111 protein-coding genes, 3 tRNA genes and 1 pseudogene (2 of these 115 cut by a window edge) are annotated in these 112,762 nt (G+C 68.0%); 87 read left to right on the top strand and 28 right to left on the bottom strand.

Features of this window, described 5'->3' with window-relative positions; all coding sequences use genetic code 11:
• Window positions 1–783: the 3' portion of a homoserine O-acetyltransferase MetX gene (metX, locus tag AC1MEQ_RS16220; RefSeq protein WP_479796160.1), read on the top strand. The gene continues 393 nt to the left of window position 1, outside the view; the window shows 783 of its 1,176 coding nt (coding positions 394–1,176); its start codon lies off the left edge, out of view; it ends in the stop codon at window positions 781–783.
• Here metX and AC1MEQ_RS16225 read toward each other — a convergent pair.
• The 3 genes from AC1MEQ_RS16225 to AC1MEQ_RS16235 form a co-directional block, all read right to left on the bottom strand.
• A complete protein-coding gene (locus AC1MEQ_RS16225) occupies window positions 774–971 on the bottom strand; it encodes a helix-turn-helix domain-containing protein (protein WP_479792168.1) in 198 nt (65 codons plus the stop codon). The two genes, metX and AC1MEQ_RS16225, sit on opposite strands and share 10 nt — an antisense overlap.
• A gap of 73 nt (window positions 972–1,044) precedes the next feature.
• Window positions 1,045–1,680 (bottom strand): hypothetical protein, encoded by a 636-nt coding sequence (locus tag AC1MEQ_RS16230; RefSeq protein WP_479792169.1) that lies wholly within the window; start codon window positions 1,678–1,680, stop codon window positions 1,045–1,047.
• 133 nt (window positions 1,681–1,813) lie between these two features.
• Window positions 1,814–2,701, bottom strand: coding sequence for an SGNH/GDSL hydrolase family protein (locus AC1MEQ_RS16235; protein WP_479792171.1), 888 nt, complete (start codon window positions 2,699–2,701; stop codon window positions 1,814–1,816).
• 113 nt (window positions 2,702–2,814) lie between these two features.
• Here AC1MEQ_RS16235 and AC1MEQ_RS16240 point away from each other — a divergent pair, with 113 nt between their 5' ends.
• Window positions 2,815–3,462 carry an alpha/beta hydrolase gene (locus AC1MEQ_RS16240; RefSeq protein WP_479792173.1) on the top strand — a complete coding sequence of 216 codons (648 nt, stop codon included), beginning with the start codon at window positions 2,815–2,817 and terminating at the stop codon, window positions 3,460–3,462.
• A 24-nt stretch (window positions 3,463–3,486) separates the two neighbouring features.
• Here AC1MEQ_RS16240 and AC1MEQ_RS16245 read toward each other — a convergent pair whose 3' ends face one another.
• A complete protein-coding gene (locus tag AC1MEQ_RS16245; protein WP_479792175.1) occupies window positions 3,487–3,714 on the bottom strand; it encodes an RNA-binding S4 domain-containing protein in 228 nt (75 codons plus the stop codon).
• 58 nt (window positions 3,715–3,772) lie between these two features.
• On the opposite strand from AC1MEQ_RS16245, the gene AC1MEQ_RS16250 reads away from it, so the two are divergent.
• The 10 genes and pseudogenes from AC1MEQ_RS16250 (at window position 3,773) to AC1MEQ_RS16295 (ending at window position 14,756) form a co-directional block, all read left to right on the top strand.
• The gene (locus tag AC1MEQ_RS16250) at window positions 3,773–4,771 is read left to right on the top strand and encodes a DMT family transporter (RefSeq protein ID WP_479792177.1); all 999 of its coding nucleotides are present in this window, start codon (window positions 3,773–3,775) and stop codon (window positions 4,769–4,771) included.
• A 103-nt stretch (window positions 4,772–4,874) separates the two neighbouring features.
• A complete protein-coding gene (locus AC1MEQ_RS16255) occupies window positions 4,875–6,260 on the top strand; it encodes a glycine--tRNA ligase (RefSeq protein WP_479792178.1) in 1,386 nt (461 codons plus the stop codon).
• A 75-nt stretch (window positions 6,261–6,335) separates the two neighbouring features.
• Window positions 6,336–7,247, top strand: a complete 912-nt coding sequence (locus AC1MEQ_RS16260; RefSeq protein ID WP_479792180.1) for a GNAT family N-acetyltransferase — start codon at window positions 6,336–6,338, stop codon at window positions 7,245–7,247.
• Window positions 7,248–7,405: 158 nt separating this feature from the next.
• Entirely contained in the window at window positions 7,406–8,584 is a 1,179-nt protein-coding gene (gene dusB / locus AC1MEQ_RS16265; protein ID WP_479796161.1) for a tRNA dihydrouridine synthase DusB, read from the top strand.
• Window positions 8,577–9,896, top strand: a complete 1,320-nt coding sequence (locus tag AC1MEQ_RS16270; RefSeq protein ID WP_479792183.1) for a deoxyguanosinetriphosphate triphosphohydrolase — start codon at window positions 8,577–8,579, stop codon at window positions 9,894–9,896. Before dusB ends, AC1MEQ_RS16270 begins: the two co-directional genes overlap by 8 nt.
• A gap of 114 nt (window positions 9,897–10,010) precedes the next feature.
• Window positions 10,011–11,996: a DNA primase gene (gene dnaG / locus AC1MEQ_RS16275; protein ID WP_479792186.1), complete on the top strand. Its 1,986-nt coding sequence runs from the start codon at window positions 10,011–10,013 to the stop codon at window positions 11,994–11,996.
• A 64-nt stretch (window positions 11,997–12,060) separates the two neighbouring features.
• A tRNA-Asn gene (locus AC1MEQ_RS16280) sits at window positions 12,061–12,133 on the top strand.
• A 117-nt stretch (window positions 12,134–12,250) separates the two neighbouring features.
• A pseudogene (locus AC1MEQ_RS16285) lies at window positions 12,251–13,693 on the top strand (lipase maturation factor family protein).
• 102 nt (window positions 13,694–13,795) lie between these two features.
• Window positions 13,796–14,605 carry an SGNH/GDSL hydrolase family protein gene (locus AC1MEQ_RS16290; RefSeq protein ID WP_479792188.1) on the top strand — a complete coding sequence of 270 codons (810 nt, stop codon included), beginning with the start codon at window positions 13,796–13,798 and terminating at the stop codon, window positions 14,603–14,605.
• A gap of 75 nt (window positions 14,606–14,680) precedes the next feature.
• A tRNA-Asn gene (locus AC1MEQ_RS16295) sits at window positions 14,681–14,756 on the top strand.
• A gap of 52 nt (window positions 14,757–14,808) precedes the next feature.
• On the opposite strand, the gene AC1MEQ_RS16300 is transcribed toward AC1MEQ_RS16295, so the two are convergent.
• A complete protein-coding gene (locus AC1MEQ_RS16300; RefSeq protein ID WP_479792190.1) occupies window positions 14,809–16,032 on the bottom strand; it encodes a multidrug effflux MFS transporter in 1,224 nt (407 codons plus the stop codon).
• A gap of 189 nt (window positions 16,033–16,221) precedes the next feature.
• Between AC1MEQ_RS16300 and AC1MEQ_RS16305 the strand changes: the two genes are divergently transcribed.
• The 5 genes from AC1MEQ_RS16305 to AC1MEQ_RS16325 all read left to right on the top strand — a co-directional run bounded on the left by AC1MEQ_RS16305 (window position 16,222) and on the right by AC1MEQ_RS16325 (window position 20,070).
• On the top strand, window positions 16,222–17,022 hold the full coding sequence (locus tag AC1MEQ_RS16305) for a phage holin family protein (RefSeq protein ID WP_479792191.1): 801 nt from the start codon (window positions 16,222–16,224) through the stop codon (window positions 17,020–17,022).
• A gap of 100 nt (window positions 17,023–17,122) precedes the next feature.
• Complete coding sequence (locus AC1MEQ_RS16310) at window positions 17,123–17,743, top strand: CDP-alcohol phosphatidyltransferase family protein (RefSeq protein ID WP_479792192.1); 621 nt, start codon at window positions 17,123–17,125, stop codon at window positions 17,741–17,743.
• On the top strand, window positions 17,731–18,651 hold the full coding sequence (locus AC1MEQ_RS16315) for a DMT family transporter (RefSeq protein ID WP_479792194.1): 921 nt from the start codon (window positions 17,731–17,733) through the stop codon (window positions 18,649–18,651). The genes AC1MEQ_RS16310 and AC1MEQ_RS16315 overlap by 13 nt, the downstream gene beginning before the upstream one ends.
• A 73-nt stretch (window positions 18,652–18,724) precedes the next feature.
• Complete coding sequence (locus tag AC1MEQ_RS16320; protein WP_479792196.1) at window positions 18,725–19,915, top strand: glycosyltransferase; 1,191 nt, start codon at window positions 18,725–18,727, stop codon at window positions 19,913–19,915.
• Between the two features lie 81 nt (window positions 19,916–19,996).
• Window positions 19,997–20,070, top strand: a tRNA-Ile gene (locus AC1MEQ_RS16325).
• A 103-nt stretch (window positions 20,071–20,173) separates the two neighbouring features.
• On the opposite strand, the gene AC1MEQ_RS16330 is transcribed toward AC1MEQ_RS16325, so the two are convergent.
• The 3 genes from AC1MEQ_RS16330 to AC1MEQ_RS16340 form a co-directional block, all read right to left on the bottom strand.
• Window positions 20,174–20,515 carry a tyrosine-type recombinase/integrase gene (locus AC1MEQ_RS16330; protein ID WP_479792198.1) on the bottom strand — a complete coding sequence of 114 codons (342 nt, stop codon included), beginning with the start codon at window positions 20,513–20,515 and terminating at the stop codon, window positions 20,174–20,176.
• Between the two features lie 612 nt (window positions 20,516–21,127).
• Entirely contained in the window at window positions 21,128–21,532 is a 405-nt protein-coding gene (locus tag AC1MEQ_RS16335; protein WP_479792199.1) for a phosphatidylserine decarboxylase, read from the bottom strand.
• On the bottom strand, window positions 21,417–22,325 hold the full coding sequence (locus tag AC1MEQ_RS16340; RefSeq protein ID WP_479792200.1) for a phosphatidylserine decarboxylase: 909 nt from the start codon (window positions 22,323–22,325) through the stop codon (window positions 21,417–21,419). The genes AC1MEQ_RS16335 and AC1MEQ_RS16340 overlap by 116 nt, the downstream gene beginning before the upstream one ends.
• 557 nt (window positions 22,326–22,882) lie before the next feature.
• Between AC1MEQ_RS16340 and AC1MEQ_RS16345 the strand changes: the two genes are divergently transcribed.
• On the top strand, window positions 22,883–24,103 hold the full coding sequence (locus AC1MEQ_RS16345) for a glycosyltransferase (RefSeq protein ID WP_479792201.1): 1,221 nt from the start codon (window positions 22,883–22,885) through the stop codon (window positions 24,101–24,103).
• On the opposite strand, the gene AC1MEQ_RS16350 is transcribed toward AC1MEQ_RS16345, so the two are convergent.
• Window positions 24,039–24,626, bottom strand: a complete 588-nt coding sequence (locus tag AC1MEQ_RS16350; RefSeq protein ID WP_479792203.1) for a M23 family metallopeptidase — start codon at window positions 24,624–24,626, stop codon at window positions 24,039–24,041. The genes AC1MEQ_RS16345 and AC1MEQ_RS16350 overlap by 65 nt on opposite strands.
• Before the next feature lie 390 nt (window positions 24,627–25,016).
• Between AC1MEQ_RS16350 and rpsB the strand changes: the two genes are divergently transcribed.
• The 6 genes from rpsB (at window position 25,017) to AC1MEQ_RS16380 (ending at window position 30,088) form a co-directional block, all read left to right on the top strand.
• On the top strand, window positions 25,017–25,958 hold the full coding sequence (gene rpsB / locus AC1MEQ_RS16355) for a 30S ribosomal protein S2 (protein ID WP_479792204.1): 942 nt from the start codon (window positions 25,017–25,019) through the stop codon (window positions 25,956–25,958).
• 124 nt (window positions 25,959–26,082) lie between these two features.
• Window positions 26,083–26,922 carry a translation elongation factor Ts gene (gene tsf / locus AC1MEQ_RS16360; protein WP_479792205.1) on the top strand — a complete coding sequence of 280 codons (840 nt, stop codon included), beginning with the start codon at window positions 26,083–26,085 and terminating at the stop codon, window positions 26,920–26,922.
• A 179-nt stretch (window positions 26,923–27,101) separates the two neighbouring features.
• A complete protein-coding gene (pyrH, locus tag AC1MEQ_RS16365; protein ID WP_479796162.1) occupies window positions 27,102–27,821 on the top strand; it encodes a UMP kinase in 720 nt (239 codons plus the stop codon).
• A gap of 87 nt (window positions 27,822–27,908) precedes the next feature.
• Complete coding sequence (gene frr, locus AC1MEQ_RS16370) at window positions 27,909–28,466, top strand: ribosome recycling factor (protein ID WP_479792207.1); 558 nt, start codon at window positions 27,909–27,911, stop codon at window positions 28,464–28,466.
• Window positions 28,466–29,425 (top strand): phosphatidate cytidylyltransferase, encoded by a 960-nt coding sequence (locus tag AC1MEQ_RS16375; RefSeq protein ID WP_479792209.1) that lies wholly within the window; start codon window positions 28,466–28,468, stop codon window positions 29,423–29,425. The genes frr and AC1MEQ_RS16375 overlap by 1 nt, the downstream gene beginning before the upstream one ends.
• A gap of 78 nt (window positions 29,426–29,503) precedes the next feature.
• Window positions 29,504–30,088 carry a DivIVA domain-containing protein gene (locus tag AC1MEQ_RS16380; protein WP_479792211.1) on the top strand — a complete coding sequence of 195 codons (585 nt, stop codon included), beginning with the start codon at window positions 29,504–29,506 and terminating at the stop codon, window positions 30,086–30,088.
• Between the two features lie 6 nt (window positions 30,089–30,094).
• Here the strand turns inward: AC1MEQ_RS16380 and AC1MEQ_RS16385 are convergent, their stop codons facing one another.
• From AC1MEQ_RS16385 to AC1MEQ_RS16400, 4 genes are read right to left on the bottom strand one after another with little or no spacing between them, the layout of a single operon-like run.
• On the bottom strand, window positions 30,095–31,588 hold the full coding sequence (locus AC1MEQ_RS16385; RefSeq protein ID WP_479792213.1) for a sodium/solute symporter: 1,494 nt from the start codon (window positions 31,586–31,588) through the stop codon (window positions 30,095–30,097).
• Window positions 31,585–31,956, bottom strand: a complete 372-nt coding sequence (locus tag AC1MEQ_RS16390) for a hypothetical protein (protein WP_479792215.1) — start codon at window positions 31,954–31,956, stop codon at window positions 31,585–31,587. Before AC1MEQ_RS16390 ends, AC1MEQ_RS16385 begins: the two co-directional genes overlap by 4 nt.
• A gap of 11 nt (window positions 31,957–31,967) precedes the next feature.
• The gene (locus tag AC1MEQ_RS16395) at window positions 31,968–32,684 is read right to left on the bottom strand and encodes a LytR/AlgR family response regulator transcription factor (RefSeq protein WP_479792216.1); all 717 of its coding nucleotides are present in this window, start codon (window positions 32,682–32,684) and stop codon (window positions 31,968–31,970) included.
• A 35-nt stretch (window positions 32,685–32,719) separates the two neighbouring features.
• On the bottom strand, window positions 32,720–33,907 hold the full coding sequence (locus AC1MEQ_RS16400; RefSeq protein WP_479792218.1) for a sensor histidine kinase: 1,188 nt from the start codon (window positions 33,905–33,907) through the stop codon (window positions 32,720–32,722).
• A gap of 246 nt (window positions 33,908–34,153) precedes the next feature.
• On the opposite strand from AC1MEQ_RS16400, the gene AC1MEQ_RS16405 reads away from it, so the two are divergent.
• The 3 genes from AC1MEQ_RS16405 to AC1MEQ_RS16415 all read left to right on the top strand — a co-directional run bounded on the left by AC1MEQ_RS16405 (window position 34,154) and on the right by AC1MEQ_RS16415 (window position 36,882).
• Complete coding sequence (locus tag AC1MEQ_RS16405) at window positions 34,154–34,570, top strand: DUF485 domain-containing protein (protein WP_479792220.1); 417 nt, start codon at window positions 34,154–34,156, stop codon at window positions 34,568–34,570.
• Window positions 34,571–34,593: 23 nt separating this feature from the next.
• Window positions 34,594–36,204 carry a solute symporter family protein gene (locus tag AC1MEQ_RS16410; protein WP_479796163.1) on the top strand — a complete coding sequence of 537 codons (1,611 nt, stop codon included), beginning with the start codon at window positions 34,594–34,596 and terminating at the stop codon, window positions 36,202–36,204.
• A 135-nt stretch (window positions 36,205–36,339) separates the two neighbouring features.
• Window positions 36,340–36,882, top strand: a complete 543-nt coding sequence (locus tag AC1MEQ_RS16415) for a GNAT family N-acetyltransferase (RefSeq protein ID WP_479792221.1) — start codon at window positions 36,340–36,342, stop codon at window positions 36,880–36,882.
• A gap of 11 nt (window positions 36,883–36,893) precedes the next feature.
• Here AC1MEQ_RS16415 and AC1MEQ_RS16420 read toward each other — a convergent pair whose 3' ends face one another.
• Window positions 36,894–37,355, bottom strand: coding sequence for an Lrp/AsnC family transcriptional regulator (locus AC1MEQ_RS16420; RefSeq protein ID WP_479792222.1), 462 nt, complete (start codon window positions 37,353–37,355; stop codon window positions 36,894–36,896).
• A 203-nt stretch (window positions 37,356–37,558) separates the two neighbouring features.
• Between AC1MEQ_RS16420 and pdhA the strand changes: the two genes are divergently transcribed.
• The 3 genes from pdhA to AC1MEQ_RS16435 are packed head-to-tail and all read left to right on the top strand — an operon-like array spanning window position 37,559 to window position 41,112.
• Window positions 37,559–38,686, top strand: a complete 1,128-nt coding sequence (gene pdhA / locus AC1MEQ_RS16425; RefSeq protein ID WP_479792224.1) for a pyruvate dehydrogenase (acetyl-transferring) E1 component subunit alpha — start codon at window positions 37,559–37,561, stop codon at window positions 38,684–38,686.
• The gene (locus AC1MEQ_RS16430) at window positions 38,683–39,690 is read left to right on the top strand and encodes an alpha-ketoacid dehydrogenase subunit beta (RefSeq protein ID WP_479792226.1); all 1,008 of its coding nucleotides are present in this window, start codon (window positions 38,683–38,685) and stop codon (window positions 39,688–39,690) included. Before pdhA ends, AC1MEQ_RS16430 begins: the two co-directional genes overlap by 4 nt.
• Window positions 39,691–41,112 (top strand): dihydrolipoamide acetyltransferase family protein, encoded by a 1,422-nt coding sequence (locus tag AC1MEQ_RS16435; RefSeq protein WP_479792228.1) that lies wholly within the window; start codon window positions 39,691–39,693, stop codon window positions 41,110–41,112. It abuts the gene before it with no gap.
• A gap of 84 nt (window positions 41,113–41,196) precedes the next feature.
• On the opposite strand, the gene AC1MEQ_RS16440 is transcribed toward AC1MEQ_RS16435, so the two are convergent.
• A complete protein-coding gene (locus tag AC1MEQ_RS16440) occupies window positions 41,197–41,661 on the bottom strand; it encodes a GNAT family N-acetyltransferase (RefSeq protein WP_479792229.1) in 465 nt (154 codons plus the stop codon).
• Between the two features lie 89 nt (window positions 41,662–41,750).
• Window positions 41,751–42,422 carry a TetR/AcrR family transcriptional regulator gene (locus tag AC1MEQ_RS16445; RefSeq protein ID WP_479792231.1) on the bottom strand — a complete coding sequence of 224 codons (672 nt, stop codon included), beginning with the start codon at window positions 42,420–42,422 and terminating at the stop codon, window positions 41,751–41,753.
• A 102-nt stretch (window positions 42,423–42,524) separates the two neighbouring features.
• Between AC1MEQ_RS16445 and AC1MEQ_RS16450 the strand changes: the two genes are divergently transcribed.
• From AC1MEQ_RS16450 to AC1MEQ_RS16480, 7 genes are all read left to right on the top strand, one after another.
• Window positions 42,525–44,132 (top strand): carboxyl transferase domain-containing protein, encoded by a 1,608-nt coding sequence (locus AC1MEQ_RS16450; RefSeq protein ID WP_479792232.1) that lies wholly within the window; start codon window positions 42,525–42,527, stop codon window positions 44,130–44,132.
• 5 nt (window positions 44,133–44,137) lie between these two features.
• Window positions 44,138–46,150, top strand: a complete 2,013-nt coding sequence (locus AC1MEQ_RS16455; RefSeq protein WP_479792233.1) for an acetyl/propionyl/methylcrotonyl-CoA carboxylase subunit alpha — start codon at window positions 44,138–44,140, stop codon at window positions 46,148–46,150.
• A gap of 9 nt (window positions 46,151–46,159) precedes the next feature.
• Window positions 46,160–47,323, top strand: a complete 1,164-nt coding sequence (locus tag AC1MEQ_RS16460) for an acyl-CoA dehydrogenase family protein (RefSeq protein WP_479792234.1) — start codon at window positions 46,160–46,162, stop codon at window positions 47,321–47,323.
• Window positions 47,324–47,332: 9 nt separating this feature from the next.
• A complete protein-coding gene (locus AC1MEQ_RS16465) occupies window positions 47,333–47,869 on the top strand; it encodes a MaoC family dehydratase (RefSeq protein WP_479792235.1) in 537 nt (178 codons plus the stop codon).
• Window positions 47,866–48,690, top strand: coding sequence for an HpcH/HpaI aldolase/citrate lyase family protein (locus AC1MEQ_RS16470; RefSeq protein ID WP_479792236.1), 825 nt, complete (start codon window positions 47,866–47,868; stop codon window positions 48,688–48,690). The genes AC1MEQ_RS16465 and AC1MEQ_RS16470 overlap by 4 nt, the downstream gene beginning before the upstream one ends.
• Before the next feature lie 83 nt (window positions 48,691–48,773).
• Window positions 48,774–49,205, top strand: a complete 432-nt coding sequence (locus AC1MEQ_RS16475; protein ID WP_479792237.1) for a MarR family winged helix-turn-helix transcriptional regulator — start codon at window positions 48,774–48,776, stop codon at window positions 49,203–49,205.
• Window positions 49,206–49,268: 63 nt separating this feature from the next.
• The gene (locus tag AC1MEQ_RS16480; RefSeq protein WP_479792238.1) at window positions 49,269–49,691 is read left to right on the top strand and encodes an organic hydroperoxide resistance protein; all 423 of its coding nucleotides are present in this window, start codon (window positions 49,269–49,271) and stop codon (window positions 49,689–49,691) included.
• Here AC1MEQ_RS16480 and AC1MEQ_RS16485 read toward each other — a convergent pair whose 3' ends face one another.
• Both AC1MEQ_RS16485 and AC1MEQ_RS16490 read right to left on the bottom strand, forming a co-directional pair.
• Window positions 49,692–50,378, bottom strand: coding sequence for a response regulator (locus tag AC1MEQ_RS16485; RefSeq protein ID WP_479792239.1), 687 nt, complete (start codon window positions 50,376–50,378; stop codon window positions 49,692–49,694).
• Complete coding sequence (locus AC1MEQ_RS16490) at window positions 50,375–51,997, bottom strand: sensor histidine kinase (RefSeq protein ID WP_479792241.1); 1,623 nt, start codon at window positions 51,995–51,997, stop codon at window positions 50,375–50,377. The genes AC1MEQ_RS16485 and AC1MEQ_RS16490 overlap by 4 nt, the downstream gene beginning before the upstream one ends.
• A 205-nt stretch (window positions 51,998–52,202) precedes the next feature.
• Here AC1MEQ_RS16490 and AC1MEQ_RS16495 point away from each other — a divergent pair, with 205 nt between their 5' ends.
• Genes AC1MEQ_RS16495 through AC1MEQ_RS16505 form a run of 3 tightly spaced genes read left to right on the top strand, consistent with a single transcriptional unit; the run spans window position 52,203 to window position 55,339 of the window.
• Entirely contained in the window at window positions 52,203–53,207 is a 1,005-nt protein-coding gene (locus tag AC1MEQ_RS16495) for a Bug family tripartite tricarboxylate transporter substrate binding protein (RefSeq protein WP_479792243.1), read from the top strand.
• Window positions 53,204–53,707 (top strand): tripartite tricarboxylate transporter TctB family protein, encoded by a 504-nt coding sequence (locus AC1MEQ_RS16500; protein ID WP_479792245.1) that lies wholly within the window; start codon window positions 53,204–53,206, stop codon window positions 53,705–53,707. The genes AC1MEQ_RS16495 and AC1MEQ_RS16500 overlap by 4 nt, the downstream gene beginning before the upstream one ends.
• The gene (locus AC1MEQ_RS16505; RefSeq protein WP_479792247.1) at window positions 53,708–55,339 is read left to right on the top strand and encodes a tripartite tricarboxylate transporter permease; all 1,632 of its coding nucleotides are present in this window, start codon (window positions 53,708–53,710) and stop codon (window positions 55,337–55,339) included.
• A 433-nt stretch (window positions 55,340–55,772) separates the two neighbouring features.
• Here AC1MEQ_RS16505 and AC1MEQ_RS16510 read toward each other — a convergent pair whose 3' ends face one another.
• Together AC1MEQ_RS16510 and AC1MEQ_RS16515 are read right to left on the bottom strand one after the other, a co-directional pair.
• Window positions 55,773–56,261, bottom strand: a complete 489-nt coding sequence (locus tag AC1MEQ_RS16510; RefSeq protein ID WP_479792248.1) for a GNAT family N-acetyltransferase — start codon at window positions 56,259–56,261, stop codon at window positions 55,773–55,775.
• Window positions 56,262–56,476: 215 nt separating this feature from the next.
• Window positions 56,477–57,085, bottom strand: a complete 609-nt coding sequence (locus AC1MEQ_RS16515; RefSeq protein ID WP_479792249.1) for a flavin reductase family protein — start codon at window positions 57,083–57,085, stop codon at window positions 56,477–56,479.
• Window positions 57,086–57,497: 412 nt separating this feature from the next.
• Here AC1MEQ_RS16515 and AC1MEQ_RS16520 point away from each other — a divergent pair, with 412 nt between their 5' ends.
• From AC1MEQ_RS16520 to AC1MEQ_RS16575, 12 genes are all read left to right on the top strand, one after another.
• Window positions 57,498–57,755 carry a type II toxin-antitoxin system RelE family toxin gene (locus AC1MEQ_RS16520; protein ID WP_479792250.1) on the top strand — a complete coding sequence of 86 codons (258 nt, stop codon included), beginning with the start codon at window positions 57,498–57,500 and terminating at the stop codon, window positions 57,753–57,755.
• Between the two features lie 44 nt (window positions 57,756–57,799).
• Window positions 57,800–58,336 carry a hypothetical protein gene (locus AC1MEQ_RS16525; RefSeq protein WP_479792251.1) on the top strand — a complete coding sequence of 179 codons (537 nt, stop codon included), beginning with the start codon at window positions 57,800–57,802 and terminating at the stop codon, window positions 58,334–58,336.
• A gap of 49 nt (window positions 58,337–58,385) precedes the next feature.
• Window positions 58,386–59,615 (top strand): 1-deoxy-D-xylulose-5-phosphate reductoisomerase, encoded by a 1,230-nt coding sequence (dxr, locus tag AC1MEQ_RS16530; RefSeq protein WP_479792253.1) that lies wholly within the window; start codon window positions 58,386–58,388, stop codon window positions 59,613–59,615.
• The gene (locus tag AC1MEQ_RS16535; RefSeq protein WP_479792254.1) at window positions 59,612–60,979 is read left to right on the top strand and encodes a M50 family metallopeptidase; all 1,368 of its coding nucleotides are present in this window, start codon (window positions 59,612–59,614) and stop codon (window positions 60,977–60,979) included. The genes dxr and AC1MEQ_RS16535 overlap by 4 nt, the downstream gene beginning before the upstream one ends.
• Window positions 60,972–62,564: a hypothetical protein gene (locus AC1MEQ_RS16540; protein ID WP_479792255.1), complete on the top strand. Its 1,593-nt coding sequence runs from the start codon at window positions 60,972–60,974 to the stop codon at window positions 62,562–62,564. Before AC1MEQ_RS16535 ends, AC1MEQ_RS16540 begins: the two co-directional genes overlap by 8 nt.
• A gap of 40 nt (window positions 62,565–62,604) precedes the next feature.
• A complete protein-coding gene (locus AC1MEQ_RS16545; RefSeq protein WP_479792256.1) occupies window positions 62,605–62,895 on the top strand; it encodes a YciI family protein in 291 nt (96 codons plus the stop codon).
• Window positions 62,896–62,976: 81 nt separating this feature from the next.
• On the top strand, window positions 62,977–64,137 hold the full coding sequence (ispG, locus tag AC1MEQ_RS16550) for a flavodoxin-dependent (E)-4-hydroxy-3-methylbut-2-enyl-diphosphate synthase (protein WP_479792257.1): 1,161 nt from the start codon (window positions 62,977–62,979) through the stop codon (window positions 64,135–64,137).
• A gap of 122 nt (window positions 64,138–64,259) precedes the next feature.
• A complete protein-coding gene (locus AC1MEQ_RS16555; protein ID WP_479792259.1) occupies window positions 64,260–65,171 on the top strand; it encodes a GNAT family N-acetyltransferase in 912 nt (303 codons plus the stop codon).
• A 110-nt stretch (window positions 65,172–65,281) separates the two neighbouring features.
• Window positions 65,282–66,130, top strand: a complete 849-nt coding sequence (locus tag AC1MEQ_RS16560; protein WP_479792261.1) for a hypothetical protein — start codon at window positions 65,282–65,284, stop codon at window positions 66,128–66,130.
• A gap of 132 nt (window positions 66,131–66,262) precedes the next feature.
• A complete protein-coding gene (locus AC1MEQ_RS16565; RefSeq protein ID WP_479792263.1) occupies window positions 66,263–68,062 on the top strand; it encodes a proline--tRNA ligase in 1,800 nt (599 codons plus the stop codon).
• Between the two features lie 12 nt (window positions 68,063–68,074).
• Window positions 68,075–68,899, top strand: a complete 825-nt coding sequence (locus AC1MEQ_RS16570) for a sulfite exporter TauE/SafE family protein (RefSeq protein WP_479792265.1) — start codon at window positions 68,075–68,077, stop codon at window positions 68,897–68,899.
• A gap of 90 nt (window positions 68,900–68,989) precedes the next feature.
• Window positions 68,990–70,390, top strand: coding sequence for an HNH endonuclease (locus AC1MEQ_RS16575; protein WP_479792266.1), 1,401 nt, complete (start codon window positions 68,990–68,992; stop codon window positions 70,388–70,390).
• 30 nt (window positions 70,391–70,420) lie between these two features.
• Here the strand turns inward: AC1MEQ_RS16575 and AC1MEQ_RS16580 are convergent, their stop codons facing one another.
• Window positions 70,421–71,440 carry an aminoglycoside phosphotransferase family protein gene (locus AC1MEQ_RS16580; RefSeq protein WP_479792268.1) on the bottom strand — a complete coding sequence of 340 codons (1,020 nt, stop codon included), beginning with the start codon at window positions 71,438–71,440 and terminating at the stop codon, window positions 70,421–70,423.
• Complete coding sequence (locus tag AC1MEQ_RS16585; RefSeq protein WP_479792270.1) at window positions 71,440–72,729, bottom strand: hypothetical protein; 1,290 nt, start codon at window positions 72,727–72,729, stop codon at window positions 71,440–71,442. Before AC1MEQ_RS16585 ends, AC1MEQ_RS16580 begins: the two co-directional genes overlap by 1 nt.
• Before the next feature lie 169 nt (window positions 72,730–72,898).
• Here AC1MEQ_RS16585 and AC1MEQ_RS16590 point away from each other — a divergent pair, with 169 nt between their 5' ends.
• From AC1MEQ_RS16590 to rbfA, 5 genes are all read left to right on the top strand, one after another.
• Complete coding sequence (locus tag AC1MEQ_RS16590; RefSeq protein ID WP_479796164.1) at window positions 72,899–73,480, top strand: ribosome maturation factor RimP; 582 nt, start codon at window positions 72,899–72,901, stop codon at window positions 73,478–73,480.
• 1 nt (window position 73,481) lies between these two features.
• The gene (gene nusA / locus AC1MEQ_RS16595; RefSeq protein WP_479792272.1) at window positions 73,482–74,480 is read left to right on the top strand and encodes a transcription termination factor NusA; all 999 of its coding nucleotides are present in this window, start codon (window positions 73,482–73,484) and stop codon (window positions 74,478–74,480) included.
• 179 nt (window positions 74,481–74,659) lie between these two features.
• Window positions 74,660–74,902 (top strand): DUF448 domain-containing protein, encoded by a 243-nt coding sequence (locus AC1MEQ_RS16600; RefSeq protein WP_479796165.1) that lies wholly within the window; start codon window positions 74,660–74,662, stop codon window positions 74,900–74,902.
• A 161-nt stretch (window positions 74,903–75,063) separates the two neighbouring features.
• Window positions 75,064–77,889: a translation initiation factor IF-2 gene (gene infB, locus AC1MEQ_RS16605; protein WP_479792273.1), complete on the top strand. Its 2,826-nt coding sequence runs from the start codon at window positions 75,064–75,066 to the stop codon at window positions 77,887–77,889.
• 108 nt (window positions 77,890–77,997) lie between these two features.
• Window positions 77,998–78,435, top strand: coding sequence for a 30S ribosome-binding factor RbfA (rbfA, locus tag AC1MEQ_RS16610; RefSeq protein ID WP_479792275.1), 438 nt, complete (start codon window positions 77,998–78,000; stop codon window positions 78,433–78,435).
• 118 nt (window positions 78,436–78,553) lie between these two features.
• Here the strand turns inward: rbfA and AC1MEQ_RS16615 are convergent, their stop codons facing one another.
• The gene (locus AC1MEQ_RS16615; protein ID WP_479792277.1) at window positions 78,554–79,681 is read right to left on the bottom strand and encodes a ScyD/ScyE family protein; all 1,128 of its coding nucleotides are present in this window, start codon (window positions 79,679–79,681) and stop codon (window positions 78,554–78,556) included.
• A gap of 364 nt (window positions 79,682–80,045) precedes the next feature.
• Between AC1MEQ_RS16615 and truB the strand changes: the two genes are divergently transcribed.
• The 8 genes from truB (at window position 80,046) to AC1MEQ_RS16655 (ending at window position 87,986) form a co-directional block, all read left to right on the top strand.
• A complete protein-coding gene (truB, locus tag AC1MEQ_RS16620; protein WP_479792279.1) occupies window positions 80,046–80,954 on the top strand; it encodes a tRNA pseudouridine(55) synthase TruB in 909 nt (302 codons plus the stop codon).
• 78 nt (window positions 80,955–81,032) lie between these two features.
• Entirely contained in the window at window positions 81,033–81,407 is a 375-nt protein-coding gene (locus AC1MEQ_RS16625; protein WP_479792280.1) for a hypothetical protein, read from the top strand.
• Window positions 81,404–81,829 carry a hypothetical protein gene (locus tag AC1MEQ_RS16630; RefSeq protein WP_479792282.1) on the top strand — a complete coding sequence of 142 codons (426 nt, stop codon included), beginning with the start codon at window positions 81,404–81,406 and terminating at the stop codon, window positions 81,827–81,829. Before AC1MEQ_RS16625 ends, AC1MEQ_RS16630 begins: the two co-directional genes overlap by 4 nt.
• Before the next feature lie 87 nt (window positions 81,830–81,916).
• Window positions 81,917–82,876 (top strand): bifunctional riboflavin kinase/FAD synthetase, encoded by a 960-nt coding sequence (locus AC1MEQ_RS16635; protein WP_479792284.1) that lies wholly within the window; start codon window positions 81,917–81,919, stop codon window positions 82,874–82,876.
• 19 nt (window positions 82,877–82,895) lie between these two features.
• Window positions 82,896–83,690: a class I SAM-dependent methyltransferase gene (locus tag AC1MEQ_RS16640; protein ID WP_479792285.1), complete on the top strand. Its 795-nt coding sequence runs from the start codon at window positions 82,896–82,898 to the stop codon at window positions 83,688–83,690.
• A 108-nt stretch (window positions 83,691–83,798) separates the two neighbouring features.
• Window positions 83,799–84,068, top strand: a complete 270-nt coding sequence (gene rpsO / locus AC1MEQ_RS16645; RefSeq protein ID WP_343900970.1) for a 30S ribosomal protein S15 — start codon at window positions 83,799–83,801, stop codon at window positions 84,066–84,068.
• 264 nt (window positions 84,069–84,332) lie between these two features.
• Window positions 84,333–86,570 carry a polyribonucleotide nucleotidyltransferase gene (locus AC1MEQ_RS16650; protein WP_479792286.1) on the top strand — a complete coding sequence of 746 codons (2,238 nt, stop codon included), beginning with the start codon at window positions 84,333–84,335 and terminating at the stop codon, window positions 86,568–86,570.
• Between the two features lie 15 nt (window positions 86,571–86,585).
• Window positions 86,586–87,986 carry a M16 family metallopeptidase gene (locus tag AC1MEQ_RS16655; protein WP_479792287.1) on the top strand — a complete coding sequence of 467 codons (1,401 nt, stop codon included), beginning with the start codon at window positions 86,586–86,588 and terminating at the stop codon, window positions 87,984–87,986.
• A gap of 291 nt (window positions 87,987–88,277) precedes the next feature.
• Here the strand turns inward: AC1MEQ_RS16655 and AC1MEQ_RS16660 are convergent, their stop codons facing one another.
• Together AC1MEQ_RS16660 and moaA are read right to left on the bottom strand one after the other, a co-directional pair.
• Complete coding sequence (locus AC1MEQ_RS16660; protein ID WP_479792288.1) at window positions 88,278–88,550, bottom strand: MoaD/ThiS family protein; 273 nt, start codon at window positions 88,548–88,550, stop codon at window positions 88,278–88,280.
• Window positions 88,551–89,735: a GTP 3',8-cyclase MoaA gene (gene moaA / locus AC1MEQ_RS16665; protein WP_479792290.1), complete on the bottom strand. Its 1,185-nt coding sequence runs from the start codon at window positions 89,733–89,735 to the stop codon at window positions 88,551–88,553.
• 147 nt (window positions 89,736–89,882) lie between these two features.
• On the opposite strand from moaA, the gene AC1MEQ_RS16670 reads away from it, so the two are divergent.
• The 9 genes from AC1MEQ_RS16670 to AC1MEQ_RS16710 are packed head-to-tail and all read left to right on the top strand — an operon-like array spanning window position 89,883 to window position 95,851.
• Window positions 89,883–90,278, top strand: coding sequence for a TOBE domain-containing protein (locus AC1MEQ_RS16670; protein WP_479792292.1), 396 nt, complete (start codon window positions 89,883–89,885; stop codon window positions 90,276–90,278).
• Window positions 90,279–90,280: 2 nt separating this feature from the next.
• Window positions 90,281–91,057 (top strand): molybdate ABC transporter substrate-binding protein, encoded by a 777-nt coding sequence (modA, locus tag AC1MEQ_RS16675; RefSeq protein WP_479792293.1) that lies wholly within the window; start codon window positions 90,281–90,283, stop codon window positions 91,055–91,057.
• Window positions 91,054–91,872 carry a molybdate ABC transporter permease subunit gene (locus AC1MEQ_RS16680; RefSeq protein WP_479792294.1) on the top strand — a complete coding sequence of 273 codons (819 nt, stop codon included), beginning with the start codon at window positions 91,054–91,056 and terminating at the stop codon, window positions 91,870–91,872. The genes modA and AC1MEQ_RS16680 overlap by 4 nt, the downstream gene beginning before the upstream one ends.
• A 29-nt stretch (window positions 91,873–91,901) precedes the next feature.
• Window positions 91,902–93,176, top strand: a complete 1,275-nt coding sequence (locus AC1MEQ_RS16685; protein ID WP_479792296.1) for a molybdopterin molybdotransferase MoeA — start codon at window positions 91,902–91,904, stop codon at window positions 93,174–93,176.
• Window positions 93,173–93,676 carry a cyclic pyranopterin monophosphate synthase MoaC gene (moaC, locus tag AC1MEQ_RS16690; protein WP_479792298.1) on the top strand — a complete coding sequence of 168 codons (504 nt, stop codon included), beginning with the start codon at window positions 93,173–93,175 and terminating at the stop codon, window positions 93,674–93,676. Before AC1MEQ_RS16685 ends, moaC begins: the two co-directional genes overlap by 4 nt.
• Complete coding sequence (locus AC1MEQ_RS16695) at window positions 93,673–94,161, top strand: MogA/MoaB family molybdenum cofactor biosynthesis protein (protein ID WP_479792300.1); 489 nt, start codon at window positions 93,673–93,675, stop codon at window positions 94,159–94,161. Before moaC ends, AC1MEQ_RS16695 begins: the two co-directional genes overlap by 4 nt.
• Window positions 94,154–94,600: a molybdenum cofactor biosynthesis protein MoaE gene (locus AC1MEQ_RS16700; protein WP_479792302.1), complete on the top strand. Its 447-nt coding sequence runs from the start codon at window positions 94,154–94,156 to the stop codon at window positions 94,598–94,600. The genes AC1MEQ_RS16695 and AC1MEQ_RS16700 overlap by 8 nt, the downstream gene beginning before the upstream one ends.
• 18 nt (window positions 94,601–94,618) lie before the next feature.
• Window positions 94,619–95,383 carry a 4-hydroxy-tetrahydrodipicolinate reductase gene (gene dapB, locus AC1MEQ_RS16705; RefSeq protein ID WP_479792303.1) on the top strand — a complete coding sequence of 255 codons (765 nt, stop codon included), beginning with the start codon at window positions 94,619–94,621 and terminating at the stop codon, window positions 95,381–95,383.
• Complete coding sequence (locus AC1MEQ_RS16710; RefSeq protein WP_479792305.1) at window positions 95,384–95,851, top strand: hypothetical protein; 468 nt, start codon at window positions 95,384–95,386, stop codon at window positions 95,849–95,851. It abuts the gene before it with no gap.
• Between the two features lie 55 nt (window positions 95,852–95,906).
• Here AC1MEQ_RS16710 and AC1MEQ_RS16715 read toward each other — a convergent pair whose 3' ends face one another.
• Window positions 95,907–97,118, bottom strand: a complete 1,212-nt coding sequence (locus tag AC1MEQ_RS16715) for a heparan-alpha-glucosaminide N-acetyltransferase domain-containing protein (RefSeq protein WP_479792307.1) — start codon at window positions 97,116–97,118, stop codon at window positions 95,907–95,909.
• Window positions 97,119–97,316: 198 nt separating this feature from the next.
• Between AC1MEQ_RS16715 and dapA the strand changes: the two genes are divergently transcribed.
• The 6 genes from dapA to AC1MEQ_RS16745 all read left to right on the top strand — a co-directional run bounded on the left by dapA (window position 97,317) and on the right by AC1MEQ_RS16745 (window position 104,625).
• Window positions 97,317–98,234, top strand: a complete 918-nt coding sequence (gene dapA / locus AC1MEQ_RS16720; RefSeq protein ID WP_479792309.1) for a 4-hydroxy-tetrahydrodipicolinate synthase — start codon at window positions 97,317–97,319, stop codon at window positions 98,232–98,234.
• A gap of 14 nt (window positions 98,235–98,248) precedes the next feature.
• Window positions 98,249–99,955 (top strand): ribonuclease J, encoded by a 1,707-nt coding sequence (locus AC1MEQ_RS16725; RefSeq protein WP_479792310.1) that lies wholly within the window; start codon window positions 98,249–98,251, stop codon window positions 99,953–99,955.
• Window positions 99,956–100,004: 49 nt separating this feature from the next.
• Window positions 100,005–102,917, top strand: coding sequence for an FtsK/SpoIIIE family DNA translocase (locus AC1MEQ_RS16730; RefSeq protein WP_479792311.1), 2,913 nt, complete (start codon window positions 100,005–100,007; stop codon window positions 102,915–102,917).
• A 9-nt stretch (window positions 102,918–102,926) separates the two neighbouring features.
• Window positions 102,927–103,535 (top strand): CDP-diacylglycerol--glycerol-3-phosphate 3-phosphatidyltransferase, encoded by a 609-nt coding sequence (gene pgsA / locus AC1MEQ_RS16735; protein WP_479792312.1) that lies wholly within the window; start codon window positions 102,927–102,929, stop codon window positions 103,533–103,535.
• Window positions 103,532–104,020 (top strand): CinA family protein, encoded by a 489-nt coding sequence (locus tag AC1MEQ_RS16740; RefSeq protein WP_479792313.1) that lies wholly within the window; start codon window positions 103,532–103,534, stop codon window positions 104,018–104,020. The genes pgsA and AC1MEQ_RS16740 overlap by 4 nt, the downstream gene beginning before the upstream one ends.
• A 167-nt stretch (window positions 104,021–104,187) precedes the next feature.
• Entirely contained in the window at window positions 104,188–104,625 is a 438-nt protein-coding gene (locus tag AC1MEQ_RS16745; RefSeq protein WP_479792315.1) for a helix-turn-helix domain-containing protein, read from the top strand.
• A gap of 104 nt (window positions 104,626–104,729) precedes the next feature.
• Here AC1MEQ_RS16745 and AC1MEQ_RS16750 read toward each other — a convergent pair whose 3' ends face one another.
• A complete protein-coding gene (locus AC1MEQ_RS16750) occupies window positions 104,730–105,209 on the bottom strand; it encodes a MarR family winged helix-turn-helix transcriptional regulator (RefSeq protein WP_479792316.1) in 480 nt (159 codons plus the stop codon).
• Between the two features lie 48 nt (window positions 105,210–105,257).
• Between AC1MEQ_RS16750 and AC1MEQ_RS16755 the strand changes: the two genes are divergently transcribed.
• From AC1MEQ_RS16755 to dapF, 6 genes are all read left to right on the top strand, one after another.
• Complete coding sequence (locus AC1MEQ_RS16755) at window positions 105,258–105,479, top strand: DUF3046 domain-containing protein (RefSeq protein WP_479792318.1); 222 nt, start codon at window positions 105,258–105,260, stop codon at window positions 105,477–105,479.
• Window positions 105,480–105,672: 193 nt separating this feature from the next.
• Window positions 105,673–106,722, top strand: coding sequence for a recombinase RecA (recA, locus tag AC1MEQ_RS16760; protein WP_479796166.1), 1,050 nt, complete (start codon window positions 105,673–105,675; stop codon window positions 106,720–106,722).
• 27 nt (window positions 106,723–106,749) lie between these two features.
• On the top strand, window positions 106,750–107,418 hold the full coding sequence (locus AC1MEQ_RS16765; RefSeq protein WP_479792319.1) for a regulatory protein RecX: 669 nt from the start codon (window positions 106,750–106,752) through the stop codon (window positions 107,416–107,418).
• 76 nt (window positions 107,419–107,494) lie between these two features.
• Window positions 107,495–109,036 (top strand): tRNA (N6-isopentenyl adenosine(37)-C2)-methylthiotransferase MiaB, encoded by a 1,542-nt coding sequence (gene miaB / locus AC1MEQ_RS16770; RefSeq protein ID WP_479792321.1) that lies wholly within the window; start codon window positions 107,495–107,497, stop codon window positions 109,034–109,036.
• A gap of 66 nt (window positions 109,037–109,102) precedes the next feature.
• Window positions 109,103–109,957 carry a tRNA (adenosine(37)-N6)-dimethylallyltransferase MiaA gene (gene miaA, locus AC1MEQ_RS16775; RefSeq protein ID WP_479792322.1) on the top strand — a complete coding sequence of 285 codons (855 nt, stop codon included), beginning with the start codon at window positions 109,103–109,105 and terminating at the stop codon, window positions 109,955–109,957.
• 9 nt (window positions 109,958–109,966) lie between these two features.
• Window positions 109,967–110,908 carry a diaminopimelate epimerase gene (gene dapF, locus AC1MEQ_RS16780; RefSeq protein ID WP_479792323.1) on the top strand — a complete coding sequence of 314 codons (942 nt, stop codon included), beginning with the start codon at window positions 109,967–109,969 and terminating at the stop codon, window positions 110,906–110,908.
• On the opposite strand, the gene AC1MEQ_RS16785 is transcribed toward dapF, so the two are convergent.
• On the bottom strand, window positions 110,905–111,546 hold the full coding sequence (locus AC1MEQ_RS16785) for a class I SAM-dependent methyltransferase (protein ID WP_479792325.1): 642 nt from the start codon (window positions 111,544–111,546) through the stop codon (window positions 110,905–110,907). The two genes, dapF and AC1MEQ_RS16785, sit on opposite strands and share 4 nt — an antisense overlap.
• Before the next feature lie 188 nt (window positions 111,547–111,734).
• Here AC1MEQ_RS16785 and hflX point away from each other — a divergent pair, with 188 nt between their 5' ends.
• Window positions 111,735–112,762, top strand: partial view of a GTPase HflX gene (hflX, locus tag AC1MEQ_RS16790; protein WP_479792327.1) — the 5' portion only. It continues 541 nt past the right edge of the window; only the first 1,028 of its 1,569 coding nucleotides appear in the window; it begins with the start codon at window positions 111,735–111,737; its stop codon lies off the right edge, out of view.

Raw genomic sequence — 112,762 nt, forward strand, 5'->3', positions numbered from 1 at the left:
TCGGTGCGCACCGAGGCCCGGCTCGCCGATTACCTCGGCGTCCAGCGCTGGCACTCCGTCGTGGGCGGTTCCCTCGGCGGAGCGCGGGCCCTGGAATGGGCCGTCGAGTACCCCGAGCGGGTGGCCCGCTGCGTGGTCATCGCGGCAACCGCCGTCGCCTCCGCGGAGCAGGTGGCGTTCGGGCAGATCCAGACCCAGGCCATCCGGCTCGACCCGGCCTTCAACGGAGGCAACTTCTACGGGGACGTGGCTGCCGCCGGATCGCTCGAGGCCGCCGGGTCGCTGCCGCGCGGACACGGTGCCGGCCCCATCGAGGGGCTCGGCATCGCCCGGCGCCTGGCCCACATCACCTACCGTTCCGAACCCGAACTGGAGATCCGCTTCGGGCACGAGGGCCAGGGCGACGAGGACCCGTTCGGCAGCGCGGACTACCAACGCGGCCGCTACCAGGTCGAAAGCTACCTGGACCACCAGGCCAGCAAACTGGTCACCCGCTTCGACGCGAACTCCTACGTCGTGCTCACCGAGGCATTGGTGGGGCACGACGTCGGACGCGGACGGGGCGGGGTCGAGCCCGCCGTGCGTCGGGCTGCCGGGGTGGAATTCTTCGTGGCCGCCGTCGACAGCGACCGGCTGTACCCACCGGGACAGTCCGAACGGCTGGCCGCCGCCCTGCCGGGCAGCCCGAAGGTGCAGTACATCAATTCACCGATCGGCCATGATGGCTTCCTGACCGACATTGAACAGCTCAACCAGGTTCTACGGGCGGGCTTCTACGCCTGATCCCCGGCCGGGCGGGTGACCTCCGGTGCGAGTGGCGTGAACGTGAAGAGCTCGGCAGGCGTCGTCCCCAGGGCAATGCAGATGGCCGTCAGCGTGGTGAACCTGACCGCCTTGGCCTTGTTGGTCTTCAGGATCGAGAGGTTCGCCAGCGTGATGCCCGTCCGTTTCGAGAGCTCGGTCAGGGTCATGCCGCGATCATCCAGCACCGCCGCCAAATGGCATTCGATGAGGTGCTCGTCCGCCCGTGGTGTGGATCGGGCATCAGACAACGCCCTCGACCTCGTTCTCCAGCCGTGCGCCTGATTGGAAGGCGATCGCCAGTGTGGCCGCGATGATGCCCAGGACCGTCAGGAGGATTGGCCAATCCGGTCGGGCGACCAGCAGGTCGGAATAATCAGCGCCGAACAACCAACCCCCGTCGTCGATTGGCGACGTGATGAGGCCCTCGATCACCTGGCCCGCGACGACATCGAACAGGCCCTGGAGCGTACTGCCGGCCAGGAGGGTGACGATGAGCCACTTCCAGCTGCGGAGAACGTGTTCGCCGAATGGAACCCCGCGGGCGATTCCGTTGATGATCCGAACGACCAGCAGGCAGGCGATCAGGATCGTGGCCAGATGCGCCAATGTCGGGCCGGCGGCGAGGACGCGGACCCACAGCGGCGCATCGCCCAGGTTGCTGACACTCCCATCACGGAGCTGGGCCACCGGTAACTGCGGTAGCCAGGTCAGGGGAAGGTAGCCTTCGCCAAACCCAAACGACAGCGCGGCCCTTCCCCGAACCAGGGTGACGAACTGGAAAAGGTCGCCGATGGCGGCGGCGACCGCCACCAGCCACACGACGGCCGTGGCCAACACGAGTGGGAAACGGCGGAACCTGGAACCACGTGACTTCATGCGCGCCCACCCCCATATTGAATAACGATAATATCGATAAACAATAAGCCCGAAAAGCGGGATAAGCAAGTGCTCCCGACGTCAGAGTCGGAACCGCAGACTCCAAGAACTTCGGCCCTGCCGTGGCCTTCTCCTAGTCGGCGGCGTCCTGCGGGTCGCCGGCTCCGATGCTATGGCTCGACGAGGCCGGGGCAAAGGGCTTCGCCTCCGGGCGCTTGGGCGTGATGCCATCGCCGCTGGACTGGTGGCGCAGGCGTCGGAGCACCCACGGTGCCAAATGGGTGCGTGCCCAGACCAGGTCCTCCCGGCGGGCGGTACGCCACGGCTTGGGTTCGGACGGCTGGGGCTCCAGGTGCTTGAGCTCGTGGTCGACGTTGAGGGTATCGAGGACCATCATCGCGATCGTGTGGTGGCCCAACGGCGAGAAGTGCAGACGATCGGGCGCCCACATCCGCGGCTCATGCAATTCGCGCATCGCCCACATGTCGGCGATGATCGCGTCGTGTCGGGCAGCGACGGTCCGGAGGTTCTCGTTGTAGATGGCCACCCGTCCGCGCATGGAACCGAGGACCGGCGTTTCGCCGATGTCGGGACCGTTGAACAGCAGCACGGTGGCGCCCGTTGCGGCGAGCCGGGCGATGAAGTCGTCCATCACCACGGCCAGCGCGTCCGGGTCACCGCCCGGCCGCAGGACGTCGTTCCCGCCGGCGCAGACCGTGATGAGATCTGGTTTCAATGCCACCGCGGGTTCAAGCTGCTCCGCCTGGATCTGGTTCACCAAGCGTCCACGGATCGCCAGGTTGGCGTAGGCGAAGTCGTCCACGCCCCGGCTGAGTTGTTCGGCGACGCGATCGGCCCAGCCGCGGTGTCCTCCAGGGCTCTGTGTATCCGGGTCCCCGATGCCCTCGGTAAAGGAATCCCCCAAGGAGACCATGCGCCGCCACGGATGGCCGGCGGCCCCGTTCACGGCGAGGAGGGAATTGCTCTGGTGTTCTGGTGCCGATGGCGCGTCGCTACTCACGGGTACATTGTTCCACCGGGCAACCAAGTTGACCATCCGGGCACCGGGGCGGGGAAAGACGCGTACGGTCATCGAGGCCCGCGCGTCGGCCAGCCACATGATTCAATGGCGGCATGACAGACACCTTGCCCCAGCCCATCGTTGCCTGGTCCCGCCCGGAAGCCGAGCGCGCGGGCACCCCGCTGCTCGTCCTCTTCCACGGGTACCTGTCCCACGAGAAGGACCTGATCGGGCTGGCCCCGATGCTGCCGGAGGAATTCACGCTGGCCTCGGTCAGGGCGCCCTACGCGATGGGGCCCGGCTATACCTGGTTCCCGCTGATGCACGAACCCGACTATTCAACCGAGCGGGTGGTGCAGGCCGTTACGGATGTCTGGGCCTGGATCGACTCGGTGAAGGACCAGCACTCCTCGGTGACCGTTCTGGGCTTCTCCATGGGCATGGCCGTAGCCACCTCGGTCCTGCGCCACCGCCCGGACGAGATAGCCGCCGTTATCGGCCTGTCGGGTTTCGCCGTTCCGGCGGAGGGCAACACGTTCTTCGACGACGCGGCGACCAAGTCGGCACAGCGCCCGCTGTTCTGGGGCCGCGGGCAGGCCGACACCGTCATCACCGACGACAAGATCGAGTTCACGCTCGACTGGGCCGGCGAACACACCGACCTGACGAAGATGCTCTACGCGGGTATGACCCACAGCGTGTCGGAGCCGGAGATGAAGCACGTCTCCGAATTCCTGCGCCACCACGTCCTGGGGGCCTGAACCGGAGGGCGTCCGGGGGCGGGCCTACTCGGCGGCGACGACGACGGACTCGTCGCCCAGGGTGACGACGTCGCCGACGTGAAGTTGCTTGCCGCGGCGGGTCTCGATGTCGCCGTTGACCTTGACCATGCCGTTTTCGACGAGTTCCTTGGCATGGAAACCGTCTTCGGCCAGGCTCGCCAGCTTCAGCAACTGGCCCAACCGGATCGAATCGTCGCGGATGCTGATGGGTTGGGGCTGCGCAGAAGTCATGACCCCATCTTGCTTCACGATGTGCCAGCCCGCCAATGCGCGGCTAGCATGACCTGCGATGAACTCTGCTACGGCGTCGGTCTCCACCGCGCGACACCTTCCCCTCTGGGCCGGTTTGGCCCTCGCCATCCTCGGCGGGCTGATGATGCCCATCCAGGGCCGGATCAATGGCGCCTTGTCCGAGCAGATGGGCGACGGCAACGCGGCGGCCGCCATCAGCTTCGCGGGCGGCACGGTGATCATGGTCCTGGTTTCCGTCCTCCTGCCCCATGGCCGGGCCGGGCTGGCCGCCATGCGCCGGGCCGTGGCCGGGCGCGAATTCCCTCGCTGGTACCTGTTGGCCGGACTCAGCGGAGGCTACATCGTCTTCGGGCAAAGCCATGCCGTCCCGCTGATCGGCGTCGCCCTCTTCACGGTGGCCATCGTGACCGGACAGACCATCAGCGGGTTGATGGTCGACCGTGTCGGGTTCGGCCCCGGAGGCAAGCGCTTCGTCACCGCCCGGCGGATGGCCGGAGCCGTGTTGATGATCATCGCCGTGCTGTGGGCGGTCTCGCCGCGGCTCGAAACGTCGGCCGGTGGATTGGTGTGGCTCATCCCGGTCCTCATGCCCTTCAGTGCCGGACTGTTCATGGGGTTCCAGCAGGCCATGAACGGCACGCAGACCGCCGCCTACGGCACGCCGATCACCGCGACGCTGGTGAACTTCCTCACCGGCGGAACGGCACTGTTCATCCTCTGGGGCGTGACGTCCCTGGCCTCGCCGCGCCACCTCGACTTCCCCTCCGAGTGGTGGCTCTATACCGGTGGCGTCTTCGGGTGCGTATTCATTGCCATCGGTGCACTCTTGGTGAAATCGCTCGGCGTCCTGGTCTCCGGCTTGTGCATGATCGCGGGGCAACTGATCGGTTCCCTGGCCATCGACATCATCCTGCCTGCACCGGGCACCGTGGTGGCGGTCGCCACCGTCCTGGGCACTGTGCTGACCTTGGTCGCCGTCGTACTGGCCAGCATTCCCACCGGACACAGGCCCCGGGTGCGCACGCCCCGGCAGTAGCCACCAATTGCCCGGCGACGTCGGGCTCGCGTTAGGCTGGACCGGTATCCCTGCCCCGTTACGGACCGCAACCAGCGGCCCGTGAACCATTGGAGTTAATTTCATGGCGCCCCAGTCCAAGCTCGACCAGGTCATCTCCCTCGCCAAACGGCGCGGCTTCGTCTTCCAGGCCGGTGAGATCTACGGTGGTTCGCGCTCGGCGTGGGACTACGGACCCCTCGGCGCCGAACTCAAGGACAACATCAAGCGCCAGTGGTGGCAGAGCTTCGTGCGCGGCCGCGAGGACATGGTCGGCCTGGACTCCTCGATCATCCTGCCCAAGCAGGTCTGGGAAGCCTCCGGTCACGTGGCCACGTTCACCGACCCGCTGGTCGAATGCACCCAGTGCCACAAGCGCCACCGCCAGGACCACCTCATCGAGGCGTTCACGCAGAAGAAGAAGCGCGAGCCGCAGGACGGCATGTCCGAGATCGTCTGCCCGGATTGCGGAACCAAGGGCGGCTGGACCGAACCGCAGCTGTTCTCCGGCCTGATCAAGACCTACCTGGGCCCCGTGGACAACGAGACGGGCCTGGCCTACCTGCGCCCCGAAACCGCGCAGGGCATCTTCGTGAACTTCAACAACGTGCTCACCGTCTCGCGCAAGAAGCCGCCGTTCGGCATCGGCCAGATCGGCAAGGCCTTCCGCAACGAGATCACCCCCGGCAACTTCATCTTCCGCACCCGCGAGTTCGAGCAGATGGAGATCGAGTACTTCACCGCCCCCGAGGATGCGCCGAAGTACTTCCAGGAGTGGGTCGATGACTGCTGGGCCTGGTTCCTGGACCTGGGCATCAACCCGGAGAACATGCGCCAGTTCGACGTCCCCGAGGACGAGCGGGCGCACTACTCCGCAGGGACCATCGACTTCGAATACCGTTTCGGCTTCAAGGGCTCCGAATGGGGCGAACTGATGGGCGTGGCCAACCGCACCGACTACGACCTCGGCTCCCATTCCAAGGGCTCGGGCACCGAACTGAGCTACTTCAACCAGGCCACGGGTGAGCGGTTCACCCCGTTCGTCATCGAGCCCTCCTTCGGCCTGACCCGGTCGATGATGGCCTTCCTCGTCGACGCCTACACCGAGGACGAGGCCCCCAATGCCAAGGGCGGCGTCGACAAGCGCACCGTTCTGAAGCTCGATCCGCGGCTCGCCCCGGTCAAGGCCGCGGTGCTGCCGCTGAGCCGCAACGAGGAGCTGTCGCCCAAGGCCAAGGCGCTGGCCGCCGAGCTGCGCAAGCACTGGAACATCGATTTCGACGACGCCGGTGCCATCGGCCGCCGCTACCGCCGCCAGGACGAGATCGGCACCCCATTCTGCATCACGGTCGACTTCGACACGCTCGAGGACCAGGCCGTGACCATCCGTGAACGCGACACCATGAGCCAGGAGCGCGTCGCCCTGGACCAGGTGAAGTCCTACCTGGCCGGGCGACTGCTCGGAGCCTGACCCCTGACGGGCCGGCTGCCCCACGGCAGCCGGCCCGTGGTTCTTTCCCCCCTTCCCATCAGTTTCAGGAGCAACATGAGCAACCTCACCTACCGAACGTGGCAAGAAGGCGATGACCTGGCGCTGCTGCAGATCCTCGGGGATCCGTCCACGCCGCAGGCCCACATCGACCGGACCATGCTGCGCGCCGACAGCGACGACCCCTGGGCGCGCACGCTCGTCGCCGTCGATGACGGGGTGCCGGTCGGCGCCGGTACGCTCTTCGAGTCCTCGCTGCACCCCGAACGGCTGTGGCTCTTCGTCGAGGTCGCCCCGGCCCTGCGCCGGCAGGGTGTGGCCACCGAGCTGCTGCGCCGGTTGCGCGAATTCCCGGCACCGTCGGGAGTCACCGCGCTGAAGTCCCGCTACACGGTCGAGGGTTCCGAGGGCGAGGCCGCCGCCGCCTTCACCTCCTCGCTGGGCCAGGAGCAGGTCATGCGTTCGCGCGGGGTCATCGTGGAGCCGGGCGCGCTGAAGCTGCCCGTGTTCGACGAGGACGGCCTCACCCTGGAGGAGGCGGCCACCGGATCCGTCGAGCTCACGCAGGTCGTCGCCGACTACTACAACGCCGTGCACGACTGGGACCGCGCACAGATGACCCTGGGCCGCGCCCAGACCATGCTGCTCAATGACGCCACCGGTGCCAAGGGAGCGATCGTGTTGCGCGACAAGCCCAAGGACGCCGGCGGCAGGATCCTCTCCTTCGCGATCAGCTACGAGCCGGATCGCATCGATGCCCCGGCCGATGTGCTGATGGGCTGGGATCCCACGCTGTCGGATTCCGACGCCCGCGAGGCCGTCCGCGGTCTGCTGGCGATGCTGGCCCACCAGTACCCGGTCAAGCTCGAGGTCGACGATGCCATGGCCCCTCTCTCGGACCTGACCGATGAGCTGATCACCGCCGGACAGGCCACCGTGGTGACGACGACGATCATCGTCGCCAACTAGCACCCACCCGGAGCCGGCCCGCGGATCACCGGGCACGACGGCGGTGTTCCCCTTGCGGGGGGAGCGCCGCCGTCTGCGCGTGGTGGGGTTCCGCTTTCCCCAGCCGACGTGCAGCGTTCGGAGGATTTGGACGGCTTTGAGAGAATAGGGGGGTGAGCGTGATTTCCCCCGATACCCAGACCCCGCCGAAGCTGGCGCTGCCTCCACTGCAGCTCGGCCGGCTCACCGTGGACACCCCCGTTGTCCTGGCCCCGATGGCGGGGATCACCAACACCGCGTTCCGCCGGCTCTGCCGCGAATACGGCGGCGGGCTGTACGTGGCGGAGATGGTCACCTCCCGCGCCCTGGTCGAGCGCAACGAGCAGTCCATGCGGATCATCTCCCATGACGACGACGAGGGCATCCGCTCCGTGCAGCTCTACGGGGTGGATCCGCCCACCGTTGGTGCCGCCGTGCGCCTGATCGTGGAGGAGGACCGTGCGGACCACATCGACCTGAACTTCGGCTGCCCCGTCCCCAAGGTCACCCGGCGCGGTGGGGGAGCGGCCCTGCCATGGAAGACCGACCTGTTCACCGCCATCGTGCAGGCCGCCACCCGCGAAGCCGCCCGCGGCGACATCCCGCTGACCATCAAGATGCGCAAGGGCATCGACGATGACCACCTGACCTTCATCGAGGCGGGCAAGATCGCCCGGGACGCCGGCGTCGCCGCCGTCGCCCTGCACGGGCGCACCGCAGGCCAGCACTACTCCGGAACCGCCGACTGGAACGCGATCGCCGAACTGCGCAACGCCCTGCCGGACATCCCGGTGCTGGGCAACGGCGACATCTGGAGCGCCGAAGACGCGATCGCCATGGTCGAGCAGACCGGCGTGGACGGGGTCGTCATCGGCCGCGGCTGCCAGGGCCGGCCCTGGCTCTTCGGCGACATCCAGGCCGCCTTCGAGGGGTCCGCCACCCGCTTCCGCCCCGGCCTGTCCGAGGTCGCCGCGAGCTTCTACCGCCACGCCGAACTCCTCGTCGACTACTTCGAGGACGAGCCCAAGGCCCTGCGCGACATCCGCAAGCACGTCGCCTGGTACTTCAAGGGATACGCCGTCGGCGGGGAGCTGCGCGCCGCCCTGGCCGCCGTGCCCACGCTCGAGGTCCTGGCGGAACTGCTGGCCCAACTTGACCCGGAAGCCCCCTACCCGGGCGAAGGTGCCGAAGGCCCGCGCGGCCGCGCCGGATCCCCGAAAAGGACGCACCTGCCCGATGGCTGGCTGGACAGCCGCACCCTGGGCGAGGAGCACCGGGCGCAGATCTCCGCCGCCGAGCTGGACGTGTCGGGTGGCTGAACGGGACCTGCGCCGCCATCCGGCCGGTTACACCCCCTTCGACCAGGAACGATGGGTCGCCGAACCGGAAAAGAAGTCGTACCGGACCAGCTTCGAACGCGACCGCGCCCGCGTCCTGCACTCCTCGGCCCTGCGCCGCCTCGGCGCCAAGACCCAGGTCGTCGCCCCCTACTCGGACGACTTCGTGCGCACCCGCCTCACCCACTCGCTGGAGGTCGCCCAGGTCGGCCGCGAACTCGGCGCAACACTTGGCTGCGACCCGGACGTGGTCGACACTGCCTGCCTTTCCCATGATCTCGGCCACCCGCCGTTCGGCCACAATGGGGAGAAGGCCCTGAACCGGCTCGCCGCCGATATCGGCGGGTTCGAGGGCAACGCGCAGACCCTGCGGCTGCTGACCCGGCTGGAAACCAAGAAGTTCCGCGACGACGGCTCGCCGGCGGGGCTGAACCTGACCCGGGCCACCCTCGACGCCGCCTGCAAGTACCCGTGGCGCCGCGACGATGCCCCCGTGCGCAACGGCAAGCAGACCGGCAAGTTCGGGGTCTACGAGGACGACCATCCCGTTTTCGCCTGGTTGCGCTCCGGGCACGACGGCGGTGCCACCGTGGCCCCGGAACCCCGGCAGAAGTGCGTGGAAGCCCAGGTCATGGACCTGGCCGACGACATCTCCTACTCCGTGCACGATGTCGAGGACGCCATCGTCGCCGGCCGCTTCCAGCTGCGCTGGATCCGCGACGCCGACCAGCGCGCCCGCGTCATCGACTGCACCCGGCGCTGGTACCTGCCCGACGTCGACGAGGCCACCATCGACGCCGCCCTGTCGCGTCTGGAGTCCACCGGCGAATGGGTCGAGCACTACGACCAGTCCCGCAAGGGGGCCGCGGCGCTGAAGGACATGACCAGCCAGTTCATCGGCAGGTTCTGCCAGTCCGCCTTCGACGCCACCCGTGCCGTCTACGGGCCCACGCGGCTGACCCGCTTCAACGGCCAGCTCATCGTGCCCGAGGAGACCGACCACGAGATCGCCGCGATGAAGGGCCTGGCCGCCGCCTACGTGATGACCAGCCAGGAGCGCCAGCCGATCTACCAGCGCCAGCTCGAGGTCCTCGGCGATCTCGTCGTGCTGCTCAACGACACCGGCGACCGCTACCTGGACCCGCTGTTCTCCGAGGACTGGCGCGCCGCCGCCGACGACGCCGGGCGCCTGCGCGCGGTCATCGACCAGGTCGCCAGCCTCACCGATTCCTCGGCCAAGGAATGGCACGCCACGCTCGTCCAGGGCCACTCCTTCAGCCTCGAGCTCTTCTAGCACGACGCCGGAACGCACCCCGGGTGCCCCGGTCACCCGGAACCGCGGGCCGGCGGTCCACAGGCCCCGGTCGCCGGGGGAGCGCCTCCCGGCCCGGGCACTAGACTGGTCGTCATGGCCGGCCTGATCAAACGCGAAGACATCGACGAGGTCCGCTCTCGCACGGACATCAAGGAAGTCGTCGACGGCTACGTCACGCTCCGCTCGGCAGGCATCGGTTCCTTCAAGGGACTGTGCCCGTTCCATGACGAACGCAGCCCCTCCTTCCATGTCCGGCCCCAGGTCGGCACGTTCCACTGTTTCGGCTGCGGCGAATCCGGCGACGTCATCTCCTTCATCCAGAAGATGGACCACACCACGTTCTCCGAGACCGTCGAACGCCTGGCCGCCCGCATCGGTTTCGAACTGCACTACGAAGACGGCGGAACCGGGCCCAACCGCCAGGAGGTGGGCCGCCGGCAACGCCTGCTCGATGCCCACAAAGTCGCCGAGGAGTTCTTCCAGGCGCAGCTGCTCACCGAGGAGGCGGCCACCGGACGCAAGTACCTCTCCGACCGGGCCTTCGACCGGGCCGCCTGCGAGCACTTCGGTGTCGGCTATGCACCCCGCGGTTGGGATCCGCTGCTCAAGCACATGCGCCACAAGGGTTTCCACGATGAGGAACTGAAGCTCACCGGCATGTTCTCCGAAGGAAACCGCGGCATCTACGACCGCTTCCGCGGCCGTCTGATCTGGCCCATCCGTGACCTGACCGGTGCCACCATCGGCTTCGGGGCGCGCAAGCTCTTCGAAGACGACCAGGGCCCGAAGTACCTGAACACCCCGGAAACCCAGCTGTACAAGAAGTCCCAGGTCCTCTATGGGGTGGACCTGGCCAAGCGCGAGATCACCAAGAACCGGCAGCTGATCGTCGTCGAGGGCTATACCGACGTGATGGCCTGCCACCTCTCGGGGCTCGGCACCGCTGTGGCCACCTGCGGCACCGCCTTCGGCGCCGACCACATCAAGATCGCCCGCCGCCTGCTCCAGGACGACGGCACCGGCGGTGAGGTGGTGTACACCTTCGACGGTGACGCCGCCGGGCAGAAGGCCGCCCTGCGCGCCTTCGACGAGGACCAGAGCTTCATCGCCCAGACCTACGTGGCCGTCGAACCCACGGGGGCCGATCCCTGCGAACTGCGCCAGCACCGCGGCCCGGAGGCCGTCCAGGAGCTCATCGCCTCCAAGCGGCCACTGTTCGAGTTCGCCATCCGGGCCGGCCTGAAGAAGTTCAACTTGGATACCGTCGAGGGACGGGTCCAGGCCCTGCGCGCGTCGGCACCCATCGTGGCGGCCATCCGCGATTCGGCCATGCGCCCTGCCTACTCCCGTGAACTGGCCGGTTGGCTGGGCATGGACATGGAAGACGTCAACCGCGCCGTCGGTGCCGCTGCCAAGCGGTCCCGGGAAGCCGGTGCATCCGGACAGCAGCACCCGGGCCACGACCGGGGTTCCCGGGCCGGCGGCGACGTCCGCACACCAGGGCGCGAGCAGCAACGGGGCCAGACGCAAAACCGGGCCCCGGGATATGGCCCGGAATCCGGGTACACCGGTTCCGGCGTCGTAGCCGAGACCTCGCAGCCGGCCTTCGACCGTCCCGACCTGCGCGACCCCGTGACCCGCATGGAACGCGAATCCCTGGAGGTGGTGCTGCAGCAGCCCGGCCTGCTCAGTGCGGACCAGTGGCAGGCGTTCTATGCCGCCCGGTTCCTGGCCCCCGTGCATGCGGCCGTCCACGATGCCGTCCGGGCCGCCGGAGCCGCCGGGGCCACCCCTGCCCAATGGGTGGAGTCCATCCGACAGGAGGTCCCTGAACCGCTGCGGTCCTTCGTCTCCGAGCTCGCGGTCAACCCCCTGCCGGCGAACTCCGAGGACGGATTGACCAAATACTGCCAGGGCATCATGAACCGGCTGTTCGACTTGCAGATCACCCACCAGAAGGCCGACCGGCTCGGCCAGCTCCAGCGCATGGACCCCGTCTCCGACCCCGATGGCTACCAGCGGATCAACCGGGAGCTGATGGAACTGGAACTGCGTCGGCGGGCCCTGCGGCAGGACTAGCCCCGGCAGGAGGCGGCGATTTAGCAACCCCGGCCGGGCTCTTGTATAGTCGTATCTGTTGCTTTCCCCCGTAGCTCAATTGGCAGAGCATTCGACTGTTAATCGAAGGGTTACTGGTTCGAGTCCAGTCGGGGGAGCGGATATTGGATGTCCCCGCCACCCCTCGTGGCGGGGACGTCCTGTTTTCCCGCCGATGTGGCTGCCCACTGCGCGAACGGATGCCCCGTTCCGGCCCCCGGACCTACGATGGGCGCATGGACTGGCTGGCAGCATCCGATTATTGGATGGCTCGGGAGATCCTGCAACGCGGGGTCGCCGCTCTGTTCATCGTGGCCTTTGCCTCGACGCTGAACCAATTCCGGCCCCTTCTCGGCGACCACGGCCTGCTGCCGGCTCCGCGCCTCCTCGCCGGACCCGGCGCGCGGGGCCCCTCGGTGTTCAGCCGTTGGGGGTATTCGGACCGAAAGCTGATCGTCGTCTGCTGGGTGGGCATCGCCATCGCCGCAACGTTGGTCGCCGGTCTACCGCAATCGGGCCCGGCGTGACTGCCACTGCTGGGCTTCCTGCTGCTGTGGGGCCTGTACCAGTCGATCGTGAACATCGGGCAGGTCTTCTACGGGTTCGGCTGGGAGATGCTGTTGCTCGAGGCCGGATTCACGGTCGGGCTCCTCGGCTCACACCAGGTCGACCCGCCACGGACCATCCTGCTGCTCACCGCGTGGCTGGTCTTCCGGCTGGAATTCGGTGCCGGCATGATCAAATGGCGCGGGGACCCGGCATGGCGGGATCTCACCGCGCTGTACTACCACCACGAGACCCAGCCAATGCCCGGGCCGCTCAGCCGCCGCGCGCATCTGGCTCCGCGCTGGTGGCACCGCTGTGAAGCTGCCGGCAACCATGTGGCCCAGCTCGCCGTCCCGTTCCTGCTCTTCGTCCCACAGCCGGTGGCGTCCCTGGCCGCAGCGGTCATCATCGTCACCCAACTGTGGCTGGTCGCCTCGGGGAACTTCGCCTGGCTGAACTGGGCCACCATCGTCCTGGCCTGCTGCGCCGTCAACGACACCACCTTCCGCACCGTCGTCCCGTTCCTGCCGGGAAAGGCCGCCCTGCAAGCAGGGACGGCGGAGATGGGGCCTCCGTGGTGGATCGTGCTCGTCTTGGCCGCAACCGTGCTGTTGGCCGCTGCCGGGTTCCCGGCCCTGCGCAACCTGTTCTCCCGGCGCCAGCTGATGAACGCGGGCTTCAACCGCTGGCAGCTCGGCAACGCCTACGGCGCCTTCGGCAGCATCACCCGCGAGCGTATCGAGGTGGTCATCGAGGGCGCGCACGATCGGGGGGCCCCTGGCGAACCGGAGGCGTGGCGCGAATACGAATTCCACGGCAAGCCCGGCGACCCCCGCCGCAGGCCGCGGCAATTCGCGCCCTACCACCTGCGCCTGGACTGGATGATGTGGTTCCTGCCGCTGGGATCGCTCCACCAGCGCTGGTTCCACGCCCTGCTGGCCAGGTTCCTGGAAGCGGACCCCGCGGTATTGGGCATGCTGCGCGTGGACCCCTTTCGGGGGAGTCCTCCGACACGCATCCGGGTGCTGACCTACAGATACCGGTTCGCGACATCCGTCGAGCGGCGTGCCGAGGGCTTGTACTGGATCAGGTCGGGCCGCCGGCTGGTGATCGGCCCCGTCGAACGCGCCTGATCCGGCCGGCGCAGCACCCATGGGCAGCCGGACACCCGTTGTTCGCCGTGCGTTCGCGGCGGCGTCGCCGGGTGGCGATGCGCCGGCCGTAGCATCGCGGACATGGCAAAAAGGCTCGTGGCGATCGGCGATTCCTTCACGGAGGGCGTGGGCGATTGGGAACCGCGCCTGCCCAACGGCGTCCGGGGCTGGGCGGACCGCGTGGCCAAGCAGCTGGGCAAGGCCGACCCGGAGTGGGAATATGCGAACCTGGCCATCCGCAGCCGGCGGCTTCGCGGCATCATCGAGGAACAAATCGAGCCGGCACTGGCCATGGAGCCGAGTGTCATCACCTTCTATGCGGGGGGCAACGACCTGCTCGAGCTCCGACAAGACGTGCCCGCTCTGTTGGAGGAGTACTCGCGGGCGGTCGCGCGCCTCTGCGCTTCGGGGGCGCAGGTCCTATTGTTCACCGGGTTCGACATCCCCCTGCATCCGGTGTTCGAACCGATGCGCCGACGCAACCAGGTCTTCAACGCCCACGTGCGCGACCTGGCCGCCGAACACGGCGCCACCCTCGTGGACTACTGGGCCTGGGATGTCTACCGGGACCGCCGCATGTGGGACACGGACAAGCTCCACATGAACCGTGCCGGCCACAGGTACCTGGCCATCCGGATCCTGGAGATCCTCGGCGTCGAACACCAACTCGCATTCGAGCCCTTCGGCCCGGCCGAACGGGTGACCGCCCGCCAGGCCCTGATGCGTGACGTCGAATGGGCGCGCCAGTGGGTCTTCCCGATGTTCGGGCGGCGCCTGCGCGGCGTCACCCTCGGCGACGACCTGCACCCCCGCTGGCCCCAGCCGATCCGACCGGCAGATGGAATGAAGAAGATGTACCGGAAACTCCGGCAGTGCGCGCCCGCCGGCTGACCGGGACAAGCCGCTGAAAGCCGGGCCACGATTCGGAATTCACCGACCCTCCTGCTAAAGTTTTACTCGCTTCATTCCCCCGTAGCTCAATTGGCAGAGCATTCGACTGTTAATCGAAGGGTTACTGGTTCGAGTCCAGTCGGGGGAGCCAGCAGAGGGCGTCCGCCCCGCCATGACGGCGGGTCGGGCGCCCCTTTTTCTGCTCAGGTCATGCGCGGCACCTGCCGCGGGCGGACCACCAGCCACAGGGCCGCGATGGCCAACAGGATGCACACCGCCATGACCGACCCCATGGGGGTGGCGCTGCCCACGCCCAGCAGTCCGACCACGGGGGAGACCGCACCGGAGAACCCAAACGTCGCGGCGCCGAGCAACGCCGCGGCCGTTCCCGCATGGGCTCCATGGCGGTGCAGGGCGAGTCCCTGGATGCACGGGAAGTTGAACCCGGTGGCGCAGATGTAGAACCACAGCGGGACTGCCGTTCCCCAGAACCCCAGGTGGAGCTGGTCACCGGCGACGATGCACAACGCAAAGAACACCTGGGCGATGGTGGCCCCGGCGATGATCCACTGGGCACCGAACCGATGGACCAGCCGGGCGCTGGTCTGCACGCCGGCGACCACCCCGAGCGAGTTGACCATGAACAACAGTCCGTACGCCTGCTCGTTCAACCCGTACACGTCCTGGAAGACGAACGGTGACGCGGACAAGTAGGAGAACAGCCCCGAGAAGTTCAACCCGCCCACCAACAGCAGTCCCACGAAGACACGGTCCCGCAGCACCAGCGAATAGCGTCTGAGGAGATTCGGCCCGGTCGTGGGACGCCGCTCCGGCGGAAGCGACTCGCTGAGCAGCAGCGCGGCCGTGGCGAAAGCGAAGATGCCGTATCCCGCCAGGGCCCCGAAGATGCCGTGCCAGTCGGTGAGCAGCAGGAGCTGGGAACCGATCACCGGGGCGAAGATCGGCGCCATGCCATTGACCAACGCCACGTAACTCATCATCTTGACCAACCGGAGCCCGTTGTAGAGGTCACGCACCATCGCGATGGCGACCACCGAACTTCCGGCCGCCCCGATGCCCTGCAGGACGCGGAAGAGCATCAACGGACCCAGATCCTCGGACAGGGCGGCACCGGTGGACGCCACCACGTGCAGCGCCGTGGCCGCGATGAGTGGGCCGCGACGGCCGAACCGGTCACTGAGGGGACCGACCAGCAGCTGTCCGGCGGCGAAACCGAAGACCGTTCCGGTCAAGGTCAGCTGGGCGGCCGCCTCGGTGATGCCCAGGTCGAGCTGCAGGGCCGGGATGGCGGGCAGGTACAGGTCGATGGTGAACGGCCCCAACGCGGTGAGCATGCCCAGCACCACGATCCGCAGGACCTTGGCTCGGCGATCGGGGGTGGGCACGGGGGCTCCGGGCACGAGCATCCTCAGGTCGGGGCGGGACTGGAATTCGATGGCCGACGGGGGCCGGGCACGCTCCTTAGCCTATCCCGGGGCGGTATCGACGGAGGTGCCCTGTGGCCCACGGCCCCCGAGCACGCGCCCCATGTCGCCCAAGATGGTAGGTTTTTGAGTGCACAGGCCCATCTGGGCCGCCACCGAAGGAGGACCAGGATGACACGAACAACGTCCGGACGTCGCCCGTCGTCGTTCAGCGGGTTGATCAAGCTTGTTGGCCGATTGGTGCCCAAGCAGCTGAACGATGAAGTCCAGCTGGCCATTACCCAGATGAAAACCAAGGGTATCCAGGCCGGCATCGGAGCCGGCCTCGCCCTGGTCGCCGTCGTGTTCCTGGCGTTCATGGTGGTCGCCCTCATAACTTCCGGCATCCTCGGGCTCGGCCTGGTCTTCAAACCATGGCTTGCAGCCCTCATGGTGGCCGTACTTTTCCTGGTGATCGCCGCAATCCTTGCCCTGGTCGGTATCGCAAAGATCAAGAAGCAACTCCCCCTGATTCCCGAAGATGCCATCCGTGGCGTGAAGTACGACCTCGGCGTGCTCAAGGAGGGCCGTTCCTTCGATCCGTCCACCCTGGACGAGAAGAAGTCGAAGGAGGACAAGGCCGCCGAAGCGGAGAAGAAAAAGGCCGAGAAGGACAAGGACAAGCCGGCACCGGTCCCTTACCACGAGCTGCTCAAGCGATCGCAGGCCCGCCGCGAGCATCTGGCCGAGGTCCGCGACGACCTGGCCCCGAAGCTCGACGTGAAGCGCCAGGCCAAGGAGAAGTCGGCGACGGCCAAGACGTACGCGCAGGATGGCAAGCTGCGCGCCCGCCATGCGCTGGACGAGAGGATCCACCAGCAGCCGCCGTCGGACGCCTCGCAGCTGTTCAGGGACCGCTGGCAGCCGCTGGCCGTGATGGGGGCATCGTTGGTCGCCTTGGCGGCGTTTGTGCGCAAGCTCCGCAAATCCTGACCGGGCCGGTCCCGCATCATCCCAGCTGAAGGCGGCGGTCGAATCGGCACCAAGTGGGCCTCGGGGCCGGCCGGGGACGGCAGCGAAAGGGGAAGCACGCGTGAAGATCATCGGCGCCGGTGGCCGTGATGACATCGAATACCGTGTGCTCACCACTTTCTGGACTGTTCCGAACCTGATCACCGTCCTGCGGTTCGGACTCGTCCCCGTCTTCATCTGGATGGTGGCCGCCGACCACTATGCCTGGGCCACGATCGTGCTGGTCGCGCTCGGGGCGACGGACTGGATCGACGGCTATGTGGCCCGCCGGCTGAACCAGATCTCGACGGTCGGAAAATGGCTGGATCCTGTGGCCGACCGGCTGGCGCTGATCGTCGTCGTCATCGTTTTCGTGGTTGACGGGATCGCCCCGGCCTGGCTCGTCTACTCAATCGTGATCCCGGACGTCGTGCTGATCATCAACACCCTCGTCCTCTTCCACGGCAGCCCGAACCTTCCCGTGAGCAACCTCGGCAAGATCCGGACGGCACTGCTGTTGGTCGGCACGCCCCTGCTGCTGCTCAGCCAGGTGGATGCCGCAGAGAGCGCGATGGTCGAAGGCCTCGCCACCGTGCTGCTCGGCATCGGCTGCCTTTTGCACGTCGTGGCCGCGGTCTTCTACTTCCGGCAGGCCCGGCGCAAGGCGCACACCCTGAAGTCCGGGGGAACATGGTCTGGCTAGCGGTCTGCTGCGCGGTCGCTGCCGCCTTCTTCCTGGCCTTTGGCACCCAGCGCCAGAGCAGTGCCGTACGTGCCAGCAGCGGCGGGCTCGCCGTGTCCTCGCGCGGTATCCTGCGCATGCTGGCTAACCCCCGCTGGCTGACGGGCCTGCTGTTGATGGGTTTTGGTTCCCTGCTCAACGTCTACGCACTGGCCTCCGCGCCCCTGACCGTCGTCCAGCCCATTGGTGCGATCGCCCTGGTGATCACTACCGTGGTCAACTCCCGCGACCAGGGAATCAGGATCAACCGCCCCACGGTGCTGGCCATCACCGCCTGCATCACCGGAAGCATCGGGTTCGTGCTCCTGGCAATCAGCGCCACCGTCTCCACACAGGAGGTCAGCCGCCCCCAGGAGCTGGCGACCGTGTTGCTCCTGGCCGTCGTCGTCGCCGTGCTGCTGGGCATCCTGGTCACGTTCCGGCACCGCATCGGGGCCTTCGTCTACATCATGGGGGCCGGCGTTCTCTTCGGATTTGTCGCCGTGCTGGTGCGCACCATCGCCATCGGGCTGATGGACCCCAATGGCAAGTTCCTGGGCAACATCGCCTGGTACGTCATCGTCGCCGTCGCCGTGGCCGGCCTGCTGGGAACCTACTGCGTGCAGAATGCCTATTCCAGCGGCCCACCGGACCTGGTCATCGCCGGGCTGACGGTCATCGACCCCATGATCGGCATCGCCATCGGGGTCGGCATCCTGGGCGAGTTGCGACCCGACGTGCACCCGGTCGTGGCAATGTCCATGGTAGGGGCCGCCCTCATTGCTATCGTGGGTGTCATTGCGTTGTCACGGCATCACCCAGATGTCCTGCAACGCCAGGAAGAAGCACGACGCCGGCAGGCGCCTTCGGGGGGGATGACCCCGCAGTAGGCACGACAGCAGCCGGCCCGACGCAGCCGACCAGTAGCCGTACCCACCCCCGAGCAGCAGGAGCCAGCCCCCAGTGAGCGGTGACAAACCCCTGACCATCCTCATCGCAGCGGACACCTACCCGCCGGACGTCAACGGCGCGGCGGTCTTCTCCCACCGCCTGGCCACCGCCATGGCCGCACGTGGGCACACGGTCCACGTTGCCGCCGCCCGCGAGGTCAACGGACCCGGGACCGTCGAGCACCGCATCGAGGCGACCGTCCACCGGCTGCGATCGCACAGCCAGCCGACCAAATCGACCCTGAGGCTGTGCCTTCCCTGGGAAGCGAAGCGTGACATGGCGCGGATCCTGGATGAGGTCAAGCCGGACGTCGTGCACGTCCAATGCCACTACATGATCGGCCAGGCGGCCGTGAACGAGGCCGCCCGCCGGGGGATCAGGACCATCGCGACGAACCACTTCATGCCGGAGAACGTCGATCCGTTCCTCCCCTTCCCGAAGTGGTTCAAGCGCATCGTGGCCCGCAACTCCTGGCGGGACATGGGCAAGATCATGGGCCTGGCGGCCGTGGTCACCACGCCGACGCCCTTGGCGGCACGGGCCATGATGCGCCACGCCCGCCTGAGCAAGGTCCTGCCGTTGTCCAACGGCATCAATGCGGCCAACTACCAGCTTGAGCCCGGCGAATTCCTGGAGGGAAAGCTCTGGCCCATGGTCCTCTTCGTCGGCCGTCTGGCCGTGGAGAAGAACGTCAATGTGCTCATCGAGGCACTGGCACAGACCACCGCGGAGCCGGCGCCGCACCTGACCGTCATCGGCTCGGGAGAACAGCGCGAGCCGCTCGAGCGCCGGGCCGCGGAACTAGGCGTGAAGCACCGCGTCCACTTCACCGGGCACATCGACGACGCGGCACTGCGCACCGCCTACCTCCAGGCCGATGTGTTCTGCCAGCCGGGGACCGCCGAGCTGCAGTCGCTGGTGACGCTCGAGGCGCTTTCCGCCTCGACGCCCGTCGTATTGGCCGATGCCATGGCCCTTCCGCACCTGGTCGACGACGGCGTCAACGGCTACCTCTTCGAGCCCGGCAACGCCCGCGAACTGGCCGGCAAGCTGGACGCCATCCTCGCGCTCGACCCCGAATCACGCGCACGGATGGGGGCCGCCGGACTGAAAAAGGCCGAACAGCACAGCGAGGCCAAAACGATGGACATCTTCGAAGCGCTGTACCAGGGTGCCAAGGCCGACGACTTCCTCCCGGCCTGAGTGGACTGCGTCGTTGCAGCCCGGGACGCTGGTTTCCATTAGGATGGCAAGGGCCGCAGCACCACCGGGCGGTGGTGGCAGGGGGCGATAGCTCAGTTGGTTAGAGCAAGGGACTCATAATCCCTGGGTCGTGGGTTCAAGCCCCACTCGCCCTACGCGTAAAGACCCCAGTCAGGCCGGGAATGCTCCCGGTCCGACTGGGGCCTTTTCTGGTTTCTGACCACAGTATGACCACAGTTAATGCTCAGCGGCCCCGGTTCAGGTGCCGCGACGGGCCCGGAAGTCGGCCAGGGAAACCACCTCGGTGGGCGCTGGATCCGGCTCTGGTTCGGTCCAGAGCGCGGTGGCCATGCGGGCTGCAGCGTCGTGCTTCATCTCGTCCAGGACGTGCTGGTAGCGCTTGAGCATGCTCATCCGGGACCAGCCGAGCGTGTCCATGACGACGCGGCCGTCGACGCCCATGAGGAGCAGGAAGGCGGCGGCGGTGTGCCGGCCGTCGTGGACCCCGACCTCGGGGACGCTCCCGGCCGCAAGGAATGCGTGCCAGGCGCCGTAGTCCTTCCGGGCGGCGATGGGTCGGCCGTTGCGGTGGCAGAACACCAGATCGACCTGCTCGCCGTTCTGCCACGTCCGGACACTCCGGCTCGCCCTTCCTGCGCTGCCATGGCCGTCTGTGCCGCCGGTGGGGACGTAGCGCCTCGATGAGGGGGCGGGATGCGGAGCGGCGCCCGCAGGAGAGTTTGCCGGCCACTGTGCTGCAGCCGTGTTCCCAGGGGATCCGGTAGTGCTCTCGGGTGAACGTCGCGGTGCCGGTCGCCAGGTGGATCCGGTCCCAGCCCGTGCCGAGGACTTCGCCCAGGCGTGGGCCGAGGCAGAGGCCGACCAGCCAGCGGATCCCGCCGGCGGTGGTCTTCTCCAGGCGGACTTGTCCTGCGAGGTGCTCCAGGTTGTCGGGCCGGACTCCGGATCGGTAGTCGAGCGTGGCCTGCTCGCCGACACGTGGTGCCGTCCAGCCCGTGCCTCGTCCAGTCGGCCAGCTGGGGCGAGCACCCGCTGGTCAGGCGGGGGGTCCGCTCCCGCGTGATGAGGTCGGCAGGTTCCCGCGCACTCCGCGCACTCCATATTGGTGGTCCCGTAGACGATCTTCCGCTTCGGTTTGCCGTCTAACGTCCAACCGACGACGACCTGGGCCCGCCGGCGCCCGTCCATCCGCTATGAGGAGCGTGTGTGGCAGCGGGCCACGGACGAGCCGACGAGCCGGAAGTCTTCGCTGGTGTCGACTTGGGGATCGACTCCGTCTTGAAACAACAAGATGATGTCGGAACCCCCGAACTGGAAGTAGCCGAATTCGTCTCCTTTGGCCACCTGTTTGCCCGCTGCAGCGGTCTGCGTCACCGACGCTACGTGGGACATGCCCACCGGCACGACGCCGACCACGCCGAGGTCGCCCGCTGGGGACTCGGCCGTGTCGATCGTGAGCACCCCACGTGTTTGGGAGAATTCATATCCAGTCGACGCGGCATCTTTCGACTGCAACTGCCCATCCTGTAGGACAACTTGCATGAATACTTTTCCGCTGATGACGAAGGACTCCTTGACGAGCCCGGCAACCGGCACGTGAAACCGGTGATATGCCGAGGGTGGCAGCATGTAGTGGGCGAACGTCCCCCCCAGCGAAGGTCTCGGCGTAAACACTTCCATCGATGAGTTGTTTGATATTGCCGTATTTGTGCGTGTTCTTGATGGTCGTCGCCGGAATGTTCGACTCTGCGTCGACGTCGTATACATTTTGGAAGCTACAATCGGCCGGCGACGTAACCACCCGGTTATTTCCCGGCTCCGTGATGGGCCGTAGCCCGGCATTCAATTCGCGGGCAAAAAACTGGTTGAATGTCAGCCAACCGCTCGGCATGTTCGGCGAACCATTGACCAGTGATTCGCTGATGCCATACTCGGGAGCGTTTGTGATGAACGAGTCGAGGATCTCCGGGCCGAATGATTCGGGGGTGTCCAAGAAACTCCCCCACTGGCGAGCGAACTCGGTGAGCCAGTTCCGAAAAGTATCCGAGTTCTCCACGATCGCCGCCCCATCGTCACCCGTCTGGTCGATCAGCCAGAAAAAGTGGGCGAGCCGATCGCTGACCTCTTTGGCATACCTGTGTTCCGGGGCCTGGGATCGCCACGCCTTCTTATCCGACTGCTGAGGTATCCACCGGATAAACCCATTCAGATAAGTCTCGTACTGCTTGAGATCTTGCGGCCATTCGAGCGCCGCAAACAGATCACGGTCCAAATCCCTCTCCGCCAACCCCCGCGCCGTCACCAACGACTGCTCGACCCGAGAGGCGAGCCCGTCCTCGTGATCAAGAGTGTCCTGAAGAGCTTTGATGATCGCCTCAGGTGTGCCCATGATGTGAACCTCTCTTGATGACTGTGCCAGCCGATGTCCTTGTCACTGTACTGCGATCGGCGTGGGTATTTGAAGGTCTGGAAGCCACCCGATATTGCCTTTGCGGGCCAGTGTTATTGCCGGCATCTGCCGGGGCTTCCCGCCATGAATCAATTCCCCGATTCGGTGGAACTGTTCACGGCGTTAGCCCCAATAGCCTGAATAACCGGGGAGTAGACGAGGAGCGTGACACTGGGAACGTCGCGTCGGTAGCGATCTCGCCGGAATCGGCAGGGGTGGTGCCCATGGGACGGAGGACGGCCCCGATGGTAACTTGATGGTAGTTTCTGGGTGTGACGGTGTTCGCCGTCGTAAACTTGGGATTGAAAACCCCGGAATCCCGCGGTGTTTGTGCCAGATGAATGCCCTCGGAATGCCGGGGCGGGACTCGTATATTCCTGGGTCGTGGGTTCGCGGCCCACTCGCCCTAACCCGCCGGCCGGTTTGCAACAGCGCACTGGCCGGACCCACGTCCAAGGCACCGGCTGGAAGGTCGGGCGCTGATCCGGAGGTCCCGCATGAACCGTGCGCTGCACATCGTGATGTTCACCGACCAGCATCCTCGGACGCTGGGCGGCATGCAGACGTCCGTCGAATTGCAGCGCAAGTTCCTGCTGCGGGCCGGCCACCGCGTCACGATCGTCTCGCCGGGGCTCCGCTCCCGTGCTGCGGCTCCGGATCCGGACGTGCTCACCATGGCCACCATCCCGCTCGGATCCGGGGAATATGGCATGAGCGTTCCGTCGCGGCGCGCCATCGACGTGGTGGTCTCCGGGCTGCGCCGTCGCGGGGAGGTCGACGTCGTCCACGTCCAAGCCGACTTCTGGGGCGCTGTCGTCGGCTACGCGGCTGCCGCGGCACTTGACGTCCCCGTCGTGCACACCATGCACAACCACCTCGAAGCCGGGCTGCGGGCCACGATGCCCCTGCCCGGCCTGTTCCAACGCGCCTTCGGCATGATGCAGCGACGGGTGTTGCGCACGGGGGAGCCCGCGCCGACCGATGCCTGGGCCTATCTGCGGGGCTTCGCGTCCCGAGCCGCAGTGGTCACGGCACCCTCCACCCACTTCGCCGAACTGCTCCAGGATCGTGGCGTGTGCCGGACAGTCGAGGTCATCCCCACCGGGCTCGATGACGATGTGGCCCGCGAACTACTTGCCGAGCCGCGGCACCGGACCGCTCGGGAGCGCCCGATGCTGACCTGGATCGGCAGGTTCAGCGCCGAGAAGCGGCTGATCCCCTTCCTGCAGGCCGTTGCGGCCTCGGGGATCCGCGCCGAGGTCCACGTGTTCGGCGACGGTGCCGAACGACACCGGGCCGAACGCCTGGCCGCCGACATCACGGCCTGCACCGTCACCTTCCGTGGGCGGGTGCCGTACCGGCAGATGCTGGCCGAACTGCGTCGCAGCGACGCCCTGGTCCAGACCTCGCAGGGTTTCGAGACCCAGGGAATGACCGTCTACGAGGCGGCCGCGCTGGGCACCCCAACGGTGCTCAGCGACCACCGAATCGCCGCCGACCTGCCGGAAGAGCTGGTCTGGCTCACGCCCGATGACACCGTGGACGGGCTGGCGCGGGCGCTGTCCCGGGCCACCGGGGAACTGCGCGCCGGCGGCCGGGAGCACGGCCCCGCCATGGACACGGACCGCTTCCTGCAGGGCCGGCAGACCGACCTCATGATCGATCTCTACCGTCGGGCGATCGCGGGCGGAAGGCCTCCGGGACCGGCAGGAGGATAGACGGGCGCCGATCCATGACCAGGGTCAGCGGATCGATGTACTCGCCGTCCAAGCGGACACCCCAGTGCAGGCAGACCCCGGAACAATGACCACCGGCGCCGACGCGCGCCACCGTCTGCCCGCGCGCGACAGCATCGCCGACCGACAGCTCGGCGGCGGCCGGCTCGAAGCTGGAGACCAGCCCGTTGCCGTGGTCGACCGTGGCGACCGGGCGGTCGACCACCACGCCGACGAAGGCCACCACCCCGGAAGCGGGAGAGCGGACCCGAGTGCCTGCGGCGGCTCGCAGATCCACCCCCCGATGGCCGGCGGCCCACGGCGACGACGGCGGGTCGAAACCTTCCAGGACGCCGTCCGGGCCGCCGGCCGGCCAGGCCCAGGCGCCGACTGGACTCACGGTGTTCCCCTCCGGCGCATCGGGTGCGGCGGGCGCCGTGGCGACGGCGGCACCGGGCACCACTGCGGCCAGCGCCACGGCGAGCACGCCGGCCGCCCGGATGAGTCGGGTTCGCGGGAAGGACATGCCACGATCCTGACGGGTCCCGGAATGGCGGAGGAGTTGGCCATCCCGGCCGGTGGAAAACCCCGCCGTCGAGCCGGCTGTGGAGGGCGCGCGGGCGGTCGGCGGGCCCCGGGGGCTGTAGTACACTTGTAACCGCAGTTCTGTGCGTCGATGACCTGTGCCCACGGGTCGGATGCGCAGAGAACTGACTTCGCGTATTGCGCCTCCATCCATTGCATGGGTGGATCATGCCGCCCACGGTCCGGAAACCCGGTCGGCGGCAGGGACCGGGAATCCGGTGCACAGTACCAGGGGCGCCACCAGCCGGTGGAAAGCCAGACAACCGAAACAACAGGTGGTTACCGCGATCCCGACCGGGATCGGACTGCTACCGCCGGAAGGAGTTGCGACATGCCCGTCGTAACCATGCGCCAGCTGCTCGACAGCGGCGTCCACTTTGGCCACCAGACCCGTCGCTGGAACCCGAAGATGAAGCGCTTCATCTTCACCGAGCGCAACGGCATCTACATCATCGACCTCCAGCAGTCGCTGTCCTACATCGACCGCGCCTACGAGTTCGTCAAGGCCACCGTCTCCCACGGCGGAACCGTGCTGTTCGTCGGCACGAAGAAGCAGGCCCAGGAGGCCATCTCCGAGCAGGCCACCCGCGTCAACCAGCCCTACGTCAACCAGCGCTGGCTCGGCGGCATGCTGACCAACTTCGCCACGGTCTCCAAGCGCGTTTCGCGCATGAAGGAGCTCGAGGAAATCGACTTCGACGACGTCGCAGGCTCGATGTACACCAAGAAGGAACTGCTGCTGATGCGCCGCGAGCTCACCAAGCTGCAGACCAACCTGGGCGGCATCCGCAACCTGACCAAGGCACCGTCGCTCCTCTGGGTCGTCGACACCAAGAAGGAACACCTCGCCGTTGACGAGGCCAAGAAGCTGAACATCCCCGTCGTGGCCATCCTGGACACCAACTGCGATCCCGACGAGGTCGACTTCCCGATCCCGGGCAACGACGACGCCATCCGGTCCGTCAACCTGCTGACCCGCGTCGTCGCCGACGCCGTTGCCGAGGGCCTGATCGCCCGCAGCAACAAGCAGAGTGGCAACACCGAGGCCGCCGCCGAGCCGATGGCCGAGTGGGAGCGCGAGCTGCTCGAGGCCAAGCCCGAGGAGGCCAAGGCCGCCGCGGAAGAGGCAGCACCGGCAGTCGAGGGCGAGCCGGAGGCCCCCGCAGCCGAAGCCGCCGCCGCAGTCGAGGCCCCCGCCGAGGAGGCACCCGCCGCCGAAGCCGCACCGGCCGAAGAGGCAGCACCCGAGGCTCCGGCCGAGGACGCCAAGTAACAACTGTTGGGTCACGGGAGCCGGCGGGCCATATGGCTCGCCGGCTTCCTTCAAACCGGGCCGTGTCCGTGATGGGGACGGCCCGTGGGAACAAGCTGGATCACCACTGAGAATGGGGTTGCACATGGCGAACTACACCGCCGCTGATATCAAGGCGCTGCGCGAGCGCACCGGCGCAGGAATGATGGACGTGAAGAAGGCCCTCGACGAGGCCAACGGCGATGCCGAAAAGGCCATCGAGGTCATCCGCGTCAAGGGACTCAAGGGCGCCACCAAGCGTGAGGGGCGTTCCACCGCCGAGGGCCTCGTGGCCGCGAAGGTCGTCGACGGAAACGTCGGTGTCATGATCGAGATCAACTGCGAGACCGACTTCGTCGCCAAGAACGAGAAGTTCATCGCCCTGGCCAACAAGGTCCTGGAAGTCGCCGTTTCCACCGGAGCTGCCGATCTCGACGCACTGCTGGCTGCCGACGTCGACGGCAAGAAGGTCTCCGACTTCGTCATCGAAGAGGGCGCCATCCTGGGCGAGAAGATCGTCGTCCGCCGCCTGGTCCGTCTCGAAGGTGCCACGGTCGATGCGTACCTGCACAAGACCTCCAAGGATCTTCCGGCGCAGGTCGGCGTGCTCATGGCCGTTGACGGTACCGGTGAAGCAGCCCAGACCGTCGCCCACGACGTCGCCGTGCACACCGCGGCACTGGCGCCGACGGTCCTGAGCCGCGACGACATCCCCGCCGAAACGGTTGCCAACGAGCGCCGCATCGCGGACGAGACCGCGCGCGCCGAAGGCAAGCCGGAAGCAGCACTCACCAAGATCGTCGAAGGCCGTCTGACGGGCTTCTTCAAGGAGACCGTGCTGCTCGACCAACCGTTCGCCAAGGACTCGAAGCAGATCGTCGGCAAGGTGCTTGAAAGCGCCGGCGTCTCGGCTACCGGGTTCGCCCGTTTCCGCGTAGGCTCCTAGCAGCTGAACGGCGGCCGGATTCCGCCCGCCCATGCGGCAATGACAAGGGGGCGGCCACCAGTACGGTGGCCGCCCCCTTGCCACGCCCAGACCATTCCAGACACCCAGCACGACGGCGGACCCCGGTCCGCGACAGGAGGCCCACCGTGGAAGCAACCCAGCAGGTAGAACCGACCCAGATCGCCAACGAGGCCGGGACCCGTCGCAGGGTCCTGCTCAAGCTCTCCGGCGAGGTTTTCGGCGGCGGCAAGCTCGGCGTCGACCCGGTGACAGTGCGCGGTGTCGCAGAACAGATCGCCGCAACCGTCGGCGAGGTCGAGACCGCGATCGTCGTCGGCGGCGGCAACTTCTTCCGCGGCGCCGAGCTGTCGCAGTCCGGCATGGACCGTTCCCGCGCCGACTACATGGGCATGCTGGGCACCGTGATGAACTGCCTGGCCCTGCAGGACTTCCTGGAGCAGGCCGGCGTCGAGACGCGCGTGCAGTCCGCCATCAGCATGGCCCAGGTCGCCGAGGCCTACATCCCGCGCCGGGCCATCCGCCACATGGAGAAGAACCGCGTGGTCATCTTCGGGGCCGGTGCGGGCCTGCCGTACTTCTCCACCGATACCGTGGCCGCGCAGCGGGCCCTCGAGGTGCGTGCCGACGTCGTGCTCATGGCCAAGAGCGGCGTCGACGGCATCTACACCGCCGATCCCAAGAAGGACCCCACCGCCGAGCGCCTGGCGACGCTGACATACGACGAGGCGCTGTTGAAGAACATCCGCGTCATGGACCAGACGGCCATGACGATGTGCAAGGACAACGGCCTGGAGATGATGGTCTTCGGCATGGAGGGCACCGGCAACGTCACCCGGGCCATCCGCGGCGAGGCCCTGGGCACGCGCGTCACCGTCTAGCACCGCCACCGTGGCATAGGATGAATGCTGAGCGTGGAACCCACCCCGGGAGCCGTCTGACGGGCCCGGATTCCTAAGGAGAGAGTAGTGATCGAGGAAACCCTGCAGGACGCCAACGAGAAGATGGAGCGTACCCTCGAGGCGGCGAAGGAGGACTTCGCCACGATCCGTACCGGGCGGGCGAACCCGGGACTGTATTCCAAGGTGCTGGTGGACTACTACGGTTCGGCCACGCCGCTGCAGCAGCTGGCCTCCTTTGCCGTCCCCGATGCCCGCACGATCCTGATCACCCCCTACGATGTCACCGCCCTGCGGGAGATCGAGAAGGCCCTGAGCGACTCCGAGATCGGTGCCAACCCGTCCAACGACGGCAAGGTCATCCGGGTGACCCTTCCCGAGCTGACGGCCGAGCGCCGCAAGGAGTACGTGAAGGTCGTCAAGGGCAAGGGCGAGGATGCCAAGGTCGCGATCCGCAACCACCGCCGCAAGGCCAAAGAGACCATGGACAAGATGGTCAAAGACGGCGACGTCGGCGAGGACGACGGTTCGCGCGGCGAAAAGGACCTCGACGCGATGACCAAGAAGGCCACGGACTCGATCGACGAGGTGCTCAAGCGCAAGGAAGCCGAGTTGCTGGACGTCTAATGCCCACTCCGACGCAACCCGACGGTGCCGGTAGCGGCCACGGTGAAGCGCCGGGGCCGGACCCCGCGGCACCGGCGCCGCTCTCGCGGAGACAGCTGCGCGAGCAGCGGGCCGCCAAACCGTCGCGGGCCGGCAGGAACCTTCCGGCGGCCACCGGGGTCGGCGTGGTCCTGCTCGCAGCGGTGCTGCTGGGCCTGTTCTTCCTGCCGTTGGCCTTCGTGGCGATCGTCGCGGTGTTCGCCGTGGTCGGTTCCTGGGAAGTCAGCCGCGCGCTCATGGCCGCGAAGACCGAGGTCCCGCTGCCGCCCCTGGCGGTCGGGGGCATCGTCTTGCCGTTCTCGGCCTACCTTGGCGGGCCCGAGGCGCTCGGGTTCGCCCTGGCCGGGAGCGTCCTGCTGGTGCTCGTCTGGCGGCTCGTGGAGGGCGCTGCCGGCGCGTTCCGTTCCGTGGTCGCCTCCACCTTCGTCCTGTTGTGGGTCCCGTTCCTCATCAGCTTCGCCGTGCTGCTGCTGCAGGAGGACCATGGGCACATCCTGGTCGCCGTCGTGCTGTTGCTCGTCGTTGCCAACGACACCTTCGGCTATCTGGTCGGCGCGTCCCTGGGCAAGCACCCGATGGCGCCGAAGATCAGCCCCAAGAAGTCCTGGGAGGGGTTCGCCGGGTCGTGTGCCGGGGCGATCCTGGTGGGCATCGGCTGCATCGTGTTCATGCTGGATCGGCCCTGGTGGGTCGGCATCCCGCTCGCGTTGGCCACGGTGGCCGCCGCGACCGCCGGCGACCTGGCCGAGTCGATGGTCAAGCGCGAACTCGGCATCAAGGACATGAGCAACCTGCTGCCCGGACACGGCGGCGTGATGGACCGGCTCGATTCGGTCGTGTTCTCCTTCCCGATCGGCTACATCATCTCGGTGTTGCTGTTGCCCGGGGCGGACGCCACGATCGGCCTTCCACTGCCCTAAGATGGGTGCAGTAATATGGCGGGCCAGCAGGCTTGCCGCCGTGATGTCCACCAGGAACGCAAGCTTGAGGGAAGTGCAGTGAGCCAGGAAAGCCAGCAGAAGACCCAGACCCCCTTCGAACGGGTCGACTCCAAGGAGTTCGGCTACCACGTCAAGCAGGTCGATCACTTCCTGGCCCGTGCCCGCGCCACCTACAACGGCACCGGCGACGACGACAGCGTGGTCACCAGCCACCTGGTCCGGCGGACCTCCTTCGAACCGCAGAAGGGCGGCTACGCTGCCCAGGAGGTCGATGCCGCACTGGACCGGCTCGAGGACGTCTTCGCCCAGCGCGAACGCGACGCGCTGATCGAGACCGCCGGCGAGGACGCCTGGCTCGAACAGGTCGGCCACCTCTCGGCGATCCTGCGCGGCCGGCTCCACCGCGAACCCGGCCAGCGCTTCCGCCGTCCCAGCCGGCGCAACGCCCCCAGCTACAACGTCGAGGACGTCGACAAGCTCTGCGGGCATCTGCTGCGGTACTTCGAGCAGGACGTGCCGATGAGCGTCGATGCCGTGCGCAAGGCGTCGTTCCGGGAGGCCGTGGGTGCCGACGGTTACGAGGAAAGCCAGGTCGACGCATTCCTGGACCGCGTCGTCGAGCTCATGGCCTCCATCGACTAGGAGCCGCTACGGGCGGCCGGCCCGCGGGGCGGCCGGCACCCGCTCGGGTGCGTGCAACCGGGTCATGACCGCGGTCGTTGCCCCCGGGGCCAGCCCCCGCGTCGCCAGCGAAACCAGCACCGTGACCACGAACGCCAGCGGCACGGTCCAAGCCGCCGGCTGCGTGGCCAGTCCCAGTGCCAGACCCGACAGACCGGGCAATGCCGAGGCAGCCAGCATGGCGGCCGCACACCCCAGCGCACCCGCCAGCATGCCGGCCACCGCCCCGGCCGCCGTCAGCCCCCGCCACCAGATGCCCAGCAACAGCAGCGGGCAGATGGTCGATGCCGTGAAGGCGAACACCGAACCGATTGCCCCGGCCAGCGCCAGCGTGCTGGTGCCCAGGGCGAGCAGCAGGGGGACCGCGCTGGCCAGGACCGCCGAATAGCGGAAGCCACGCACCGTGCCGCCGAAGAGGTCCTGGCTCATCACCCCGGCGAGCGATACCACCAGGCCCGAGGTGGTGGACATGAACGCCGCGAAGGCACCCCCGATGACCAGGGCCGTCAACAGGTTCCCCGCGGTCCCACCGACCACCCGTGATGGCAGCAGCAGAACCGTGGCGTCGGCGTTGCCGTTCTGCGCCAGTTCCGGAAGGTAGACCCGCCCGAGCACGCCCAGGACCGTGGGGAAGAGGTAGAACACCGAGAGCAATCCCAGCACGATCGCCGTCGTGCGCCGTGCGGAGGCCCCATCCGGGTTGGTGTAGAAGCGCACCAGCACGTGCGGCAGGCCCAGCGTGCCGAACAGCAATGCCACGATCAGCGAGATCGTCGAGTAGATCCCCGACTGGCCCAGCGCCTCCTGGGGTAGGTCGAAGGCCAACCCGTTGCCGGTGGCGGACCGCCCGGTGATCCCCAGCTGCAGCAGCAGGAACACGGTGGGCACCGCCAGGGCACCGAGCTTGAGCCAGAACTGGAAGGCCTGCACGAAGGTGATCGAGCGCATCCCTCCGGCCACCACGGTCAGGCACACGACCGCCATGACGATCCCGGCGCCGAGCCACCCGGGCAGCCCGGTCGTGATCGCCAGCGTCAGGGACGCCCCATGCAGCTGGGGCACGATGTAGAGCCACCCGACGACGACCACCAGGATGCTGGTCACCAGCCGGGCGACCCGGCTGTTCAACCGGATCTGCGCGAAGTCCGGCAGCGTGTAGGCCCCGGACCGGCGCATGGGGGCGGCCACGAAGAGCAGCAGCATCAGGTAGCCGGCCGTGTAGCCGATGGGGAACCAGAGCGCGTCCTGCCCGGAGACCACGATCAACCCCGCGATCCCCAGGAAGCTGGCGGCCGAGAGGTACTCCCCGCCAATGGCCGAGGCGTTCCACCAGGGCCTCACGGTCCGCGAGGCGACATAGAAATCCCCGGTCGTGCGCGACAGGCGCAGCCCGTGCACGGCGATCAGCACCGTGGCAAGCATGACGACGGCGATCGCCAGCAGCGCCGTACCGGTACTCACTCGCCGGTCACATCCCGGTACCGCGCCTCGTAGCGGGCGCTGGCCCGGTTGTAGAGGAACGCACCCAACAGGATGATCGGATAGACCCCGATCCCCAGCACGATCCAGGGCAGCGGGATCGTCAGGATCCGGATGGCATGGATCTGCGGCCAGACCGCGACCATGACGGCCAGGCACAACAGCAACAGCAGGAACCCCAACGCCACCGACAGGGACAGGCGCAATTGCGAACGGATCAGCGACCTGACGTAGAACTCGGCGGCCGGGTCGTGGCCGGCCCGCCGGGCGGGCAAGCTCAATGGTGCGCCCTCCGGTGCCGTCACGCGCACCCGCACCGGTGCCGTGGTGAGGTCCTCCGGTTCGTCCACGCCCGGGACGTTCACAGGGGGCGGATGCGGTTGGCGGCCAGGTTCTCACGCAGCAGCGGAAGCGCCCGGCGGCTGACCGGCAATTCGGTGTCGCCGATGACCACCGATGCCTTGCCCGGGGCCATCCTGACCTTCTCCACCCGGGACATCGCCACCAGGTATCCCCGGTGGATGCGCAGGTACCCGGCCGGGCCCCACTGCTGTTCCAGGTCGTTGAGCGGGACCCGGATCAGGTAGCTGGCGTCGGCGGTGTGCAGGCGGGCATAGTCGCCCTGGGCCTGGACATAGCGGATCTCGTCGCGGCGGATCATCTTGGTGACCCCGCCCTGGTCCACCGTGACGACCTCGGGCTCGGTGGGCCCGTCCTGGATCAGCTCGCACACCCGGCGCACCGACTCGGCGAGGCGTTCGGGACGGATCGGCTTGAGCACGTAGTCCACGGCAGCCAACTCGAAGGCCTCCAGCGCCTGCGCCTCGTCGGCGGTGACGAAGACGACGGCGGGGGGCCGGCTGAAGCGCGAGATGACCCGGGCGATGTCCAGGCCGGAGAGCGAGGGCATGTGGATGTCCAGGAAGAGCGCGTCGACGGCGAACTCCTCCAGGGCCTTCAGCGCGGCCGCCCCGGAGGTGGCCCGGTGGATTTGGCCCACCCGGGCATCACCATCGAGCAGGAAGGCCAGTTCCTCGACGGCGGGCAGCTCATCATCGGCAACCACGACATTGATCATGGCACCAGTCTAGGCAGCGATGTGAGCCGGGGCACTCAGGCCGGCGGGCCGGCGTCGTACCCGGGCTGGAACTTGGGGATGCGCAGCGTGATCAGCGTCCCGGCCCCGGGCGCGGTGTCGATGACCAGGCCATGGCCATCGCCGTAGAGCTGGCGCAGCCGCACGTCGACGTTGCGCAACCCCACGTGCACGCCGTCGGCGGTCCCGGCCAGGACCGCGCGCAGCGCCTCCGGGTCGATGCCCACCCCATCGTCCTCCACGGTGATTTCCGCGAACTCCCCGGCATCGGAGGCCGTCAGGCTGATCAACCCGCCGCCGGCCTTGCCTTCGAGCCCGTGGCGGACCGCGTTCTCCACCAGCGGCTGCAGTGACAAAAACGGCATGACCGTGCTGAGCACTTCGGGTGCGATGGACAGGGACACCCGGATCCGTTCCCCGAACCGTGCTTTCTCCAGCAGCAGGTAGCGGTCGATGGCCTGCAGTTCCTCGGCGAGGGTGGTGAAGTCCCCATGGCGGCGGAAGGAGTAGCGGGTGAAGTCCGCGAACTCGACCACCAGGGTGCGTGCCCGCTGCGGGTCGGTGTTGATGAAGGAGGCGATGGCGTTGAGGCTGTTGTAGATGAAGTGCGGGCTGATCTGGGCGCGCAGGGCCCGTACCTCGGCCTCCATCAGCAGGGCCCGGGACTCGTCGAGTTCGGCCAGCCCCAATTGGGCGGCCACCCAGGCGGCCAGTTCCGTGGTGGCGCGGACCAGCCCGGCGTTGGCGCGCGGGGCCATGGCCACCACGGTGCCCACCGCGACGCCGCGGACCAGGATGGGCGCGTAGACGCCATCAGCCCCGGGGGTGCGCACCACCTGGGTGCGGGCCGCCTGCACGGCCTCGCCGGCACCGCGCGCCAGATCGGTGGGGGCACAGCGTCCCGGATCGGCCAGCGGACCGTCGAGGGCGAGCACCGTCGTCGTATCCGTGATCGCCAACCCCTCGCAGCCCAGCACGTCGCGCAGATGCCGCGCGGCCCGGCCGGCACCCTCGGCCTGCAGGCCGGCGCTGAAGTGCGGGGCGGCCTGTGAGACCCGGTGCAGGGTCTCGTACGTCGCCCGGTCGGCGTCGGTGCCCAGGTCGCGGAACGAGCGCAGGGTCCGGAACCCGACGTAGAAGACCACGGCCACGGCAATGGTGAGGATCGCGATGATCACCGTGGTCTGGGAGGCGGCGGAAAGCATGGACACAGCCTAGACGTTGGGCGCCGTCGGCCGGGTGGGCGCGGCCGACGCAGAACAGGTGCTACCGCTCGCCGGGATGGCCCGACCGCTCGGCGCACCCAGGGCACCGTTGGGCCACTCGATGACGTGACGCACTTCACTATCGACCGCGGGTGGATGAAAGTGATGGGAGCCGACTTTTGCCGCGGGTGCCCGGAACGACACCGTCCCCCGCAGCGGATGGCATGACCACTTTGAGGAGGAACCATGGCACACCCCACCACCCCGGATCCCGCCCGGGACCAGCAGGCCGTCCCCGGGCCCGACGTCGGCGTCCAGACCGCCCGCCCGGACGAGGTCGCCGGCGAGTTCATCGCCGTCCAGGCCAGCGACGAGTTCCAGGAACTTCGCCGCACCCACCGCAGTTTCGTCTTCCCGATGGCCATCGCCTTCCTGGTCTGGTACTTCGCCTACGTGCTGCTGGCCGACTACGCCCACGAGTTCATGTCCATCAAGGTTGCAGGCAACATCAACCTCGGGCTCATCCTGGGGCTGCTGCAGTTCGTCTCCACGTTCGGCATCACCGCAGCGTACGTCCACTTCTCGAACAAGAAGCTGGATCCCAAGGCCACGGCACTGCGCGAACGCCTCGAGGCGACCGTCGATGAAGGAGACCTGAAATGACCATCCTGGCCGCGACCGCCGCGATGCCCCTGGCCGCGGCGGCCGAGTCCACCTCGGTGGGCAACCCGTTCGTGAACATCGGCATCTTCGCCCTCTTCGTCGGGGTCACCCTCGTCGTCGTGCTGCGGGCGAGCAAGAACAACAAGACCGCCGCCGACTACTACGCCGGCGGGCGGTCCTTCACCGGAACCCAGAACGGCACGGCGATCGCCGGGGACTACCTCTCGGCCGCGTCCTTCCTGGGCATCGTGGGGGCCATCGCCATCAACGGATACGACGGCTTCCTGTACTCCATCGGCTTCCTGGTCGCCTGGCTGGTGGCCCTGCTGCTGGTGGCGGAGATGCTCCGCAACACGGGCAAGTTCACGATGGCCGACGTGCTGTCGTTCCGCCTCAAGCAGCGCCCCATCCGCATTGCGGCCGCCACCACCACGCTGGCCGTGTGCCTGTTCTACCTGCTCGCCCAGATGGCCGGCGCCGGTGCGCTGGTGTCGCTGCTGCTGGGCATCGACGGCAAGCTCGGACAATCGCTGGTCATCACGGTTGTCGGCGGGTTGATGATCGTCTACGTACTGGTCGGCGGCATGAAGGGCACCACCTGGGTGCAGATCATCAAGGCCTGCCTGCTCATCACCGGTGCGTTCATCATGACCATCTGGGTGCTGGCCATGTACGGGTTCAACCTCTCCACGCTGATGGGGGCAGCAGTTGAAACCGCGGGCAACCCAGCCCTGCTGGATCCGGGACTGAAGTATGGGGCGTCGGAGACGTCCAAGCTCGACTTCATCTCCCTGGCGCTCGCCCTGGTGCTGGGCACCGCGGCCCTGCCGCACGTGCTGATGCGCTTCTACACGGTCCCCACCGCCAAGGAGGCCCGCAAGTCGGTCGTCTGGGCGATCTGGCTCATCGGCGCCTTCTACCTGTTCACGCTGGTGCTCGGCTACGGTGCCGGCGCGCTCATCGGCCCGGACCGGATTGCCAATGCCCCCGGCGGGGTGAACTCGGCGGCTCCGCTGCTGGCCTTCGAACTCGGCGGGCCGATCCTGCTCGGGGTGATCTCCGCGGTCGCCTTCGCCACCATCCTGGCGGTGGTGGCCGGACTGACGATCACCGCTGCCGCATCGTTCGCCCATGACATCTACGCCAACGTCATCGCCAAGGGCAAGACGACCCCGGAGAAGGAGATGAAGGTCGCCCGGCGCACCGTCGTCGTCATCGGCATCCTCGCGATCATCGGCGGCATCGGCGCCCAGGGCCAGAACGTGGCCTTCCTGGTGGCCCTGGCCTTCGCGGTCGCCGCCTCGGCGAACCTGCCGACCATCATCTACTCGCTCTACTGGAAGCGCTTCTCCACCCAGGGGGCCGTCTGGTCGATGTATGGCGGACTGGCCGCGGCCATCCTGCTCATCGTGTTCTCCCCGGTGGTCTCCGGCACGGAGACGTCGATGATCACCGGCGCGGACTTCGCGATCTTCCCGCTGAGCAACCCGGGCATCGTCTCGATCCCGCTGGCGTTCTTCCTGGGCTGGCTGGGCACGGTGCTCAGCAAGACCAAGGAGGATCCGGCCCTGCGGGCGGAGATGGAGGTCCGCTCGCTCACCGGTGTCGGCGCCGAGAAGGCGGTCGACCACTAGGAACTACGCATCGCCGGGTTCTTGAACCGGCAGGACGCTGGGGAGTCGGATCCTTTCGGATCCGGCTCCCTTCGTCGTTGTGCCAGCAGGGCACCCCAGAGACGGCCGCCTTCCGTGGCCCAGTAGGCTCGCACGATGCCGACCTTGACCCAGCGACTGTCCCTCGCCCGGCCGAACGTGGACGACGCCGCGGCGCTGCACGGGATCTACAGCGATCCGGCTGTATGGATGCACCACCCCCGGGGACGGCATTCCGCCAGCGAACAGACGCTCACGATGGTGGAGACCTGGATGTCCCTGTGGGAGCGGGATGGCTTGGGGCCGTGGGTCGTGAGGGAAGTCGGCAGTTCGAAGATCCTGGGCGGCGGCGGATGCGCCATCCGAGGGGGCGTCTACTGGAACCTGTCCTATCGACTGGCTGCCGAAACCCACGGCCGCGGCTACGCGACGGAGCTATCGCTCGAGGCGATCCGGCAGGCCCGACTCGTCAGCCCGACTCTGCCGGTCGTCGCCTCCCTGCTCGAACACAACAAGGCATCAGCCCGCGTGGCCGAGAAAACGGGCCTGGAATTGGCCCACCGGGGTCGCGACGCGCGCAACCCCGACCTGGGCGGCACGCGGCTGGTTTATGCAGATCGCGACCTTGGCCCGGGCGACCTGGCGAGGATCGTTCGCTGATTCCGTCGAACCTACTGCGTCCCGAGCAGCGGGCGCATGCGGTGAGGGATGAGCTCGGCCATCGACAGCGACGTGTCGGCCCGTTCGATGCCGTCGATGTCCAGGATGGCGCCGTGGACCCGGAAGAGGTCCTCCGCGCCACGGGCCACGACGCTGGCCAGGATGTCCGCAGTTCCGCTGAGCCCGTGGGCCTCCACGACCTCGGGGATGCGGGCCAGCGCGCTGGTGATCTCGCCGAGCTTCTTCTGCTGGACGTGGATGTGCACGAAGCTGGTCAGCGGGAAGCCCAGGGCCGTCGGGTTGATGCGGCGTTCGAAGGAGAGGAAGGCCCCGTGGTTCTCCAGCCGGGTCAACCGCGCCTGCACCGTGTTCCGGGACAGGCCCAGCGCCGCGGCCAGGGCGACGGTGGTGGCCTTGGGGTCCTGAATCAGGGCATCGAGGAGTCGGCGGTCGATTTCGTCCAAGTCAGCCATAGTGCACAACTTTATCAGGTAAGCAACGCTCCTGTTTGAGCACTCTGCTCAAGAAAATGTTTGATGGTTGTGCGCCCTGCGTCTTGTGAGTATCGTCACAGTAAGGGTCGGGCGATGATGCCGGGCCTGCCGTTCGGGCGTCGGATGACCTATCCGGCAACCGGCGAGTCGGCCGACGAACCACGAAGGACGCAGCGCAGACCATGAACACGACACAGCCAGCCGGTGACCGGGACGCGGGGCTGATCCAGCTCATCGATCCCAGCGGGCACCGCACCCCGAACGGGGAATTCGACCCCTGGGTCACCGACGTCGACGTCGAGGCCCTGCGCGGCCTCTACACCGACATGGTGGCCATCCGCCGGATCGACCAGGAGGGCACCGCGCTGCAGCGCCAGGGCGAGTTGGCCCTCTGGCCACCGCTGCTGGGCCAGGAGGCCGCCCAGATCGGTGCCGGCCGCGCGTTGGAGGACGACGATTTCATCTTCCCCTCCTACCGCGAGACCGGGCTGGCCTACTGCCGCGGAGTCGACGCGGAGGACACCCTGCGCGTCTGGCGTGGCAATGCCTACAGCGGCTGGGATCCGTTCGGCAAGAACATGGCGACCCCGCAGATCATCATTGGTGCCCAGACCCTGCATGCGGCCGGCTATGCCATGGGCATCAAGTACGACGGCGGTTCCCAGGCCGCGATCACGTTCTTCGGCGACGGCGCCACCAGCCAGGGCGATGTCAACGAGGCCATGGTCTTTGCCGCCAGCTACCAGGCGCCGGTTGTCTTCTTCTGCCAGAACAACCACTGGGCCATTTCTGAGCCGGTGGAACTGCAGAGCAACACCCACATCTCCGACCGCCCCATCGGGTTCGGGATCCCGAGCCTGCGCGTGGACGGAAACGACGTGCTCGCCTGCCTGGCCGCCACCCGCATTGCCCTGGACCGTGCCCGCACCGGCAACGGCCCGACCTTCATCGAGGCCGTCACCTACCGCATGGGTCCGCACACCACCGCCGATGACCCCACCCGCTACCGCGATGCGAACGAACTGGACCTCTGGGCCGCCAAGGACCCGATCGAGCGCCTGGAAAAACACCTCGACGGGCTCGGACTCGACACCGCTGGGCTCCAGGCGGGAGCGGCAGAGGTCGCCGACGCCGTCGCCGAGAAGCTCCGCAAGGCCATCATCGGCCTGGAAGACCCGCAGCCGATGGATGTCTTCGAGAACGTCTACTCGCAGCCGCACGCCACCCTTGACCGCCAGCGCGAACACTACGCGCTGTACCAGCAGCAATTCGCCGACGCCGGATCGGCGACGGAAGGGGGAGCACGATGAGCGCGCTGACCTTCGGCAAGGCCCTGAATGCGGGCCTGCGCCACTCCATGGAAGCCGACCCCAAGGTCGTGCTGATGGGCGAGGACATCGGAAAGCTCGGCGGGGTCTTCCGCATCACCGACGGGTTGCAGAAGGACTTCGGCCAGCACCGGGTCATCGACACCCCGTTGGCCGAGTCCGGCATCGTCGGCACCGCAGTGGGCATGGCCTACCGCGGCTTCCGCCCTGTCGTCGAAATCCAATTCGACGGCTTCGTCTACCCGGCCTTCGACCAGATCGTCAGCCAGGTCGCCAAGCTGCACTACCGCACGCACGGGCAGGTCTCGATGCCGCTGACGATCCGCATCCCCTTCGGCGGTGGAATCGGCTCGCCCGAACACCACTCCGAATCCCCGGAGGCCTACTTCGCGCACACCGCTGGCCTGCGCGTGGTCAGCCCCTCGAACCCGCAGGATGCCTACGTCATGCTGCAGCAGGCCATCGCCTGCGACGACCCCGTGGTGTTCTTCGAGCCCAAGCGCCGCTACCACGAGCGCGGCGACGTCGACCTCGACGCGGGGATGACCGGGCCGGACCTGGGCAGCGCCGTCGTCCGCCGCCGGGGCACCGACGTCACGCTCGTGGCCTATGGCGCCCTGGTCAAGACCGCCCTGGATGCGGCCACGGCAGCGGAGGACGACGGGATCTCGATCGAGGTCATCGACCTGCGCTCGCTCTCACCGGTCGACTACGCCACCGTCGAGGCGTCGGTGAAGCGCACCGGGCGGCTCGTCGTGACCCACGAGGCCGCGCAGACGCTGGGCCTGGGAGCGGAAATCGCCGCCAGCATCACCGAACGCTGCTTCTACCACCTCGAGCACGCCCCCGTGCGCGTCACCGGGTTCGACATCCCGTACCCCTACTCGAAGCTCGAAATGCACCACCTACCCGATCTGGACCGCATCCTCGACGGCGTCGACCGTGCGATGGACCGCCCCAATTCCCTCAGTTCCCTGGAAGGCTAGATGAGCACCGTGTTGAAGGTTTTCAAACTCCCCGACCTCGGCGAAGGGCTCACCGAATCGGAGATCGTCAGCTGGAAGGTCGCCGTCGGTGAAACCGTGAAGCTGAATCAGATCATCGCCGAGGTGGAGACCGCCAAGGCAGTGGTCGAACTGCCCAGCCCGTACTCCGGCGTGGTCACCGAACTGCACGAACAGCCCGGCACGGTGGTGGAGGTCGGAAACCCGATCGTATCCTTCGACGTCCCCGGCGAGCCGGGAAGCGGCGACGATGCGCCGGGCGCACCCGCGACGGCGGACGCCGAGACAGTTGCCGCCAAGCGCGAACCGACGCTGGTCGGATACGGTGCGGCGGTCGATACCGGCAAGCGCCCCGCCCGGAAGTCACGCGCCCATGCAGCGGCCTCGACGACCGCGACTGCGACCGCCGAACCACCGGTCGCCGCGGTCCTGACCGCACCCGCACCCGTCGAAACAGCCCCGGCCCCCGAGGTGGGGGAGCGGCCGCGCTGCACCCCTCCCGTGCGCAAGTTCGCCCGCGACCTGGGCGTTGACCTCGAACAGGTCACCGGCACCGGACCGTACGGGTTGATCACCCGCGAGGACGTCACCGCGGCCCACGGCAGCGGAACCGGCCATGGGGGCCCGACGTCGTCGGCAGCCACGGCGGATCCGCTCGCCGACGCCCCGGCTTCCGGGGGCCCGCGCACCCTCGGGGGAGCGCCACGCGAGGTGCGCACCCCGATCAAGGGGATGCGCAAGCACACGGCCCAGGCGATGGTGGACAGCGCGTTCACCGCACCGCACGCCACCGAGTTCCTTACCGTGGATGTCACCCCGATGATGGAGCTGCTCGAACGCCTGCGCGCGGACCCTGCCTACCGCGACGTGAAGCTCACGCCGCTGACGATCGCCTCGAAGGCCGTGTGCATCGCCCTGGAGCGCCAACCCACGCTGAACTCGCGCTGGGATGCCGAGGCACAGGAGATCGTGCAGCTGAACTACGTGAACCTGGGCATTGCCGCGGCGACGCCGCGCGGTCTCATGGTCCCCAACATCAAGGACGCCCAGTCCCTGGACTTCCGTTCACTGGCCGGCGCCCTGCGCGATCTCGCGGTGACCGCCAAGGAGGGCAAGACGGCGCCGGAGGCCTTGCGCGGCGGCACGTTCTCCATCACCAATATCGGGGTCTTCGGCATCGACGGCGGGACCCCAATCCTCAACCCGGGCGAGGCCGGTATCCTGGCGCTCGGCCAGGTCCGCGAACAGCCCTGGGGACACCGCGGCGAGGTCGTGCTGCGCCAGGTGACCACCCTGAGCCTGTCGTTCGACCACCGCCTGGTCGACGGGGAACAGGGATCACGGTTCCTCGCGGACGTCGGCACCATCATGGCCGATCCGGGCATGCTCATCACGATGCTGTAGGGCGGCCGGAACGAAAGCGGGGAGGCATCCGGGGGTGATCCACCGGGTGCCTCCCCGTTCGGTTGTGCTGTGTGGAACAGGCTGTCAGGCCAGTTCCATGATGTATTCCTTCACCACCGCGGCGCGCGCGTTGGCGAAGCCGTCGACCTCGCCGACGACCGTGAAGCCGCGGCGTTCGAGCACCTTCTGGCTGCCGATGTTGTCCGTGACCACGTGGGCGCGGATCGGGCGGGTGGCGATCTCCTGCAGGAACGCGTCCACGGCGGACGTCGTGACGCCCTGGCCCCAGTAGGCGCGGTCGGTCCAGAAGCCGATTTCCACGCCGTCGTCGGACGTGTAGGCCATGACGTTGCCAACGGGCTTGCCGTCCTGCTCGATCGTGCGCACGGTGACGTCGGGGTCGGACAGGATGGAGGACCAGTGGTGGTTGAACACCCCGCGGTCCTTGGGGTTCTTGGCGGTGAATGCGGCCATCACATTGGCCTCGGGATCCTGCTGGTGCTTGAAGAACCAGTCCAGGTCCGCGTGCTCGACGGGGCGTAGCTTCACGGTCTGTACCTCTCTATGACAACGGCGTCGGTCGTTCATGGTCCGGCTCGCGGACATGATTGCCTCCAGACTACCGGTGCCGGTCGCTCCTAGCGCACGGGTGCCTGCAGTGCGGCCACCGCCATGGCCACCAGCCGCCGCCGCCGGGCCGCCGGGTCCACCGCCGAGCGGTGGGCCGAATGGGGGGTCGAGTTGATCAGCCCGAGTACCGATTGGGCGCGGAAACGTGCGGCGGACTCGTCCTCGTCAGCGTGCAGCAGGCGCAATTGCGCCGTCCAGACCTCGATGTAGGCGCGCTGCAGCCGTCGTACGGTGGCGGCGTCCTCGTCCGCGAGGCTGGCCATGTCCCGGTCCTGGACCCGGATGACGTCGCGGTGTCCCAGGGCGAAGTCGACCTGGAAGCCGACGAGTTCGGCGAGCACCCCGGCGGGGGTGCCACCGGCCCGCGCCACCTCGCTGCCGCCGTCGTACAGGTCGTGGCTGACCTCGACGAGCAGTGCCCCGAGCATGGCGGCCTTGCCGGGGAAGTGGCGGTAGACGGCCGGGCCGCTGATGCCCGAAGCCTGCCCCAGGTCCTCGATCGAGACGCCGTGGTAGCCGTGCAGGGCGAAGAGTCGCGCCGCCTCGGCGAGCAGGGTGGAGCGGCGGGAGGCCTTGGCCCGGCTGCGCCCGGTGGGCTCCGGGGTGGTGTCCGGCTGCGGATCGTGCTCCACGGTGCACCTCCTGTCGGCGTGGGCCAGCACACATTCGAGGCTGGACATTTCAGTTAATGAATACTAACGTCTATTTCAGTTAGTACCTATTAACTCAACTGGCAACCGGCCGTCGCCGGAACGCCTCCACGACGCCGAGGAAGAGCACCCATGGAAACCCTGGCCTCCCACCTGGACCCGGCGGCCGCATCGTTTGCCGACAACGACGCCGCCCAGCGCGGCCTCGTCGGCGAACTGCGCGCCCGCCTGGACGCCGCGGCCCGCGGCGGCAGCGAGAAATCGCGCCGCCGGCACACCGACCGCGGCAAGATGCTGCCGCGCGAACGCGTCGACGCACTGTTGGACGAGGGCTCCCCGTTCCTGGAGATCGCCCCGCTCGCCGCCGAGGACATGTACGACGGCGAATGCCCCGGGGCGGGCATCATCGCCGGGATCGGGCTCATCCACGGCCGCCAGGTGCTGGTCATCTCCAATGACGCCACCGTCAAGGGCGGCACCTACTACCCGATGACGGTCAAGAAGCACCTGCGCGCCCAGGAGATCGCGCTGGAGAACCACCTGCCGTGCATCTACCTGGTCGACTCCGGCGGGGCGTTCCTGCCCCGCCAGGACGAGGTCTTCCCGGACCGTGACCACTTCGGGCGCATCTTCTACAACCAGGCCAACCTCTCGGCGCGCAAGATTCCGCAGATCGCCGCGGTCCTGGGCTCCTGCACCGCCGGCGGCGCGTACGTGCCGGCGATGAGCGACGAGACGGTCATGGTGCGCAACCAGGGCACCATCTTCCTGGGCGGACCGCCGCTGGTGAAGGCCGCCACCGGCGAGGTCGTCACGGCCGAGGAACTCGGCGGCGCCGAACTGCACTCCACGGTCTCCGGCGTCAGCGACCACATCGCCGAGGACGACGGGCACGCCCTGCAGATCGTCCGCGACATCGTCGAGACCCTCCCGCCGCCGGCCGCCCCGGCCTGGGCCATTGCCGAAACCCGCGAACCGGTGGCCGATCCCGGCGAGCTCTACGGCGCGGTCCCCGTCGACGTAAACGGGCGCTACGACGTCCACGAGGTCATCGCCCGCATCACCGACGGCAGCGGATTCCACGAATTCAAGGCCGGCTACGGCACCACCCTGGTCACCGGGTTCGCACAGATCCACGGCCACCCGGTCGGCATCGTGGCCAACAACGGCGTGCTGTTCTCCGAATCGGCGCTCAAGGGCGCCCACTTCATCGAATTGTGCGACCAGCGCGGCATCCCGCTGGTGTTCCTGCAGAACATCTCGGGGTTCATGGTCGGACGCGACTACGAGGCCGGCGGCATCGCCAAGAACGGCGCCAAGATGGTCACCGCCGTCGCCACCTGCCGCGTGCCGAAGCTGACGGTGGTCATCGGCGGCTCCTTCGGTGCCGGCAACTACTCGATGTGCGGGCGGGCCTACTCGCCGCGCTTTCTGTGGATGTGGCCCGCCGCCCGGATCTCCGTCATGGGCGGGGCGCAGGCATCCTCGGTCCTCTCCACCGTCAAGCGCGACGGCATTGAACGGTCCGGCGGCAGCTGGAGCGACGCCGACGAGGAGGTCTTCAAGGCCCCGATCCGCGAGCAATATGAAAGCCAGGGCAACCCGTACTACTCCACCGCCCGGCTCTGGGACGACGGCATCATCGACCCCGCCGACACCCGCCGGGTGCTCGGCCTCGCCCTGGACGTCTGTGCCACCGAACCCCTGCCGGACACCTCGTTCGGCGTCTTCAGGATGTGAACCCGATGACCGAGAACCACCCCGAAGCACCGCTCTTCGACACCGTGCTGGTGGCCAACCGCGGAGAGATCGCCGTGCGCGTGATCCGCACGCTGCGCCGGCTGGGCATCCGCTCCGTCGCCGTCTACTCCGAGGCCGACGCCGGGGCCCGCCATGTGCGCGAGGCCGACGACTCCGTGTGCCTGGGCCCCGCGGCCGCGGCGGAAAGCTACCTGAACATCGACGCCGTGCTGCGCGCCTGCCGCACCTCCGGCGCCCAGGCCGTCCACCCCGGCTATGGGTTCCTCTCCGAGAACCTTGACTTCGCCCGGGCCCTGGAAGATGCCGGCATCACCTTCATCGGCCCCAGCGCCCACTCCATCAACCTCATGGGCGACAAGATCCGGGCCAAGAACCACGTCGCCGGCCACGGCGTCCCCGTCGTGCCCGGCGTGGCGGATCCCGCCCTGGACGATGCCGGCCTGATCGAAGCCGCCACCGGCGTCGGATTCCCGCTGCTGATCAAGCCCTCGGCCGGCGGTGGCGGCAAGGGCATGCACGCCGTCGAGACCGCGGCCGAGCTGCCGGCCACCCTGCAGACAGCGCGCCGCGTCGCCCGCAGCTCCTTCGGCGACGACACACTGCTGCTCGAACGCCTGGTCCGCAGCCCCCGCCACATCGAGGTCCAGGTCCTCGCCGACACCCACGGGAACACCATCCACCTCGGCGAGCGCGAATGCTCGTTGCAGCGCCGCCACCAGAAGGTCATCGAGGAGGCCCCCGCACCGCTGCTGGAGATGCTCGACGACGGCGCCGCCATGCGCGAGCGCATCGGCGCGGCAGCGGTCGACGCCGCCCGCTCCGTCGACTACGTCGGCGCAGGCACCGTGGAGTTCCTGGTCTCCGACGAGAACCCGGGCGAGTTCTTCTTCATGGAGATGAACACCCGCCTGCAGGTCGAGCACCCGGTCACCGAGGAGGTCGTCCGCGTCGCCGGCCGGCAGATCGACCTCGTCGAATGGCAGGTGCGCATCGCCGCCGGGAAGCGGCTGGACATCGCGCAGGACGCGATCACCCTCTCCGGGCACGCCGTCGAGGCCCGCGTCTACGCCGAGGACCCCGCCCACGGTTTCCTGCCCTCCATCGGGACGATCCTGCGCGCCCAGGACCCAACCGGCGAGGGCGTCCGCACCGACTCGGGGATCGCCACCGGCTCCGAAATCACCCCGGACTACGACCCGATGCTCGCCAAGGTCATCGCCCATGGCACCGACCGTGCCCAGGCCCTGGCCCGTCTCGACGCAGCACTGGCCGACACGGTGGTGCTCGGGGTGCAGACCAACCTGGAGTACCTGCGCGCCCTCATCGCCGAACCCGATGTCCAGGCCGGACGCCTGGACACCACGTTCATCGACCGGTGGGGAACCCAACCGAAGCGGGTCCCCACCGAGGCCGAACTGCAGGCGGTCGCCGCCCGCTTCCTCGCCCTGGAACCAGGGCCAGCCACCCGGTTCGGCGCGTGGAGCGCCGACGGCTGGCGGCTGGGCACCTACCGGGTCCGGACCCTGGCGCTCGAGATCGACGACGAGCTCTACACCGTCCAGCCCGCAACCGACGGCGAGACCGTGGAAGCCGCCGTCGTGCCCGCGTTCGAGCCTGTCCCCTGCACCGGTGGCCGTGAAGCCTGGATCGGCGCGGCCGGATACGGCGCCCACGTGCGCTGGCTGGACCGCCGCGCCGTGGTGCACCGCCGGTTGGCGGGCATCGAACGCGAGGAGGCGGGCGGAGATCCCGAATCGCGGTCGCCGATGCCCGGAACCGTCGTCTCCGTCCAGGTCGCCACCGGTGACCACGTCGAGGCCGGCCAGCCGCTGGCCGCCGTGGAGGCGATGAAGATGGAACACCCGCTCACTGCCGGGCTCACCGGAACCGTCACCGTCCATGTCGCGGTCGGCGACCACGTGGCCGCCGGCACCTCCGTGGCCACCGTCGTGCCCGACCCCACCGACACCGCCGCCGACACCACCCCCACCAGCTAAGGAACCACCATGCCGAACCTCGAACTCGAAGACGACTACCAGGACCTCTCCGACACCGTCCGCGACTTCGCCGACACCGTCGTCGCCCCGGTCTCCGCGAAGCACGACGAGGAGCACAGCTTCCCCTACGAGGTCGTGTCCCAGATGGGGGAGATGGGCCTGTTCGGCCTGCCCTTCCCCGAGGAGCACGGCGGCATGGGCGGGGACTACTTCGCCCTGGCCCTGGCCCTGGAGCAGCTTGGACGTGTCGACCAGTCCGTCGCGATCACCCTGGAGGCCGGTGTCTCCCTGGGCGCGATGCCGATCCACCGTTTCGGCACCGACGCGCAAAAGGAGGAATGGCTGCCCCAGCTGGCCAGCGGGAAGGCGCTCGCCGGGTTCGGCCTGACCGAGCCCGAGGCCGGATCAGACGCCGGTGGAACCAAGACCACCGCCAAGCTCAAGGACGGCAACTGGGTCGTCAACGGCAACAAGGAGTTCATCACCAACTCCGGAACCGACATCACGAAGCTGGTCACCGTCACGGCGGTCACCGGCTCCTCCGAGCGCGCCGATGGGTCGGTGAAGAAGGAGATCTCCACGATCCTCGTGCCGACCGACACCGCCGGCTTCACCGCCGAGAAGGCGTACAACAAGGTCGGCTGGAACGCCTCCGACACCCACCCACTGACGCTGAGGAACGCCACCGTCCCCGAGGCCAACCTGCTCGGCACGCAAGGGCGCGGCTACGCGAACTTCCTGTCCATCCTCGACGAGGGCCGCATCGCCATCGCCGCGCTGGCCACCGGCGCCGCCCAGGGCTGCGTGGATGAATCCGTGCGCTACGCCAAGGAGCGCAGCGCGTTCGGGCAGAACATCGGCAAGTACCAGGCCATCTCGTTCAAGATCGCCCGCATGCAGGCCCGCGCCCACACCGCCCGCCTGGCCTACTACGGCGCCGCGTCGAAGATGCTCGCCGGCAAGCCGTTCAAGACCGAGGCTGCGATCGCGAAGATGGTCGCCGGCGAGGCCGCCATGGACAACGCCCGCGACGCCACCCAGGTCTTCGGCGGCTACGGTTTCATGAACGAGTTCCGCGTCTCGCGCCACTACCGCGACTCCAAGATCCTCGAGGTCGGCGAGGGCACCACCGAGGTCCAGCTGATGCTCATCGCCCGCGAGCTCGGGCTCTAGGAGGCCACCATGAGCCAAACACCAGGGCACGACGACGGTGCCTCCTCCCCGGGGCGGCGCGTCACCCAGCGCGGACTCTACTTCGACGAGTTGGAGCTGGGCACCGTTTACGTGCATAGCCCGGGCCGGACGATGACCGAGACGGACAACGTCCTGTTCACCACGATGACCATGAACAACCAGGCCCTGCACCTGGACGCCGCGTTCAGCGCCAAGCAGCCGTTCGGGCAGCGACTGGTCAACTCGATGTTCACCCTCGCCACCCTGGTGGGCCAGTCCGTCGGCCAGCTGACCCAGGGCACCATCATCGGGCAGCTGGGCCTGTCGGACGTGAAGTTCCCACACCCGATCTTCCATGGGGACACGCTCTATACCGAAACCGAGATCACCGGGCTGCGGCCCTCCAAATCCCGGCCGGGACAGGGCATCGTGACGATGAAGCACACCGGCCGCAACCAGGACGGGATCGTGGTCGCCGAGGCCTCGCGGACCGCGTTGATGTGGACCGAGGCCGGACACCGCGCGGCGGGGGAGGAGCAGGCATGAGTGTCGACGGGCATCCCGCGTTCACCATGGGCCCGGCCATCCTGTTCTGTCCGGCAGACCGGCCCGAGCGCTATGCCAAGGCCGCCGCACGTGCCGACGCGGTGATCATCGACCTCGAGGATGCCGTCGCCCCGGCCGACAAGCCGGCGGCCCGCCAGGCACTGGCCGATAACGCACTGGATCCAACGCGGACGATCGTCCGGGTCAACCCCGTATCCACCGAGGATTTCGCCGCCGACCTGGCAGCCCTGCGCCGGAGCGCCTACACCACGGTGATGCTGGCCAAGACCGAACACGTTGAACAGGTCCGTCGGCTGGCCGACTACAGCGTCGTCGCCCTGTGCGAAACGGCGCTCGGCGTGCTCAACGCACCGGCCATCGCCGCCGAGGAGAATGTCGTGGCGCTGATGTGGGGCGCCGAGGACCTGGTCGCCTCGTTGGGAGGGACCTCCAGCCGGCACGACGACGGATCCTACCGCGATGTCGCCGTCCACGCGCGGGCCGCCGTGTTGCTGGCCGCCGGAGCCCACGGCAAGGCCGGCATCGACTCGGTGTACATCGACATCCCCGATACCGAGGGGCTCGCCGCGGAAAGCCGCGATGCCGTCGCCAGTGGATTTGCCGCCAAGGCCAGCATCCATCCGGCCCAGATGCCGGTCATCCGCGACGCCTACGCCCCGGACCCCGCAGCGGTGGAGCGGGCCCGGACCATCCTGGAAGCGGCCCGTACATCCCACGGGGTGTTTTCCTTCGAGGGACAGATGGTCGACGAGCCCCTGCTGAGGCACGCTCGCCGACTGGTGGCCCGCGCGGGGGAGTAGGGCGCACCCGCGATATCGCCACGTGTCACTGTCTTTTTGACATTTAAGTTGTGCACAACTAAGTTGTGCGTTATGTTTATGTCATGACGCCGACTGATCCTCTCGCATTGGACGCCCAGCTGTGCTTCTCCCTCTATTCGGGCGAGCGCACGGTCGGTGCCGCGTACCGCGAGCTGCTGGCCCCTCTTGGCCTGACCTATCCGCAGTATCTGGTCATGCTCGTGCTCTGGGAGGGGGACGACCAGCCCGTCTCGGCACTGGGCCGTCGGCTCGGCCTCGATAGCGGGACCTTGTCGCCGTTGCTGAAGCGGCTGGAGGCCGCGGGCAGGATCAGCCGCCGCCGATCGGTCGGAGACGAACGCGTCGTCCGGGTGCAGCTCACCGACTCGGGTGCAGCCCTGCGTGCCGACGCCGTTTCCATCCCCGCACAGCTGGCCTCACGGATGCATCTCACCAGCGGGGAAGCCGCCGAATTGCACCGCCTGCTCGGCAAGATCTGCGGCCGCGGCGCATAGACCACCGGAGCCCCCCAGGGGCATCCGGCCACCACCAACGACGACCACATAGGAGAAAAGCCCATGAAGACCCTCTACACCGCAGAAGCCCTCGCCACCGGAGCCGGGCGCGATGGTCACGTCGCCACCACCGACCGGCGGGTCGACTTCGACCTCGCCGTCCCCGAGGCAATGGGCGGATCCGGCAACGGGGCGAACCCCGAGCAGCTCTTCGCTGCCGGTTACGCCGCCTGCTTCCACAGTGCCCTCCAGCTCGTCGCACGCCAGCGCAAGGTGGACATCGAGGGATCCAGCGTCGGTTCCGAAGTGCATCTGGGCGGCATTGACGGCGGTGGATTCGGTCTGGCCGTGACCCTGGAGGTCACCCTGCCCGAGGTGGACGCCGGCGTCGCCCGTGAACTCGCCGATCGCGCACACGAGGTCTGCCCCTACTCCAATGCCACCCGCGGGAACATCGAGGTCAAGATCCGCGTCTCCGACGACTGATCAGTACCTCTCTCGCGGGCCGTTAGTGGTGCGGTAATAGCGCCGTTCCGGGCGGCCCGCCCCGTAGCGTAGCCGCACCCCGGCAGCGCCGGTCTCTGTGAGTTGTTCCAGATACCGCCGGGCGCTGACCCGTGAAATTCCCAAGGACTCGGCGGCTTCCAGCGCGGAGACATCAGCCGGTGCGGTGCGAAGCAGTTCCTGGACCCGTTGCAACGTCTCGGCACTGAACCCCTTGGGCAAGGGGGCGCTCCGTGGTGTTGAACCACCGAAGACCCGATCGATGTCGGCCTGCTGCGCCGTCCCGGAATCGTCGAGCGAGCGGTACGTGCTGGCGTAGTGTGCCAGCCGGTCGGCCAGGTCCTGCCGAGTGAACGGTTTCATCAGATAGTGGACGATGCCCCCGCGCAACGCGCTGCGCACCGTGTCCGCCTCCCGGGCGGCGCTGATGACCAGGACGTCCAATTCAGGGACTAACTCGCGGAGCCGGCGCAACAACTCGAGCCCCCCGATATCGGGCAGGTGGATATCCAAGAGCACCAGATCCGGGATCACGCGGCGGACCTCGGCCAACGCCTGAGAGCCGGTATGCGCCACACCGCACACCTCGAAACCCGGCACCGCGGAAACGAACCCGGTATGGATGCGGGCCACCATGAAATCGTCGTCGACGATGAGGACCTTGATCACTGCGAGACCTCCCGCGCTAGCACCGCGGTGAACACGGCGCCGCCGTCGTTGCGCACCGAGGCCGAGCCGCCCCGGCGCTCGCAGACAAGCCGGGTCAGGGCGAGGCCGAAACCGCGCCCTGCGGAGGATACCGAGGCCTTGGAGCTGTAGCCCTGTTGGAAAATCCGGTCCCGCTCGGCGGCTTCGACCCCTGGTCCCGAATCCCGGACGGTCACGATCACCAGGGTATCGTCGTCGGCCAGGCCAAGTTCCACGGAACCGTCAGGCAATCCGGCAACGGCATCAAGGGCGTTGTCGACCAGGTTTCCCACCACGGTAACCAGATCGCGGGAGAGCACCTCATCGACTTTGCCCAAGCTGCTCCCGGGCGCCAGGCGGATCGAGACCCCGCGTTCGCCCGCCAGACTGGACTTGGCGATGACCAGCGCCGCGATGGCAGGGTCGGCGATTCCTTGGGTGACGTCGTCGACGAGTTGAGTGCGGCTGAAACTCACGCCGTCGACGAACCCCAGGGCCTCGTCGTATTCGCCCAGTTGGAGGAGGCCGGAGATCGTGTGCAGCTGGTTGGCGAATTCATGGGTCTGTGCGCGGAGGGTATCCGTGGTGGTCCGGGTGGCTCCGAGTTCGCTTTCCAACGTGGAGAGTTCGGTGCGGTCGCGCAACGTCGTCACCCAGCCGACGGCCCGTCCGCGCGATTGCATGGGCCGCCGGTTGAGCACCACCAGGCGCTCACCGACCAGCAGCAGTTGGTCCATCTGGGCCGGCCCCCGCGTCAGGGCCGCGCGCAAGGCGTCGCTGACGCGCAAATCGTCGAGCGGCAGGCCTTCGGAGTGTGCTGGCCAACCAAGCAACTCGAGTGCGGCATCGTTGACCAGGGTGATCCGATCGCGGAGATCGATCGCGACAACGCCTTCCTTGACGCCGTGGAGAATGGCCTCGCGGTGCTCGACGAGTCCGGCGATCTCGTCAGGTTCCATGCCCAGGGTCTGGTGCTTGACCCGGCGGGAGAGCAGCAGGGACCCCACCGTGCCGACCGCCAGCGAGACGCCGAGGTAGATCAGTAGATTCGGCACCGTGCCGCCCAACCGCTCCCAGAGCGAGGGGTACGTTCGACCGATCACCGCGACGCCGACCAGTTCCCCGGAGTCGTCGAGGACGGGCACGTGGGCGACCAGGGTGCGCAACGAATTCGCCGTGACGGAACCGGTCCAGGCGCGGCCGTCCATGACGTCGCTGCGGCCCAATTGCAGTGGCTCGCCGAGCTGTCCGGGATCCGACGAGGCCACGATCGTGCCATCGCTCAGGGCCAATTGCGCCAGGGACGCGCCGGATACCGAGCGCACCGACTCGGCTGCTGCCGGCAGCGACGAGCCCAACTTGGGGGCAGCCTCGGGAAGAAGGGAACGCACGATCGGCATGGCCGCCAACGTCTCCGCCGCCGAAAGCGCCCGGCGGCTTTCCATGCGTTCGAACGTCCGCTCCGATTGCGCCAAGGAGATGAACAGGACCCCCACGAGAACCGCCAGCACGATCAGTAATTGCAGCGCCAGGAATTGGCCGGAGAGCGTGAACCGACGGCGATTCTGCGGCACGATGGTGCCGGCTGCTGGACGGGACACGAGCACGGCCTTCCGTGGCACACGGACGACGCCGATGCCGCATCATAGGGGCGGGGGAACGCCTGAACTCTACACAGTGTCCAGCCTGGGGGCGACTGCGGGTGGTAACACAATGAACACAAGTTCCATTGCGACCACAAGGGTGACCTGGGTCACGCCCGAACCTAACGTGGAGCCATTCGCACCCCAATGAAAGAGGTACACCATGCGCCGCAGAAGCGCGCTCAAGCTCTCCGCACTGGCGGCAGGCATCATGCTCGCCGCTTCCGGTTGTGGCGTCACCGGCTCCGCCGACAGCGCCGCTGGTTCCGAGGCCGCTGGCCCGGTGACCGGATTGCGCATCATGGTCCCGAACACCCCCGGCGGCGGCTATGATACAACCGCCCGCGTGGCCGCCCAGGCCATGGAGGAAGCGGAGATCACCAGCGGCGCCGAGGTCTTCAACCTGGCAGGTGCCGGCGGAACCGTCGGCCTGGCCCGCATCATCAACGAAAAGGGCAACGGCGATCTGGCGATGCTCATGGGTCTGGGTGTGGTGGGCGCCAGCTACACCAATGACTCCGACGCCAAGCTGACCGAGACCACCCCCATCGCCAAGCTCATCGAGGAGCCGGGCGCCATCATGGTCTCGAAGGACTCGCCCTACAAGACCATCGACGACCTGGTGAAGGCCTGGAAGGCCAACCCGGGCAAGATCAGCGTCGGCGGGGGCTCCTCGCCGGGCGGCCCCGACCACCTCCTGCCCATGCAGCTGGCCCAGACCATCGGTATCGACCCGAAAAAGGTCAACTTCGTTTCCTACGACGGCGGCGGCGACCTGCTGCCTGCCATCTTGGGTAACAAGCTCGACGTCGCTGCATCCGGCGCTGGTGAGTTCCTGAAGCAGATCGAGTCCGGCGACATCCGAGTCCTGGCCACGAGTGGCGAGGAGCGGCTGGACGGCGTGGACGCCCCGACCCTGAAGGAATCCGGCATCGATCTCGTCTTCAGCAACTGGCGCGGTCTGGTGGCCCCTCCGGGCATCTCCGACGAGGACAAGACGAAGCTGGTCGAGACCGTCACGAAGATGCACGAAAGCGATGAGTGGAAGGAAGCCCTGAAGAAGAACCGCTGGTCGGATGCCTTCATCACCGGCGACGACTTCGGCTCCTTCCTGAAGGACCAGGACCAGCGCGTGGCCGACGTCTTGCAGAAGTTGGGCTTGGCGTGAGCGAAGTCGCCACCCGGCGCACCAACCGCTCCGAGCTGGGCTTCGCGGCCCTGCTCGGAGCGGTTGGGGTGGTTGTCATCATCGACGCCGTCGGCCTGCATGCCCCGTATTCCCAGGCCGACCCCGTCGGCCCCCGTGCCCTCCCCTTCATCGTCGGGGGCCTGCTGCTGGTGTGTGCCGTTCTGCTGGCGATCACCGTCGCCCGAGGCGGCACCGCGGAACCCGATGACGGCGAGGACATCGACCCGAATACACCCATAGGCTGGCGCACGGTGCTGCCGCTGATCGGATTCTTCATCCTGAACATCGTCCTGATCAATCCGCTGGGGTGGGTCATCTCCGGCACCCTGCTCTTCTGGGGCAGCGTCTGGTCCCTGGGCAGCCGCCATTACGTTCGCGACGGCATCGTCTCGCTGGTGATGGCGCTGGGCACCTTCTACGGCTTCTACCTTGGCCTTGGCATCCACCTGCCGGCCGGCGTGCTCGAAGGAGTGCTGTAAATGGATACCCTCAACATGCTCCTGCAGGGTTTCGCCACCGCCGCGACGCCCATGAACCTGCTCTACGCCTGCCTCGGTGTCTTCTTGGGCACCGCGGTCGGTGTCCTTCCGGGGATCGGTCCGGCCATGACCATCGCCCTCCTGTTGCCGGTCACCTATGCCATCGAACCAACTAGCGCGCTCATCATGTTCGCCGGCGTCTACTACGGCGGCATGTATGGCGGATCGACCACCTCGATCCTGCTGAACACCCCAGGTGAGTCCTCGACCGTGATCACTGCGATCGAAGGCCACAAAATGGCCAAGTCCGGACGGGCGGCCCAGGCGCTCGCCACCGCGGCCATCGGCTCCTTCGTTGCCGGGACCATCGGCACCGCGTTGCTGGTCACGCTGGCACCCCTCGTGGTCAAGTTCGCGGTCAGCTTGGGTGCCCCCAGCTACCTGGCCATCATGCTCCTGGCCCTCATTGCGGTCACTGCCGTCCTCGGCTCGTCCAAGCTGCGCGGCTTCGCGTCTCTGGGGCTTGGCCTGGCCATCGGCCTGGTGGGCATGGACATCGTGACCGGGCAGGGGAGGCTCATTTTCGGCCAGCCCCTGCTTTCTGACGGTGTCGACATCGTCGTCGTCGCCGTGGCCATTTTCGCGCTCGGCGAGGCACTCTGGGTGGCGGCCCACCTGCGGCGCACCAAGTCCCAGACGATCCCGGTCGGCCGGCCGTGGATGGGCAAGAGCGATTGGAAGCGATCGTGGAAGCCCTGGCTGCGCGGCACCGCCTTCGGCTTCCCGTTCGGTGCCCTGCCGGCCGGCGGCGCCGAGATCCCGACCTTCCTGTCCTACGTGACCGAGAAGAAGCTCTCCAAGCACCCGGAAGAATTCGGGCACGGCGCCATCGAAGGCGTCGCCGGACCCGAGGCGGCCAACAACGCCTCGGCGGCAGGAACACTCACGCCCATGCTGGCGCTCGGTCTGCCCACGAACGCCACGGCTGCGGTGATGCTGGCAGCCCTGATGCAGTTCGGAATCGACCCGGGACCGTTGCTGTTTGAAAATGAACCGCAGCTAGTGTGGGCGTTGATCGCCAGCCTGTTCATCGGCAACACGCTGTTGCTGGTGATCAACCTGCCGCTGGCCCCGCTGTGGGCGAAGCTCCTGCAGCTTCCGCGGCCCTACCTCTACGCTGGCATCCTGTTCTTCGCCACGTTGGGCACGTTCGCCGTGAACAGCCAGACGTTCGACCTGGTTCTGCTCCTGGTACTGGGCCTGCTCGGCTTCGCCATGCGCCGGTTCGGCGTCCCGGTCCTGCCGCTGATCCTGGGCGTCATCCTGGGCCCGCGCATCGAGTTGCAGCTGCGTCGGGCCTTCCAGCTCAGCTCGGGGGACCCTGCGGGACTTGTTAACGAGCCGGTCGCCGTGGTCGTGTACGTGATCATCGCCTTGGTCCTGCTATGGCCCGTCGTCACCGCGATCCTGCGCCGTACCAACCCACGAGTGGCCGCTGCAGTGACGTTGCACGATGCAGAACGCATCACCGTCCATGACGACGACGCTGCCGGTCTCGATTCCGATTCCACACGATCCATGCAGACCGGAGCAGGGCAGGAACCCCAGGAACAGCAGAAGCAGAAACACTAGCTCGCTGCCCGGAGCCCTGATGGCCCGCCACCCCAGTTGATTGATCTGGGGTGGCGGGCCAACCTGTATGGGTGGTTGCCGACATGGCCCTCAAGGCTGCATCGCGTTGCGGAGGCTCGAACGCTTGACGTCGGTCCCTTCGTGAGACCACGTCGGTTGCGCAGGTCTGGTCCGATCTGCCTGCGGTGAAGCCCCGAAGCCGCCTCTTGCGTGTAGCGCTTGGGGTACCTCCCCTGGGCATGATTGCTGGCGGGTCTTACGGTATTTGGACGTTCGCAGTGACGCGCCAATCACGGATAGACACGATTTATGTTTTGTCTGTCTCAGTGGCAGGCCGACCTACGGTACTGTTTCAGAAACATTCATAGGGGACATCTCTTGCGGGGCATTGGCCGATCGACTAATGCCCCGAAACTCCGCTTTGGGTCACCGTCTAGAGAGCCAATTTGAACCCCACGTGAGATGGGGTAAAGCCGAGGCGTTCATAGAAGCGATGCGCATCTCCTCTAACTTTGTCGCTGGTCAGCTGAACCAAGGACACATCGCGCCGACGGCCCTCCTCGACGGCCCACTTCATCATCTCCGAGCCGAGTCCGTTGCCACGCAGCCGCTCATCTACCCGGACGGCCTCCACGGTCAGTCGAGTCGCGCCTGACCGCGCGAGACCGGGAATGACGGTCAACTGCATGGTTGCCACGACGGCATCCCCCTCGTCGAGCACAACTACCAGCAACTGCGCGGGGTCTGCATCGATTGCCCGGAAGGCATCCAGATACGGAGCGCGATGCTCAGGTGCCGCCGAATTCTCAGCTTGTCGAAGAGTGTCGTTGGCTAAAAGCTCGACAAGTGCGTTGAGGTCTGATTCAACAGCCCTGCGTAGATTGAACTTCTTTTCTGACAAGGTGAAGGTTTCCAAAGTCATGGATTCATCCTGACATGTCAGCGAGGGTACTGACGGACCAGAGCGGGACGATTTACGAGTCCCTACCCACTGGGATGGAACGTGCCGACGGCTCTCGAAAAGCGTCCGGTTAGCTTTCCGCTTACGGGCCCGGAGCGCCGCCTTCGATTGACGGTGGCATTACCGCCCCAAGAACGCCACAAATTCGGTCCGGGCCGGTCGATATTGCTGAATTCCTAGCTTGGCCGGACTAGGTCAAAGCGGCCCTCGGCAAGGATCTCGAAGTAGGCGCTTGGCCCGCCTGCGCGCAGGACTGGCTGGGCGAGCGCCGTCTGATAAATGCCGTTGGGAATCATGGCTTCATCGATGTGCACCGCGATGACTTCCCCGATCGTGAGCACACCCGTAGACGTGTGCCCGTCGGCGCCGCGCAAGGGAATGACGTCGCTGACCCGGCACTCGAAGCTCACGGGCGAGGCTGCGACACGCGGCGCACTGATATCAACTGAGTCAGCGGCTTCCAAGCCGGATGCGACGAACTCATCGACGTCGGACGTCGTGGATGTTGCGTTCATTTTTTCTGCGAGGGTGCGCGTGACGAGGTTCCAGGTGAATTCACCGCTCAGCTCAGCATTGCACGCGGTGTGCTTGCGGGCGGTACTTGAGAAGCCAATGAGTGGCGGCGTGTAGGAGAACGCATTGAAGAAGCTGTACGGTGCGAGGTTGCGAACTCCAGCGGGGGAAAGCGTTCCAATCCAACCGATCGGACGTGGTCCGACAATTGCATTGAACGGATCGTGCGGAAGCCGGTGGCCCTCTGCTGGGCGGTAGAAGTGCGAGGTCATCCGTTCAGTCAATCATCCATCGACAGCACGGACCTGTTCTTCCGCACAGGCAATATGCCGAGATCCCACGGAAAATACAAGCGACCCAAGGGCCATTCTCGGATTCGCCCAAAGAGCTAGTCCGCGCTGCCCGATACGGTCCAATTGCAGCGCCACTCGAGGGTGGATACACGACGTCGGGCGAGTTGGCTGGTGTCCCGTTTGCCGTTTCCCAAACTGGACCCTCGTCTTTGACCGCTGATTCCGCGATCCTCGCGGCTCGATGCTTACAGATTCCGAGCGCAGCGAATGTCGGACGCCGAAATCCGAATGCCCTGGAGGATGCCGAAGGCGTCGCCGTATTCGACGAGGCGACGGCAGAGGAGGGGTCGAATATCCCTTGGGCCCAGGTGAAGGCCGATCTCGGCTGGTCGTGACCTCTCATGTCGAACTTCGCCCCGCAGCAGTCCGCGCCCTGAAGCGAATTGATCATCAGGATCGTGACCGGATTCGCGGCACGAGCGCGCTCCTCGGCGAGGACCCACGACCGCAATGCGCCGGAGCACTCCGAGAGCGACCCGGTTTTCGAATCCGCGTCGGTGCCTACCGCATCAGCTACACCGCGGCCGACAGCATCCTTGCTGTCGCCGTCAGCACGCTGGGCCATCCCGGCAGCGTCTACGATCATTGACGGCCACCAGCAGGCCGCGCCCACCCTTCTGCCAGACTGGGCCCATGGACGAGGAACTGGACTCCACCTACAGCACGCTTGAGGGCGTGCCCTACGTCCGGCTTTTCGCCGACTACGGCGAGAGCCCGGTGTGGACGTGGGAACCACTGGATTATGCCGAGCTGCAACTTCCCCCGGACCTGGAAGCGCGGATGCGCACTTGGGAGGCGACGTTCTACGCGAGCGACATGGACCAGACGTCGCACGGTCCGATGGCACAGCGCCACCGGGCCGAGGGGATCCTGCTCGCAGGGCAGCTCGCCGGCGAACTGGGCTCGCCGCTGGCCGTGCACTATGCGCCGGCCGATCCCGAAGCGCTGTCCCTGGCCGGCCAGGACGACGTCGAAGGCCACCGGCCCTCGCTTGCCGACCCGACGATCTTCCACGTCGACACCTTCCCCGTCCGCCCGGCGGTCACGCGCGACATCGTCTGGATGCTCCAGCACCCCTTCGAGCGTCCCGACACCGGGGGAGCAGGACCCCTGGACGCCGATTGGAGCGACCTGGGAGACGACGACGGACCGGGCGGCGGCAGCCACTAGCAGCACGCCCGGTGTGCGCCCGCGGCCGCCGGTGCGCGATACTGGAGGCATGGAGTTCCGCGAGCCGCAGCACAGCACACTTCCCCTGCACGAGCCCCGGCGCATCGTCTTGCTCGGGTCGACCGGGTCCATCGGCACGCAGGCCATCGAGGTCGCCGACCATGCACCAGAACGCTTCCGCATCGTCGCGCTCGCCGGCGGCTCCAACGTCGAGCTGCTCGCCCGCCAGGCCGTCCACACCCGCGCCGAGGTCGTCGCGCTCGCCGAGGGCGACGTGGACGAACTGCGCCGGCGCATCCACGACCACGCCGAGCTGGCGGGACACAGCGGGTACCGCCCCGAACTGCTGACCGGTCCAACCGCGGCAGCCCGCGTCGCCGCCTACCCGGGTGCCGACGTCGTGCTCAATGGCATCACCGGCTCCATCGGCCTGGCCCCGACGCTCGCCGCGCTGAAGGCCGGGCACCTGCTGGCGCTGGCCAACAAGGAATCGCTCATCGCCGGCGGCGCCCTGGTCAAGGACGCCGCGGCCCCCGGACAGCTCGTCCCGGTCGACTCGGAGCACTCGGCGATCGCCCAGGCCCTGCGCGCCGGCACCCCCGAGGAGGTCGCCCGGCTCATCGTCACCGCCTCCGGGGGCCCGTTCCGCGGCATGACGCGCGCTCAGCTGATGGACGTCACCCCCGCCCAGGCGCTGGCCCACCCCACGTGGGACATGGGCCAGGTCATCACCACCAACTCGGCGACCATGGTCAACAAGGCGCTGGAGGTCATCGAAGCGCACCTGCTCTTCGACGTCCCGCTGGATCGGGTCGAGGCCGTGGTCCATCCGCAGTCGATGGTGCACTCCATGGTCGAGTTCATCGACGGCTCCACCATCGCCCAGGCGTCGCCGCCGGACATGCGCCTGCCGATCGCCCTGGGGATGGGGTGGCCGGCCCGCGTGCCCGGCTCCGCCGCCGGCTGCGACTTCACCCGCGCCTCCGAGTGGACGTTCGAACCGCTGGACGAGGACGCCTTCCCGGCGATCCGGCTCGCCAAGGCCGCCGCCCGCGCCTCGTCCACGCACATGGCCGTCTACAACGCCGCGAACGAGGAGGCCGTGCACGCCTTCCACGCCGGGGCCATCCGCTTCCCCGGGATCGTCGACACCGTCGAGGCGGTGGTGGAGGCGTACGACGCCGATGCCACCTCCGGGGGCGCGCTCACCGTGGACGCGGTGCTGGCCGCCGAGGCCTGGGCACGAAAAGCAGCCCAGGATCGTTGGGGACAGTTGTGACAGTTCTCCTCTTCATCGCCGGTGTCCTGATCCTCGCGATCGGCGTCGCCGTGTCCATTGCCCTGCACGAGGTCGGCCACCTGGTTCCGGCCAAGGCCTTCGGCGTGCGCGTGCCGCAGTACATGATCGGCTTCGGCAAGACGCTGTTCTCCCGCAAGCGCGGCGAAACCGAATACGGGCTCAAGGCCATCCCGCTCGGCGGCTATATCTCCATGATCGGGATGTACCCGCCCTCGGCGGCCACCGACGTGGATGGCAAGGTCAGGGCATCCAGCACCGGCATGTTCACCCAGATGGCCGACGAGGCCCGCAAGGCCGCCGCCGAGCAGCTGCAGCCGGGCGACGAGAACCGGATGTTCTACAAGCTGCCGGTGTACAAGCGCGTCATCATCATGCTCGGCGGGCCGTTCATGAACCTGGTCATCGCGTTCGTGCTCTTCGCCGTGCTGCTCTCCGGGTTCGGGACCGTCCAGTCCACGACCAACGTCACCGAGGTCTACCAGTGCGTGGTCAGCCAGGCGGACCAGAAGGCCCGCGGCGGCGACAACGCGGCGTCGAACTGCCAGCCGGGGGACCCGAAGGCCCCGGCCTACGCGGCGGGCCTGCGCCCGGGGGACCGGATCACCTCCTTCAACGGGCACGACGTGCGCGAATACCAGTGGGATGAACTGACCACCCTGATCCGCGCCTCCGCCGGGAACTCCTCGACGATGACCTACCTGCGCGACGGCACCGAACACACCACGACGATCACCCCGATGCTCACCCAACGCCCGGCCCTGGACATCAACGGCCGCGCCAAGACCGACGCCAACGGCAACACCGACCTGGTCGACGTCGGCTTCGTCGGCATGGGCTCCCAGGCCAAGCAGATGACCGTCCCGCTGACCGAGGTCCCCGGTGCCGTCGGGGAGAACGTGCGCGCCGTGGCCGGGATCGTCATCGACCTGCCCGCCCGCCTCGTCGCCGTCGGGAAGGCCGCGTTCTCCGATGCCCCGCGCGATCCCAACGGACCCATGTCGGTCGTCGGCGTCGGGCGCATCGCCGGCGAGGTCAGCGCCATGGACCAGATCCCGCTCAAGGACCGCTTTGCCACCCTCATCGGTCTGGTCGGCAGCCTGAACATCGCCCTGTTCGTCTTCAACCTGATCCCGTTGCTGCCGCTGGACGGCGGCCACGTCGTCGGCGCCCTGTGGGAGGGGCTGCGCCGCATGGTCGCGAAGGTCTTCAAGCGGCGCGATCCGGGCCCCGTGGACATCGCCAAGCTCATGCCGCTGACCTATGTTGTCGGCATCCTGATGTTGGGCATGGGTGCGCTGCTGATCTACGCCGACATCGTCAAACCGGTTAACATCTTTGGTTGACACCTCGGCCACCCGCACGGTGATCGCCACGGCGGCCGCCGGCCTGGCGATCGCCCTGGTCCTCTCGGGCTGCACCGGGCCGGACCCGGCCGACCCGTCGTCCCCGGGCACGATGGCGGCGGCCTCCTCGTCCGCCGATCCCCACCAGGTACACCTGGCCTCCGCCGAACCCGGTGTCCACTCCCTCGGCGGCACCGGCCGGGGACTGGCCATCGCCGCCAGCCGCGCCTTCTTCGACCACACACCCGCCGTCGTCGTCCTCGATGACGATGCGGGCGACGACGACGCGCACGCAGCGGCCGCCCGGGCCCAGGCGCTCGGCATCCCGCTGTTGCTCGCTCCGGGCTCGACGAAGCAGGCCGGCGCCGTGGCGGCCGAACTCGACCGGCTCGGTGCCTCCACGGTGATCCGTTACGACGCCCCGCAGAAGGCGGAGGAGGGCTCCGGCGCGGCGTCCGGGGCAGCCGCCGCCCCGTCCTTCGGGGCAGACGTAGAGGTGGTCGACGGCACCGACCCAGGTGCCCAACTACCCGATGTCGAGTCGGCGGCAGCGGGTGGGCCCCGCGCCGCCGTGGCGGTGAAGGGGGAATCCGACGCCGGAACGCGCGCCGCCCTGGCCACCGCCCGCGCCGCGGGGGCCACGGTGCACACCATGGCCTCGGCCGATCCACGCGCCGACGCCGAGCGCGGCTTCTTCCGCGATCATGCCGACGCCGCCCTCTACGCCGTCGGTTCCGGCTTCGGTCCCGCGCGGGAATTCGCGGCACTGGCCGCCACGGCAGCGACCGGCCCCGAACTGCCCGGCGGCGGGCAGATCGTATTCCCCGACCGGCGTATGGTCGCCCTCTACGGAACGCCCGGCACCGCATCGCTGGGCCTGCTGGGGGAACAGGGCGTCGACGCCTCCATCAAGCGGGCGAAGAAGCAGGCGGCCGCCTACCAGCCCTACAGCAAGCAGAGGGTCCAGCCGGCCTTCGAGATCATCGCCACCGTCGCGTCGGCTTCCGCCGGCAAGGACGGGACCTACTCGTCGTACGTTCCGGTCCAGAAGATCGAAACCTGGGTCAAGGCCGCCCGGAAGGCCGGGGTCTACGTGGTGCTGGACCTGCAACCGGGACGCAACGACTTCCTCACCCAGGCCAAGCACTACCAGAAACTGCTGGAGTACCCGAACGTCGGGTTGGCCTACGATCCGGAGTGGCGGCTGAAACCGGGTCAACGGCACATGGCCCAGATCGGCTCGGTCGATGCGGCCGAGATCAACCGGACCAACGATTGGCTGGCCGCCCTCACCCGCAAGCACCGGCTGCCGCAGAAGGTCGTGATCCTGCACCAGTTCCAACGCGGGATGATCCGTGACCGGGCGGACCTTGACACCTCGCACCCGGAACTTGCCCTGGTCCTGCACGTCGACGGCAACGGCACCCCCGCGCAGAAGATGGCCACCTGGAACCACCTGCGCCGTGACCTGCCGGAGGGCATCCGGATGGCGTGGAAGAACTTCGTCGACGAGGACTCCCCGACGTTCACGCCAAAACAGACGTTCGACGTCGAGCCGAAACCGTGGTTCGTGTCCTACCAGTAGCCGGTCCCGGGGCCGCCGTGACGGAACGTACACTGGGCGCATGACGATCATTGCCGTGGAATACGTTTACGCCGCCGACTCCGACACCGCCCGTGACGAGCACCGTCCGGGCCACCGCGCCTTCCTGGGCGGGTTGTCCGGCGATTTCTCGCTGGTGGCCTCCGGCCCCTATGTCGATGGATCCGGCGCCTTGCTGCTCATCAAGGCCACCTCCGAGCAGGCCCTGGCCGAGAAGCTCGGCGAGGACCCGTTCAACGCCAACGGGCTGGTCTCGGCGGTGCGCCTGACCGCATGGAGCCCCGTCACCGGTGAGCTCTCTCACCACGCCTGAGTCCGCCCCGGCCCCCGAAGTGCCCGCACAAGGGGGATAATGGGAACTGACGAACCACCACCTGAATACCCGGAGGATAATTTGACCTCGGTCAGCCTTGGAATGCCAGCCGCCCCACCACCGGTGTTGGCCCCGCGGCGGAAAACCCGCCAAATCAAGGTCGGATCGGTGGGCGTCGGCTCCGAATCCCCGATCAGCGTGCAGTCGATGACCACCACGCCGACCACCGACATCAACGCCACGCTGCAGCAGATCGCCGAGCTCACCGCCTCCGGCTGCGACATCGTGCGCGTGGCCTGCCCCTCGGCCGACGACGCCGAGGCCCTGCCGATCATCGCCAAGAAGTCGCAGATCCCCGTCATCGCGGACATCCACTTCCAGCCGAAGTACGTCTTCGCCGCCATCGAGGCAGGCTGCGCAGCGGTCCGGGTCAACCCCGGGAACATCCGCAAGTTCGACGACCAGGTCAAGGAGATCGCCCAGGCGGCCAAGGACCACGGCACGTCCCTGCGCATCGGCGTCAACGCCGGCTCGCTGCACCCGGACCTGATGAAGAAGTACGGCAAGGCCACCCCCGAGGCCCTCGTCGAATCCGCGGTCTGGGAGGCCTCGCTGTTCGAGGAGCATGACTTCCACGACTTCAAGATCTCGGTCAAGCACAACGACCCGGTCATCATGGTCGCCGCCTACGAGATGCTCGCAGAACGCGGCGACTGGCCGCTGCACCTGGGCGTGACCGAGGCCGGCCCCGCCTTCCAGGGCACCATCAAGTCGGCCACCGCCTTCGGAGCGCTGCTGTCCAAGGGCATCGGCGACACGATCCGTGTCTCCCTCTCCGCCCCGCCGGTGGAGGAGATCAAGGTTGGCGACCAGATCCTGCAGTCGCTGAACCTGCGCCCGCGCAAGCTCGAGATCGTCTCCTGCCCGTCCTGCGGCCGCGCCCAGGTCGACGTGTACACGCTCGCCGACCAGGTCACCGCGGGCCTGGAGGGCCTGGAGGTCCCGCTGCGCGTGGCCGTCATGGGCTGCGTCGTCAACGGCCCCGGCGAAGCCCGCGAGGCAGACCTCGGCGTCGCCTCCGGCAACGGCAAGGGCCAGATCTTCGTCAAGGGCGAGGTCATCAAGACCGTGCCCGAGGACCAGATCGTCGAGACGCTGATCGAGGAGGCCATGCGTATCGCCGAGTCCATGGACGCCCCCGAGGATGGTGCCGCGGCCGCCCCGACCGTGTCGGTGTCCTGACCCGGGACACCCACCGCCACCACCTCCGTCTTCCCGGCCGGCGTCATGCGGTTTCACACCGGCACGGATTCTGCGAGACTTTGCCCTAGGACGCCATCGCGTCGCGACGGGAAGGGGAGACGATGTCCAGGATCCTTTCCCGTGCCGTCCCCTGGTTCCCCGCCGCCAAGGGCCGTTACAGCGGTGGCGAGGAACTCGTCGACACCGTCAGGGTGCTGGCCGAGGAGGACACCCCGGCACTTCGTGGTCTCATCGCCCGCGACCCGGTGGCGAACATCTTCATGGACGCCCAACTCGAGGCCACCGGCACCGCGGCACCCACCGCCGGTGGATCGCTGGTCCTGGGCCGGTTCGACGGCGGCGGGCTGTCCAGTGCGCTGTGGGTCGGGGCCAACCTGGTCCCGGTACAGGCCGGCGCCGATGACGCCGTCGCCTTCGCCACCGCGGTGCTGTCCCTGCACCGCAACTTCTCCTCGATCTTCGGCCCGGCTGATGCCGTGCTGCCCCTCTGGGATTCGTTGCGCCCCGAATGCGGCCAGCAGGCCTTCGATGTGAGGGCCCGCCAACCCCTGATGGTTTTGGGCCAGCCGCCCGCCATCCTCCCCTCGACCCGGGTCAGGCGCTCCACGGCGCAGGATTACGACGCCGTCCTGCCGGCCTGCGCGGCCATGTTCCAGGAGGAACTGGGCTACTCGCCATTGGATGCCGGCGGCTCCTACTACCGTTCGCGCGTGCGGACCCTCATCCAGCAGGGCCACTCCTTCGTGGACACCGCCGCCGACGGCAGCATCCGCTTCAAGGCGGAGCTCGGCACCGTCTCGAGGCGCGCCACCCAGATCCAGGGGGTGTGGGTTGCCCCGGCCCACCGGGGGGAGGGCCTCGCGGCTCCGGCCATGGCAGCCGTCGCCGGGTCAGCCCTCGCGCTGGCCCCGATGACGAGCCTGTACGTCAACGACTACAACCTGCCCGCCCTGGCCACCTACCGCCGGGTCGGCTTCGAACAGGTCGGGGAGTTCGCCACCGTCCTGTTCTGATCGGCGAAACCCTGGCCTGCATCCGCCCACGGCCGCACGGGATTCGCTAGGGTGGAGAAAGAACAACCGGCACCGACGGCGCCGGAACCAACCGGCACGACGGGGGAACCATGGGCAGCGCACCAGCGCACCGCCACCCCAGGGGCGCAACGCGCCTCCCATCGCGTGCTGCCCGCGGCCGGACCGCCGCGGCCCTGCTGCTCGTGACGCCGCTGGCCCTGACGGCCTGCACCGGCACCGGCGAACCCGGACCCAGCCAGCCCGGCACCACCACGCCCCCCGCGAGCACCCAGGCACCGCCGTCGTCCCCGGTAGCCTCCACGGCGCCGACGGGCAGCCCCACGCTTCCGCCCTTGACCGGCCCACTGCCCTCCTTCACCGCGCAGGAGCTCGCGGCAGCCGCCGGCGAGATCGCCGGGGACCATCCGGGGTCACGGGTGCGGACGGCCGAGGAGATCGCGTCGCTGGCCGAATCGGGACGCAAGCTGCTCGACGACATGGATATCACCCCGGCGAAGTGCGCACCGTTCATGGACAACCAGGAAGCCACCCTGCCGGCGAGTGCGGCCATCGCCTCGGTGACGATCCCGGGTGCGACCGTCGAGAGCGAAACCTCGATCAGCCTGGCCTCCTACCCGCAGCCGGTGGACGCGGCCGAGGCGGTCTCCCGCACCACCGGACTGCTGCGCAGCTGCGGGACATTCACCCTCCAGCTGGGGAGTACCGAGGGCACCGCAACGCTCAAGGGCCGGATGGCCGACACCGATGCCGAAACCACGGCCGCCTACTGGATGGACGTGGCCGCAGGCGAGCAGAGCGTGGCCAGCTATACCGTCTCGGGCAGCGACGGGGCCGTCGTCGTCTCAGTCACCACGCGGGATGCCACGGAGGCCGACATCGTTCCCGAGGACGTCGCGGCCACCCTGGACGAGGCCCTCACGGCGCTCCGAACCCAATAACCGGACGCCACGTCCGGGCTCCGGCGGTGCCCCTGTTCGGCACTGTGCCGGGCAACGGGTAAATTGGAACCGTCCCGTCACGGACATCATCCCCACGACCAGCGGCGAAGCCCGCGGAAACGGACAGCAAGCGTGGTCCTGCGACTTTCCACCATGTTCCTGCGCACCCTGCGCGAAGACCCGGTTGACGCCGAGGTCGCCAGCCACAAGCTGTTGGTTCGGGCCGGCTACATCCGCCGTGCCGCGCCGGGCATCTACACCTGGCTGCCGCTGGGCATGCGCGTGCTGGCCAAGGTCGAGGCGATCGTCCGCGAGGAGATGAACGCCATCGGCGGCCAAGAGGTGCACTTCCCGGCACTGCTGCCGCGCGAACCGTACGAGGCCACCGGCCGCTGGACCGAGTACGGCGACGCCCTGTTCCGGCTGCAGGATCGCAAGGGCGCCGACTACCTGCTGGCGCCGACGCATGAGGAGATGTTCACCCTCCTGGTGAAGGACCTGTACAACTCGTACAAGGACCTGCCGGTGTACCTCTACCAGATCCAGAACAAGTACCGCGATGAGGCGCGTCCCCGCGCGGGCCTGCTGCGCGGGCGCGAATTCATCATGAAGGACTCCTACTCCTTCGACATCGACGACGCCGGACTGGATGCCGCCTACGCAAAGCACCGCGAGGCCTACCTGAAGATCTTCGCCCGGCTGGGCCTGGAGATCCTGCCGGTGAAGGCGACCGCCGGGGCCATGGGCGGCTCCAAATCCGAGGAGTTCCTGCACCCGACTGCCGTCGGCGAGGACACCTTCGTGCGCTCGTCCGGCGGATATGCGGCCAACGTGGAGGCCGTGACGACCATCGTGCCCGCAGACATCGACCACTCCGCCCTGCCGGCCCTGGACGTCAAGGACACCCCGGACACCCCCACGATCGACACACTCGTGGAGGTCGCCAACCGCATCGCCCCGAAGGCCGAAGGCACCTGGACCGCGATCGACACCCTGAAGAACGTGGTGCTGGCCGCCAAGCTGCCCACCGGTGAACGCCGGCTCGTGGCCATCGGCCTGCCCGGCGACCGCGCCGTTGACCTCAAGCGTGTCGAGGCCAACATCGCCGGACACCTCGAGACCGGCGGCGAAGTCGAGATCGAAGCCGCCACCGAGGACGACCTCCGGAAGAACCCCGGTCTGGTCAAGGGCTACATCGGCCCCGGCAATGGACTGGGCCAGGCGGTGCTCGGCACCGGGGGATCCACCGGGATCCTCTACCTCGTGGACCCCCGCGTCGTCTCAGGTACCTCGTGGATCACCGGGGCCAACGAGCCGGGCCGGCACGTGTTCGGTCTGGTTGCCGGACGAGACTTCACCTGGGACGGCGCCATCGAATGCGTCGAGGTCCGCGAAGGCGATCCCGCCCCCGACGGGTCCGGGCCGCTGGAAACGGCACGTGGCATCGAGATGGGCCACATTTTCCAGCTCGGCCGCAAATACGCCGAGGCGCTCGAACTCAAGGTCCTGGACCAGAACGGCAAGCTCGTCACCGTCACCATGGGTTCCTACGGCATTGGCGTCACCCGCGCGGTCGCGGCCTTGGCCGAGTCCAACCACGACGACCGTGGCCTGATGTGGCCGCGCAACGTCGCCCCGGCGGACGTCCACCTCATGGTCACCGGCAAGGGCGCAGACCTCTTCGAGGAGGCCGAGCGGATCGCCGCGGCACTGGACGCCGAGGGAATCGAGGTCATCTTCGACGACCGGCCGAAGGTATCGGCGGGCGTGAAGTTCGGTGATGCCGAACTGGTGGGCGTGCCCACGATCGCCGTCGTCGGCCGCGGCCTGGCCGAGGGGCTCATCGAGGTCAAGGACCGCGCCAGTGGATCCGCCGAGAACGTTCCCGTGGCCGACGTGGTGGACCACCTCATCCGCGCCGTCCGCAGCTAGTACCGGATCCCCGTGGACTGGGCTTCGCTGCTGCAAGGTTCCGGACTGGAGGACATCCAGACCGAAACCGTGCTGCTGGTCATCGTAGCGGGCTTGGCGGCCGGGTGGATCGACGCCGTCGTCGGGGGCGGGGGGCTGCTCCAGCTGCCGGCGCTGTTGCTCGTCCCCGGAATCACCCCGGTCCAGGCACTGGCCACGAACAAGCTCGGCTCCATCTTCGGGACGACGACGAGCGCCGTCACCTATTACCGGAGGGCGCACCCGGATCTGAAGACGGCCCTGCCCATGGCCGGGATCGCGCTGATCGGTAGCTTCGGTGGGGCCATCGTCGCCACCCTGCTGCCGCCGTCGGTCTTCAAGCCCATCATTGTCGCGGCGCTCATTGCCGTGGCCATCTTCACCGCGGTGAAGCCAACTGTCGGCGAACTGACGGCCCTGCGGCATTCCGGCCGCCGGCACTATGCCATAGCTGGCGTCATCGGCCTCGTGATCGGGTTCTACGACGGCTTGATCGGTCCGGGCACCGGGTCCTTCCTGATCATCGCCATGGTCATCTTCCTCGGCTACAACTTCCTGGCCTCCAGCGCCAAGGCCAAGATCGTGAACATGGCGACCAATCTCGGGGCGCTGGCCTTCTTCCTGCCCACGGGGCACCTGCTGTGGGGGCTGGGCCTGCTTCTGGGGCTGGCCAACATGGTGGGCGGCTACCTGGGTGCACGGATGGCCGTCAGCAGGGGCAGCAAGTTCATCCGGGTCGTCTTCCTTGTGGTGGTCGGAGTCCTCGTCCTCCGCCTGGGATACGACGTTCTCCAGGAGAACATCCTGCACCGTTCGTAGTCCTCCACCACGCAATCCATTGCGTCACTATCCCCTCACAGGGTTGTTTTTCCGGGGTTTTGGTGGGGTGCTGCCGGTAGAATCGAATACATGTTCGAGTCTTTGGCGGTTCCGGATCCTGGTCCCGCGGTGTCGGCGTCCCCGCCCGCCGCGGGGTCTTCCGGGGCGGGCCGGGAGGGCGTCGATGCCCTGGAGCTGCTCTCCGGCGTGCTGTCGCTGCTGCCGGTCGCCGATGTCGGTGGCCTGGGTGAAGCGGGGCTGGTGGATGTGATCGGCTTCGCGGAGTCGGTGAAGAACGCGTTGGCCGGGCTCCAGGCCCGGGCCGAGGTCGCCTTGGACGATGTGGTGCGTGCCCGGCAGGAGGCGGCCGGGGTGGAGCGGGCGAGGATCGGTGTCGGTGTCCATGCCCAGGTCGCGTTGGCCTGTTCCGAGTCCCCGAACACCGGTCACCGCTTGTTGGGGTTGGCCAAGGCGGTGGTCAACGAGATGCCCCATACCCATCAGGCGTTGGCCACGGGCCGGCTCTCGGAGTGGCGGGCCACGATGCTGGTTCGGGAGACCGCGTGCCTGAGTCGTGAAGAGCGGGGCATGGTCGATGAGCAGCTGCTGGCGGATCCGTCCGTGTTGGACGGGGTGGGGACCAAGACGTTGATCGCGCGGGCGCGCCGGCTCGCGTATGCGGCATCGCCGACGGCGGTGGCGGATCGGGCGCGGCAGGCGGTGGGGGACCGCCGGGTTTCGCTGCGTCCGGCGCCGGACACGATGAGCATCCTGACCGGGTTGTTGCCGGTGGTCGAGGGTGTGTCGGTGCTCAAGGCGTTGACGTTGGAGGCGGACCGGTTGGTCGGGGTCGGGGACGGGCGTTCGCGGGGGCAGATCATGGCCGATACCCTCGTGGAGCGCGTCACGGGGCAGGCGGTCGCGGGACAGGTGCGTCTGGAGGTCCAGGTCGTGATGACGGACCGGACGTTGTTCCAAGGCGATGCGGAACCGGCCCAGCTTCCCGGGTACGGGATCGTCCCGGCCCAGGTGGGGCGGGATCTGGTCCGGCGGGCCGGCGGGCTGGAGCCGGCCGGCGATGTGGCCGGGGTTGGTTCCGGGGAGTCGGTGGTGGCCTCGGCGGAGGGGTTGGCGTGGATCAGGCGGTTGTATACGGCTCCGGGGACGGGGGAGTTGGTGGGCATGGATTCACGGGCCCGGTTCTTCCCGGCGGGATTGGCGCGGTTCATCGCGGCCCGGGACCAGACCTGCGGAACCGCGTGGTGTGATGCCCCGGTCCGTCACAACGACCACGTTCTGGCGTGGGCTGCCGGGGGCAGGACAACCGCGGAAAATGCGCGTGGACGATGCGCCGACTGTAATTACGTCAAGGAATCCCCGGGGTGGGGTGCGGCCACGGTACCGGGGGACCGGCACACGACGATCACCACGACCCCGACCGGGCATGTCTACCGATCCCAGGCACCGCCACTACCCGGCGACACCAGCTAAAACACACCAGAGGAGTCGGCCCATGGGCACTCAGACGAGCGGTTTGAGCTGTTCGGCCCTGGGCAGCGCGGAAACATCGCCCTGGCTAAGGGCTGTAGCGACCCAGAGAGAGCGTTCCGCATCCTGGGGCAGCCCCTCCTCCGAAAACGTCAAGACATCTTCCACCGCTCGGGCGATGGACCAACCGACGGCCAGGTCGGCGTCCAGCCCGGCCGCGAGGCTGAGTTGGCGGCATCGTGCGCGAAGTGCAGCTGCTGGATCCCGGACCGGAAGGTCGCCCAAGCGGTTGTGAAGCATGGGCAGGACGGCGAATTCGCGGTCCCCGATGTACATCTGCGGGTCGATGGCCACGTAGTCATCCGTTCCCGGTCGGGCCAGCACATTGAAGTAGTGCAAATCTGCATGGACCAGGAAGTCGTTGTCATCGCGGCGTCCCACCGCACCCCGTGTCTGGCAGACCTTCAGGGCTGCCTCGAGGAGTCTGCGGGGGAGTATCCCGGGTCGGTCGGCCCATCGGGCAGGGAGCTCATCGTTCCACCGTTCGGCGAGGGCGTCGGTCCGTTCAAACGGCTCTGTGCTCTCGGCGGATCCGGGCAGGTCGGCCACCCTCCGGCTCAGCTGCCTCATCACGGTGCCCCATATTCGCGCCGCCATCGATGGGGGCATGCAGCCGATGTCCCGATCCGGGTCCAGCCTTTCCAGCAGGAGGAACCCGGCCTCAGCGCGGATGAGGCGGACGGCGCCTTCCCCCGCCCACAGGCGAAGGGCGGCAGCCTCGGTTGCCAGCTCGGGGGCGGGGATCTGGTACTTCAGGGCCAGATGCCTCCCGTCGACATCAACAACTGGAACGACGATGCCGGCATGGCCGGCAAACCAGGAACGCCCGATAACCGGGGCACGGCGGATATTCCAGAGGGCGCATTGTCTGGTAACGCGCGATTCGAGGTCCCGGAGCCACGCCGCTCCGCCGGAAACGCGAAGGGCATTGTGGCGCAGTTGGGCTGGTAGCTCACTGGGGTTTACGAAGGGGCTTGGATTCTCTGGGCGCACTACGACGTTCTGGTGAGGTCGGGGTTCGTCCCAGCCAGGACGAAGGACCGATCGGCCGCGAGCCAAGTTTCGGTGACCAGGGCCGGGCGGATGGCGTCCGGGGCCTGTGCAGCGGCATCGCGCAACAGGGCTGCCAGTTGCTCCTCGGACGCAGCAACCGATTCGATGGGCGCGGCGCCGAATTCGTCGGGCAACGCATAGGCTGTCGCCCGGGTCGGGGAGCAGTCATCCGGTAGGAGGTCTTCCAATCGGTGCCCCAGCTCTGATGCGGTGGCGGACAATTTCCAGCCGCCTTGGGTGGAGGTGCCGGGGTATTTGATGGCCGCCATTTGGTAGCCGTACGCCTGCCGGAACGCGGCATCAGAGGCCTTGCGTATAGAAGCGGCAGCACGATGCTGGTCGAAGCTCGGGGCCTCGGTGCCTCCCGTGCTGGAAGCGGGGTCCGCCGAGGACGTAGCGTCCGGTGACGCGGAAGCAGCAGACGTGGCGCCGTCCGGCGTGCACGAACCGGACGGGAGCCGGTCGTCCAGGGCTTCATGCCACGCTTGGTCGGGGGCGGTGATATCGACCGGGGGCAAGTCCGGCACCTTGGCATCGGCGGGAACCAATGCTGCAAGCCGTTGGGCTTCCAACCGCTGTTCGATGCCGGCGCCGAGGAGGGCAGCGGCCTCGCTGGGCTTGGCCGTGGAGGCGGCCTCGAGGAGGTTGTTGGCCGAGGTTCCCAATTCCAGGGACACCCGGGCCAGCGCCTGGGTCCCGGAGGAGGGGATTGCCGGGGGCGGGTTCGCGGAGGGTGCAGCCGGTGATTCGGCGTCGCCGGCATGTGCCGATGCGCCGCTTTCTGGTCCGGGCGATGTCTCCTGAGCGACCCGTGCAGCCAGGCCGGGTGTGAGAAGTTCCACATGATGGTGCAGCAGATTTGACGCCCGCTCGAGTTCCTGCGCCGACTTGGCGTTGACGGTCAGGGGGGCCACTTCTGGCAAGCCGGAGGGCGGGGATGCGGATTCGATAGCGCTGTTGTCGTCCGTGGGCCCGGTTCCGGTGGCCAGATCCGTTGCCGTTCGAGCCAAGGCCAGCATGCTCCGCGAAGCTGCCTCTTGAGCACTGATTTGGGGTCCTTCGCCGCGGAAATCCGGGCCCCACTCCTTCTTGGTCGTCGTGCCGATACCGACGACGATCACTGCCACCAGCAGCAACCCGAGCAGGCGAAGCAGGAGCTTCACCCGAAAGGAGGGGCCACGCCGACGTGTCCGTCGGGGGGATTCGGGGGAGCGGGAGCGCGTATCCATCGTCTTGATCATCCCACGACCACGCCACGACGAGGCGTACATGCCCGCGGTGTTCTTCGCTCCCGAGGGCTGAACGGGAGGGCAAGTCGTGGTCGGCGACGAAGGGTCGGCGGGGAATCGTCGGCGGGCCCGGGGAAATGTCGATACTCTGGTACGCACAACATCGAATATGTGGGAGGAAGTCATGTCCGAACAGCCGGCAAGCACCCCGTCCGAAGGACAGCGGCTCAAGGAGTATCTGGAACCCACTGTTTCCGCCCATGGTCTCTTCCTTGAAGAAGTCGAGGTCCGTTCGGGTGCCGACCACCGCACGGTTAATGTCGTCATCGACCTGGTCGAAGGCACTGGCAACGTCGACTTGGATGCGTTGGCCGAGGTGTCACGAGCCGTTTCGGAGGCCATGGACCGTTCGCCGGTAGAGCCCGGTGTGGCCTACGATCTCGAGGTCTCGTCCCCCGGTGTTGGCCGCCCGCTGACTCTTCCACGGCACTGGATCCGGAACGTCGGCCGCTTGGTGAAGGTCAACCTCATGGGCGAAGACAACATCACGGGGCGCCTCACGGGCGCCGACGACGAAACGATCACGATCGTGCCCGACATACCGGTGAAGAAGGGCATGAAGCCGAAGCAGGGAGAACCCCGCACCTTGGCGTATGACACCATCCGCCGCGGCGCGGTCGAGGTTGAATTCACCCGTTCAGGCCCCCTGGACGACGAAGCAGTAGAGATCGACGAGGCGCAGGAGGCCTGACATGGACATCGATATGAGCGCACTGCGACTCCTCGAATCGGAGCGCGAAATCCCGCTCCACCTGATCATCCCCACCATCGAGCAGGCCCTGGTGATGGCGTACCACAAGTCGCCTGGTGCCATTGAGCAGGCACGGGCCGAACTGGACCAGAAGACGGGGCGCGTAACCATCTGGGCGGCCGAAATCGACGAGGACGGCACTTCCGTCGGCGAGTTCGACGACACCCCGGAGGGATTCGGGCGCATCGCTGCAAGCACCGCCCGCCAGATCATCCTCCAGCGCCTGCGCGACGTCGAGGATGACAACATCCTGGGCCAATTCAAGGGCAAGGAGGGTGAGCTGATCTCGGGGCAGATCCAACAAGGCAACAACCCGATCATGATCCAGGTCAACCTAGGGACGATCGAGGCATTGCTGCCGCCTCCCGAGCAGGTCCCTGGCGAGAAGTACATACACGGCACGCGCATCCGCGCCTATGTCACCGATGTGCGCAGGGGCCCCAAGGGGCCGTCCATCACCCTTTCGCGTTCGCACCCGAACCTCGTGCGCCGGCTCTTCGAACTCGAGGTCCCCGAGATCGCCGATGGGACCGTCGAGATCGTTTCGCTTGCCCGTGAAGCCGGACACCGCACGAAGATTGCCGTTCGGGCCACCAGGGCCGGGGTCAACGCGAAGGGCGCATGCATCGGCGAGATGGGATCGCGCGTGCGCGCCGTCATGAACGAATTGCACGACGAGAAGATCGACATCGTCGATTACAACGAGGACCCGGCGCGCTTCATCGCCAGCGCTTTGTCGCCGTCGAAGGTCAAATCGGTCACCATCGTGGACGAGGCCATCCGCCAGGCCCATGTGGTTGTCCCCGACTACCAGCTGTCCCTCGCCATCGGCAAGGAAGGGCAGAACGCCCGCTTGGCAGCCAAGCTGACCGGTTGGCGCATCGACATTTCCTCCGATGCCAACCCGCAGGGCCGGGTCGAAGCCGTCCGTCCCGAGTGACCATGGGCGCACTGCCCCATGGTCGGGGCGAAAAGCGGTAGACTTGTCTGTGGTCCGGTCAGGTCCGGCCGTCCCCAACCCAGGAGTTGACCTCCCACGTGAGCTCGCAGCATCAGCCGCAGCGCACGTGTATCGGGTGCCGGGAATCGACGGACCAGGACCAGTTGTTGCGGTGGGTGGTGGATGGACTCGGCTCTTTGGCCGTTCCGGATCCCGCCCGTCGCAAGTCCGGCAGGGGTGCTTGGTTGCACCCCACACCGGAATGTGCAGGCCGTGCCGTGAAACGGCGGGCGTTTTTCAGGGCCTTCAGGGCCCCGGTGGACGACTCGCAGGTGGAATCGGCATTGGCAGCGCTGGGTGCGCCCCCGCCGGGAGGCAGCACCGAATTAACCGTCAAACGTGAAAGCGGGTCAGAAATCTGATGGAAACCCGATGAGTGTCAAGCGATGAGCGCCTAGCTATGACTAATCAGTTATGCGCAACGATCGGCATGCCGCCTCGCGGTGGATGCCGGCCAAGCCCAAAAAAGACGGTTCGCACCCGGTAAGAAGTGAGTGCAGGGGCGGACCGAGACAGGAGAAATGTGGCCAAGGTCCGCGTACACGAGCTCGCCAAAGAGCTCGGCATCACTTCGAAGGATGCAGTGGCAAAACTGCAGGAAATGGGCGAGTTCGTCCGTTCCGCCTCTTCGACCATTGAAGCGCCCGTAGTGAAGAAACTGCGGGGAGCCTTCCCCCAGCAGCAGCCGGCTGCCAAGGCCCCGGCAGTTGCCAAGCCCGCCACCAAGCCGGCAAGCCCCGCCCCGGCGGCCTCCGGCACCCCGACGTCCAACGCGCCGCGCCCCGGAGCCCGTCCTGCCCCGAAGCCAGCTGCAGCAGCACCGGCAGAACCTGCCCCGGCAGAGGCAACGCCAGCGGCGCCGACACCGGTTACGGAAAAGCCGGCTGCGGAAAAGCCCGCTGCCGAACAGCCCGCCGCCGAGAAGTCGGCTGCACCGCGTCCGACCTCGGCCAAGCCCGGCGCTCCGCGTCCCGGCAACAACCCGTTCTCCTCGCAGCAGGGCATGCGCGGCAAGGACTCCGGCCCCGGTGGCCCCCGCCCCGGAGCCCGCCAGGGCAATCGCCCCGGCGGACCGCGCCCGGGAAACAACCCGTTCGCCCCCCAGCAGGGCATGCGCTCCGGTGCCCCCTCGGGCCAGGGCGGACCGCGTCCGCCGGCAGGTTCCGGTGGCCCGCGTCCCGGTGCCCCGCGTCCGGGCGCACCGCGCACCGGTGCCGGTGCACCCGGTGCACCCGGTGCCCGTCCGGGCGGTCCCCGCCCCACGCCGGGCATGATGCCCAACCGCACCGAGCGCCCGGCACCCGCCGGCGCAGGTCGTCCCGGCGCGCCGGGACGCGGCGGTGCCCCCGGACGTCCCGGAGGAGCACCCGGTGGCGGCTTCGGCGGCAAGGGCGGCGGCCGCGGACGCGGCGGCACCCAGGGTGCCTTCGGCAAGGGAGGCGCCGGCCGCGGCAAGCAGCGCAAGTCCAAGCGTGCCAAGCGCCAGGAACTGGAGCAGATGAGCGCACCGTCGCTGGGCGGCGTGAGCGTTCCCCGCGGCAACGGGGAGACCATCGTGCGTCTTCGCCGCGGTGCTTCCATCACCGACTTCGCCGATAAGATCGAGGCGAACCCGGCGGCACTGGTGACCGTGCTCTTCCACCTCGGTGAAATGGCCACGGCCACCCAGTCACTGGACGAGGGCACCTTCGACGTCCTCGGCGCCGAGCTGGGCTACAAGGTCCAGGTCGTCTCCCCCGAGGACGAGGAGCGCGAGCTGCTCGAGTCCTTCGCCATCGACCTCGACCAGGAGCTCGAGGAAGAAGGCGACGAGGACCTGCTTCCCCGCCCGCCAGTGGTCACCGTCATGGGTCACGTCGACCACGGCAAGACCCGCCTGCTGGACGCGGTCCGCAAGACCAACGTCATCGAAGGCGAAGCCGGCGGCATCACACAGCACATCGGTGCCTACCAGATCAGCCACGAACACGAGGGCACCGAACGCGCCATCACGTTCATCGATACCCCGGGCCACGAGGCGTTCACCGCCATGCGTGCCCGTGGTGCGAAGGTCACCGACATCGCGGTATTGGTCGTCGCAGCGGATGACGGCGTCATGCCGCAGACCGTCGAGGCGCTCAACCACGCCCAGGCGGCCAATGTCCCGATCGTGGTCGCGGTGAACAAGATCGACAAGGAGTCGGCCAACCCGGACAAGGTCAAGGGCCAGCTCGCCGAGTACGGTCTGGTCCCCGAGGAATATGGTGGCGACACCATGTTCGTGCCGGTCTCCGCACTGCAGAACATGGGCATTGACGAGCTCCTCGAGGCGGTGCTGCTGACCGCGGACGCCGCACTGGACATGCGCGCCAACCCGAACAAGGATGCGCGCGGCATCGCCATCGAGGCCAACCTCGATAAGGGCCGTGGCGCAGTGGCCACCGTGCTGGTTCAGTCCGGCACGCTGAACGTCGGCGACACCATCGTCGCCGGCCAGGCCCACGGACGTGTCCGTGCGATGTTCAACGAGAACGGTGACAACCTGGAAACGGCGGGTCCGTCCCGTCCGGTCCAGGTGCTGGGCCTGTCCACCGTCCCGCGGGCCGGCGACACGTTCCTGGTCACCACCGACGAGCGCACCGCCCGCCAGATCGCCGAAAAGCGCGAAGCAGCGGACCGCAACGCCCAGTTGGCCAAGCGCCGTAAGCGCATCACGCTGGAAGACTTCGACCAGGCAGTGGCCGAGGGCAAGATCGACACCCTCAACCTCATCCTCAAGGGTGACGTGTCCGGTGCCGTGGAAGCCCTCGAGGATTCCCTGCTGAAGATCGACGTGGGCGAAGGCGTGCAGCTGCGCGTCATCCACCGCGGCGTCGGCGCCATCACGCAGAACGACGTCAACCTCGCCACCGTCGACAACGCGATCATCATCGGCTTCAACGTGAAGCCGGCGGAACGCGTTGCGGATCTGGCCGACAAGGAGGGCGTTGACATGCGCTTCTACTCGGTCATCTACGCGGCGATCGATGACATCGAGTTGGCGCTGAAGGGCATGCTGAAGCCGGAATACGAGGAAGCCCAGTTGGGCACCGCGGAGGTCCGCGAGGTCTTCCGTTCCTCGAAGTTCGGCAACATTGCCGGCTCGATCGTCCGCTCCGGCACGATCCGACGCAACTCCAAGGCGCGCGTCACCCGTGACGGCAAGGTCATCGGCGAGAACCTCACCGTCGACTCGCTGAAGCGCTTCAAGGACGACGCCACCGAGGTCCGCACGGACTTCGAATGTGGTATCGGCCTGGGCTCCTTCAACGATGTCAAGGAAGGCGACTTCATCGAGACGTACGAGATGCGCGAGAAGCCCCGCGCCTAGTCACGAATCCCGTACGACGCCGGACGCTCGCCTTTCGGGCGGGCGTCCGGCGTCGTCGGCCCTACTCTTAAAGCATCAACCAGCACACTGAATCCCCAGGAGGGCATCATGGCCGATCCGGCACGCGCGGCACGGCTCGCGCAACGCATCAAGGTCCTGGTCGCGCAGTCGCTCGGCAAGGTCGTGAAGGATCCCCGCGTCGAAAGCGTGACGATCACCGACTCCCGGGTCACCAACGACCTGCAAAACGCGACCGTCTACTACACGGTCCTCGGCGACGACGAGGCCAAGGCCGACGCCGCCGCCGGCCTGGCCAAGGCCAAGGGGGTTTTGCGCAAGGAGGTCGGCCGCAACCTGACCGTCCGGCTGACGCCGACGCTGGAATTCGTCGCCGACGAGATCCCGGTCAATGCCTCACATCTCGAGGAATTGCTGCGCGACGCCAAGGCGCGTGACGCCGAGGTGGCGGCCCTGGCCGCCGGTGCCCAGCACGCCGGGGACGCAGATCCTTACAAACACCCGGACGATGAAGAGGACCAGGACTAGCCACGCCGTACCGTCTGCCGCGGCACGCAGCCGCGATGGACGGACGCCGGGCGGTGCCGCTGCCAGCCACCCTAGGGTGGTCGGCAGCGGCACCGCCCTTTTTGTCGTGCGGGGTGTGTCACCAGACCCGCATCTTCACCAGCTTCCCCAGGGGCATCAGTGCCTCGGTGACCGCGATCATCGTGTGTCCCGAAACCTCGATATCGGCAGGCATGGTCGGGGTGGCCAGAGTCGTGGTGCCGTGGTGGCCAATCCGCGAGATCCGGTTGCCGAACAGCTCGGAGACGTAGACGGTGCCGCGTGCGTCCACGGCGACACCGGTCGGTGCCTGCAGACCGCTAGCCAGCAGCTGGGTCCTACCGGAATTCAGGTGGGTCCGGTAGACCTTCCCGTGGCCGAGCTCCTCGCCGGGCGCTCCGGGAAGGACCGAGTAGTACAGCCAGTTGCCGCGGATCTCGATATCGGTCGGGACGGGCTGCATCCAATACGTCAGCCCCATGGCACAGGTCGGGACCACCATGCCGCCTCCTGCGGCCGACGCCACCACCGCCGCGTCGATCGTGATCGGCTCGGCGGGGATCTTCTTGACGAGTTTCACGTGTCCGCGGTGGGAGACGTAAACGATGGCGTTCGCCCCGGCATCGCCGACGTACACGCCGTGGCGCGTGGGAACGGTCGAATAGGGATGCGAGAACACCTCACCCCGGGATTGGAGGAAAGGTGCCTGTGCCAGACATGATGCGCTGATGTGGCGGACCCCGTAGACGGTCCGGCCGTCGGGATCATGGCGCTTCTCGAAGGTGCTCAGGTCTGCCAGGGTCCGGATGTGCCCCCGGCTGTCCCGACTCTTGAGCTTCGCCGGCAGCAACGTGGACGGTGGCTCCTCCGGGTTCTCCGCCTGGTCGTTCTGCGTGTAGTAGGTAGTGCCGTGCCGGTAGGACACCCCGGCGATCTCCTTGCCCGGCGCGGAGACCAGCGTGCGCTTGTGTCCGTGGGAATCGATGCGCGTGAGCATGCCGGCCATCGATTCGGTCACCAGGTAGCTGTCGTGGGGCCCGAACGCCACCTTCAGGGGCGATACCAGGCCATCGGCCACATCGGCCACATCGACGACTCGGCTGGTCGGCGGGGAGGAATGGCCATGTCCGTGCCCGGTTCGGCCGGGGTGGGCCAGGGCCGGGCCCGAGGTCAGGGTGATGGCGAGTGCTGCAGCGGCAGTCGAGGCCGCAATGGAACGAAATCTCATGATGATCCGATCGGGAGCGTGCCGGGGTGCCGGCACGGGTGCTTCTCCAGAAGTCGCCGCCGATTAGGGGGAAGACTGGCAAATGAGCGGAAGTTCCGCCAAGGCGGTGATGATGCACACCCAGTAGTGCAGAAGGAGACCGGCGCATCCCCCAGTGGCCTCCGCGCTGCCGTGGCACGGGGCCACGCGTGAAGTGAGCGTAGGACCGAGTCAAAAGCATGTCAATAGCAGTGTGGGGCCGCCTGCGGGAACCAGGAACGACCTGTCCCGAAAATCCCTGCGAAACGCCTCCCGGCACACGGCTGCCCCCGCGTCCGAACCGTTCGGAGTCGTGGACCCCGCATGCGCACCTATACTGGGTGACGTGAAAAAAGGTGCCAGCACAGATCAGGCCGCCGTCGGATCGGGACTGGTGATCGTCGACAAGCCGCAGGGCTGGACGAGCCATGATGTCGTCGGGCGCACGCGTCGCCTGGCCGGAACCCGCAAGGTCGGCCACGCGGGGACCCTGGACCCGATGGCCACCGGCGTCCTGGTGGTCGGGGTCAACAAGGCCACCCGCCTGCTGACCTACATCGTCGGCGTCTCCAAGACCTACGAGGCCACCATCCGCCTCGGCGAGAACACCGTGACGGACGACGCCGAAGGCGAACTCGTGGAGGCGCGAATCGCCGCGGCAGTGACCGCCGACCAGATCCACGAAGGCGTTGCGGCACTGACCGGGGACATTCAGCAGGTCCCGTCCAGCGTCAGCGCCATCAAGGTCAACGGCGAACGCTCCTATGCCCGGGTGCGCAGCGGCCAGGACGTGGACCTGCCAGCCCGTCCCGTGACGGTCAGCCGGTTCGAGGTCCATGACGTCCGACGCCTGCGTGGCGGCAAGATCCAGGACGTCGACGTCACGGTCGAATGCTCGTCCGGCACCTACGTCCGTGCCCTGGCCCGCGACCTCGGCGAGGGGCTGGGCGTCGGCGGGCACCTCACCGCCCTGCGGCGGACCCGCGTCGGCCCGTATGGGATCGACGGGGCCCGGACCATGGAGGAACTTGCCGCGGAGTTCTCCCTGCTGGCCCTCGACGACGCGGCCCGGGCACTCTTCCCGAACCGGGAACTCAGCGCCGAGGAGGCCACGGAGCTGTCCTTCGGGCGCCGCATCGCCCCCAACGAGGGAAAAGAGGTCACCGCGGCCTTCGCCCCGGATGGCACCTGCGTCGCCCTCCTGAAGAACAAGGCCGACGCCGCCAAACCCGAAATCGTCTTCGCCACCGCCTGAACCACCACCCGACATCCCCGGTCGACGCACCGTCGTCGTCCCGGTGAACACCTGCCAGCCGCAAAGGAACCACCCACCGTGATCGTTGACGGATTCTTCATCGCCGGTGCCGTGATCTGCGCCCTCTCCGTCCTGCTCAGCGTGTTCGCCACGATCACGCGCGACCATCCGGACGACTACGCCATCATCTCCGTCGCCGCCGTGGAGGTCTTCCTGGTCGTCTACGGCATTTCCGCGGCCATCCGGCAGGCGGGCGGGCAGACGATTGCGGGGGAGCCCTGGGAATTCTGGGGATACGTTGCCACCGCCTTGTTCGTGCCGGTCGTGGCCTTCGCCTGGGCCATCACTGACAAGACCCGTTGGTCCAACGCCGTCCTGGCCGCCGTCGGCCTCACCGTTTTCGTCATGTTGTACCGCATGGAACAGATCTGGGATGGAGCACCCTTCGCATGAACACACCCGCCACGCAGCACAGCACCGGACGGCAGGCCGGGCTGGGGCGCATCATCATCGCCGTCTACGGAATCTTCGCGATCTCCTCCACCGCCCGGGCCGGCTACCAGATCATCACCAAGTTCGGTGAGGCCCCGCTGGCCTACGCACTCAGCGCCGTTGCCGCGGTCGTCTACATCATCGCCACCATCGCCTTGGCCTCCCACAAGCCCGGCAGTTGGCGGCTGTCGCTGATCGCCCTGCTCATTGAGCTGTTTGGGGTGGTTATCGTGGGCATCCTCAGTTTTGCCCTGCCGCAGGATTTTGCACATCCGGCCGTGTGGTCGCACTTCGGCCAGGGCTACGGCTACATCCCGTTCGTGTTGCCGCTGATCGGCCTGTGGTGGCTGTTCCGGCACCGGGAGCCAACCACCGCGCCCTAACGTGAATTCGGCATCACGGGCCGATCGTGAATAATGGAAAACGCGCCAGCCCGGCCATCGAAAACAGCCGCATCCCCAAGGAGCACAGTGCACTACTGGAAAGGCCTCGAATCCGTTCCCGCGGACTTCGGGCCATCGGTCGTCACCATCGGCAACTTCGACGGCGTCCACCGGGGCCACCGTGAGGTGCTCTCCACGCTGACTGCCCTGGGTGCACGGCGCCACGCATCCTCCGTCGCCATCAGCTTCGACCCGCATCCGGCCCAGGTCCACCGCCCGGACACCTGCCCGCCGCTGATCATGGGGTTGGCCGACCGCATCGACTCCCTGGCCGCAACCGGCATCGACGCGCTGCTGATGGTCCACTACACGCTGGAATTCGCGCAGGCCACCGCCGAGGAGTTCGTCAGGAACATCATTGTGGACGGGCTCCGGGCCTGCGCCGTCGTCATCGGACACGACGTGAGGTTCGGCCGCGACAACGCCGGGGACTTCGACACCATGGTCGAGCTGGGCCGGGCTTACGGCTTCGATGTCATCGGCATCGAGGACATCGGGGAGTCGCGGCGCTGGTCCTCCACCTGGATCCGCGAGGCGCTCACCGATGGGGACGTGGCCACGGCCAACGAGATCCTCGGCCGCCCGCACCGCATGCGCGGGGAAATCGTCCATGGTGCCGCCCGGGGCCGCGAGCTGGGCTTCCCCACGGCAAACCTCGCCGCGGATGCGACCGGCATCATCCCCGCCGACGGCGTCTACGCCGGATGGCTCGTCGACGAGTCCGAGATGGCCTGGCCGGCCGCGATCTCCGTCGGCTCCAATCCCACCTTCGAGGGGGTCAGCCGCCAGGTCGAGGCACACGTCATCGACCGCCCGGCCGAGGACGTCGGCGATTTCGACCTCTACGGCCAGCAAGCCGTCATCGAATTCGTCGCCCGCCTGCGCCCCATGGTCGCCTACCACGGGGTCGAGGCGCTGATCGAGCAGATGAACGACGACGTCGAGCGCGCCCGCTCCATCCTGGCCCATGACCGGGCCGGCGCCTGACCGCGAGCCCGCTCAACCGGTGACCCGGCCCGCAGCGGACGCCCCCATCCCCAACCTGCCCGCCCGGGCCCCCGAGCTCGACGAGGCGCGCCGGCTCGCCTTCGGGGCGGCCTTCGCCAGCGGCGGGGGACTCTACGACGCCGTCCGCCCGTCCTACCCGGAGGCCGCCGTGGACTTCCTGGTCCCCGGCGGCGCCCGCGACGCCGTCGACCTCGGCGCAGGCACCGGGATCCTCACCCTCCAGCTCCTCTCCCGCGGATTGCGCACGACGGCGGTGGACCCGTCCGCCGACATGCTGGCCCAGCTGCACCGCAAATCGAATGCCGCGGCCACCGTCCAGGCCACGGCCGAGGACACCGGATTGCCCAGCGCCTCGTTCGACGTGGCCACCTACGCCCAGGCTTGGCACTGGGTGGACGTGGCCCGCGCTTCGGTGGAAACCGCAAGGATCCTGCGGCCCGGCGGCCAGCTGGGGCTGCTCTGGAACCAGCTCGATGTCACCGTTCCCTGGGTCCACCGGCTGAGCCGGATCATGCACGCCGGCGATGTCCACCGCCCCGAGTTCGTTCCGGTGACCGGCCCGGAGTTCACCGGCCTCGAATCGCTGCAACTGCACTGGGACCAGCAGGTCACACCGGAACACCTCATCGAACTAGCCAAGTCGCGTAGCTACTACCTGCGGTCCGGCACCGAGACCCGGGCCCGGGTGGAGGGCAACCTCGCCTGGTACCTGTACGGGCACCTCGGCCTGGAGCCGGGCCAACAGCTGGGGCTCCCGTACTACACGCACGCCTGGCGGGCCCACCGCCCGTAGGACCGGTGATGCTAGACTGGCTGGTGGTGTGCGCTGCAGTCCGCGGTTGCGTGTCACCACGCCGGAAACGGCACCTTACCTGTTCGCGGTACAACTCCAGGAGTTAATGTGGCCCTCGACGCTGCTGTCAAGACCGAAATCATCAAGGCTTACGCCACCCACGAAGGCGACACGGGTTCCCCCGAGGTGCAGATTGCTGTTCTGTCCCGTCGCATTCTGGACCTGACGGAGCACCTGAAGACCCACAAGCACGATCACCACACCCGCCGTGGCCTCATGGGCATGGTTGGCCGTCGTCGTCGCATGCTCGGTTACCTGAAGGACACCGACATCGTCCGCTACCGTGCGCTCATCGAGCGTCTCGGCCTGCGCCGCTAGTCGGATCCAGGGAAGCGGTTCCCCCGCCGGGCAACCGGCGAGGGGCCGCTTTCCGGCAACGGGCCCAGGCCCCGCGCCACCATCACCAGTGAAAACTGCAGGAACCAGCCATCTCGGACATTCGCGGTCCTCGGTAGTGGTCTACGGAAACCGGCACGACGCCGGACACCCCGTGGGCCTCGATCGAAGACCGGGTGCCCCCTCCGGTGGAACCGGAGGAGATCGGCTGGCCCTGCGCCAAACGAGAAACGGAGGTGACTCTCCATGGAGGGTCCCGAAATTCAATTCGCAGAAGCGGTCATCGACAATGGCCGATTCGGTTCACGCACCATCCGCTTTGAGACCGGGCGCCTCGCCCAGCAGGCCGCCGGTGCGGCCATGGTCTACATCGACGACGACACGTCCATGCTTTCCGCCACCACTGCCGGCAAGCACCCCCGCGAGGGCTTCGACTTCTTCCCGCTGACCGTGGACGTCGAGGAGCGCATGTACGCTGCCGGCCGCATCCCCGGCAGCTTCTTCCGCCGCGAGGGCCGCCCCTCGACCGAGGCCATCCTGGCCTGCCGCCTCATGGACCGCCCGCTGCGTCCGGCCTTCGTCAAGGGCCTGCGCAACGAGGTCCAGGTGGTCGTCACCATCCTGTCGATGAACCCGGACGACCTGTACGACGTCGTGGCTATCAACGCCTCCTCGATGTCCACGCAGCTCTCCGGCCTGCCGTTCTCCGGCCCCATCGGCGGCGTCCGCGTTGCCCTGGTCGACGACGGCAACGGCGCCCAGTGGGTTGCCTTCCCGAAGCACTCCCAGCTGGAGAACGCGGTGTTCTCCATGGTCGTGGCCGGCCGCGTTGCCGGTGACGACGTCGCCATCATGATGGTCGAGGCCGAGGCCACCGATCACGCCTGGAACCTGATCAAGGAAAACGGCGCCACCGCCCCGACCGAAGAGGTCGTTGCCGAGGGTCTCGAGGCCGCCAAGCCGTTCATCCAGGTCCTCTGCGACGCACAGGCCGACCTGGCCTCCCGCGCCGCGAAGCCGACCGTGGAGTTCCCGGTCTTCCGCGACTACGAGGACGACGTCTACGCCGCCGTCGAGTCCGCCGCCTCGGCCAAGCTGGCCCAGGTCTTCGCGATCGCCGACAAGCAGGAGCGCGACAACGCCTCCGGCGTCTACCGTGACGAGATCGTCGAACAGCTCGCCAGCGAAGGCAAGGAATTCGACGGCCGTGCCAACGAGGTCTCCAAGGCCTTCGGCGCCGTGACCAAGCAGGTCGTACGCCAGCGCATCCTCACCGAGCAGGTCCGCATCGACGGACGTGGCCTGACGGACATCCGCCAGCTCACCGCCGAGGTCGAGGTCCTGCCCCGCGTCCACGGTTCGGCGATCTTCGAGCGCGGCGAGACCCAGATCATGGGTGTCACCACGCTGAACATGCTCAAGATGGAGCAGCAGATCGACTCGTTGTCGCCGGTGACGCGCAAGCGCTACATGCACAACTACAACTTCCCGCCGTACTCCACCGGCGAGACCGGCCGCGTCGGATCCCCGAAGCGCCGCGAAATCGGCCACGGTGCCCTCGCAGAGCGCGCCCTGATGCCGGTTCTGCCGACCCGCGAGGAATTCCCCTATGCAATCCGCCAGGTCTCCGAGGCGCTGAGCTCCAACGGCTCCACCTCGATGGGCTCGGTCTGCGCCTCGACGCTGTCGCTGCTCAACGCCGGTGTGCCGCTGCGTGCACCGGTTGCGGGCATCGCCATGGGCCTGGTCTCCGACCAGGTCGACGGCCAGACCCGCTACGCGGCGCTGACCGACATCCTCGGTGCCGAGGACGCCATGGGCGACATGGACTTCAAGGTCGCCGGCACGTCCGAGTTCGTCACGGCCATCCAGCTGGATACCAAGCTCGACGGCATCCCCGCCTCCGTGCTGGCCGCCGCGCTGAAGCAGGCCCGCGAAGCCCGCCTGCACATCCTCTCGGTGATCAACTCCGCGATCGACGCACCGGATGAAATGAGCGAGTTCGCCCCGCGCATCATCTCGGTAAAGATCCCCGTGGACAAGATCGGCGAGGTCATTGGCCCGAAGGGCAAGATGATCAACACCATCCAGGAGGACACGGGCGCCGACATCTCCATCGAAGATGACGGCACCGTCCTGATCGGCGCGACCAACGGCGAATCCGCCGAGGCCGCCCGCTCCGCCATTAACGCGATCGCCAACCCGATGGTCCCGGAGGTCGGCGAACGCTACCTCGGCACCGTGGTGAAGCTGACCACGTTTGGCGCCTTCGTGTCCCTGACCCCGGGCAAGGACGGCCTGCTGCACATCTCCGAGCTGCGCAAGCTGGCCGGTGGCAAGCGCGTCGACGACGTCGAGGATGTCGTCTCCGTGGGCCAGAAGATCCAGGTGGAGATCACCAAGGTTGATGACCGCGGAAAGCTCTCCCTGGCGCCTGTCGTCGCCGATGAGGCCGAGGCCGAGTCCTCGCCCGCCAACGCGTAGGGACGAGATACACCCATGGCATTGATTCCTTTGCCGCTACACGGCTCGGGAATGTTCCCGTCGACCGCTGAGCAAGGTGCCCCCGGCACCGGCGCACCGATCGAGGACGGGGATCCAACCATCCTGCACGGGGAGGCCGGAGGGGCGCTGGTGCGCCGCTCCGTCCTCCCCGGCGGGGTGCGGGTGCTGACCGAGGCGATGCCCGGCCAGCGCTCCGCGACGATCGGCTTCTGGGTCGGTGTGGGATCGCGTGACGAGGCCGATGGCCAGCACGGGTCCACCCACTTCCTGGAACACCTGCTTTTCAAGGGCACCACCCGCCGCAACGCGATGGACATCGCCTCCGCCTTCGACGAGGTGGGCGGCGAATCCAATGCCGCGACGGCCAAGGAAAACACCTGCTACTTTGCCCGCGTCCTGGACGCGGACCTGCCGCTGGCCATCGACGTGATCGCCGACATGATCACGTCCGCCGTGCTCGATCCCCAGGAACTCGAGCAGGAACGCGACGTCATCCTCGAGGAAATCGCCATGGACAGCGACGACCCGGGCGACGTCGCCCACGAAAAATTCGTCGCCGCGGTGCTCGGTACGCACCCGCTGGCTCGGCCCATCGGGGGCACACCCGAGGCCATCCTGTCCATCGGTCGCGAGGCCGTCGTGGACCACTACCGCAAGTACTACAAGCCCAGCGAACTGGTGATCACGGTCGCCGGATCCCTGGACCACGATGCCGTCTGCCGCCAGGTCCTCGAAGCCCTGCGCACCGCCGGCTGGACGCTTGAGGACGGTGCCCTGCCCGAACCGCGCCGCAGCACCGAACCCGTCCAGGTCGCCGGCCAGCACACCGTTGATGTCATCCGCCGCCCCGTCGAGCAGACCAACATCATCATGGGATGCCCGGGCATCGTCGCCACCGATGAACGCCGCCACACGATGAGCGTGCTCAACGCCGTCCTGGGCGGTGGCATGTCATCGCGGCTGTTCCAGGAAATCCGCGAGAAGCGCGGCCTGGTCTATTCCACCTACTCCTTTTCCGCCGCCTACTCCGATGTGGGCTACTTCGGCATGTATGCCGGCTGTGCCCCGGGTAAAACCGGCCAGGTCATCGGGCTGCTCGGCGAGGAGCTGGACAAGCTGGCCGCCGACGGCATCACCGCGGAGGAACTGCGCAAAGCCATCGGCCAGCTCTCCGGCGGCATGGTGCTTGCCCTGGAGGACCCGGGATCTCGCATGTCCCGGCTGGGCCGCGCAGAACTGGTCACGGGCGTCTTCCAGGACCTCGACGAGTCCCTCGACCGCGTGCGGGCGGTCACCCGGGAAGGGGTCCAGGCTCTGGCCCGCGAAATGGCCTCCCGCCCGCGCACCATCACCGTCGTCGGGCCCTTCGACAGCCCGGCGGACTTCGGCCTCTAGCACGAAGCCGGCCCGCCGCACCGCCCGGGACGTGGTTTCGACCAGTAATCCACACCCAGCCCCTTTGCTCGGAATGGCGTGGTCTCGATCACACCACGCCACTCGTGCATACCTTTGAGCGGCGTAGTTCCTTGAAATTTGACGATGAGAGTCCATCTTATCGGCCGTCGTGAGCGTCGCCTGGGGTCACTTCATGCTGATTCCCCTGGACCTGGGCGCCGGCCTTTACCCGACCATCAGCCGTGGCGGGTTGCAGTTCCCCGAGCTGGGCGTCGCCCTGGTGCCACGCTGCTAGCCGCCGGCGAACGGCGGCAGGATGTCGATGACATCCGTGTCCGCCAGACGGCGCGTGTGGTCGCGGGCGCCGGTCTCGTTGACCAGGAAGCTGGACCGGGAAACGACCCGCAGCAACGGGGGACCGGACGTGCCGCCGGGAACCACCTGGGGCAGGTGCGACAGCAGCGCAGCCAGCGTGCCGCCGTCGTGCTCGATGTCGGCGAGGCGGACGTCCACCTCGGTGGTGCCGGCCGCGGCAGCGGCGGCGGCAAAGAACCTGACCTTCACTTAACCTCCGATGGCGCTCATGGAGCGGTCCGGCTGGACGAAATCCTGGTCGCCGAGGCCGGTGTGGTCCATGCCGTGGGCGCGTGGCTTGGCCCACATGGCGGCCCGCCACCGGTCGGCGATCTGCGCGTCGGTCGCTCCCGAGCGCAGCAGCGAGGTCAGGTCCGTCTCCTCGCGGGAGAACAGGCAGCTCATGATCCTGCCTTCGGCAGTGATGCGGGTGCGGCGGCAGTCGGCGCAGAACGGTTCGGTCACCGAGGCGATGATGCCCACCGTGCCCAGGACCGCGCCCGGTGTGCCGTCGGCTCCGGGGAGGGCGCTGACGACGTAGCGTTCGGCTGGGGCGCCGTCGCGGGCGTCGGGGGAGACGGACACGTCGTAGTGGGTGCGCAACAGCTCGCGGGTGTCCTCGGCGGTGACCATGTTGGTGCGGGTCCAACCGTGGTCGGCGTCCAGGGGCATCTGCTCGATGAAACGCAACTCGAAGCCGCGCTCCAGCGACCAGGCCAGCAGGTCCGCGGCCTCGGTGTCGTTGACCCCGCGCAGCAGCACGGCATTGATCTTGATCGGGCGCAGTCCGGCCGCATCGGCGGCCTCGATGCCCTCGAGCACCTTGTGGAAGAAGTTCCTGCGCGTGAGCTTGGCGAAGGATTCGGCGTGGATGGTATCCAGCGAGACGTTGATGCGGGAGAGCCCGGCGTCGGCGAGGGCCTGGGCCTTGGCCGCGAGCCCGACGCCATTGGTGGTCATCGAGATCGGCAGCTCCGGATGGTCGGCGCGGATCGACGCGATGATATCCACCAGGTCCTTGCGCACCAGCGGCTCTCCACCGGTCAGGCGCAGCTCGCGCACCCCATGCGTGTCCACGGCGATGCGCACCAGTCGGCGGATCTCCGCCCCGGTCAGCAGGCGTTCCGGGGGGAGCCAGGCCAGGCCATCCGCGGGCATGCAATAGGTGCAGCGCAGGTTGCACTTGTCGATCAGCGAGATGCGCAGGTCGGTGGCAACCCGGCCGAAACGATCGACCAGGCGCGGGTCGTCGCCCGGGGCCGGAGGCGGGATGGCGCCCGCTCCCGCGTCGGGGCCGGTGGTGCCGGGTGCGGGGATGGCCGGCAGGCCCAGCGCGACCGGGGCCCGCCCCTCGCCGGACTCGGCCGGGGTTCGGGGGTTGGTGCTGCACGTCATGCTCCGAGGGTAGTCCAGTTTCGGGCGGAATTCAGGGGCCGGTGCACCGTTGCCGTGGACACCGCGGGTGGGCCGCGCCGGTGGAGTCCGGCATGTTCCGGGTCATCACGGGTTTCAATCCGCAAATGCGTCATCTAAGCTGTTTTCATGACGCATTTGCGAGTTTCCGAGGCGGCACGTTTCCTGGGGGTCAGCGACGATACCGTTCGGCGCCTGCTCGATTCCGGGCAGCTGGCCGCGGGCCGGGATTCCTCCGGCCGCATCACCGTGGACGGGACCGAATTGGCGGCCTACATCCGCGGCCTGTCCAACGCCCCCACCGACCCGGCCGGCGTCGCCTCCTCGGCACGCAACCGCTTCGTCGGGCTCGTCACCGCCGTGACCGCGGACCGGGTCATGGCCCAGGTGGAGATGCAATGCGGCCCCTTCCGGGTCGTGTCGCTGATGAGCAGCGAGGCCGTGCGTGACCTGGGGCTGGAACCCGGCGCCGTCGCAACTGCCGTCATCAAGTCGACGAACGTCATCATCGAGACCAAGGGCTGACCATGGACCGGCGCATCATCCTCGTCCTCGCGGCCATCGTCCTGCTGCTGTCCGGCTGTGCTGCCGGGGGAGCAGCCGCCAGCCAGTCGAGCACTGCGGCGGGTTCGGGAACCGCGGGAGGCGGCACCGGCGTCGTGCAGTTCTCCGCCGCCGCCTCGCTGACGGACGTGGCCCCCGAATTGACCGCCGCCTACGCGCGGGAAACCGGGGACACGACCAGGATCCAGATCAACCTCGGCGCCTCCTCGAGACTGGTCCAGCAGGCCAACGCCGGCGAGCGGCCCGATGTGTTGGTCACCGCCGACACCGAGGCGCCGAAGGCCCTGGAGGACCCCGGTGCGTTCGCGCGGCCCGTGGACCTGGTGGCCAACCGCCTGGTGGTGGCCGTTCCCGCCGACTCCCCGATCACCGGGCTGGACCAGCTTCCCGAGGCCGGAGCCGTGGCCATCTGCGCCCCTGCCGTCCCCTGCGGGCGCGCCGCCCACGCCTACCTGGACCGGGAGGGCATGACGCTCGGCACCGTCAGCGAGGAGGCCGATGTCCGCTCCGTACTGACCAAGGTCACCGCCGGGCAGGTCGACGCCGGCTTCGTCTACGCCACGGATGCCGCGGCGGCCGGTGGCACGGTCCGCGCGATCAACCTGCCGCGGCTGGAACCGAACGTGTACCCGCTGCTCGTGGCGACCGACGCGCCGGCTTCCGCCCGCAAGTTCGCCACCTGGCTACGGGGGGACTCCGCGGCGAAGATCTTCCATGCGGCGGGCTTCTCCCGGCCGTGACCCGCATCCCGCTCTCGCCCCGCATGCTCCGGGCGACGACCCCTGGCTGGTTGTGGATTCCGGCGGCGATCGGCCTGGCCGCCCTCGCCGGCCCGCTCATTGCGCTGTTCGTCGCCGCGAATTGGCAGGACCTGCCGGCGCTGTTGGCCCGCGAGGACGCGCGGACCGCGTTGGGGCTCTCATTGGCGACCGCGGGGATGTCCACCGTGGTCTGCTTCATCCTGGGCCTGCCGCTGGCCGTGCTGCTCTCCCGCCTGCATGGGGTGGTGTTGGCGCTGCTGCGGGGGCTGCTGGTCGTGCCGTTGGTGCTCTCGCCCGTTGTCTCGGGGCTGGCGCTGCTCTATTTCTGGGGCCGGCAGACACCGGTGGGCGGCTGGCTGGACTCGATCGGTCTGGGAATCGGGTTCAGCCCGGCCGCCGTGATCCTGGTCCAGGTCTTCGTCTCGCTGCCGTTCTTCGTCGTCTCGGCGCTGAGCAGCATCGAGGCGGTGGACACCGACCTGGAGTTCGCCGGCGCCAACTCCGGGGCCTCCTCGGCCCAGATCCTCTCCCACATCACCCTGCCGCTGGCCGCCCCCGGCATCCTGGTGGGCACGCTGTTGGCCTTCGCCCGGTCGCTGGGCGAATACGGCGCGACGATCACCTTCGCCGGGTCCGTGGCCGGACGCACCCGGACGCTGCCCCTGCAGATCGAGTTGGCCCTGAATTCCAACGACCCGCAGGCCGCCCTGGGCATCAGCCTGATGCTGATCGGGCTGTACCTGATCGTGCTGGTCATCGCCGGCGCCGCGGTGGGCCGGATCTTCCGCCACTAGCGAGGCGGCCCGGCCGTAGGATGGAACGCATGGACTCCAGCTTCCGGCGCACCGTCGAGGACCACCGCGCCGCCGTGCACCGCCTGCTGGCACCGCTGGCCGGCCGGTTGGGCACCGAGAACGTGCCACTGGCCGACGCCCTGGGCCGCGTCCTGGCCGGGGACCTGCCGGCCCCGCGGGCGCTGCCGCCCTTCGACAACTCCCAGATGGACGGCTACGCCCTGCGGGTCGCGGATGCCGCCGGGGGCGTCCCGCTGCCGGTGGGGACGCCGATCCCCGCCGGGGCCGTCGCCCCGCCGCTCCCGGCCGGCACCGTCGTGCCGATCATGACCGGGGCGATGATGCCCGCCGGCGCCGACGCCGTCGTGCCCATCGAGCGCGCCGACCCACCACGGTTCCCGCCCGCCGGCGCCGGGGACGCCACGGTGGCCCTGCCCACCGGGACGCCGGCCGGGCAGTTCATCCGGGCCGCCGGCAGCGACATCGCCGCCGGGGCCACCGCCCTGGCGGCCGGCACCCGGCTCGGCCCGGTCCACCTCGGCCTGGCCGCGGCGCTGGGGGTGGACACCCTGGCGGTCCGCCGCCGTCCCCGCGTGCTCGTGCTCGCCACCGGCGACGAGGTCCGGGCCCCCGGAACCGAGCTGGCCCCCGGGCAGATCCACGACGCCAACTCGACGCTGCTCGCCAGCCTGCTCACCGAGGCCGGAGCCCGGGCGCACTGCGCCGGCATCAGCGCCGACGATCCGGACGCCTTCGCCGCCGCCCTCGCCGGGGAGCTCGGCCCGGCCGGCACACCCGCCCACGACCTGGTGGTGACCAGCGGGGGCATCAGCCAGGGCGCCTACGAGGTGGTCCGCCAGGCGCTGGCCCGCCACGGCATCGACTTCGGCTCGGTCGCCATGCAGCCCGGCGGCCCGCAGGGGCTCGGCCTGCTGGACCTGCCCGGCACCGCACCGACACCGCTGCTGGCCTTCCCCGGCAATCCGGTCAGCGGGGTCGTGAGCTTCGAGATCCTGCTGCGCCCGGCCCTGGCCGGGCTCACCGGCGCCGTCCCGCGCCGCCGGGTCACGGCCCACCTGTCCGGGCCGTTGGAACCGCCACCATCGGGCAAGCTGCAAGCACGCCGTGCCAGCGTGCGGATCCTGCACGACGGCGGGGCCGAGGCCACTGCCGTGGGCGGGCCCGGATCGCACCTGGTCCACGCCCTCGCCACCGCGAACGCCCTGCTGGTGCTGCCTCCGGACGCCCCCGCACACCAGGCCGGGGAACCGGTCGACGCCCTGATCTACGGAGACCTGACATGACCGAACCCGAAGCACCGGCCCTCAGCCACGTCCGCGCCGACGGATCGGCCCACATGGTCGACGTATCGCACAAGGCCGAGACCTCACGCACCGCCACCGCCCAATCGGTGCTGCACACCCGCCCCGACGTGCTGGGGATGATCGTCTCCGGCGACCTGCCCAAGGGCGATGCCCTCGCCGTTGCCCGGATCGCCGGGATCATGGCCGCCAAGAAGACCCCTGAACTCATCCCGTTGTGCCACCCGTTGCCGCTGGCCAAGCTCACCGTCGACTTCTTCCCCGACGCGGCGGCCGGCACCATGCGGATCGAGGCGACCGTCACCACCCGCGGGGTGACCGGCGTCGAAATGGAGGCCCTGACGGCCGCCTCCGTCGCCGCGTTGGCCCTCTACGACATGACCAAGGCGGTCGACAAGCATGCGGTGATCTCCGAGACGAAGGTGCTGGCCAAATCCGGGGGCAAGAGCGGGGACTGGACGCTGGACGGGGAGGGCGCATGAGCGACCACGCCCGCCGTGCCGCCGTGGTCATCGCCTCCACCCGGGCCGCCACCGGCGTCTACACCGACCGCAGCGCCCCGGTGATCACCGGCTGGCTCACCGGCCACGGCTTCGAGGTCGGCGACCCCGTCGTCGTCCCCGATGGCGAAGAAGTCGGTGCCGCACTGCGGCTGCTGCTGCACGAGGCGCCGGCCGTCATCATCACCAGCGGCGGCACCGGGCTCTCCCCGGATGACGCCACGCCGGAGATGACCGAGCCGCTGCTGGACCGCCGGATCCCCGGCATCATGGAGGCCATCCGGGCCGCCGGCCGGGCCAAGACCCCGCACGCTGTGCTCAGCCGCGGCCATGCGGGCACTGCCGGGCGCACCTTCATCGTCAACCTCCCCGGGTCGCCCGGCGGCGTCGCCGACGCCCTGGCCGTGCTGGACCCGATCATCGGACACCTCTGCGAACAGATCGAAGGCGGACATGGACATGGATGAACCCACCAGCGCAGCGGCCGGAGTCGTCGTCTTCTCCGGCATGGCCGCCGAGCCGATTGACGTGCAGACCGCCTGGGATGCGGTCGAGACCGCGGCCACCGGCGCCGTCGTCACCTTCGGCGGCGTGGTGCGCAACCACGATTCCGGCCGGGCGGTCGAACGGCTGCTCTACAGCGCCCACCCCAGCGCCGATGTGCGGATGGCCGAGCTGGCCGCCGACGTTGCCGCCCGGCATCCCGGCACCCGGCTCTGGGCCGCGCACCGCACCGGTGCCCTGGCCATCGGCGACGCTGCCCTGGTGGCGGCGGCCGCCTCCTCCCACCGGGGCGAGGCGTTCGACGCGTGCCGCGACCTGGTCGAGGCCGTCAAGCACGGCGTCCCGGTCTGGAAGGAACAGCACTTCGCCGACGGCGACACCGAATGGGTGGGCATGGCCTGAGGCGATAGCCTTGGGGGCATGACTGCACAGATTTCCGTTGCCATCCTCGGAGCCTCAGGACGGATGGGGGCCGAGGCCGTCAAGGCGGTCGGGAACGCCGAGGACATGGAGCTGGTCGCCGCACTGGGCCGGCATGACCCGCTGCAGGCGGTCCTCGACGCCGGGGCCACCCACCTGGTGGACCTCACCGTCCCGGACAGCACCGAAGCCAACGTCCGCTTCGCCGTCGAACACGGGATCCACGCCGTCGTGGGCACCACGGGCTGGACCGAGACCCGCCGCGCCAACCTGCGGGAACTGCTGGCCGAACACCCCGACACCGGGGTGCTGATCGCCCCGAACTTCGCGCTTGGCTCCGTGCTGGCCTCCTCCTTCGCCGCCCAGGCCGCCAAGTACTTCGAATCCGTCGAGATCATCGAGCTGCACCACCCGGAGAAGGTCGACGCCCCCTCCGGGACCGCGGTGCGCACCGCCGAACTGGTCTCGCGGGTCAGGACCGCTGCCAAGGTGCCGGCCAGCCCCGACGCGACCGAGACCCTGCTGGACGGCGCCCGCGGCGCCGACGTCGACGGGGTGCGCGTGCATTCGGTCAGGCTGCGCGGCCTCGTCGCCCACCAGGAGGTCCTGCTGGGCTCCACGGGTGAACAACTGACGCTGCGCCACGATTCGTTCGACCGCGTCTCCTTCATGCCCGGCGTGCTGCTGGGCCTGCGCACCGTCGCCTCACGCCCCGGGCTGGCCTACGGGCTGGACAACTACCTCGACCTCGGAGGCAACGCCTAAGTGAAGACCAAGCTCTGGGTCGGCGCCATCCTCCTGCTTTTCGCCCTGTACCTCTACGCCTCCTTCGCCAGCTCGGTCGCCCTCATCCGGGCGCCCGAACCGGTGGCCAAGGGCATCGGGGTCGCCGCCCTGATCATCCCGCTGCTCGGGGTCTGGATCCTCATCCGCGAGGTCCTCTTCGGATCCCGCAGCCAGCGCATGGCCGGCATCCTGGAATCCGAGGGCCTGCTGCCCGAGGACAACCTGCCCCGCACCCCGTCGGGGCGGATCGTGAAGGCCGCGGCCGACGAGGACTTCGTGCAGTACCAACAGGAGGCCACCGAACATCCCGACAGCTGGCGCAGCATGCACCGGCTGGCGCTGGCCTACGACGCGTCGGGGGACCGCCGCCGGGCCCGCGAGACGATGCGCCGGGCCATCGGCCTGTTCCGCGCCTCGGGGGATGCGCGGGCCACCACCGGCAGCTGAGCCGGACTCCGCGTCAGCGCCGCCGTCCGGCGCACAGGGCGGCGTGCACGCGGGACTACCCGGACCGCCCGGCCGCCGACCCCGCCAGCGTGTGCACCGCGGCTTCCAGGGGTCCGCGGCGTCCGGCCCACTTCAGCGCGATGCCGGCCAGCAGGGCGGCCACGACGAACCACAGGAACAGGCCCAACCGCGGCATCCCCGCGGTGGCCGTGCTGAGCAGGTCCAACGCCACCAGATGCCCCGTATAGAGCGTCAAGGTCGCCGATCCCGCACCGGAGAGCGGCCACAGCAGCGCCTCCCCGGCACCGCCGAGCAGTGCCGTCAGCGCCATGGCCACCAGCTGGCACACACCCAGCACGGCGATCGCGGTGCCGGCGACGTGCAGCAGGTCCAGCGGGGCGCTGCTGTGGGGGGCGGAGATCGCGAACCACCAGGGGGTCGTCTCGATGCCCGCCAGGGCCCGCCCGGAGTCCAGGGCGGGGACCAGCGGCAGGCCGTTTTCCCGGGTGATGGCACCCAGGGCGCCCATGGCGCCGGCGTGCGAGAAGACCAGCTCATCGGACAGGGCCCGCGCCGCCCAGGCCAGGGCGGATCCGCCCACGGCAAACGCCAACGCCACCGGTGGCAACGAGAGCCGGCAGCGGCCCAGCGCCAGGCCGAGCAGGATGAAGCCCGTCCACACCAGCACCGGGTAGTAGCCGGTGACGAACAGGTCGGCCAGCAGCGTGGCCGGGCGCAGCAGGTCCACCAGCCCGGGGGAGGCGCCCGTGGTCGCCGGCACGACATGCGTGCCGACCCACGGCAGCACCAGGTACCAGGCCACCGGCGCCAGCAGCAGCCAGCCGGCCGCCCAACACCACAACGTGCGCAGCCGCAGCCCCAGGAACGCGGTGGCGGCGAGGAAGAGCACCCCGTAGTGGACCAGGATCACCGCGACATTGGTGTCCAGCGAGCCGGCAAAGAGCCCGATCACGGTGATCAGCACCGCCCGCACCGCCACCGACCGCCGGTCCGCGGCCAGCCGGGCCGCAGTGTGCGGGGCGTTTCCGCCGGTCAGCAGGGCCAGCCCGACACCGGCCAGGATCGCGAACACGGCCGAGGCCTTGCCGGCGAAGAGCACGGCCACCCACGTCGCCTGCGCCCCGTCCGGACCGGCGTGCGTCAGCGGCATGATGTGGGTGGCCATCATCCCGAGCAGCGCGAGGCCGCGGGCCACGTCGACCCCGGCGATCCGCCGGGTGGGGGTCGTCGTGCGCTTGCGTGGCATGGGCTCCTGGCCTGTCGTCGAGGGCAATGGCGCGGTGGGACCCGCGCGTCGAATATACCAAGCCGGGCCCCGGCGGACCCGGTGCACGACGGCGGAACCCGGCTCCCGCCGTCGTGCACCGGAGCCGGGCGCGTCATCTTGGTCACGCAGCGTGCGGGGCTGCGGAATTTGGCGGGGCCTGCGGGTAACGTGGTGCCCATGCCTGCCTCGGATTCGAACACCCCGCGCCACGACTACCCCTTCGGCACCCTGGGCACCGCGATGGTCACCCCGTTTGCCGCCGGAGGCGCCGCCGACCTGGACCAGGCCGCGGCGCTCGCCGTCCACCTCGTCGACGGCGGCTGCGACTCGCTGGTGGTCACCGGGACCACGGGGGAGACCTCGACGCTGACCGACGAGGAGAACCTGGGCATGTTCCGTGCCGTCGTCGAGGCCGTCGGCGGCCGGGCGAAGGTCATTGCGGGGTCCACCACCAACGACACCGCGCACTCGATCCACCTCACGAAGGCGGCGGCGAAGCTCGGCGTCGACGGCGTGCTGGTCACGGCCCCGTACTACAACAAGCCCAGCCAGGCCGGGGTCCGCGCCCACGTGGAGGCCATCGCCTCCAGCACCGACCTGCCCGTCATGGTCTACGACATCCCCGGCCGCGCCGGCATCGCCATCAGCGCCGAGACCCTGATCCGGCTGGCCGAACACCCCAACGTGGTGGCGCTGAAGGACGCGAAGGCCGACTACCAGTCCACCACCCGCGTGCTGGCCAACACCGACCTGCACGTCTACTCCGGCGACGACGGGCTGACGCTGCCGCTGATGGCCGCCGGCGCCAAGGGCGTCATCTCCGTCACCGCGCATGTCGCCACCGCCGGGTACCGCCGCCTCGTCGACGCGATGCTCGCCGGGGACCTGGCCACCGCCCGGGCCATGCACTTCGAACTGGACCCCATCCAACGTGCCGTCATGTCCCACATCCAGGGCGCCGTCGCGGCCAAGACGATCCTGCACTGGCAGGGCGTGCTGCCCAACGCCATGGTGCGCCTGCCGCTGGTGGAGCCGACCGAGGAGGAGGCCGCGCCGATCCGCGCGGACCTGGCCGAGGCGGGAATCGACCTCTAGAAGGGAACGCCCCGATGTCCGACAGCGTCGTCGCCCCGGCAGATGCCGCCCGCCTGAGCCCCCCGCCGACGCTGGCCGACGGGACCCTGCGCATCGTGCCACTGGGTGGCATCGGGGAAGTCGGCCGGAACATGGCGGTGTTCGAAATAGGCGGGAAACTGCTCATCGTCGACTGCGGCGTGCTCTTCCCCGAGGAGTTCCAGCCCGGGGTCGACGTGATCCTGCCGGACTTCGGCTACCTCCGCGAGCGGCTCGACGACGTCGTGGGCGTCGTGCTCACCCACGGCCACGAGGACCACATCGGGGCCGTACCCTACCTGCTGCGCCTGCGCGGGGACATCCCGCTGATCGGCTCGAAGCTGACGCTGGCCCTGGTCGAGGCGAAGCTGGCCGAACACCGCATCACCCCGGTCCTGGTCACCGTCGCCGAAGGCCAGCGCCAGGTGCTCGGGGGCTTCGACTGCGAATTCGTCGCGGTCAACCACTCGATCCCCGACGCCCTGGCGGTCTTCATCCGCACCGCGGCCGGAACCGTCCTGCACACCGGCGACTTCAAGATGGACCAGCTGCCCCTGGACGGGCGGATCACCGATCTGCGGGCCTTCGCCCGGCTGGGGGAGGAGGGCGTGGACCTGTTCATGTCCGACTCCACCAACGCCGACGTCCCCGGGTTCACGACGGCGGAACAGGAGATCGGCCCGGTCCTGCAGAACCTCTTCGCCCGGGCCCGCAAGCGGATCATCGTCGCCTCCTTCTCCTCGCATGTCCACCGGGTCCAGCAGGTGCTCGACGCCGCCGCCGCCCATGGGCGCCAGGTCGCCTTCGTCGGACGGTCCATGGTGCGGAACATGGGCATCGCCGCCCGGCTGGGCTATCTGGACGTCCCCCCGGGGATCCTGGTGGACCTGAGGGACGTGGACCAGTTGCCGGACGAACGCGTGGTGCTGATGTCCACCGGTTCCCAGGGCGAACCCATGGCGGCGCTCTCGCGCATGGCCACCGGGGACCACCGGATCGCCGTGGGGCCGGGCGATACCGTCATCCTGGCCTCCTCGCTGATCCCCGGCAATGAGAACGCCGTCTTCCGCGTCATCAACGGGCTGATGCGCCTCGGCGCGGACGTGGTGCACAAGGGCACCGCCAAGGTCCATGTCTCCGGGCACGCCTCGGCCGGTGAACTGCTGTACTGCTACAACATCATCCGGCCGCGCAACGCCATGCCCGTCCACGGGGAGACCCGCCACCTGCTGGCCAACGCGCACATCGCCGAACAGACCGGGGTGCCGGTGGAGAACATCCTGCTGACCGAGGACGGGTCCGTCGTGGACCTGCGCGACGGCGTCGCCCGCCAGGTCGGCCAGGTCGACTGCGGGTTCGTCTATGTCGACGGGTCCGCGGTGGGCAGCATCACGGACGATGACCTCAAGGACCGCAGGATCCTCGGCGAAGAGGGGTTCATCTCGGTGATCACCGTCGTCAACCGCCAGACCGGCAGCATCGTCACCGGTCCTGACATCCACGCCCGCGGCGTCGCCGAGGACGAGAACGTGTTCGAGGAGATCAAGCCCAGGATCGTGGCCGCCCTCGAGGAGGCGGTGCGCAACAACCCCAGCCACACCACCTACCAGTTGCAGCAGGTCGTCCGCCGGACCGTCGGCGCCTGGGTCAGTCGCAGACTGCGCCGCAAGCCCATGATCGTGCCGGTCGTCCTCGAGGCCTGAAGCGTGTAAATCCGGGGTCTAGGGGACCCGACCCTGTACGGTTACGCGTATGGCGACCCGTACTTCCCCCACCCCGACGAAGGCCTCCGGCCGCAAGCCGGCGGGCAAGACCCCCGCGCGCGGCAAATCCGGCACGGGTTCGTCGCGGTCCGGTGGTGCGCGTCCCGCAGCCGGTTCCTCCCCCGTGGACCAGGACCTGGCCCTGCCGCTGCGCGCCATCCGCGGGCTGTGGATGGGCCTGGCCCGCATGGTCGGTGGGGCGTTCCGCAAGATCGGCCAGGACGTGCGCCCCGAGCGCGACGTCCGCCGCGACGGCACCGGTCTCTTCCTCGTCGTCGTCGCCGTCATCGTCGGAAGCGTTGAATGGTGGGGCCTGCGCGGCGTCGGCTGGTACGGCACCACCGTGCACAACATCTTCGGCGGCTCACTGGGCTTCATGGCCTCCCTGCTGCCGCTCGTCCTCTTCGTCGGTGCCTACCGGTTGTTCCGCCGTCCCGAGGAGAACCGCGCCAACAACCGCATCGGCATCGGCCTGACCCTGGCCACGCTGTCCATCGCCGGCATCGCCCACATCATCGCCGGCCTGCCGGCCCTGGACGCCCCGTTCGAGGAACTCTGGTCCGGTGGCGGCGTGGTCGGCTTCCTGGTCAGCGTCCCGTTGGCGGGCCTGCTGACCCGGTGGGGGGCCTTGGCCGTCATGATCGTGCTGGCCGTGCTGAGTCTGATGATCATGACCGCCACCCCGTTCCGCCATATCCCGGCACGCATCCGCCAGGGCTACGAGTGGATCATGGGACAGCCCGAACCCGGCGCGGCACCCCGGGACCCTTCCGACCCGGATGACCCGGCACACGACCAGAGCTACCTCTACGCCGACCGCGAGCGTGCCGCACGCCAGCCCAAACGCACCCGGCGGTTCGGCAAGGCGGCCCGCGCACGCCAACGCGAGGAGGCAGAGGCGGCAGCGGCCGAGGCGCTCTCCGGGGACGAGGCCTACGACAAGGCCGTCATCCACGACAACGACGAGGCCCCCACCACCGCACCGGAGCCCACCATCCCGCCGGGGGTGCGTCGTCCCACCGCCGCCGAAAAGGCGATGGAGAAGGTCAAGATCGACGTCGGGCTCGGCTCCGGCGCGGGAAGCGAGAGCGAACCGGCCACCGAGGCCCTGGACACGACGGCGATCAACGGCATGCTCGCCGCTGCTGCGGGCACCGGCGCGGGGGTCCCGAACGTCCCGGCCAACCCCGTCGCCCAGCCGGCACCGCTGACCCCGATCCCGCAGCGCACCGAGCAGCTCCAGCTCTCCGGCGACGTGGCCTACACGCTGCCCTCCTCCGACTTCCTGCCGGCCGGGCCGCCGGCGAAGGAGCGTTCGGAGGCCAACGACGCCGTCGTCAAGGCCCTGACCGACACCCTCGACCAGTTCAAGGTCGACGCCCAGGTCACCGGTTTCAGCCGTGGGCCGACCGTCACCCGCTACGAGATCGCCCTGTCGCCGGGGACCAAGGTCGAACGCGTGACGGCACTGTCCAAGAACATCTCCTATGCGGTCGCCTCCTCCGACGTGCGCATCCTCTCGCCGATCCCCGGCAAGAGCGCCATCGGCATCGAGATCCCGAACGCCGACAAGGAGGTCGTCGCCCTCGGCGACGTGCTGCGCTCGAACGCGGCACGCAAGACGGAGCACCCGATGGTGATGGGCGTCGGCAAGGACGTCGAGGGCGGGTTCGTCGTCGCCAACCTGGCCAAGATGCCGCACATGCTCGTGGCCGGTGCCACCGGCGCGGGCAAGTCGTCGTTCGTGAACTCACTGATCACCTCCATCCTCATGCGCGCCACCCCCGACGAGGTGCGCATGGTCATGGTCGACCCGAAGCGCGTGGAACTGACCGCCTACGAGGGCGTCCCGCACCTGATCACCCCGATCATCACCAACCCGAAAAAGGCCGCCGAGGCCCTCCAGTGGGTCGTCCGCGAGATGGACACCCGCTACGACGACCTGGCCAACTTCGGGTACAAGCACGTCGACGACTTCAACAAGGGGGTGCGCAACGGCAAGGTCGTCCCGCCGGAGGGTTCCAAGCGCGTCATCAGGCCGTACCCGTACCTGCTGGTGATCGTGGACGAGCTCGCCGACCTCATGATGGTCGCCCCGCGCGACGTCGAGGACTCGATCGTGCGCATCACGCAGCTCGCCCGCGCCGCAGGCATCCACCTGGTGCTGGCCACCCAGCGTCCGTCCGTCGACGTCGTCACCGGCCTGATCAAGGCCAACGTCCCCTCGCGCATGGCGTTCGCGACGTCCTCGGTGACCGACTCCCGCGTGGTCCTGGACCAACCCGGTGCCGAGAAGCTGCTGGGCCAGGGCGACGCCCTGTTCCTGCCCATGGGCGCCTCCAAGCCCATGCGCGTGCAGGGCGCCTGGGTCACCGAATCGGAGATCCACCGGGTCGTCGAACACGTCAAGGGCCAGCTCACCGCCGTCTACCGGGACGTCGTTCCCGCCGAGGCACCCAAGAAGGAAATCGACGACGACATCGGCGACGACCTCGAGGTGCTGCTGCAGGCCACCGAGCTCGTGGTCACCACGCAGTTCGGCTCCACCTCGATGCTCCAGCGCAAGCTCCGAGTTGGCTTCGCCAAGGCCGGCCGGCTGATGGACCTGCTCGAGTCCCGCGGCGTCGTCGGACCCTCCGAAGGCTCCAAGGCCCGCGACGTGCTCGTCAAGCCCGACGACCTGCCCACCGTGTTGGCCGCCATGCGCGGGGACTCGGCACCGGCCACCCCGCAGGAGACACCGGCCGCCGAAGCCGCGCTGGTCGAGAACGCCAACGCCAACCACTACGGCACCGACCTCGTCGCCCAGGACCTCGCCGCGTACCCGCAGGCCACCGAATACGACGACGGTGATGACGGGGAATCCGGCTCGGAAGACGCCTGGAACCTGACCGGACGGTAACCTGAGAGGGTGACTGAAACCCCAGCGGAACGCGCGCCCCAGCCCGCCCCGAACCTGAACATCGCCAATGTCCTGACGACTTTGCGGATCATCATGGTCCCATTCTTCGTCTGGGCGCTGGTGGCCGATAACCAGCAGCACTCAACGATGCGCTGGATTGCCGTGATCCTGTTCGCGCTGGCGATGTACACCGACAAGCTGGACGGTGATCTGGCCCGCAGCCGGGGGCTGATCACCAACTTCGGGAAGATCGCCGATCCCATCGCCGACAAGCTCCTGCTGGGGGCCGCCCTGGTCACCCTGTCCGGGTTGGGGGAGCTGTGGTGGTGGGTCACCATCGTCATCCTGGTGCGCGAGCTGGGCATCACCGTTCTGCGTTTCGCCGTCATCCGTCGTGGCGTCATCGCCGCATCGAAGGGTGGCAAACTCAAGACCGTCACCCAGACCGCGGGGTTGTTCCTCCTGCTGCTGCCCTTCACCCCCGACGTCGGCTGGCTGTCGGTCATCGCGTTGGTGGTCATCCTGCTGGCTGCGGCGATCACCATCTACACGGGGATCGACTACATCATCCAGGCCGCCCGGATGAAGCCAGCCGCGGGCGGTCGGGAGACCCGGTGAGCGACGACCGCACCGAGGCGGCGGCCGTACGCATTGTCGCAGCCGGGACGGACCGGGGCCTGACGGCGGCCACCGCGGAATCACTGACCGCAGGGTGGATCTGTGGCGCCATCGCGGATGTGCCCGGATCCTCGGCTGTCCTGCGTGGTGGAGTGGTCAGCTACCACAACCAGGTCAAGCAGGACCTCCTCGGCGTCGATGCCGACCTGCTGCGGGAGCGCGGATCGGTCGACTTCGAGGTAGCCCGCCAGATGGCCGAAGGAGCACGCCGCAGCTGCACTGCCGACGTGGCGGTCTCCAGCACCGGCGTTGCCGGCCCCGAGGCCCACGACGGCAAGGCGGTGGGGACCGTGTTCATCGGCTATGCCACCGGATCGGCCAGCGGGGCCCACGAATTTCACCTGTCCGGCGGACGCCAGCAGATCCGTGCCGCGGCGCGGGATGCCGCCTTGGAACTGCTGGCCGGATTGCTCGACGAGAAATAGTTGTACACACCCTGCGCGAGTGCTGGCAGTCCGGGCTCGGTTGTGGCTAGTGTGGGTGCCGGGAACAAAATGTCGATCCCGTGAGTTGAAAAAACTACAGGGTCCGCATCAGGACCCGGAGGCCAGGTAGACCCTGGCACAGGATCTGAAGGAGTAAGGCGATACACATGGTCAAGCAACCCGTATCCGTAAACGGCGTCGTCCGTTGGCGCGATGTGGGCCTGGCAGAAGATGCCCGTCGCGAGCACAAGGAGCACAAAATGGTAGTACTCCGCCACGAGATCGGTGACGTCCTGCGGGATGTCCGCCAGCGTCAGGGCAGGACCCTGCGCGAGGTCTCGCATAATGCGCGCGTTTCCCTTGGTTACCTCTCCGAGGTGGAGCGCGGACAGAAGGAAGCATCGTCCGAACTGCTCTCATCGATCTGCGGGGCCCTCGATGTCCCGCTCTCCCTGATGTTGCGCGAGGTCAGTGACCGCGTGGCAATGGCCGAGGGCGTCGACATCCCGGACACCGTCCCGTCGGACCTTGCCAACCAGTTCTCCAACGTCCTCCCGGAGGACTGGACCGAGGGCCTGCCCCAGGACCTCGCAGCGTCACACTAGCGGCGTACGGTCCGGCCCCGGAAAATGCCAGGGCAGCCGAAGCATCGAATCACTTGAGGGGAGAGGGCAGCTGCCGAGGCGGCTGTCCTCTTTCTTGTGCCGGCTCAGGCCCGATCATTCAGGTAGGAGTGGTTCAACTTCGCCAGCAAGCTGGCGAGGGTTTGGAGCTCGACATCCGGCCAATCGGCCAGCAGATCGCGGAAGATATGCTGCCGTGACTCCTGCGCCGTGGCCAATTGCCGGGCACCGACCACGGTGAGCGTGATGGACTGGGCCCGGCCGTCGGCCGGATCGGCGACTTTAGTCAACACACCAAGCTCCTCGAGCATCTTGACCTGACGGCTGACCGACGGCTTGCCGACACCGATCTCCGCCGCCAGCTCGGTCAACCGCAGCGTGCCGCGGCGCTGCAACGCTGCGAGCAGCCCGTAGGCGCCCGGTTCCATATCCGGGTGGACCTGTTTGGCCACCTTGTTCCCGTTGGCACGGGCGCGACGCCACAGGAAGCTGAGTTGCTCCTCCATGTCGTGGATCGCTTGGGTCCGCTGTGCGGCTTCGGCGGCTGCGGGGGCAGGTTCATTCATGGCACCATCTTAGGGTCGGAACGACCGGCACATGGAAGAATGGACGACGTGAGACGAAGCGACTTCTGGCGGCTGATGGATGACGAGTTCGGGGCGGGCTATTCCCGTGTCCTGGCTTCCGAACTTGTGTTGGCGGACCTCGGCGACAAGAGCGCCGAACAGGCCCTGTCGTCCGGCACGGAACCCCGGAGGATCTGGCTGGCCGTGTGCGAAAAACAAGACGTGCCACCCGAACGCTGGCTGGGGCGGGACGTCGCGCTCAAGAAATAATCCACCAGGACACGCCGTCTCGGATTCGAACGTGTGTTCGGAAGGGTTGTAGGCTGAGGCGGGAGACATGACACGGGTGCGGTCCCTGTTCTCCACAGGAACGAGGGCCGGCGCCAAATTGTCCGGTTCGGCGCATACCGTGTGAAGCAGGACGAAAACAGGCCCCAGGGCCGCAAGACAACCGAGGTGAATGATGGCCGCAGCAATGGACCGCGAAAAGGCTCTCGAATCAGCGCTGGCGCAGATCGACAAGCAGTACGGCAAGGGATCGGTTATGCGACTGGGGGATGAAACCCGCGCCAAGATCGAGGTCATCCCCACAGGCTCGATCGCCATGGACATCGCCTTGGGAATCGGTGGACTTCCACGTGGCCGTGTCGTGGAGATCTATGGGCCGGAGTCCTCCGGCAAGACCACTTTGGCGCTGCACGCTGTGGCCAATGCGCAACGCAATGGCGGAATCGCCGCATTCATCGACGCCGAGCACGCCCTCGACCCCGAATATGCCCAGAAGTTGGGCGTCGACACCGACGCGCTGCTGGTCTCGCAGCCGGACACCGGTGAGCAGGCGCTCGAAATCATGGACATGCTGATCGGCTCAGGTTCCCTGGATGTCATCGTCATCGACTCCGTGGCAGCTCTCGTTCCGCGTGCCGAAATCGAAGGCGAAATGGGCGACAGCCATGTGGGGCTGCAGGCCCGCCTGATGAGCCAGGCGCTGCGGAAGATCGCCGGTCGTCTGAGCCAGACAAAGACGACTGCCATCTTCATCAACCAGCTCCGCGAGAAGATCGGCGTCTTCTTCGGCAGCCCCGAGACGACCACCGGCGGCAAGGCGCTGAAGTTCTACGCCTCCGTGCGGATCGATGTCCGACGCATCGAGACGCTCAAGGAGGGTACGAACCCGGTGGGCAACCGAACACGGGCCAAGATCGTCAAGAACAAGATGGCGCCGCCGTTCAAGCAGGCCGAATTCGACATCCTCTACGGAGTGGGCATCTCCCGTGAAGGCGGCCTGATTGACATGGGCGTCGAGGAGGGGTTCGTGAAGAAGTCCGGTGCCTGGTTCACCTACGACGGCGACCAGCTCGGCCAGGGCAAGGAAAACGCCCGCAAGTTCCTGCGCGACAACCCGGACCTGACCGATGAGCTGGAACGCCGGATCAAGGAAAAGCTCGGTATCGGTGTCCAGCCCGAAGAGCCGGGTGATCCAAAGCTGCGCGCTGTGGGCAACGACTCCTAGCCCCGGGGCGCACGGGACGGGAACGCGATGGGTTCGAAGCCACACGACTACAGTGGCCTCACGGACGACGACGGCTCCGGGGGATCGCTGTTCTCGCCTGGCATGCCGAAGCCGGGCGAAGACAGCAACGCCGGACCTTGTGGACAGGCAGGTGACGACATGCCGGCGCAGCGCCCGGCCGGGATGACGCGGCGACGGCCTGCACCGGATCGTGATCCCGAGGCGGACCCGGATGCCGTGGCACGGGCCATCGTGCTGCGACAGCTCACCGGTTCCGCGAAAAGCCGGAAGCAACTGGCCGACAAGCTGGTCGAACGCGACGTCCCCGATGACGCGGCCAAGCGCGTGCTCGACCGCTTCGAGGAACTCCGACTCGTCGATGACGTTGCCTTCGCGGACTCCTGGGTCCGGGGACGGGCCCGCACGCGGGGGCTCTCCCGCAGCGCGTTGAAGTGGGAACTGCGGGAAAAAGGGGTCGCCGACGAAGCCGCCGAGGAGGCCCTGGAACAGGTCAGCGACGCGGATGAACTGGACATGGCCCGGGAACTCGTCAAGAAAAAGGTGCGGTCCATGGCGGACGGTCTCGACCGTGACAAGGGTGTCCGCCGCCTGGTGTCGATGCTTGGCCGCAAGGGATACGGCCCCGGGGTGGCCTTCCGGGTGGTTAACGAGGTCTGGCCCGCCGAACGCAGCTGACTGGCAACGACGCCCCTTGGGGCGGACAGCTGCCGGCCGATTCCCCAGCCCCTGCCCCGTTCGGTACTCTGGGGGGGTGAGTTTGACCATTCCCAGCACCGATTCCACCCTGGCCCCCGGCACCGCCCAGCGCAGCTATGAGGTCCGCACCTACGGCTGCCAGATGAACGTCCACGACTCGGAGCGTCTCGCCGGCCTGCTCGAGGAGGCCGGCATGGTCCCGCGGCAGGATCCCCACGGAGGCGGGGAAGCGGACGTTGTCGTGTTCAACACCTGTGCCGTCCGGGAAAACGCGGATAATAAGCTCTACGGCAACCTCGGGCGTTTGGCCCACGTGAAGGAACAGCACCCGGGCATGCAGATCGCCGTCGGCGGCTGTCTGGCGCAAAAGGACCGCGAGACGATCCTGCGCAAGGCACCCTGGGTTGACGTCGTCTTCGGAACCCACAACGTCGGTTCACTGCCGACGCTCCTCGAGCGCGCCCGGCACAACAACGAGGCCCAGCTCGAAATCCTCGAGTCACTCGATGTCTTCCCCTCGACGTTGCCCACCAAACGCGATTCCGTGTACTCCGGCTGGGTCTCGATCTCCGTGGGCTGCAACAACACCTGCACCTTCTGCATCGTTCCGTCGCTGCGCGGCAAGGAACGCGACCGGCGTCCCGGTGACATCCTCGCTGAGGTCCAGGCCCTGGTCGACGACGGCGCCATCGAAGTCACCCTGTTGGGCCAGAACGTGAACTCCTACGGCGTCGAGTTCGGCGACCGGCTCGCGTTTGGAAAGCTGCTGCGGGCGTGCGGCCAGATCCCGGGGCTGGAGCGCGTACGTTTCACCAGCCCGCACCCGGCGGCCTTCACGGACGACGTCATCGAGGCGATGGCCGAAACGCCGAATGTCATGCCGCAGTTGCACATGCCGCTGCAATCCGGGTCGGACAAGGTGCTCAAGGACATGCGACGGTCCTACCGGTCGAAGAAGTTCCTGGGCATCCTGGACCGGGTCCGGGAACGCATGCCCGAGGCGGCCATCACCACCGACATCATCGTGGGATTCCCCGGGGAGACCGAAGAGGACTTCCAAGCCACCCTGGACGTGGTCGAGAAATCCCGGTTCTCCAGCGCCTTCACGTTCCAGTACTCGAAGAGGCCCGGCACCCCGGCAGCCGAACTGCCCGACCAGCTGCGCAAGGAAGTCGTCCAGGAACGCTACGAACGGCTGACCGCCTTGCAGGACCGCATCTGTGCAGAGGAAAACGCCCGGCACGTTGGACGCCGGGTTGAAATCATGGTCACCGCGGGTTCCGGCCGCAAGGCGGAACAGACCCACCGACTCTCCGGCCGGGCGCGTGACCAGCGCCTCGTGCACTTCTCGGTGCCCGATGGAGGGGAACAGCCGCGACCCGGTGACCTGGTCACCGTGGAAGTCACCGCAGCGGCCGCCTTCCATCTCCTTGCGGATCCGGCGATGGTGGAGGACTACCAGCTGCGTCGTTCGCGTGCCGGGGATGCCTGGGACCGGTCGCAGGCCGATTCCTGCGGGGCCGGCGGCGGGTCCGCGGCCACTGCCAACGGCAAGGGAGTCTCCCTGGGGATGCCGGCGCTCCCGCGACGTGCGTAGCATTCGGTGAGGCCGCTCATTGCCGTCGTGGGACCAACGGGGACCGGCAAATCGGACACTGCGATCATGCTGGCGCAACGGTTCGACGGCGAGATCGTCAACGCAGACGCCTTGCAGTTCTACCGTGGCATGGACATCGGCACCGCCAAACTCGGCGTAGACCAACGCGGGGGGATCCGCCACCACCTCCTGGACATCCTGGACATCAGCGAGGAAGCCAGCGTGGCAACCTTCCAGATGCAGGCACGCGAGGCGATCGCCGGGATCCAGGGACGTGGCCGCCTCCCGATCCTGGTTGGTGGTTCCGGGCTCTACGTCCGTGCCGCGATCGATGAACTCGATTTCCCGCCCACCGATCCCGAGGTACGCCATCGGCTGGAGGCCGAGGCAGGCGAGCACGGCACGGCGGGGCTGCAAGAGAGGCTGCTGGCGGCGGACCCCGAATCCGCGGCGCGTGGGCTCGATGAGCGCCGGCTCGTGCGCGCTTTGGAAGTCCATGAGATCACGGGGCGTCCCTTCAGCTCCTACATGCCCCAGCGCGTGTACCGCCAGCCAACCCTCCAAGTCGGGCTCGACCTAGAGCGGCCCCTCCTGCACGAACGGCTGGAACGACGCGTCCGAAGCATGCACGAAGCGGGGCTCCTCGCCGAAGTCCGCGAACTGACAGCCCGCGGCCTGCGCGAAACCAGGACCGCCTCGCGTGCCATCGGGTATTCACAGTTCCTCCAGGTCACCGACGGCAGCTGCACCGTCGAGCAGGCCATCGAATCGACGACGGTGGCGACTCGACGTTTCGCCCGGCGACAACTCACCTGGTTCCGGGCCGACCCCCGGATTGCCTGGTTCGACGCCCTCGCCCCCGAGGCGCCCGGTGGGATCTGCAAGGCCGTGGGTGATTTTGAGGCGAGTTCGGGCACGTAGGCTAGGGACATGAGCACCACGGGCCCCGACCAGCACGCCGAACGACTCCGCGAACTCTCCGGGTTGGCCTTTACGAAGGGCCACGGGACGGGAAACGATTTCGTCCTGGTCGCGGACCCGGACAACACGCGGGACGTCCTGCCCGCACAGGTTGCCGCCGCATGTGACAGGCATCTGGGCATCGGCGCGGATGGTTTCATCCGGGCCATCAGATCCGGGACGCTGGCCGAGGGGCGTGCCCTGCTGGCGGAGAACCCTGACGCGGAGTGGTTCATGGATTACCGCAATGGCGACGGGTCGATCTCGGAAATGTGTGGCAACGGCGTACGCGTCTTCGTGCATTTCCTGGTCAGCCGTGGATTCGTGACGCTGGACGACGGCGAGGCCCTCACCATTGGCACGCGCGCCGGCGTGAAGGTCATCACCCGCTCCGCTGCCGGCTACGCCGTGGACATGGGGCCCTGGGAGTTCATTTTTCCGGACCAGGCCCAGGAGCGCGCACTGGACTCGATCGTGGACGCCGGCATGGCGGTGCCCCGTCCGGCGCTGAGCGTGAGCATGGGCAACCCGCATACCGTCGTCGCCCTGTCCGAGGCCGCCGAGCTCGACGATCTGGACCTGCATCATACTCCCGTGGTGGATCCCGTTCCGGAGCACGGCACCAACGTGGAGTTCGTTCTGCCCTCCGACCCGCTGGTCGACGCCGGGGTGGGGACGATCCGCATGCGCGTCCATGAGCGTGGAGTGGGGGAGACCCGCTCGTGCGGTACTGGTGCCTGCGCCGCCGTTGTGGCCATCCGGCATTGGGCCGGCGGCACCCCGGCGGATCGATGGGATGTACACGTGCCCGGCGGAACGGTGTCGGTGTCCTTCGTCATCGGTCCCGACGGGCGGGAGCATGTGGTCCTGGACGGACCGGCCGTGCTGGTGGCCGAGGGGTCCCTGGCCTAACGCCCAACCAGGTCGGCGCCCGGCATGTCGGCAGAGCGGTCGATGCGCAGGATGCGAAACGACTTGGCGGTGGAGTGCCGTGCCACGGTGAAACCGGCTGGCAGTTCACGTTTCAGCCAGCCCTGCAGGGAATCGGACCCGAGATTCTTCTGCACGACCAGCCACGCGGTTCCCCCGGGAGCCAGCCGCGGAATCCATTGAAGCAGGATCTGGTGCAGGGCCTCCTTCCCGACACGGATCGGGGGGTTGGACCAAATGGTCTGGAAGCGGAGGCCCTCGTCAACCGCCTCGGGAGTGGTGGCCACGATGTTCTGCAGGGAAAGCCCGGCCGCGTTCTCACGAGTCAACTCCAGACTCCGCTCGTTCACATCCACCGCATGGACCGTGGCACCGGGGGACGCCAGGGCCATGCTCAGGGCTATGGGCCCCCACCCGCAGCCGATATCCAGGAGCTCCCCCGTCGGGGCAGGAGCCGGAACCTCATGCAGGAGCACCGCAGTGCCCTTGTCGATTCCGTCGGGGCTGAAGATGCCGCCGGCCGTGTTGACCGTACGATCTTCGCCACCGAGGGACACCAGGATGTGCTTGCGGTTGAACGGCGTGGACGGCTGTGCGCTGAAATAGTGGTCCGAACCCATGAATGGAAGATTAACCGGCCGGAGGATGCCAAAGCGAATCAGCGGCCCCGGGCGCGCATTCCGCAAGTGGTAGGCTTGTCCCAATCACTGGGGTAGTCGATGTGCAGTTCGTATTCGGCCGCTGGAGGAAAACCTCGACGTGTCGGTGAGCCGGACTAGAATCGATGGAAGCACCTTCAAAGGGGAACATGACCACTCACAACGAGCCCAATCCACGCGACCACGACCTCAACGAGGACGAGATCCAGTCAGTCATCGACCGCATCCTGGCGACCGACGATGCAACCGGCCGCGCCGTGCCGCGCACCACCGGGGAATCGCCGTCGACACTGGGCGGTAAGGCCCTGGCCCTCGGCGCGAACGGCGGCGGGCATTCGACGGCCGACGGGGAGCAGCGGGACCTGGCAGAACGTAACGCCCTGCGCCGTGTCGCCGGACTGTCCACCGAACTCGAGGACGTCACCGAGGTCGAATACCGGCAGTTGCGCCTCGAACGCGTCGTCCTGGCGGGCATCTGGACGGAGGGCACCGCGCAGGAAGCGGAGAACTCGCTGCGCGAACTGGCCGCACTGGCGGAGACGGCGGGCTCCGAGGTCCTTGACGGGCTCGTCCAGCGGCGTATCAAGCCAGATCCCGGGACCTTCCTCGGTTCGGGAAAGGCCCAGGAACTGCGCGACATCGTGGCCAGCACCGGGGCCGACACCGTGGTCATCGACTCCGAGCTGGCACCGTCCCAACGTCGTGCCCTGGAGGACATCGTCCGCGTCAAGGTGATCGACCGGACCGCCCTGATTCTGGACATCTTCGCGCAGCATGCCCAGAGCCGCGAGGGCAAGGCGCAGGTCGAGCTCGCCCAGCTCGAGTACCTGCTGCCTCGGCTGCGTGGCTGGGGCGAATCCATGTCGCGGCAGGCCGGAGGCCGCGTCGGCGCCGCCGGCGGCGGCATCGGCTCCAGAGGTCCCGGTGAGACGAAAATCGAATTGGACCGCCGGCGGATCCGTGACCGCATGGCCAAACTGCGCCGGGAGATCAAGGGCATGAAGCCTGCGCGTGAGGCCAAGCGGTCAAATCGCAAGCGTAATGCCGTGCCGGCCGTGGCCATTGCCGGATACACCAACGCGGGGAAGTCCTCGCTGCTGAACCGCCTGACCGATGCCGGCGCATTGGTCGAAAACGCCCTGTTCGCCACCTTGGACCCCACCGTGCGGCGTACGGA

Source organism: Arthrobacter sp. ASL1 (assembly GCF_056680475.1).

Bases quoted from the DNA above. Each gene is read 5' to 3' on its own strand.
- AC1MEQ_RS16685 (WP_479792296.1), top strand. From the start codon at position 91,902: ATGGACTCCAGCTTCCGGCGCACCGTCGAGGACCACCGCGCCGCCGTG.
- AC1MEQ_RS16260 (WP_479792180.1), top strand. From the start codon at position 6,336: ATGAGCAACCTCACCTACCGAACGTGGCAAGAAGGCGATGACCTGGCG.
- tsf (WP_479792205.1), top strand. From the start codon at position 26,083: ATGGCGAACTACACCGCCGCTGATATCAAGGCGCTGCGCGAGCGCACC.
- AC1MEQ_RS16505 (WP_479792247.1), top strand. From the start codon at position 53,708: ATGGATACCCTCAACATGCTCCTGCAGGGTTTCGCCACCGCCGCGACG.
- AC1MEQ_RS16455 (WP_479792233.1), top strand. From the start codon at position 44,138: ATGACCGAGAACCACCCCGAAGCACCGCTCTTCGACACCGTGCTGGTG.
- AC1MEQ_RS16345 (WP_479792201.1), top strand. From the start codon at position 22,883: ATGAACCGTGCGCTGCACATCGTGATGTTCACCGACCAGCATCCTCGG.
- AC1MEQ_RS16495 (WP_479792243.1), top strand. From the start codon at position 52,203: ATGCGCCGCAGAAGCGCGCTCAAGCTCTCCGCACTGGCGGCAGGCATC.
- miaA (WP_479792322.1), top strand. From the start codon at position 109,103: ATGCTGGCGCAACGGTTCGACGGCGAGATCGTCAACGCAGACGCCTTG.
- AC1MEQ_RS16715 (WP_479792307.1), bottom strand. From the start codon at position 97,118: ATGCCACGCAAGCGCACGACGACCCCCACCCGGCGGATCGCCGGGGTC.
- AC1MEQ_RS16375 (WP_479792209.1), top strand. From the start codon at position 28,466: ATGCCCACTCCGACGCAACCCGACGGTGCCGGTAGCGGCCACGGTGAA.
- AC1MEQ_RS16415 (WP_479792221.1), top strand. From the start codon at position 36,340: ATGCCGACCTTGACCCAGCGACTGTCCCTCGCCCGGCCGAACGTGGAC.
- dapF (WP_479792323.1), top strand. From the start codon at position 109,967: ATGAGCACCACGGGCCCCGACCAGCACGCCGAACGACTCCGCGAACTC.
- AC1MEQ_RS16240 (WP_479792173.1), top strand. From the start codon at position 2,815: ATGACAGACACCTTGCCCCAGCCCATCGTTGCCTGGTCCCGCCCGGAA.
- AC1MEQ_RS16590 (WP_479796164.1), top strand. From the start codon at position 72,899: ATGTGGGAGGAAGTCATGTCCGAACAGCCGGCAAGCACCCCGTCCGAA.
- dxr (WP_479792253.1), top strand. From the start codon at position 58,386: ATGGAGTTCCGCGAGCCGCAGCACAGCACACTTCCCCTGCACGAGCCC.
- AC1MEQ_RS16435 (WP_479792228.1), top strand. From the start codon at position 39,691: ATGAGCACCGTGTTGAAGGTTTTCAAACTCCCCGACCTCGGCGAAGGG.
- AC1MEQ_RS16230 (WP_479792169.1), bottom strand. From the start codon at position 1,680: ATGAAGTCACGTGGTTCCAGGTTCCGCCGTTTCCCACTCGTGTTGGCC.
- moaC (WP_479792298.1), top strand. From the start codon at position 93,173: ATGACCGAACCCGAAGCACCGGCCCTCAGCCACGTCCGCGCCGACGGA.
- AC1MEQ_RS16470 (WP_479792236.1), top strand. From the start codon at position 47,866: ATGAGTGTCGACGGGCATCCCGCGTTCACCATGGGCCCGGCCATCCTG.
- AC1MEQ_RS16655 (WP_479792287.1), top strand. From the start codon at position 86,586: ATGGCATTGATTCCTTTGCCGCTACACGGCTCGGGAATGTTCCCGTCG.
- AC1MEQ_RS16340 (WP_479792200.1), bottom strand. From the start codon at position 22,325: ATGGGCACACCTGAGGCGATCATCAAAGCTCTTCAGGACACTCTTGAT.
- AC1MEQ_RS16445 (WP_479792231.1), bottom strand. From the start codon at position 42,422: ATGTCCAGCCTCGAATGTGTGCTGGCCCACGCCGACAGGAGGTGCACC.
- AC1MEQ_RS16315 (WP_479792194.1), top strand. From the start codon at position 17,731: ATGGTCTGGCTAGCGGTCTGCTGCGCGGTCGCTGCCGCCTTCTTCCTG.
- dapA (WP_479792309.1), top strand. From the start codon at position 97,317: ATGCCTGCCTCGGATTCGAACACCCCGCGCCACGACTACCCCTTCGGC.
- AC1MEQ_RS16290 (WP_479792188.1), top strand. From the start codon at position 13,796: ATGGCAAAAAGGCTCGTGGCGATCGGCGATTCCTTCACGGAGGGCGTG.
- AC1MEQ_RS16785 (WP_479792325.1), bottom strand. From the start codon at position 111,546: ATGGGTTCGGACCACTATTTCAGCGCACAGCCGTCCACGCCGTTCAAC.
- dnaG (WP_479792186.1), top strand. From the start codon at position 10,011: ATGGCCGGCCTGATCAAACGCGAAGACATCGACGAGGTCCGCTCTCGC.
- AC1MEQ_RS16400 (WP_479792218.1), bottom strand. From the start codon at position 33,907: ATGCTTTCCGCCGCCTCCCAGACCACGGTGATCATCGCGATCCTCACC.
- AC1MEQ_RS16545 (WP_479792256.1), top strand. From the start codon at position 62,605: ATGACGATCATTGCCGTGGAATACGTTTACGCCGCCGACTCCGACACC.
- modA (WP_479792293.1), top strand. From the start codon at position 90,281: ATGGACCGGCGCATCATCCTCGTCCTCGCGGCCATCGTCCTGCTGCTG.
- AC1MEQ_RS16450 (WP_479792232.1), top strand. From the start codon at position 42,525: ATGGAAACCCTGGCCTCCCACCTGGACCCGGCGGCCGCATCGTTTGCC.
- rbfA (WP_479792275.1), top strand. From the start codon at position 77,998: ATGGCCGATCCGGCACGCGCGGCACGGCTCGCGCAACGCATCAAGGTC.
- dapB (WP_479792303.1), top strand. From the start codon at position 94,619: ATGACTGCACAGATTTCCGTTGCCATCCTCGGAGCCTCAGGACGGATG.
- AC1MEQ_RS16430 (WP_479792226.1), top strand. From the start codon at position 38,683: ATGAGCGCGCTGACCTTCGGCAAGGCCCTGAATGCGGGCCTGCGCCAC.
- recA (WP_479796166.1), top strand. From the start codon at position 105,673: ATGGCCGCAGCAATGGACCGCGAAAAGGCTCTCGAATCAGCGCTGGCG.
- rpsB (WP_479792204.1), top strand. From the start codon at position 25,017: ATGCCCGTCGTAACCATGCGCCAGCTGCTCGACAGCGGCGTCCACTTT.
- AC1MEQ_RS16555 (WP_479792259.1), top strand. From the start codon at position 64,260: ATGTCCAGGATCCTTTCCCGTGCCGTCCCCTGGTTCCCCGCCGCCAAG.
- AC1MEQ_RS16725 (WP_479792310.1), top strand. From the start codon at position 98,249: ATGTCCGACAGCGTCGTCGCCCCGGCAGATGCCGCCCGCCTGAGCCCC.
- AC1MEQ_RS16630 (WP_479792282.1), top strand. From the start codon at position 81,404: ATGAACACACCCGCCACGCAGCACAGCACCGGACGGCAGGCCGGGCTG.
- AC1MEQ_RS16305 (WP_479792191.1), top strand. From the start codon at position 16,222: ATGACACGAACAACGTCCGGACGTCGCCCGTCGTCGTTCAGCGGGTTG.
- AC1MEQ_RS16745 (WP_479792315.1), top strand. From the start codon at position 104,188: ATGGTCAAGCAACCCGTATCCGTAAACGGCGTCGTCCGTTGGCGCGAT.
- nusA (WP_479792272.1), top strand. From the start codon at position 73,482: ATGGACATCGATATGAGCGCACTGCGACTCCTCGAATCGGAGCGCGAA.
- AC1MEQ_RS16730 (WP_479792311.1), top strand. From the start codon at position 100,005: ATGGCGACCCGTACTTCCCCCACCCCGACGAAGGCCTCCGGCCGCAAG.
- AC1MEQ_RS16255 (WP_479792178.1), top strand. From the start codon at position 4,875: ATGGCGCCCCAGTCCAAGCTCGACCAGGTCATCTCCCTCGCCAAACGG.
- AC1MEQ_RS16245 (WP_479792175.1), bottom strand. From the start codon at position 3,714: ATGACTTCTGCGCAGCCCCAACCCATCAGCATCCGCGACGATTCGATC.
- AC1MEQ_RS16650 (WP_479792286.1), top strand. From the start codon at position 84,333: ATGGAGGGTCCCGAAATTCAATTCGCAGAAGCGGTCATCGACAATGGC.
- AC1MEQ_RS16695 (WP_479792300.1), top strand. From the start codon at position 93,673: ATGAGCGACCACGCCCGCCGTGCCGCCGTGGTCATCGCCTCCACCCGG.
- AC1MEQ_RS16670 (WP_479792292.1), top strand. From the start codon at position 89,883: ATGACGCATTTGCGAGTTTCCGAGGCGGCACGTTTCCTGGGGGTCAGC.
- AC1MEQ_RS16765 (WP_479792319.1), top strand. From the start codon at position 106,750: ATGGGTTCGAAGCCACACGACTACAGTGGCCTCACGGACGACGACGGC.
- AC1MEQ_RS16510 (WP_479792248.1), bottom strand. From the start codon at position 56,261: ATGACTTTGGAAACCTTCACCTTGTCAGAAAAGAAGTTCAATCTACGC.
- AC1MEQ_RS16410 (WP_479796163.1), top strand. From the start codon at position 34,594: ATGCCCCTGGCCGCGGCGGCCGAGTCCACCTCGGTGGGCAACCCGTTC.
- AC1MEQ_RS16585 (WP_479792270.1), bottom strand. From the start codon at position 72,729: ATGGATACGCGCTCCCGCTCCCCCGAATCCCCCCGACGGACACGTCGG.
- AC1MEQ_RS16420 (WP_479792222.1), bottom strand. From the start codon at position 37,355: ATGGCTGACTTGGACGAAATCGACCGCCGACTCCTCGATGCCCTGATT.
- AC1MEQ_RS16405 (WP_479792220.1), top strand. From the start codon at position 34,154: ATGGCACACCCCACCACCCCGGATCCCGCCCGGGACCAGCAGGCCGTC.
- AC1MEQ_RS16560 (WP_479792261.1), top strand. From the start codon at position 65,282: ATGGGCAGCGCACCAGCGCACCGCCACCCCAGGGGCGCAACGCGCCTC.
- AC1MEQ_RS16475 (WP_479792237.1), top strand. From the start codon at position 48,774: ATGACGCCGACTGATCCTCTCGCATTGGACGCCCAGCTGTGCTTCTCC.
- AC1MEQ_RS16750 (WP_479792316.1), bottom strand. From the start codon at position 105,209: ATGAATGAACCTGCCCCCGCAGCCGCCGAAGCCGCACAGCGGACCCAA.
- AC1MEQ_RS16300 (WP_479792190.1), bottom strand. From the start codon at position 16,032: ATGCTCGTGCCCGGAGCCCCCGTGCCCACCCCCGATCGCCGAGCCAAG.
- AC1MEQ_RS16460 (WP_479792234.1), top strand. From the start codon at position 46,160: ATGCCGAACCTCGAACTCGAAGACGACTACCAGGACCTCTCCGACACC.
- AC1MEQ_RS16515 (WP_479792249.1), bottom strand. From the start codon at position 57,085: ATGACCTCGCACTTCTACCGCCCAGCAGAGGGCCACCGGCTTCCGCAC.
- AC1MEQ_RS16250 (WP_479792177.1), top strand. From the start codon at position 3,773: ATGAACTCTGCTACGGCGTCGGTCTCCACCGCGCGACACCTTCCCCTC.
- AC1MEQ_RS16615 (WP_479792277.1), bottom strand. From the start codon at position 79,681: ATGAGATTTCGTTCCATTGCGGCCTCGACTGCCGCTGCAGCACTCGCC.
- AC1MEQ_RS16575 (WP_479792266.1), top strand. From the start codon at position 68,990: ATGTTCGAGTCTTTGGCGGTTCCGGATCCTGGTCCCGCGGTGTCGGCG.
- AC1MEQ_RS16525 (WP_479792251.1), top strand. From the start codon at position 57,800: ATGGACGAGGAACTGGACTCCACCTACAGCACGCTTGAGGGCGTGCCC.
- AC1MEQ_RS16395 (WP_479792216.1), bottom strand. From the start codon at position 32,684: ATGATCAATGTCGTGGTTGCCGATGATGAGCTGCCCGCCGTCGAGGAA.
- pdhA (WP_479792224.1), top strand. From the start codon at position 37,559: ATGAACACGACACAGCCAGCCGGTGACCGGGACGCGGGGCTGATCCAG.
- AC1MEQ_RS16480 (WP_479792238.1), top strand. From the start codon at position 49,269: ATGAAGACCCTCTACACCGCAGAAGCCCTCGCCACCGGAGCCGGGCGC.
- AC1MEQ_RS16465 (WP_479792235.1), top strand. From the start codon at position 47,333: ATGAGCCAAACACCAGGGCACGACGACGGTGCCTCCTCCCCGGGGCGG.
- AC1MEQ_RS16350 (WP_479792203.1), bottom strand. From the start codon at position 24,626: ATGTCCTTCCCGCGAACCCGACTCATCCGGGCGGCCGGCGTGCTCGCC.
- AC1MEQ_RS16700 (WP_479792302.1), top strand. From the start codon at position 94,154: ATGGATGAACCCACCAGCGCAGCGGCCGGAGTCGTCGTCTTCTCCGGC.
- moaA (WP_479792290.1), bottom strand. From the start codon at position 89,735: ATGACGTGCAGCACCAACCCCCGAACCCCGGCCGAGTCCGGCGAGGGG.
- AC1MEQ_RS16225 (WP_479792168.1), bottom strand. From the start codon at position 971: ATGACCCTGACCGAGCTCTCGAAACGGACGGGCATCACGCTGGCGAAC.